Origin of the sequence: Planotetraspora phitsanulokensis (assembly GCF_016863295.1) — a bacterium.
GTDB classification, from domain to species: Bacteria; Actinomycetota; Actinomycetes; order Streptosporangiales; family Streptosporangiaceae; genus Planotetraspora; species Planotetraspora phitsanulokensis.
The window spans coordinates 114701-228779 of sequence record NZ_BOOP01000008.1 but is presented as its reverse complement, the minus strand read 5'-3'; the positions used below and the strand labels follow the sequence as shown (position 1 = coordinate 228779).

General features: G+C 69.7%; 107 protein-coding genes, 2 tRNA genes and 2 pseudogenes (2 of these 111 cut by a window edge). 46 read left to right on the top strand and 65 right to left on the bottom strand.

Going from position 1 to position 114079, the window contains the following annotated elements; translation table 11 throughout:
* The 4 genes in view from ilvA to Pph01_RS10910 are tightly spaced (at most 40 nt apart) and all read right to left on the bottom strand, a layout consistent with a single transcriptional unit that may run on beyond the window.
* On the bottom strand, positions 1–309 hold the beginning of the coding sequence (ilvA, locus tag Pph01_RS10925; RefSeq protein WP_204072906.1) for a threonine ammonia-lyase. Its footprint begins 906 nt before the window's first position; the window shows 309 of its 1215 coding nt (coding positions 1–309); its start codon is at positions 307–309; its stop codon lies beyond the left edge, outside the window.
* A 27-nt stretch (positions 310–336) separates the two neighbouring features.
* A complete protein-coding gene (locus Pph01_RS10920) occupies positions 337–984 on the bottom strand; it encodes a LysE family translocator (RefSeq protein ID WP_204072905.1) in 648 nt (215 codons plus the stop codon).
* A 40-nt stretch (positions 985–1024) separates the two neighbouring features.
* A complete protein-coding gene (locus Pph01_RS10915) occupies positions 1025–1990 on the bottom strand; it encodes an ROK family protein (protein ID WP_204072904.1) in 966 nt (321 codons plus the stop codon).
* Between the two features lie 10 nt (positions 1991–2000).
* Positions 2001–3179, bottom strand: coding sequence for an FIST signal transduction protein (locus Pph01_RS10910; protein WP_204072903.1), 1179 nt, complete (start codon positions 3177–3179; stop codon positions 2001–2003).
* A 156-nt stretch (positions 3180–3335) separates the two neighbouring features.
* Between Pph01_RS10910 and Pph01_RS10905 the strand changes: the two genes are divergently transcribed.
* The gene (locus tag Pph01_RS10905; RefSeq protein ID WP_204072902.1) at positions 3336–4745 is read left to right on the top strand and encodes a sigma 54-interacting transcriptional regulator; all 1410 of its coding nucleotides are present in this window, start codon (positions 3336–3338) and stop codon (positions 4743–4745) included.
* Between the two features lie 51 nt (positions 4746–4796).
* Complete coding sequence (locus tag Pph01_RS10900) at positions 4797–6746, top strand: vWA domain-containing protein (RefSeq protein WP_204072901.1); 1950 nt, start codon at positions 4797–4799, stop codon at positions 6744–6746.
* Here Pph01_RS10900 and Pph01_RS10895 read toward each other — a convergent pair.
* The 3 genes from Pph01_RS10895 to Pph01_RS10885 form a co-directional block, all read right to left on the bottom strand.
* The gene (locus Pph01_RS10895) at positions 6730–7140 is read right to left on the bottom strand and encodes a DUF6292 family protein (RefSeq protein ID WP_204072900.1); all 411 of its coding nucleotides are present in this window, start codon (positions 7138–7140) and stop codon (positions 6730–6732) included. The two genes, Pph01_RS10900 and Pph01_RS10895, sit on opposite strands and share 17 nt — an antisense overlap.
* Before the next feature lie 110 nt (positions 7141–7250).
* A complete protein-coding gene (locus Pph01_RS10890) occupies positions 7251–7874 on the bottom strand; it encodes a GNAT family N-acetyltransferase (protein WP_204072899.1) in 624 nt (207 codons plus the stop codon).
* A 22-nt stretch (positions 7875–7896) separates the two neighbouring features.
* Positions 7897–8706, bottom strand: coding sequence for a GntR family transcriptional regulator (locus Pph01_RS10885; protein WP_204072898.1), 810 nt, complete (start codon positions 8704–8706; stop codon positions 7897–7899).
* A 92-nt stretch (positions 8707–8798) separates the two neighbouring features.
* On the opposite strand from Pph01_RS10885, the gene Pph01_RS10880 reads away from it, so the two are divergent.
* From Pph01_RS10880 to Pph01_RS10870, 3 genes are all read left to right on the top strand, one after another.
* Positions 8799–9224 carry a hypothetical protein gene (locus tag Pph01_RS10880; RefSeq protein WP_204072897.1) on the top strand — a complete coding sequence of 142 codons (426 nt, stop codon included), beginning with the start codon at positions 8799–8801 and terminating at the stop codon, positions 9222–9224.
* 228 nt (positions 9225–9452) lie between these two features.
* The gene (locus Pph01_RS10875; protein WP_204072896.1) at positions 9453–9884 is read left to right on the top strand and encodes a hypothetical protein; all 432 of its coding nucleotides are present in this window, start codon (positions 9453–9455) and stop codon (positions 9882–9884) included.
* A gap of 39 nt (positions 9885–9923) precedes the next feature.
* Positions 9924–11129, top strand: a complete 1206-nt coding sequence (locus tag Pph01_RS10870) for an MFS transporter (protein ID WP_204072895.1) — start codon at positions 9924–9926, stop codon at positions 11127–11129.
* A gap of 24 nt (positions 11130–11153) precedes the next feature.
* Here Pph01_RS10870 and Pph01_RS10865 read toward each other — a convergent pair whose 3' ends face one another.
* Positions 11154–12293 (bottom strand): cystathionine gamma-synthase, encoded by a 1140-nt coding sequence (locus tag Pph01_RS10865; protein WP_204072894.1) that lies wholly within the window; start codon positions 12291–12293, stop codon positions 11154–11156.
* A gap of 25 nt (positions 12294–12318) precedes the next feature.
* Entirely contained in the window at positions 12319–13689 is a 1371-nt protein-coding gene (locus Pph01_RS10860) for a cystathionine beta-synthase (RefSeq protein ID WP_204072893.1), read from the bottom strand.
* A 122-nt stretch (positions 13690–13811) separates the two neighbouring features.
* On the opposite strand from Pph01_RS10860, the gene Pph01_RS10855 reads away from it, so the two are divergent.
* The 3 genes from Pph01_RS10855 (at position 13812) to Pph01_RS10845 (ending at position 17578) form a co-directional block, all read left to right on the top strand.
* A complete protein-coding gene (locus Pph01_RS10855) occupies positions 13812–14789 on the top strand; it encodes an SGNH/GDSL hydrolase family protein (protein ID WP_204072892.1) in 978 nt (325 codons plus the stop codon).
* 62 nt (positions 14790–14851) lie between these two features.
* Positions 14852–16207 (top strand): outer membrane protein assembly factor BamB family protein, encoded by a 1356-nt coding sequence (locus Pph01_RS10850; protein ID WP_239116587.1) that lies wholly within the window; start codon positions 14852–14854, stop codon positions 16205–16207.
* A 150-nt stretch (positions 16208–16357) separates the two neighbouring features.
* Positions 16358–17578 (top strand): acetyl-CoA C-acetyltransferase, encoded by a 1221-nt coding sequence (locus tag Pph01_RS10845; protein ID WP_204072890.1) that lies wholly within the window; start codon positions 16358–16360, stop codon positions 17576–17578.
* Positions 17579–17694: 116 nt separating this feature from the next.
* Here the strand turns inward: Pph01_RS10845 and Pph01_RS10840 are convergent, their stop codons facing one another.
* The 3 genes from Pph01_RS10840 to Pph01_RS10830 all read right to left on the bottom strand — a co-directional run bounded on the left by Pph01_RS10840 (position 17695) and on the right by Pph01_RS10830 (position 19357).
* The gene (locus Pph01_RS10840; RefSeq protein WP_204072889.1) at positions 17695–18105 is read right to left on the bottom strand and encodes a PPOX class F420-dependent oxidoreductase; all 411 of its coding nucleotides are present in this window, start codon (positions 18103–18105) and stop codon (positions 17695–17697) included.
* Positions 18106–18164: 59 nt separating this feature from the next.
* Entirely contained in the window at positions 18165–18383 is a 219-nt protein-coding gene (locus tag Pph01_RS10835; protein ID WP_203883711.1) for a DUF4287 domain-containing protein, read from the bottom strand.
* 188 nt (positions 18384–18571) lie between these two features.
* A complete protein-coding gene (locus Pph01_RS10830) occupies positions 18572–19357 on the bottom strand; it encodes a Bax inhibitor-1/YccA family protein (RefSeq protein WP_204072888.1) in 786 nt (261 codons plus the stop codon).
* 807 nt (positions 19358–20164) lie between these two features.
* On the opposite strand from Pph01_RS10830, the pseudogene Pph01_RS42720 reads away from it, so the two are divergent.
* Positions 20165–21220, top strand: a pseudogene (locus Pph01_RS42720) (sensor histidine kinase); the annotation flags it as partial.
* Between the two features lie 81 nt (positions 21221–21301).
* Here the strand turns inward: Pph01_RS42720 and Pph01_RS42715 are convergent.
* Entirely contained in the window at positions 21302–22279 is a 978-nt protein-coding gene (locus tag Pph01_RS42715; RefSeq protein WP_239116586.1) for an asparaginase, read from the bottom strand.
* A 1-nt stretch (position 22280) separates the two neighbouring features.
* A complete protein-coding gene (locus tag Pph01_RS10820) occupies positions 22281–23108 on the bottom strand; it encodes a Clp protease N-terminal domain-containing protein (protein WP_204072886.1) in 828 nt (275 codons plus the stop codon).
* Positions 23109–23170: 62 nt separating this feature from the next.
* Between Pph01_RS10820 and Pph01_RS10815 the strand changes: the two genes are divergently transcribed.
* On the top strand, positions 23171–24037 hold the full coding sequence (locus tag Pph01_RS10815; protein ID WP_204072885.1) for an NAD(P)H-binding protein: 867 nt from the start codon (positions 23171–23173) through the stop codon (positions 24035–24037).
* Between the two features lie 79 nt (positions 24038–24116).
* Here the strand turns inward: Pph01_RS10815 and Pph01_RS10810 are convergent.
* From Pph01_RS10810 to Pph01_RS10790, 5 genes are all read right to left on the bottom strand, one after another.
* Positions 24117–24189 (bottom strand) — tRNA-Leu (locus Pph01_RS10810).
* 46 nt (positions 24190–24235) lie between these two features.
* Positions 24236–24769: a peptide deformylase gene (locus Pph01_RS10805; protein WP_204072884.1), complete on the bottom strand. Its 534-nt coding sequence runs from the start codon at positions 24767–24769 to the stop codon at positions 24236–24238.
* On the bottom strand, positions 24769–25311 hold the full coding sequence (locus Pph01_RS10800) for an ACT domain-containing protein (protein ID WP_204072883.1): 543 nt from the start codon (positions 25309–25311) through the stop codon (positions 24769–24771). Before Pph01_RS10800 ends, Pph01_RS10805 begins: the two co-directional genes overlap by 1 nt.
* A gap of 147 nt (positions 25312–25458) precedes the next feature.
* Positions 25459–26787: an NAD(P)/FAD-dependent oxidoreductase gene (locus Pph01_RS10795; RefSeq protein ID WP_204072882.1), complete on the bottom strand. Its 1329-nt coding sequence runs from the start codon at positions 26785–26787 to the stop codon at positions 25459–25461.
* 191 nt (positions 26788–26978) lie between these two features.
* On the bottom strand, positions 26979–27815 hold the full coding sequence (locus tag Pph01_RS10790) for a uracil-DNA glycosylase (protein WP_204072881.1): 837 nt from the start codon (positions 27813–27815) through the stop codon (positions 26979–26981).
* 114 nt (positions 27816–27929) lie between these two features.
* On the opposite strand from Pph01_RS10790, the gene Pph01_RS10785 reads away from it, so the two are divergent.
* Positions 27930–29135, top strand: a complete 1206-nt coding sequence (locus Pph01_RS10785; protein WP_239116585.1) for a cytochrome P450 family protein — start codon at positions 27930–27932, stop codon at positions 29133–29135.
* Here Pph01_RS10785 and Pph01_RS10780 read toward each other — a convergent pair.
* The 9 genes from Pph01_RS10780 to mfd form a co-directional block, all read right to left on the bottom strand.
* On the bottom strand, positions 29109–30167 hold the full coding sequence (locus Pph01_RS10780) for an HAAS signaling domain-containing protein (protein WP_204072879.1): 1059 nt from the start codon (positions 30165–30167) through the stop codon (positions 29109–29111). The genes Pph01_RS10785 and Pph01_RS10780 overlap by 27 nt on opposite strands.
* Positions 30164–30490: a PadR family transcriptional regulator gene (locus Pph01_RS10775; protein WP_203883721.1), complete on the bottom strand. Its 327-nt coding sequence runs from the start codon at positions 30488–30490 to the stop codon at positions 30164–30166. Before Pph01_RS10775 ends, Pph01_RS10780 begins: the two co-directional genes overlap by 4 nt.
* A 68-nt stretch (positions 30491–30558) precedes the next feature.
* Entirely contained in the window at positions 30559–31485 is a 927-nt protein-coding gene (locus tag Pph01_RS10770; RefSeq protein WP_204072878.1) for a Ppx/GppA phosphatase family protein, read from the bottom strand.
* Entirely contained in the window at positions 31482–31994 is a 513-nt protein-coding gene (locus Pph01_RS10765; protein WP_204072877.1) for a DUF501 domain-containing protein, read from the bottom strand. The genes Pph01_RS10770 and Pph01_RS10765 overlap by 4 nt, the downstream gene beginning before the upstream one ends.
* A gap of 17 nt (positions 31995–32011) precedes the next feature.
* Positions 32012–32428, bottom strand: coding sequence for an FtsB family cell division protein (locus Pph01_RS10760; protein ID WP_239116584.1), 417 nt, complete (start codon positions 32426–32428; stop codon positions 32012–32014).
* Between the two features lie 59 nt (positions 32429–32487).
* Complete coding sequence (eno, locus tag Pph01_RS10755; RefSeq protein ID WP_204072876.1) at positions 32488–33768, bottom strand: phosphopyruvate hydratase; 1281 nt, start codon at positions 33766–33768, stop codon at positions 32488–32490.
* A gap of 105 nt (positions 33769–33873) precedes the next feature.
* The gene (locus Pph01_RS10750; RefSeq protein ID WP_204072875.1) at positions 33874–34830 is read right to left on the bottom strand and encodes a nucleoside triphosphate pyrophosphohydrolase; all 957 of its coding nucleotides are present in this window, start codon (positions 34828–34830) and stop codon (positions 33874–33876) included.
* A 173-nt stretch (positions 34831–35003) separates the two neighbouring features.
* Complete coding sequence (locus Pph01_RS10745) at positions 35004–35669, bottom strand: hypothetical protein (protein ID WP_204072874.1); 666 nt, start codon at positions 35667–35669, stop codon at positions 35004–35006.
* 95 nt (positions 35670–35764) lie between these two features.
* The gene (gene mfd, locus Pph01_RS10740; RefSeq protein WP_204072873.1) at positions 35765–39262 is read right to left on the bottom strand and encodes a transcription-repair coupling factor; all 3498 of its coding nucleotides are present in this window, start codon (positions 39260–39262) and stop codon (positions 35765–35767) included.
* A 171-nt stretch (positions 39263–39433) separates the two neighbouring features.
* On the opposite strand from mfd, the gene Pph01_RS10735 reads away from it, so the two are divergent.
* Positions 39434–40165 (top strand): methyltransferase domain-containing protein, encoded by a 732-nt coding sequence (locus Pph01_RS10735; protein WP_204072872.1) that lies wholly within the window; start codon positions 39434–39436, stop codon positions 40163–40165.
* Here the strand turns inward: Pph01_RS10735 and Pph01_RS10730 are convergent.
* Together Pph01_RS10730 and Pph01_RS10725 are read right to left on the bottom strand one after the other, a co-directional pair.
* A complete protein-coding gene (locus Pph01_RS10730) occupies positions 40162–41439 on the bottom strand; it encodes a WD40 repeat domain-containing protein (protein ID WP_204072871.1) in 1278 nt (425 codons plus the stop codon). The two genes, Pph01_RS10735 and Pph01_RS10730, sit on opposite strands and share 4 nt — an antisense overlap.
* Positions 41436–41957, bottom strand: coding sequence for a SigE family RNA polymerase sigma factor (locus Pph01_RS10725; RefSeq protein ID WP_204072870.1), 522 nt, complete (start codon positions 41955–41957; stop codon positions 41436–41438). The genes Pph01_RS10730 and Pph01_RS10725 overlap by 4 nt, the downstream gene beginning before the upstream one ends.
* On the opposite strand from Pph01_RS10725, the gene cysC reads away from it, so the two are divergent.
* A complete protein-coding gene (gene cysC, locus Pph01_RS10720; protein ID WP_275412819.1) occupies positions 41857–43293 on the top strand; it encodes an adenylyl-sulfate kinase in 1437 nt (478 codons plus the stop codon). The genes Pph01_RS10725 and cysC overlap by 101 nt on opposite strands.
* Before the next feature lie 24 nt (positions 43294–43317).
* Here cysC and Pph01_RS10715 read toward each other — a convergent pair whose 3' ends face one another.
* Positions 43318–44355 (bottom strand): glycoside hydrolase family 26 protein, encoded by a 1038-nt coding sequence (locus tag Pph01_RS10715; RefSeq protein ID WP_239116583.1) that lies wholly within the window; start codon positions 44353–44355, stop codon positions 43318–43320.
* A 348-nt stretch (positions 44356–44703) separates the two neighbouring features.
* Between Pph01_RS10715 and Pph01_RS10710 the strand changes: the two genes are divergently transcribed.
* Genes Pph01_RS10710 through Pph01_RS10690 form a run of 6 tightly spaced genes read left to right on the top strand, consistent with a single transcriptional unit; the run spans position 44704 to position 51154 of the window.
* On the top strand, positions 44704–45810 hold the full coding sequence (locus Pph01_RS10710) for a hypothetical protein (protein ID WP_204072867.1): 1107 nt from the start codon (positions 44704–44706) through the stop codon (positions 45808–45810).
* On the top strand, positions 45807–47063 hold the full coding sequence (locus Pph01_RS10705) for a hypothetical protein (RefSeq protein WP_204072866.1): 1257 nt from the start codon (positions 45807–45809) through the stop codon (positions 47061–47063). The genes Pph01_RS10710 and Pph01_RS10705 overlap by 4 nt, the downstream gene beginning before the upstream one ends.
* Positions 47060–48064, top strand: coding sequence for a hypothetical protein (locus Pph01_RS42710; protein WP_239116582.1), 1005 nt, complete (start codon positions 47060–47062; stop codon positions 48062–48064). The genes Pph01_RS10705 and Pph01_RS42710 overlap by 4 nt, the downstream gene beginning before the upstream one ends.
* Positions 48061–48918 (top strand): sulfotransferase domain-containing protein, encoded by an 858-nt coding sequence (locus Pph01_RS10700; RefSeq protein ID WP_239116581.1) that lies wholly within the window; start codon positions 48061–48063, stop codon positions 48916–48918. Before Pph01_RS42710 ends, Pph01_RS10700 begins: the two co-directional genes overlap by 4 nt.
* Positions 48915–50234 (top strand): lipopolysaccharide biosynthesis protein, encoded by a 1320-nt coding sequence (locus Pph01_RS10695; protein WP_239116580.1) that lies wholly within the window; start codon positions 48915–48917, stop codon positions 50232–50234. Before Pph01_RS10700 ends, Pph01_RS10695 begins: the two co-directional genes overlap by 4 nt.
* Positions 50231–51154 (top strand): sulfotransferase, encoded by a 924-nt coding sequence (locus Pph01_RS10690; RefSeq protein WP_204072863.1) that lies wholly within the window; start codon positions 50231–50233, stop codon positions 51152–51154. Before Pph01_RS10695 ends, Pph01_RS10690 begins: the two co-directional genes overlap by 4 nt.
* A gap of 241 nt (positions 51155–51395) precedes the next feature.
* Here Pph01_RS10690 and Pph01_RS10685 read toward each other — a convergent pair whose 3' ends face one another.
* From Pph01_RS10685 to Pph01_RS10645, 9 genes are all read right to left on the bottom strand, one after another.
* A complete protein-coding gene (locus Pph01_RS10685) occupies positions 51396–51830 on the bottom strand; it encodes a type II toxin-antitoxin system VapC family toxin (protein ID WP_204072862.1) in 435 nt (144 codons plus the stop codon).
* Positions 51827–52066, bottom strand: coding sequence for a ribbon-helix-helix domain-containing protein (locus Pph01_RS10680; protein ID WP_204072861.1), 240 nt, complete (start codon positions 52064–52066; stop codon positions 51827–51829). The genes Pph01_RS10685 and Pph01_RS10680 overlap by 4 nt, the downstream gene beginning before the upstream one ends.
* Positions 52067–52128: 62 nt before the next feature.
* Entirely contained in the window at positions 52129–52956 is an 828-nt protein-coding gene (locus tag Pph01_RS10675) for a WecB/TagA/CpsF family glycosyltransferase (protein WP_239116579.1), read from the bottom strand.
* Between the two features lie 17 nt (positions 52957–52973).
* The gene (locus tag Pph01_RS10670; protein WP_204072859.1) at positions 52974–53879 is read right to left on the bottom strand and encodes a glycosyltransferase family 2 protein; all 906 of its coding nucleotides are present in this window, start codon (positions 53877–53879) and stop codon (positions 52974–52976) included.
* A gap of 26 nt (positions 53880–53905) precedes the next feature.
* A complete protein-coding gene (locus Pph01_RS10665; protein ID WP_239116578.1) occupies positions 53906–54817 on the bottom strand; it encodes a sulfotransferase family protein in 912 nt (303 codons plus the stop codon).
* 83 nt (positions 54818–54900) lie between these two features.
* Complete coding sequence (gene cysN / locus Pph01_RS10660) at positions 54901–56163, bottom strand: sulfate adenylyltransferase subunit CysN (protein ID WP_204072858.1); 1263 nt, start codon at positions 56161–56163, stop codon at positions 54901–54903.
* Between the two features lie 121 nt (positions 56164–56284).
* A complete protein-coding gene (cysD, locus tag Pph01_RS10655; RefSeq protein WP_204072857.1) occupies positions 56285–57199 on the bottom strand; it encodes a sulfate adenylyltransferase subunit CysD in 915 nt (304 codons plus the stop codon).
* Positions 57200–57218: 19 nt separating this feature from the next.
* Entirely contained in the window at positions 57219–57980 is a 762-nt protein-coding gene (locus Pph01_RS10650; protein WP_204072856.1) for a 3'(2'),5'-bisphosphate nucleotidase CysQ, read from the bottom strand.
* On the bottom strand, positions 57981–59321 hold the full coding sequence (locus Pph01_RS10645; RefSeq protein WP_239116626.1) for a sugar transferase: 1341 nt from the start codon (positions 59319–59321) through the stop codon (positions 57981–57983).
* A gap of 219 nt (positions 59322–59540) precedes the next feature.
* On the opposite strand from Pph01_RS10645, the gene Pph01_RS10640 reads away from it, so the two are divergent.
* Positions 59541–60191 carry a 3'-5' exonuclease gene (locus tag Pph01_RS10640; RefSeq protein WP_204072854.1) on the top strand — a complete coding sequence of 217 codons (651 nt, stop codon included), beginning with the start codon at positions 59541–59543 and terminating at the stop codon, positions 60189–60191.
* Here the strand turns inward: Pph01_RS10640 and pth are convergent.
* From pth to Pph01_RS10615, 5 genes are all read right to left on the bottom strand, one after another.
* Positions 60111–60731, bottom strand: a complete 621-nt coding sequence (gene pth / locus Pph01_RS10635; protein ID WP_204072853.1) for an aminoacyl-tRNA hydrolase — start codon at positions 60729–60731, stop codon at positions 60111–60113. The two genes, Pph01_RS10640 and pth, sit on opposite strands and share 81 nt — an antisense overlap.
* 67 nt (positions 60732–60798) lie before the next feature.
* Positions 60799–61416, bottom strand: coding sequence for a 50S ribosomal protein L25/general stress protein Ctc (locus Pph01_RS10630; RefSeq protein ID WP_204072852.1), 618 nt, complete (start codon positions 61414–61416; stop codon positions 60799–60801).
* Positions 61417–61704: 288 nt separating this feature from the next.
* The gene (locus Pph01_RS10625) at positions 61705–62682 is read right to left on the bottom strand and encodes a ribose-phosphate diphosphokinase (protein WP_204072851.1); all 978 of its coding nucleotides are present in this window, start codon (positions 62680–62682) and stop codon (positions 61705–61707) included.
* Between the two features lie 259 nt (positions 62683–62941).
* Complete coding sequence (gene glmU, locus Pph01_RS10620) at positions 62942–64405, bottom strand: bifunctional UDP-N-acetylglucosamine diphosphorylase/glucosamine-1-phosphate N-acetyltransferase GlmU (RefSeq protein WP_204072850.1); 1464 nt, start codon at positions 64403–64405, stop codon at positions 62942–62944.
* A gap of 163 nt (positions 64406–64568) precedes the next feature.
* Positions 64569–64640, bottom strand: a tRNA-Gln gene (locus Pph01_RS10615).
* Positions 64641–65012: 372 nt separating this feature from the next.
* Between Pph01_RS10615 and Pph01_RS10610 the strand changes: the two genes are divergently transcribed.
* The 4 genes from Pph01_RS10610 (at position 65013) to Pph01_RS10595 (ending at position 70360) form a co-directional block, all read left to right on the top strand.
* Positions 65013–65951 (top strand): acyl-CoA desaturase, encoded by a 939-nt coding sequence (locus Pph01_RS10610; RefSeq protein WP_204072849.1) that lies wholly within the window; start codon positions 65013–65015, stop codon positions 65949–65951.
* Positions 65952–66189: 238 nt separating this feature from the next.
* Positions 66190–67284: a TetR/AcrR family transcriptional regulator gene (locus Pph01_RS10605; protein WP_239116577.1), complete on the top strand. Its 1095-nt coding sequence runs from the start codon at positions 66190–66192 to the stop codon at positions 67282–67284.
* 58 nt (positions 67285–67342) lie between these two features.
* Positions 67343–69445, top strand: a complete 2103-nt coding sequence (locus tag Pph01_RS10600) for an RNA degradosome polyphosphate kinase (RefSeq protein ID WP_204072848.1) — start codon at positions 67343–67345, stop codon at positions 69443–69445.
* A gap of 9 nt (positions 69446–69454) precedes the next feature.
* The gene (locus Pph01_RS10595; protein WP_239116576.1) at positions 69455–70360 is read left to right on the top strand and encodes an NUDIX hydrolase; all 906 of its coding nucleotides are present in this window, start codon (positions 69455–69457) and stop codon (positions 70358–70360) included.
* Between the two features lie 22 nt (positions 70361–70382).
* Here the strand turns inward: Pph01_RS10595 and Pph01_RS10590 are convergent, their stop codons facing one another.
* On the bottom strand, positions 70383–71834 hold the full coding sequence (locus Pph01_RS10590) for a CYTH and CHAD domain-containing protein (RefSeq protein ID WP_204072847.1): 1452 nt from the start codon (positions 71832–71834) through the stop codon (positions 70383–70385).
* A gap of 70 nt (positions 71835–71904) precedes the next feature.
* Complete coding sequence (locus Pph01_RS10585; RefSeq protein ID WP_239116575.1) at positions 71905–72663, bottom strand: trans-aconitate 2-methyltransferase; 759 nt, start codon at positions 72661–72663, stop codon at positions 71905–71907.
* Positions 72664–72750: 87 nt separating this feature from the next.
* Between Pph01_RS10585 and Pph01_RS10580 the strand changes: the two genes are divergently transcribed.
* Complete coding sequence (locus Pph01_RS10580) at positions 72751–73275, top strand: MarR family winged helix-turn-helix transcriptional regulator (RefSeq protein ID WP_204072846.1); 525 nt, start codon at positions 72751–72753, stop codon at positions 73273–73275.
* Positions 73276–73574: 299 nt separating this feature from the next.
* Entirely contained in the window at positions 73575–74372 is a 798-nt protein-coding gene (locus Pph01_RS10575; protein WP_204072845.1) for a carbonic anhydrase family protein, read from the top strand.
* 91 nt (positions 74373–74463) lie between these two features.
* Here Pph01_RS10575 and Pph01_RS10570 read toward each other — a convergent pair whose 3' ends face one another.
* Positions 74464–76278 (bottom strand): ABC-F family ATP-binding cassette domain-containing protein, encoded by a 1815-nt coding sequence (locus tag Pph01_RS10570; protein WP_204072844.1) that lies wholly within the window; start codon positions 76276–76278, stop codon positions 74464–74466.
* Positions 76279–76290: 12 nt separating this feature from the next.
* On the bottom strand, positions 76291–77208 hold the full coding sequence (locus Pph01_RS10565; RefSeq protein WP_204072843.1) for a 4-(cytidine 5'-diphospho)-2-C-methyl-D-erythritol kinase: 918 nt from the start codon (positions 77206–77208) through the stop codon (positions 76291–76293).
* Between the two features lie 182 nt (positions 77209–77390).
* Between Pph01_RS10565 and Pph01_RS10560 the strand changes: the two genes are divergently transcribed.
* Positions 77391–78776 (top strand): serine/threonine protein kinase, encoded by a 1386-nt coding sequence (locus Pph01_RS10560; protein WP_239116574.1) that lies wholly within the window; start codon positions 77391–77393, stop codon positions 78774–78776.
* Positions 78773–80368: an FG-GAP repeat protein gene (locus Pph01_RS10555; protein WP_204072841.1), complete on the top strand. Its 1596-nt coding sequence runs from the start codon at positions 78773–78775 to the stop codon at positions 80366–80368. Before Pph01_RS10560 ends, Pph01_RS10555 begins: the two co-directional genes overlap by 4 nt.
* Here Pph01_RS10555 and rsmA read toward each other — a convergent pair.
* On the bottom strand, positions 80365–81276 hold the full coding sequence (gene rsmA / locus Pph01_RS10550) for a 16S rRNA (adenine(1518)-N(6)/adenine(1519)-N(6))-dimethyltransferase RsmA (RefSeq protein ID WP_239116573.1): 912 nt from the start codon (positions 81274–81276) through the stop codon (positions 80365–80367). The two genes, Pph01_RS10555 and rsmA, sit on opposite strands and share 4 nt — an antisense overlap.
* Before the next feature lie 141 nt (positions 81277–81417).
* Here rsmA and Pph01_RS10545 point away from each other — a divergent pair, with 141 nt between their 5' ends.
* Positions 81418–83082, top strand: a complete 1665-nt coding sequence (locus tag Pph01_RS10545; RefSeq protein WP_239116572.1) for a serine/threonine-protein kinase — start codon at positions 81418–81420, stop codon at positions 83080–83082.
* On the top strand, positions 83079–84473 hold the full coding sequence (locus Pph01_RS10540) for an FG-GAP repeat protein (RefSeq protein WP_204072838.1): 1395 nt from the start codon (positions 83079–83081) through the stop codon (positions 84471–84473). Before Pph01_RS10545 ends, Pph01_RS10540 begins: the two co-directional genes overlap by 4 nt.
* Before the next feature lie 50 nt (positions 84474–84523).
* On the opposite strand, the gene Pph01_RS10535 is transcribed toward Pph01_RS10540, so the two are convergent.
* From Pph01_RS10535 to Pph01_RS10525, 3 genes are all read right to left on the bottom strand, one after another.
* Positions 84524–85369, bottom strand: a complete 846-nt coding sequence (locus tag Pph01_RS10535) for a TatD family hydrolase (RefSeq protein ID WP_275412822.1) — start codon at positions 85367–85369, stop codon at positions 84524–84526.
* Positions 85370–85498: 129 nt separating this feature from the next.
* On the bottom strand, positions 85499–87280 hold the full coding sequence (gene metG, locus Pph01_RS10530) for a methionine--tRNA ligase (protein WP_204072836.1): 1782 nt from the start codon (positions 87278–87280) through the stop codon (positions 85499–85501).
* 242 nt (positions 87281–87522) lie between these two features.
* Positions 87523–88743 (bottom strand): glycosyltransferase family 2 protein, encoded by a 1221-nt coding sequence (locus Pph01_RS10525; RefSeq protein WP_204072835.1) that lies wholly within the window; start codon positions 88741–88743, stop codon positions 87523–87525.
* A gap of 95 nt (positions 88744–88838) precedes the next feature.
* Between Pph01_RS10525 and Pph01_RS10520 the strand changes: the two genes are divergently transcribed.
* Positions 88839–90533, top strand: coding sequence for a proline-rich domain-containing protein (locus Pph01_RS10520; RefSeq protein ID WP_204072834.1), 1695 nt, complete (start codon positions 88839–88841; stop codon positions 90531–90533).
* Positions 90534–90538: 5 nt separating this feature from the next.
* On the opposite strand, the gene rsmI is transcribed toward Pph01_RS10520, so the two are convergent.
* The gene (gene rsmI, locus Pph01_RS10515; protein WP_204072833.1) at positions 90539–91360 is read right to left on the bottom strand and encodes a 16S rRNA (cytidine(1402)-2'-O)-methyltransferase; all 822 of its coding nucleotides are present in this window, start codon (positions 91358–91360) and stop codon (positions 90539–90541) included.
* A gap of 107 nt (positions 91361–91467) precedes the next feature.
* On the opposite strand from rsmI, the gene Pph01_RS10510 reads away from it, so the two are divergent.
* From Pph01_RS10510 to Pph01_RS10495, 4 genes are all read left to right on the top strand, one after another.
* The gene (locus Pph01_RS10510) at positions 91468–93078 is read left to right on the top strand and encodes a dolichyl-phosphate-mannose--protein mannosyltransferase (protein WP_425570105.1); all 1611 of its coding nucleotides are present in this window, start codon (positions 91468–91470) and stop codon (positions 93076–93078) included.
* Positions 93079–93163: 85 nt separating this feature from the next.
* Positions 93164–94462: a hypothetical protein gene (locus Pph01_RS10505; protein WP_204072832.1), complete on the top strand. Its 1299-nt coding sequence runs from the start codon at positions 93164–93166 to the stop codon at positions 94460–94462.
* Positions 94463–94693: 231 nt separating this feature from the next.
* A complete protein-coding gene (locus Pph01_RS10500) occupies positions 94694–95143 on the top strand; it encodes a DivIVA domain-containing protein (RefSeq protein ID WP_204072831.1) in 450 nt (149 codons plus the stop codon).
* An 83-nt stretch (positions 95144–95226) separates the two neighbouring features.
* Positions 95227–96276 (top strand): phosphotransferase enzyme family protein, encoded by a 1050-nt coding sequence (locus Pph01_RS10495; RefSeq protein WP_204072830.1) that lies wholly within the window; start codon positions 95227–95229, stop codon positions 96274–96276.
* A gap of 9 nt (positions 96277–96285) precedes the next feature.
* On the opposite strand, the gene Pph01_RS10490 is transcribed toward Pph01_RS10495, so the two are convergent.
* Complete coding sequence (locus Pph01_RS10490) at positions 96286–97152, bottom strand: hypothetical protein (RefSeq protein WP_204072829.1); 867 nt, start codon at positions 97150–97152, stop codon at positions 96286–96288.
* Entirely contained in the window at positions 97149–97469 is a 321-nt protein-coding gene (locus Pph01_RS10485) for a PadR family transcriptional regulator (protein ID WP_204072828.1), read from the bottom strand. Before Pph01_RS10485 ends, Pph01_RS10490 begins: the two co-directional genes overlap by 4 nt.
* 115 nt (positions 97470–97584) lie before the next feature.
* Between Pph01_RS10485 and Pph01_RS10480 the strand changes: the two genes are divergently transcribed.
* The 3 genes from Pph01_RS10480 (at position 97585) to Pph01_RS10470 (ending at position 100034) form a co-directional block, all read left to right on the top strand.
* A complete protein-coding gene (locus tag Pph01_RS10480) occupies positions 97585–98529 on the top strand; it encodes an amidohydrolase family protein (protein WP_204072827.1) in 945 nt (314 codons plus the stop codon).
* A gap of 44 nt (positions 98530–98573) precedes the next feature.
* Positions 98574–99167: a maleylpyruvate isomerase mycothiol-dependent enzyme family protein gene (locus tag Pph01_RS10475; RefSeq protein ID WP_204072826.1), complete on the top strand. Its 594-nt coding sequence runs from the start codon at positions 98574–98576 to the stop codon at positions 99165–99167.
* Between the two features lie 93 nt (positions 99168–99260).
* Positions 99261–100034, top strand: coding sequence for a maleylpyruvate isomerase family mycothiol-dependent enzyme (locus Pph01_RS10470; RefSeq protein WP_204072825.1), 774 nt, complete (start codon positions 99261–99263; stop codon positions 100032–100034).
* A gap of 83 nt (positions 100035–100117) precedes the next feature.
* On the opposite strand, the gene Pph01_RS10465 is transcribed toward Pph01_RS10470, so the two are convergent.
* Complete coding sequence (locus Pph01_RS10465; RefSeq protein WP_204072824.1) at positions 100118–100957, bottom strand: alpha/beta fold hydrolase; 840 nt, start codon at positions 100955–100957, stop codon at positions 100118–100120.
* A gap of 126 nt (positions 100958–101083) precedes the next feature.
* On the opposite strand from Pph01_RS10465, the gene Pph01_RS10460 reads away from it, so the two are divergent.
* Positions 101084–101503 carry a hypothetical protein gene (locus Pph01_RS10460; RefSeq protein ID WP_204072823.1) on the top strand — a complete coding sequence of 140 codons (420 nt, stop codon included), beginning with the start codon at positions 101084–101086 and terminating at the stop codon, positions 101501–101503.
* Positions 101504–101713: 210 nt separating this feature from the next.
* Here Pph01_RS10460 and Pph01_RS43300 read toward each other — a convergent pair whose 3' ends face one another.
* Positions 101714–102013, bottom strand: a complete 300-nt coding sequence (locus Pph01_RS43300; protein ID WP_275412818.1) for an NAD(P)-dependent oxidoreductase — start codon at positions 102011–102013, stop codon at positions 101714–101716.
* 154 nt (positions 102014–102167) lie between these two features.
* Positions 102168–102338 (bottom strand): annotated as a pseudogene (locus tag Pph01_RS43295) (NAD(P)H-binding protein); the annotation flags it as partial.
* A 102-nt stretch (positions 102339–102440) separates the two neighbouring features.
* Between Pph01_RS43295 and Pph01_RS10450 the strand changes: the two are divergent.
* Positions 102441–102818, top strand: coding sequence for a winged helix-turn-helix transcriptional regulator (locus Pph01_RS10450; RefSeq protein WP_204072822.1), 378 nt, complete (start codon positions 102441–102443; stop codon positions 102816–102818).
* A 208-nt stretch (positions 102819–103026) separates the two neighbouring features.
* Here the strand turns inward: Pph01_RS10450 and Pph01_RS10445 are convergent, their stop codons facing one another.
* Positions 103027–103368, bottom strand: a complete 342-nt coding sequence (locus Pph01_RS10445) for a hypothetical protein (protein ID WP_204072821.1) — start codon at positions 103366–103368, stop codon at positions 103027–103029.
* Positions 103369–103546: 178 nt separating this feature from the next.
* Between Pph01_RS10445 and Pph01_RS10440 the strand changes: the two genes are divergently transcribed.
* The gene (locus Pph01_RS10440; RefSeq protein WP_204072820.1) at positions 103547–104146 is read left to right on the top strand and encodes a hypothetical protein; all 600 of its coding nucleotides are present in this window, start codon (positions 103547–103549) and stop codon (positions 104144–104146) included.
* A 93-nt stretch (positions 104147–104239) separates the two neighbouring features.
* Here the strand turns inward: Pph01_RS10440 and Pph01_RS10435 are convergent, their stop codons facing one another.
* Positions 104240–104989 (bottom strand): TetR/AcrR family transcriptional regulator, encoded by a 750-nt coding sequence (locus Pph01_RS10435; RefSeq protein WP_204072819.1) that lies wholly within the window; start codon positions 104987–104989, stop codon positions 104240–104242.
* 124 nt (positions 104990–105113) lie between these two features.
* On the opposite strand from Pph01_RS10435, the gene Pph01_RS10430 reads away from it, so the two are divergent.
* Positions 105114–106043: an ATP-binding cassette domain-containing protein gene (locus Pph01_RS10430; RefSeq protein ID WP_204072818.1), complete on the top strand. Its 930-nt coding sequence runs from the start codon at positions 105114–105116 to the stop codon at positions 106041–106043.
* 25 nt (positions 106044–106068) lie between these two features.
* The gene (locus tag Pph01_RS10425; protein ID WP_239116571.1) at positions 106069–106854 is read left to right on the top strand and encodes an ABC transporter permease; all 786 of its coding nucleotides are present in this window, start codon (positions 106069–106071) and stop codon (positions 106852–106854) included.
* A gap of 106 nt (positions 106855–106960) precedes the next feature.
* Here the strand turns inward: Pph01_RS10425 and Pph01_RS10420 are convergent, their stop codons facing one another.
* The 4 genes from Pph01_RS10420 to Pph01_RS10405 all read right to left on the bottom strand — a co-directional run bounded on the left by Pph01_RS10420 (position 106961) and on the right by Pph01_RS10405 (position 111583).
* A complete protein-coding gene (locus tag Pph01_RS10420) occupies positions 106961–107416 on the bottom strand; it encodes a DUF6069 family protein (protein WP_204072817.1) in 456 nt (151 codons plus the stop codon).
* A 287-nt stretch (positions 107417–107703) separates the two neighbouring features.
* On the bottom strand, positions 107704–108702 hold the full coding sequence (locus Pph01_RS10415) for an RNA polymerase subunit sigma-70 (protein WP_204072816.1): 999 nt from the start codon (positions 108700–108702) through the stop codon (positions 107704–107706).
* A gap of 195 nt (positions 108703–108897) precedes the next feature.
* Positions 108898–110559, bottom strand: a complete 1662-nt coding sequence (locus Pph01_RS10410) for an autotransporter outer membrane beta-barrel domain-containing protein (protein WP_204072815.1) — start codon at positions 110557–110559, stop codon at positions 108898–108900.
* 586 nt (positions 110560–111145) lie between these two features.
* Positions 111146–111583 (bottom strand): hypothetical protein, encoded by a 438-nt coding sequence (locus Pph01_RS10405; RefSeq protein WP_204072814.1) that lies wholly within the window; start codon positions 111581–111583, stop codon positions 111146–111148.
* 691 nt (positions 111584–112274) lie between these two features.
* On the opposite strand from Pph01_RS10405, the gene Pph01_RS10400 reads away from it, so the two are divergent.
* The 3 genes from Pph01_RS10400 to Pph01_RS10390 all read left to right on the top strand — a co-directional run.
* Positions 112275–113249, top strand: coding sequence for an AraC-like ligand-binding domain-containing protein (locus Pph01_RS10400; RefSeq protein ID WP_204072813.1), 975 nt, complete (start codon positions 112275–112277; stop codon positions 113247–113249).
* Positions 113250–113369: 120 nt separating this feature from the next.
* Positions 113370–113762 (top strand): VOC family protein, encoded by a 393-nt coding sequence (locus tag Pph01_RS10395; protein WP_204072812.1) that lies wholly within the window; start codon positions 113370–113372, stop codon positions 113760–113762.
* Positions 113763–113775: 13 nt separating this feature from the next.
* Positions 113776–114079: the start of an alpha/beta fold hydrolase gene (locus tag Pph01_RS10390; protein ID WP_239116570.1), read on the top strand. The gene runs 503 nt beyond the window's last position; only the first 304 of its 807 coding nucleotides appear in the window; its start codon is at positions 113776–113778; the stop codon falls past the right edge of the window.

The window sequence follows — 114079 nt, the reverse complement described above, 5'->3', positions numbered from 1 at the left end:
CGGCATGTAGACCGTCGCCTTGGCTCCGAGCAGCCCGGAGCCGAGCGCCACGCCCTGGGCGTGGTTGCCGGCGCTCGCGGCCACGACCCCGCGCGCCCGCTCCTCGTCGGTCAGCCGCGCGATGCGCACGTAGGCGCCCCGGACCTTGAACGACCCGGCCCGCTGGAGGTTCTCGCACTTGAGATACACCGGCCCGCCGACCGTCTCCGACAGGACACGGGAGTGCACCACCGGAGTGTGCGCGATCACGTCGTCAAGGAGATCACGCGCGGCGACGACGTCGTCGAACGTCATCTGTGGGACAGCCATGCCGCCCATCCTCTCGTACGGCGCCGATTACGGCGTGGCTACCACGGCCCGCGAGCGGTCGGCGGCGAGCTTGACCGCGAACGCGCCCAACACGGTGCCCATTACGTACCGCTGGAAGCGCAGCCAGGTCGGCCGCGTGCCGAAGAACACCGCGAGGGCGCCCGCGCTCAGCACGATGAGCGTGTTGACCACCATGCTGATCACGATCTGCACGGTCCCCAGCAGGAAGCTCTGCGCCATCACGTGACCCGCCGAGGGGTCGATGAACTGCGGCAGCAGGGACATGTACATCACGGCGGCCTTCGGGTTGAGCAGGTTGGTGACCAGCCCCATCAGGAACAGCTTCCGAGGCGGGTCCGGCTTGAGGGCCTTCGGCTCGAAGATCGACGTGCCGCCCGGCTTGAGGGTCTTCCACGCGAGGTAGAGCAGGTAGCCGGCGCCTGCGAGCTTGATCGCGACGTACGCCTCGGGGACCAGAGCGAACACCGCCGTCAACCCCAGGCAGGTGGCCCCCAGGTAGGCGAGGAAGCCCACGGCCACGCCGCTCAGGGAGACCAGCCCCGCCCGCCGTCCCTGGGTGATCGAACGCGACACCAGATAGACCATGTTCGGCCCGGGCGTCAGGACCATGCCCAACGCCACGAGAGTGATTCCCGCCAACGCCCCGAGACTCATGCGAGTCACCCTTCACCCGTCAGACCGGCCGTCACACAGGTTAGCGGGGCGCCCAGTAACGATCGGCGGCGAGGATCAATCCGGCGGCGCCGATGAGCCCGGCGTCCTGGCCGAGCATCGCGGGCACCACGCGGACCCTCGAGGAGAACTCCAGGCGCACGTGCTCGCGGAGCGCCTGTTCCAGGGGATCGAACAGGAGCGGCCCGGCCTGGGCGAGCCCGCCGCCGATGGTCACGACGTCGAGGTCGCACAGATGGGTGGCCGAGGCGATCGCGACGCCGACGGCGCGTCCGGCCCGGACCATCGCGGCGGAGGCGACCGGGTCCCCCGCGGCCGCGTCGAGAGCCAGCCGGCGGCCGTTCGCGGCGGCCTCCTCCCGGTAGAGCCCCTCACCCTGCGGCGAGGATCCCGGCGTCCACCCCCGGAAGAGGGCCCACTCGACGAGGCCCGGACCCCGGGCGACGGCCTCCAGGCACCCTCTGCCGCCGCACCGGCAGGGCGGCCCCTCCGGGTCCACGACCACGTGCCCGATGTGCCCGGCGTTCCCCGTGCCTCCGTCGATCAGGCGGCCGCCGAGGATGAGCCCGCCGCCGACGCCGGTGGAGACCACCATGCCCAGCATGTTGTCCGACCCCTGGCCGGCGCCCTGCCAGTGCTCGGCGATGGCCACGCAGACCGCGTCGTTGTGGATGCGGACGGGAACGCCGGGAAACCGCCCGGCCAGCCGCTCCCGGAGCGGAAAGCCCCGCCAGCCGGGCATGTTCAGCGGCGAGACCTCACCGGACGGCCAGGCCATCGGACCGCCCGAGCCGATGCCGACGCCGGCGACGTCCTCCGGCGACCCGATCCCGTCGACGAGGCCGACCAGCGTCTCCCACAGGGCCTCGGCGTCGCCTCCCGGAGGAGTCGCGACGCGTTCGGAGGAGATCAGCGCTCCGTCCGGCCCGACCAGTCCCGCGGCGAACTTCGTCCCGCCGATGTCGACGGCCAGCACCAGGTCCGCCATGGTCACGCTCCTACGGGGGAGAGGAGGAGAACACCAGGATCGACGCCGTGAAGCCGTGGACGTGGTTCTGCCCGCTTACGGGGCCCACCTCCCCCGCGGCGAAGAATCCCGCGACGCCGATCGGACCGAGCGTATCCCTTACGGCCAGCGCGTCATGATCGGGTGTCCCGAACATCGCGGACCCGCGTCCGTTGCAGGAGAACAGCAGCGCGCCGTCGACCCTGCCGACCTTCTCGAGGTGGGCGTCGAGCAGCTCGTAGAGGTCCTCGTCCGCGGTCTCGGCATCCCTGACCTGGAAGCGGACGGTCCTGCCGATCTCCAGGACGTCCCCGACTGCAACCGCCTCGCGTTCGGGGTCGATGCCGAGCACTCCTCGGATGAGGAAGTCGCCCCGCTCGTGCCGCTCGGCGTACTCGTCCATCGCGACGCCGATCTGTAACCCCGAGGCGACGAGCTCGCGGTCCTCCTCGTCGAGGTCGGTGACGATGTCCTCCAGCCGGGCGAGCGCGGGCTGGCCGGCGAGCTCGAGCAGCAGGTTCTCCTCGGCGTGGGTGACGGCCATGCTCGGGCCGATCGGGCGGCATCCCTGGCTGACCACGGTTCCCACGCTCACGGCGCCGCTGAGCAGCACGCCGATCGCGCCCTCCTCGTAGACCTCCCCGTCAGCGAACAGCCGTACGGATCCGCGGCCCTGCATGCCGTTGGCGAGCCCGCCGATGATGGGCAGCGTGCCGAGCGCCTCGCTCGAGTGTTCGATGAACGCGTCGGTCGGGAAGCTGTACGGATCGGCGAGCAGGATGGCGACCCGGTCGTCGAGACCGCGCTCGGGCAGGCCGACGACCACGAACCGGTCGCTCGTCCGGAGGGTCTCCAGGGCGAACGTAGTGATCTTGGCCTCGCCGAGGGACGCGGCCCACGCGCTCACGGCAGGCGTCAGCTCGACCCCTCTGGCGTCTCCGATCACTCCGGTCGCGCTGCAGCCGATGACATGCGCCTCGGGCGCCATGCTCATCGCCCGCCGCCCGGCCCGGCCGACCTCCTCGGGGTCGTCTCCGCAGATGAAGAAGCACACCAGGTCGGGCGGACCCGACAGGCCGGCGAGAGCCTGGCGGATCGCGGCCTCCGCGGCCTCCACCAGATCGGCGCCCACGACGAGACCATCGGCGAAGCGGCTTGTCAGTACCGCCATAGCCTCGCCCCCTGTTCGCTAGCGGTTCCCTTGCCCGATTCTCCCCACTAGAGCGACGACAACGCACGGAACGCGTCACGCGATGGTCAAGATCCGGGATTTGGATCCGCCGAACGGGGATGCCGGACCCCCTGATGGGGACGTAGTCTCGGCAGCGTGCACAAATCGCCCGCGCCTGCCAGCAGCACTCTGCGTGAACTGCGCGAGAGTGGACACGTCCACCGGACGGTCAAGGCCGAGATCCGTGAGAACCTCCTGGCCCGCCTCCGGGCCGGGGAGCCCCGCTTCCCCGGGATCATCGGCTTCGACGGATCCGTCCTCCCGCACCTGGAAAGGGCCCTGATCGCCGGGCACGATCTTGTGCTCCTCGGTGAGCGCGGCCAGGGCAAGACCCGGCTCATCCGCACCATCACCGAGCTTCTCGACGAGTGGTCGCCAGTTGTCGCCGGATGCGAGATCAACGATCATCCGTACGCGCCGGTCTGCGTCCGCTGCCTGCGGCTCGCCGCCGAACTGGGCGACGACCTGCCGGTCGCCTGGCGCCACCGCGACGACCGCTACGGCGAGAAGCTGGCCACGCCGGACACCTCGGTCGGCGACCTCATCGGCGACGTCGACCCGATCAAGATCGCCGAAGGGCGCACGCTGGGCGACCCCGAGACCGTCCACTACGGCCTGGTCCCCCGGACCAACCGCGGCGTCTTCTCCGTCAACGAGCTGCCCGACCTGGCCGAGCGCATCCAGGTCTCGCTGCTGAACGTCCTTGAGGAGCGCGACGTCCAGGTCCGCGGCTACAGCCTGCGCCTCCCCCTGGACATCCTGCTGATCGCCAGCGCCAACCCCGAGGACTACACGAACCGGGGCCGGATCATCACCCCGCTCAAGGACCGGTTCGGCGCGGAGATCCGCACCCACTACCCGCTGTCCGTCGACGACGAGCTGGTCCTGATCCGCCAGGAGGCCGCTCTCGAGGAGCTCGGCGCCGACCTTCCCGGCCATCTGCTCGAGGTCATCGCCCGGTTCACCCGGCTGGTCAGGGAGTCCACCGCCGTCGACGCCCGTTCCGGCGTCTCCGCGCGCTTCTCCATCGCCGCCGCCGAGACCGCCGCGGCGTCCGCCGTACGGCGGGCCGCCCTGACGGGCGAGGAGCGGCCGGTGACGCGGATCTGCGACCTGCCCGGAGTGGTCCCCACCCTGCGCGGCAAGGTCGAGTTCGAGGTGAGCGAGGAGGGCCGCGAGGTCGAGGTGCTCGCCCACCTGCTGCGCCGGGCGACGGCCGAGACGTTCCGCGGCTCCCTGGGCGGGACCGACCTCGCCCCCCTGCTCGACAAGTTCTCCGAAGGCGTCCAGATCGAGTCGGGCGAGCTGGTCCCGGCCACCGAGCTGCTGCGGCGGATCGGCAAGGTCGACGGCCTCGCGAAGATCATGGCGCGGCTCGGCCTGGGCGAGGGCGACGAGTCTCCCGGTCACGCGGCCGCCGCGCTGGAGTTCGCCCTCGAAGGGCTCTATCTGATGCGGCGTCTGTCCAAGGACGACGTGGCGGGCGGGGCGGTGTACCGCACATGAGCGACGGCCGGAACATGTGCGCACTGGCTCCGGCCGGGTTAGCGTGATCTCGTGGCATACCGGTACGGGGAGTATCACGACGGGCCCGATCCACTGGCTCCGCCGTACGACGTCCGCGGGGCGCTCGACGAGATGGGCGACGCGATCCTGTCGGGTTCGACGCCGCTCGACGCCCTGCGCGACCTGCTCAAGCGCGGCCTGCCGGGTACGGCCGACCGGCGGGGGCTCGACGACCTGCTCCGCCAGGTACGGCAGCGCCGCCGCGAGCTGAGGGAGAACACGCGGCTCGACGGCACCCTCGAGCGGGCCCGCGCCCTGCTCGACAAGGCCATCGGCCAGGAGCGCGCCGAGCTGTTCCCCGACCCCTCGGACGACGCGCGGTTCCGCGAGGCGGCGCTGGACGCGCTGCCGTCCGACACCTCGCGGGCGATCCAGGAACTGAGTTCGTACGACTGGCGGTCCCCTGCCGCGCGTCAGACGTTCGAGGAGCTGCGCGACCTGCTGCGCCGCGAGGTGCTGGACAGCCAGTTCCGCGGCATGCGGGACGCGCTGGCCAACCCCGATCCCGCCGCGATGGAGCGGGTCCGGCAGATGATGTCGGATCTCAACGACATGCTGGACCGCGACGCGCGCGGCGAGCACACCCAACAAGATTTCGACCAGTTCATGCAGAAATATCGGGACATGTTCCCCGAGAATCCGCGGAACCTGGACGAGTTGGTGGACATCCTGGCCCGCCGGGCCGCGGCCACGCAGCGGCTGCTCGCCTCGCTGACCCCGCAGCAGCGTGAGGAGCTCGCCGGGCTGATCGACCAGACGCTTGAACAGGCGGGGCTGTCGGAGCAGATGCGCCGGCTGGGCAACGCCCTGTACTCCCGCCGCCCCGACCTCGCCTGGAACGCGCCCGAGCGGGTCTCAGGCGAGGAGCCCATGGGGATGGGCGACGCCGTGACCGCTCTCCAGGATCTCGCCGACCTGAGCGATCTGGAGACGGCGCTGCGCCAGGACTATCCGGGCGCGCGGCTCGACGACATCGACGAGGACGCGATCAGGCGCGCTCTCGGCCGCTCCGCCGTCGACGACCTCGAAGCCCTCCGCCAGGTCGAGCGCGAACTGGAGGAGCAGGGTTACCTGCGACGCCATCGCGGCAAGCTGGAGCTGACGCCCAAGGCCGTCCGCCGCCTCGGTGAGACGGCGCTGCGGCGGGTCTTCTCGTCGCTCGAGTCGGGCCGTCGGGGCGACCACGACCAGCGGGACGCCGGCAAGGCGGGCGAGCTCACCGGATCGAGCCGGCCCTGGCGTTTCGGCGACGAGCAGCCCATCGACGTCGTGCGCACCGTGGTCAACGGCGTGCGCCGCTCCCGCTCGCACTCCCGGCAGGTCACGCTCACCGTCGACGACTTCGAGGTGGCGGAGACCGAACGGCGTACCGCCGCCGCCGTGTGCCTGCTGGTCGACCTGTCGTACTCCATGGCCCTGCGGGGCACCTGGGCGGCGGCCAAGCAGACGGCGCTGGCCCTCCAGGCCCTGGTGGCCTCGAAGTTCCCACAGGACGCCGTCCAGATCATCGGGTTCTCGAACTACGCGCGGGTGCTGCAGCCCGACGAACTGGCCGGGCTGGAGTGGGACATGGTGCAGGGCACCAACCTGCACCACGCTCTGCTCATCGCCGGCCGCCACCTCGACCGCCACCCGGATTTCGAGCCCGTGGTCCTGGTGGTCACCGACGGTGAGCCGACCGCCCACCTGATGCGCAGCGGCGTTCCACGTTTCGAGTGGCCGCCCTCGGCCGAGACGCTGGAGCTGACCCTGGCCGAGGTCGACAAGATGACCAGGCGGCGGGCGACGCTCAACGTGTTCATGCTCGCCGCGGACGAGCGGCTGAAGGACTTCGTCAACGAGGTCGCCCGGCGCAACGGCGGTCGGGTGTTCTCTCCCAGCGCCGATCGGCTCGGCGAATACGTGGTGAGCGACTTCCTGAAGGTCAGGCGGTCACGCTGAGGTCGGCGACATTCGCCAGCGCCCTGTCGAAGCCGTCGTGCAGGTGCTTGTAGCTCCGGTACTGCGGACGCCATGCGCTGCCGTAGGTCGGGTCATCGAGCAGCGCCACGACCCTGGCGGGCTCCGGCAGCACTCCGCCCCCGAGGTGGCGGACGGCCGCGAGCTCGGTCCTGACCCCCTGCTCGCCCGAGACGAACCGGCCGTGACGCCAGCCGCTCTCCTCGTCCCAGACAAGGGCGGTGCCGTCGAGGAGGACGATCGTGGCGTCGCGGGGATCGAACGGGTCGTCCCACCACCTCGCGACGCGCTCTCCCAGCGCCTGCGCGACCTGACGGACGTAGGGGACGGGAAGCCTCAGCCACTCCTGGCTGTACGGCTCCGGCAAGCTGGTCATATGTGGCACCTTTGCCATGACTGCGGGCACCCTGGCCCGCATGCGCAATCAGACACCGGACATCGGCATCCTAGGGGACGCCGCTCACGATTACGGGAACCTTTCACTGGTCACCCCCGAGATCGTGCTGGAAGGATTCCCCTGCGGAGAACACCTCCGGCGCCTGCTGACGGCAAATCTTTCTCCTGTTCCCCCGGCACGGCGCGAACCCGTCGCTGGAAGAGCGCCGAGGACGGGAAACCCGTCATGTCCGGCCGCTCCAGAACGCTGTCGGGGACGTGCCCCACGAGGACGAAGTGGTGCCGCCCGTAATACCGGTGGAGCTTGACGTTCGTGGCCCAGGCGTCGAGCCGCAGCCATGCCAGCCCCCGGTAGGCCGCGTACAGGTGGGCGGCCTCCAGAATGTCCGCACCGACGCCGAGCCCCGCGTAGTCCCGGTGCACCATCATGCGATGGATGTACAGGGCCGGCTCGCGGCCGCCGCCCATCTCCGCCCATAGACGCCCGACGTCGTAATCGAAGAAGGTGACGGTGGCCATCACCCGGTCGCCCTCGCAGACCACCCAGGTCGCACGATCATCGATCGCCTCCTCGATACGACGGATCTGCCCGTGTTCGTCGGGCCACGCCCTCTGCCACTGGTTGCTCCCCTGCAGAGCGAGCCAGTCGGCCAGATGCCGGCGCAGGCCGACGATGGCGGTCAGGTCCCCCGGACGGGCAAGGCGGGCGCTCATGGACACATGCCGCACTCCATGATCAGGCGTCCGGTATGCCCTCTCCCTCTCGAGCATCCACATTGCCGATCTCATAGGCGAGCTGGGTGCTGTCTCCCGCGTACACGTTGATGGTGAGCCGGATGGGCTGCTCGGCCGAATACGCGGTGCGGAACATCTCGAGCACCGGTATTCCGGCCCCGACTCCGAGGAAGGCCGCCTCCTCCAGTCTGGGCATGCGGCAGACGACCTCGTCCCGGTATCCGACCTGCACATGCCCGTGGCGTCCGAGCTCCGCGATCGTGCCGTGCTCGATGTTCCGCGGAGACATGAGCAGGGTGCCCTGCGCGATGGCGCCGGGATAGAACGAGTTCTGGATGGACCAGGGTTTCCCGTCGATCAGGCGTTTCAGCCCCCGCACGACGACTTCGTCGCCCTCGTCGATCTGGAGCCGCTCCGCGACCTCCGCCGAGGCGGTACGGAACTCCGTGCGCAGGTCGACCTGCTGCGGGCGGCGCCCGGACTCGGTCACCGCCGCGACGAACGCGTCCAGGTCCCTCTCCCCCGAGCCGCCCTCCTCGGAGGAGGCGAGCACGGTGAACGAGGTCCGCTCCCGGACGAACGTCCCTCTCCCCTGCCGTGCCTCGATCAGACCCTCGTTGGCGAGAGCGGCCAAGGCGAGGCGGACGGTGTTACGGGAGAGCCGAGTGTCCTGCCCCGTCCGGTCCGCGAGATAGCCGTACCGCTTCTCCAATTCCGGCTCCGAGGGGAGTTGGATCCCCGGCCCCCATTCCCCCTTGCTGATCCGCTCGCGGAGGTCGTGGGCGACCCTGCGGTAGAGCGGTTCCACCATTCGATCCGGCCCTTCCGCTCCAACAACGCCCCACGTGACGACAACGCGGATATATAGGTTCCCATATTGATGAACCCATGCCAATGAGTGGAATGGCCCCCAATCCCTCTCATACCAATGAGCATCATCAGGGTCATCGGTGCGACAAGAAGCACGACACCAACGATGATCACTTTCTGGATCGCTTCCTATCGCTGATCGTTAGGGCGCTCGCAGACCAGGCGATAACGCCATGGATGAGTTTCCGCGAATCAGACAAGAAGGTGGGCATGACACCAATGGTCATCGTGTTGGCACTGGTCATCGTCGGCATGGTCGCCGGAGTCCTCGGCGTCCTCGTGGTCGGCATTCACATCGAGGACCGTCGCAAGTCCATCACCGATCAGGCCCCCGGCCTGATCACCGCGGGCACGCGCCGGGTTCTCGGACTGTCGATCGACCACAGCGCATGTCACTACGTGACCAATCCGAGCCATTCCTGCGAGGCCTGCCGCCGAATCCATGCCGACAGAGTATGAGACGGGGTCCTCCGATAATCCGTTGCCGATCCGGCTGCGATCGCCGGACGATATTCCTTAATCCACACAGAGGGGAGGGCAAGATGTTCGCCGCCGTAGGCCTGGTCGTCCTGATGATCGTCACGGGCGTGATGTACGAGATGTGCGTCCACGGCCGTCCCCGCAGCCGCAAATGATCGCCTCGCCGCCTCCTCCCCATCCGATCATCCAGGCGATAGCCTCAGCGACATGTCGTTTCCCGACAAGCTGCTGCTGTGGCTGCACATAGGTTTCGCCATCTTCGCGATCGGCCCGCTGACGGCGGTGACGAGCGTGACGCCCCGCTACATCCGGGCCCGCGACGTCAACGTCCTGAAGTACCTCAACCGGTCCACCCGGCTCTTCGGGCTCCTGACGCTCGGCGTATTCGTCTTCGGACTCGCGCTGGGGCGCAGCGCCCTGGCCAAGCCGTACCTGTCGGTCTCGATGACGTTGTTCATCGTGGCCGCGGTGCTGCTGGTGATCATCGATCGCGACCAGCGGTCGGCCATGCAGGCGCTGTCCACGGAGAGCACGGCGGATGACGCCAAGGTGCAGACCGGGCGGATCGCCGCCCTCTCCGGCCTCACCGCCCTGATCTGGCTCGTGATCCTCTTCCTGATGGTCTTCTTCAATCCCTGACGGCCGTCCGCTCACGTGCACGACAGAAAGGCGGCGAGCGTGACCCCGGACCACGCGCCGACGACCCGGAACCGGGCGATCTGGGCGCTGGTGGCCCTGGGTGTCGCCACTTTCACCTACATCACCGTCGAGCTTCTCCCGATCGGCCTGCTCACAGTGATGGCGGCCGACCTCCACCGGACACCGTCGGAGATGGGCCTGATCGTCACGGGCTACGCCGCCGTCGTCGTCCTGGCCTCGATCCCGCTCACCCGGCTCGCGTTGCGAGTTCCGCGGCGAACACTCCTCGCCGTGACCCTCGGCACGCTCACCGTCGGCACCCTGCTCACCGCCGTCGCGCCGAGCTATCCGGTGCTGCTGGCGGCCCGCCTGCTGACCGCCCTCACGCAGGCGCTCTTCTGGTCGGTCGTCGCCACGACCGCGATCGCGCTGTTCCCTCCGCGAGAGCAGGGACGTGTGGTCGCCCGCCTCGCGATCGGCAACTCCATCGCCCCCGTCTTGGGCGTCCCCGCCGGGACCTGGCTCGGCCAGCAGGCGGGATGGCGGGTCTCGTTCGTCGTGACGGCCGTCCTGGCCCTGGCCACCTGTGCCGCGCTGATCGCGCTGCTGCCCTCCGTCACCGCCGCGAACGCCGAGCCGCCCCGCGGCACGGCGCCGGACGCCAGGAGATACGCGCTCCTCGTCACCGCCACGGTGATCGGCGTCACCGGGTTCCTGACGGCCTACACCTACATCACGCCGTATCTGGAGGAGGTCAGCGGATTCGCCCCGCAGGCACTGGGCTCGCTGCTGTTCGCCTCAGGCGTCGCCGGAGTCGTCGGCACGATCGTGGTCGGGGCATATCTCGACCGGCGCCCGCGGGCCGCGCTGATCGTGCCGCTCATAGTGATCACCGGCGCCCTGTTCGGCCTGTACGCCCTGGGCACCGCCCGGCCGCCTGCCGCCGTGGCACTGTGCCTGACCGGCCTGTCGTTCAGCGCACTGGCGACGGCCATCCAGAACCGCACTCTCCAGGTGGCCCCGGGCAGCACCGATATCGCCTCCGCGGGCATCAGTTCGGCCTTCAACGTCGGGATCGCCTCCGGCTCGCTGCTCGGGGGAGTCCTGATCGACGGGGTAGGGACGCGCAGCGTGGCGCTCACCGGCGCCCTCCTGACGTCCGTGGCGCTCGCGGCCCTGATCAGCGAGAGGTGGCTGGCCCGGCCCGCGAGGCCCGCCGACGCCGAGACGGCGGTGGCGTGCTGATCGGGGACCGGGCCGCCGCACTCGTCAGGAAAGCGCCTCCGTCAGGTCGGCGAGGAGGTCGTCGACCGTCTCGATGCCGACCGACAGCCGGATCAGGTCGCTGGGAACCTCGAGCGGCGAGCCCGCCGCCGAGGCGTGCGTCATCCGGCCGGGGTGCTCGATCAGCGACTCGACCCCGCCGAGCGACTCTCCGAGGGTGAACAGCCGGGTGCGGCCGCAGATCTCGACGGCCTCCTCCTCGCCGCCGGCCACCCGGAAGGAGACCATCCCGCCGAACCGCCGCATCTGCTTGGCCGCGATCTCGTGTCCCGGGTGCCCGGGAAGGCCGGGGTAGAGCACCTCGGTGACCTTGCGGTGCGACAGCAGCAGGTCGACCACGCGCTCGGCGTTGTCGCAGTGCCGGTCCATCCGGACGCCGAGCGTCTTGAGACCCCGGAGGGTCAGCCACGCGTCGAACGGCCCGGCCACCCCTCCGATCGCGTTCTGGTGGAAGGCGAGCCGCTCCCCGACCTCAGCGGAACGGGCGATGAGGGCCCCGCCGACGACGTCCGAGTGGCCGCCGACGTACTTGGTGGTCGAGTGGACCACCACGTCCGCGCCGAGCGCCAGCGGTTGCTGCAGGTACGGCGAGGCGAAGGTGTTGTCCACCAGCAGCACCGCGCCCGACTCGTGGGCGATCTGCGCCAGCGCCGAGATGTCGGCGATGCCGAGCAGCGGGTTGGTGGGCGTCTCCACCCAGATCGCCTTGGTCTGCGGCCGCACGGCGGCGCGGACGGCGTCCAGGTCACTCAGCGGCACCGGGTCGAAGCTCAGCCCCCACCGCGACAGGACCTTGGAGAAGAGCCGGTAGGTGCCGCCGTACGCGTCATCGGGGATCAGCACGTGATCGCCGGGCTCGCAGATCGTCCGGATCAGCGTGTCCTCGGCGGCCAGGCCCGAGGCGAACGCCAGAGCCCGTGCGCCCCCCTCGACGGCGGCGAGCGCTTCCTCAAGCGCGGTCCTGGTCGGGTTCGCGGACCGGCTGTACTCGTAGCCGGCCCGCAACCCGCCGACGCCGTCCTGCTTGTAGGTGGACACGGCGTAGATCGGCGGCACGACCGCACCTGTGTACGGATCAGCCTCCTGGCCTGCGTGGACGGCCAGAGTCTCGAAGCCTTCGTTCATGCCGTCGAGCGTAGTCGCTGCCCGGCTACCGCCCGGCCAGGAACGCCAGGAGATCCTGCCGGGTGAGCAGCCCGACGGGCTTGCCGTCGCCGAGGACCACCGCGGCGTCGGCCTTCTCGAGGGCCTCGACAGCGCGGGCCACCGACTCGCCCGAACCGATCATGGGCAGGGCCGCCGACATGTGTCCCTCGATCGGGTCCTCGGAGCGCACCTTGCCGCGGTACAGGCCCTCCAGCAGGTCGCGCTCGACGATCGAGCCCACGACCTCGGCCGCCATGACCGGCGGCTCCTCCTTCATGACCGGGAGCTGCGACACGTTGTACTCGCGCATGATGGAGATCGCCGTGCCGACCGTCTCGTGCGGGTGGACGTGCACGAACTCGGGCAGGCCCGCGGTCTTCCTGCCGAGGACGTCGGCCACCAGGCCCTCCTCGCTCGGCGTCGTGAGGAACCCGTAGTCGGCCATCCACTCGTCGTTGAAGATCTTAGACAGGTAGCCGCGGCCGCCGTCGGGCAGCAGCACGACGACCACGTCGTCCGGTCCCGCCGACCGGGCCACCTTGATGGCCGCGACCACGGCCATGCCGCACGAACCCCCGACGAGCAGGGCCTCCTCGCGGGCGAGCCGGCGGGTCATGTTGAACGAGTCCTTGTCCGAGACCGCGATGACCTCGTCGCAGATCGTGGTGTCGTAGGTGATCGGCCAGATGTCCTCGCCGACGCCCTCGACCAGGTACGGACGGCCGCTGCCGCCGGAGTACACCGAGCCCTCGGGGTCGGCGCCGATGATCTTGACGCGGCCGCCGGAGACCTCCTTGAGGTACTTCCCGGTCCCGCTGATCGTCCCGCCGGTGCCCACTCCCGCGACGAAGTGGGTGATCCTCCCCTCGGTCTGCTCCCAGATCTCCGGGCCGGTCGAGTGGTAGTGGCTCGCCGGGTTCTCCGGGTTCGAGTACTGGTCGGGCTTCCACGCGTTCGGCGTCTCACGGGCCAGCCGGTCGGACACCGAGTAGTAGGAGTCCGGGTGGTCGGGAGAGACGGCGGTCGGGCACACCACGACCTCCGCGCCGTACGCCCTGAGCACGGCGATCTTGTCCTGGGCCACCTTGTCCGGGCAGACGAACAGGCAGCGGTATCCCCTTTCCTGGGCCACGATGGCCAGCCCGACGCCGGTGTTGCCCGAGGTGGGCTCCACGATCGTGCCGCCGGGTTTGAGCGCGCCGCTCCGTTCGGCGGCCTCGATCATCCGCACGGCGATCCGGTCCTTCACCGAGCCGCCGGGGTTGAAATACTCCACCTTGGCCAGGACCTGTGCCGGCGCTCCTGCCGTCACCTTGCGCAACCGGACGAGAGGGGTGTTCCCCATCAGCTCGACCAGCGAGTCGTGTACCCGCACCGCTATGACCGCCTTGGTTTTACCGAAGCTTTGTCAGCTTGCCAGGAGCCGGGGTCCCGAGGGGGTGGCCGGGATTCGGCTAGTTTTCAATTCCAAACCGTACCGTGACGTGGGGTGAGCGGGTGATCTGGACGACCGGCGCGGCGCGAACCGCGCGACGCATCGCCACGGCCGCCGCGCTGGGCGGAGGCGGCCTGACGGCGCTGGGAGCGATCACCTACGGCCTGCTCATCGCCGAGGCCGCGGTGGCCCGCCGTATCGTCGGGCAGCCGCACGGCCTCAACGGGCCCGAGTCCGACGGGCTCTACGGCGGCACCTACCCCGGCGAGCCCATCCGGATGGCCGTCCTCGGGGACTCGACGTCGGTCGGCCTCGGCATGACCGATCCCGCCGACACCCCGGCCGTAATCATCGCGCGCGGCATCGCCGCCGTCGCCGAGCGGCCGGTACGGCTGAGCGTCCTCGGGCTGTCGGGCGCGGCGTCGGCCGATCTGGGCGTCCAGGTCGACCGGGCGCTCGAGACGCGGCCCGAGATCGCGATCGTCTTCGTCGGCGCCAACGACGTCACCACCGCCACCCTCCCGGCCCGTGCCGTACGGCACCTGCAGAAGGCGGTGCGCCGCCTCAGCGACGCCGGCGCGGAGGTCGTCGTGGGCACCTGCCCCGACCTGGGGACCGTCCGGCCCATCGCACAGCCGCTCCGGTGGGTCACCCGCCGGTGGTCGCGGCAGCTCGCGGCCGCCCAGACGGTCGCCGTCGTCGAGGCCGGCGGCAGGACGGTGGCCTTCGCGGACCTGCTCGGACCGGAATTCGAGACCAACCCGGCAGAGATGTTCGGACCAGATCGTTTTCATCCATCTGCCCGAGGTTACTCACAAGCCGCGTACGCAGTGCTACCGTCTGCATGCGCCGCGTTGGGGTTGTGGCCCGGGCCAGAACCCATCCGCGTCGAAGGATCGCAATACCTTCTGGCGGCAATGGCCGTGGAGGAACCCGGCACCGAGGTCACCGCGACCCATGTGGCCGGCCGGGCGGTCGGCCCCCACGGACGATGGGCCGCACTGCTTCGCCGGAAACCTGGGCCGATGACGAGCGGCTAGAGTCGGTTACCCCGCGCGGCCAGGCCATCACCCCCTGTAGGAGTGACATGACCCGGCCTCACGTGAAATCTCCTCTTGCCCTCGCTGCAGCCACCCTCCTGGCCGGCGGGGCCCTGACCTCCTGTTCCAGTGGCGACACCGCCGAAGGCCCGGCGAAGGCCTGGTCCAACGTCCAGATCAACGCCGTCAGCCGCGCCACCACGGGGGCGGGCGTGGCGGCGACCACCTCGATGCGGACCAACGGAGCCCTCGAGACCGTCGCCCTCGACCTGGCCACGGGGAAGAAGCTCTGGGCCGCGCCGGCGACCATGGCCGGCCGCCTGCCCGGCATGGGCGTTCAGGCGCCGGCGACGGTGGAGATCGGCCGGGGCCAGGCCGTCGTCGTGGCCGTCGACCCCGCGGGCACCGCCCCCAAGACCACCCGGATCAAGGCGACCGTGGTGGCCAGGGACGCCAAAACCGGAAAGCAGAAGTGGGCCCGCCCCATCGAGTCGACCTTCGGCCCGCAGCGCTGCGGGCCGTACGTCTGCCTGTCGGAGAACACCTCACTGAAGACGGCACGGGTTGTGGTCCTTGATCCGCAGACCGGCAGGACCCAGTGGCAACTCCCCGGCATCGCCGAGGTCGAGTGGTCGGACGCGACCAACGTCGTGCTGTTGCGGCTCGCCTCCCACCCCGTGCTGGAGGCGCACTCGCTGAAGACGGGCAAGGTCGTCTGGCAACTCCCGATCGAGCAGGCCCTCGGTGAGGGAGTCGACCTGTCCGGCGGCTGGTCGTTCGGCGCGACCGGCGACAAGCTCGTCGGCTACGTCGCGCCGTACACCAACCCCCGGACCAAGCAGACCTCGACGTTCGGCCTGTTCTCCGTGCGTCTGGACGACGGCGTCGTCGACTGGATGCGGCCCTCGGTGGTCCGTGTCTATCCCAGCGGCAATCCGGCGTTCGCACCCGTGGTCAGGCCGGTGGACGAGCAGGGCCAGTACGGCGGCTTCGCCCGGCTCGACGGGGAGACGGGACGTGTGCTGGGGCAGATCACGCCGACGCAGGTGCCCGGCTCCGGCTGGTGGCTCGCGTTCCCGCCGTCCATGGACAAGCTCGGCTTCCTCAAGCACGACGCGGCCGGCTCGGCCTTCGACCTGAAGTCGGGTGAGGCGAGCCCGGTGAAGGGCACGACCGGATGGTCGTTCTGCGCCACCGATCCCCGCCCGCTGCCCCTTCCGGGTGTGACGCCGGGGTTCTACGCGATCGCCGCCCTCTGCGAGTTCGACCTGGCCACCGGCAAGCGGACCTCCTCGTCCTCGGCGCCGCCCGCGTGGTTCACCGGCGGCCAGGACGGCTGGCGCCTGTGGCGCGACGAGAAGGGCGCCCTGCACGCGGTCAACGACGGCACCGCGACCACTCCCGGCATGTACGGATGACCAGTGTCCACGGCACGTCTCGCTCCTCCGGTACAAAGTTCTGTTCGCGTGGCCCCAGGGCGTGGCGGAAGCCGTACCGGGAGGTAACCTCCTGCGGAGGAGGGCCGCCCGAACGCTGAGTGCGGTGGCCGGAGAAACAGGGAGAGTCACATGCCTGAGGCAGTCATCGTGGCAACCGCGCGGTCACCGATCGGCCGCGCCTTCAAGGGATCTTTGAAGGACATCCGGCCCGACGACCTGACGGTTCAGATCGTCAAGGCCGCCCTCGCCAAGGTGCCGCAGCTCGACCCGAACGACGTGGACGACCTCATGCTGGGCTGCGGCCTGCCCGGCGGCGAGCAGGGCTTCAACATGGGCCGGGTGGTCTCGGTGCTCCTCGGCCTCGACGGCGTGCCCGGCACCACGGTCACCCGCTACTGCTCGTCGTCGCTGCAGACCACCCGGATGGCGTTCCACGCCATCAAGGCCGGCGAGGGCGACGTCTTCATCTCCGCCGGCGTCGAGACGGTCTCCCGGTTCGCCTCGGGCAGCTCGGACTCCCTCCCCGGCACCACGAACCCCCTCTTCCTGGACGGCAAGGCCCGCACGGACACGGCCGCCGAGGGCGGCGGCCCGGTCTGGCACGACCCCCGCGAGGACGGCGCGATCCCGGACGTCTACATCGCGATGGGCCAGACCGCGGAGAACGTCGCGGGGCTGCGGGGCATCTCCCGTCGCGAACAGGACGAGTTCGGCGTGCGGTCGCAGAACCTGGCGGAGAAGGCCCTCGCCAACGGGTTCTGGGAGAGCGACATCACCCCGGTCACCCTGCCCGACGGCACCGTGGTGAGCAAGGACGACGGCCCGCGTGCGGGCACGACCTACGAGGCCGTCTCGCAGCTCAAGCCGGTCTTCCGGCCCGACGGCACGGTGACGGCGGGCAACTGCTGCCCCCTCAACGACGGCGCGGCCGCGGTGATCGTGATGAGCGACACCAAGGCGGCCGAGCTGGGGATCACGCCGCTGGCGCGGATCGTCTCGACCGGCGTGACCGGGCTGTCGCCGGAGATCATGGGGCTCGGGCCGGTCGAGGCCTCCCGGCAGGCCCTCGGCCGCGCGGGGATGGCCATCGGCGACATCGACCTCGTGGAGATCAACGAGGCCTTCGCCGCCCAGGTGATCCCCTCCTACCAGGAGCTGGGCATCGAGCTCGACCGGCTCAACGTGAACGGCGGCGCGATCGCCGTGGGTCACCCCTTCGGCATGACCGGTGCGCGCATCACCTCGACGCTCATCAACAGCCTGCGCTTCCACGACAAGTCGCTCGGCCTCGAGACGATGTGCGTCGGCGGCGGCCAGGGCATGGCGATGGTCCTGGAGCGTCTGGCCTAGGAAGACCTGGACGACCTCAGCGCCGCCGGCCTGCGGCCGGTCGAAGACGCCGTGAGGTCGGCCGGAGCCGCTGTGGGGATCCCGGAGCCTTCCGGGATCCCCCGCGAAACCGCGGCTCAGCCGTGGTGGTCGGGGCCGGCCTTGGTGGGCTCGATCCGGATGAGGACCCGCCGTTCCCGCACCATCGCGTCGCGGTAGTCGTCCCAGTCCGGATGCTCGCCGCTGATGCCCCGGTAGTAGGCGACGAGGCCGTCCATGGCCTCCGGCAGCGGCACGACCGTCGCGGTTCCCTCGATCTGGACCCAGGGGCCGTAGAAGGCGTCACTCATCACCGTGAGGAGGACCTGGGGATTCTTGCGGGAGTTGCGGGTTTTCACCGCGGTTTCGCGGCTGCTGACGACGAGGTACCCGTCCTCGTCGAGCCCCACGGTGACCGGTGAGGTCTGGGGGCGGCCGTCGGCGTGCCAGGTGAGCATGACCGCGCGGTGGTTGTCCTTCACGAACGCGCGTGCCTCATCGAGATCCATGAGGACAATGATGCGCCCACACCGGTCGGTGCGGGCGCAAGGATCGGTTCGGCTGCTTCCTAGAAGCGACGCCGGCGCTCGTGCTCCAGGACGATCGCTGCGGCGTAGCCGTGGCTCAGCCCGTGTTCGGAGGCGAGCCAGGCGGCCCGCTCATCACATCTGAGGAACGACGGACCGTTGTCGATGGCTTGGAACCACTCGGGGAGTTCGCGTCCGGTGATGGAGGGGACGCGTGCGATCAGCTTTGTCTGTGTCTCCGGTGAGTGGTTCAACGACATGGGCACCTCCACGGATCGGGCTGCTTTGTGTCACAGTGCATCACCAGCCCGTGCTTGACAACCCCCCCGTAGACATCAACTTGTTACAGATTGTTGATCGAAAGTTTTGCACCGTGACGGCGCACGCTGGTATCGGACAAGGAAAGGGCGCTCTTCGGGAAAGAAGAGCGCCCTTTTCTCATGCCAGGCTAGTCGTTGTTTGTGAAATAGCTGATGAAGCGAAGAATCTCCAGGTAGAGCCAGACGAGGCTCAGCGTGAGGCCGAAGGCCATCAGCCAGGAGTACCGCTCGGGGAGGCCGGCCCGGACGCCGCTCTCGATCTGGTCGAAGTCGAGGAGCAGGAAGAAGCAGCCGAGCAGGATCGCGGCGATGCTGAAGAGCCAGCCGATCGGGCTGTCGGTGCGAAGGCCCAGGCCCCCGTCCACGAAGAAGCCCGCGACCAGGTTCAGCAGGGCGAGGCCCACGAACGCGAAACCGGCCGCGATGACGAACTTGGTGAACTTGGGCGTGGGCCGGAAGATCTTCAGGGCGTAGACGGCCAGTGTGCCTCCGAAGGCCACCATGGTGCCGAGCACGGCCTGAAGGACGATGCCGTTGAAACGGTCCTCGTAGGCGTGGCTGATCCAGCCGATCGCGATGCCGTAGCAGACCGCGTAGCCGAGGATGAGCGCGGGGTTGGTGCTCTGCTTGAACGAGACGACCAGGCCGAGGACCAGGCCGACCAGCATCGCCGGGATGGCGATCCCGGGGCCGAAGTTCAGGTACCACGACACAGCCGCCGCGACGACCAGCGAGCCGAGCGTCATGAAGCCGCGCACCACGACGTCGTCGATGGTCATCGAACGCGACGTCGGCGGAGCGTACGACGGCGCGCCGTACATGGCGTCGAGCTGCTGCACGCTCGGGGTCGCCGTGGTCCACTGCTGCTGACCGGTCGACCCACGCCGGCTGAATATCGGGTTTCTGCTCTCCATCGCTGCCTCCGGGACGCGACTCGCTGCTCAGCCTCTTTGCGCGGCTTATTCGGGATGGTGCCCACGAAGCGCCGTGCCCACAAGGGACTCGACGCTCCGCCAACGTCTGCAACGATCAGCCCCCGGCGCGAGTTCCCCGCCACGCCGGGCGAATCTGCGCGACCTTTTCATCGCCCCAGGCGAATCACCGCGTGTTCGTCCATCGCGCCATATGAACCCTCGGGTTACCCGGGAAGCCTCGCCGGGCATGGGCGCGCCAACAAACTGGGATGGTTCTTTTAATTAAGTGCTTCAAGTTTGGGTGTACGGTGTTGTGCATCGGGCTCGTCCCGAAAACGGATCCATGGCCACGGAGCGCGATCCGATCGCCCGCGCGATCGGCCGAGTCGGGCCCACGGCCGACAACCCTCACCACCTGAGCGACCCCGGACATCTCGAGGGGACGCGCACACGTGTGAGGAGGACGCGGTGCACAGCTCTGTTTCTTTATACGAAGCTGAACGGTCACCTCTGGCGCGACTGCGCCCCCGGTCGATCCGCGGCCGGATAACCGTTCTGGTCACCATCCTGGCGTTGGTGCTGTTGGCGCCCACGGGATTGCTGGCGGGTTCGCTGGCCCAGCATGCCTTCAGGGACACCGTCTGGCTCGACGCGCGCCACCAGTCCACCGCGACGGCCGAGGCCGTCCGTGCCGGACGGCTGGGCGACCCGATCATTCCGCGCGTTCCCGGCATCACATTGGTCCAGGTCGTGACACCGGACCGTCAGGTCATCGCGGCGTCGCCGGAGGCCCGCGGCCTGCCGCCGATGAGCGGCATCCGGCCGCATCCCGGTCGTCCGCAGATGGACGTGCGGTCCTGCCCGACCCACGGCGACGGAAACTGCGTCAGGCTCTCCGCGCTGCGCGTGTCGGAGGCGGAGAACTCGCCCGTGGTCTACGCGGGCAGGCCGACCGCGGGGCTGCTGACAGGCGGGCCGTTCGACTGGCTGTTCGCGGTGGAGGTGTTCGGCCTCGTCCTGCTCACGGGCTGGGGCACCTGGAAGGTCGCCGGTCGCACGCTCCGGCCGGTCGAGAACATCCGCGCCCAACTGGCCTCGATCAACGTGCGGCATGTCGGCAGCAGGGTCGCCGAGCCCTCGGTGTACGACGAGATCGGCCGCCTGGCCAGGACCGTGAACAACACGCTGGCGCGTATCGAGGAGGCCAACCACGCGACCGAGAACGCTCTGCTGCGGCAGCGGCAGTTCGCGGCCGACGCCGCGCACGAGCTGCGCACCCCGCTCGCGGGACTGCGGGCGGAACTCGAGGAGGCTCAGCTGCATCCGGGCCAGACCGACCTGCCCGACGTGCTCCGGCGGACGCTGACCGATGTCGACCGGCTCCAGATGATCATCTCCGACCTCCTGCTGCTCGCGAAGCTCGGGGCGAACGCGCCGGAGGAGCAGCGGCCCGTCGATCTGGCCTCGATCGTCGAGGACCAGGTCGCCCACCGGCCCGGGCGCGTCGCCGTGGATCTGCGGCTCGAACGGGGCGTGATGGTCGACGGCGTGCCGGCTCAGCTCAGCCGGTTGGTCGCCAACCTGCTCGACAACGCGCAACGGCATGCCGTACACGCCGTACAGGTCGAGGTGCGGCGGGGCGGCGCCGGCGCCGAACTGTCCGTCAGCGACGACGGCAACGGGATCCCGCCCACGGAGCGGGAGCGGATCTTCGAGCGCTTCACCCGGCTGGACAGCGCCCGCAGCCGCGACCACGGAGGCTCCGGCCTGGGGCTCGCCATCGCGCATGAGATCGCGACCGCGCACGGGGGCACGCTGCGGGTGACGGACGCGCCCGCGGGCGGCGCGCGCTTCGTCCTCCGGTTGCCGCCGGCGAAGCCGCCCACCGCGACCGGCGAACCGATCCACGCGACGATCTCCGCACGCGCCGCCGGGCCCGACGGGTCACACCCTGGCGAACCACTCGCGCACGGCGTCCCGGCCGCCCGATCCCAGAGCCACCATCAGAGCGGCGCGCGCCTTGACGGGGGCGAGTCCCCGGGCACCGATCGCACCCGCTTTCGCGGCCAGCCCCAGTCCGAACGGCAGGGTGTCGAGCGGCGCGCCGGACGTGTGACACCGTGACGCGACGACCACCGGGATGTCCCACTCCGACAGCTCGGCGATCGCGGTGAACAACGTGACCGGGACGTTTCCCGCGCCGGTGCCCTCCAGCACGATCCCGCGCGCGCCCGCGTCGACGACGGCCGTGAGCAGCGCCGGCTCGATGTCCGGATAAGTCTTGATCAAAGGGACGTGCGATTCGGGCTCCCCCTCCGGGTCGGGCGGCCTCGGCGGAGGCGTGGCGAGCGGCCGGATCCGGCTCTCCTCCACGCGGAACACGGGAGAGGACGGCGCGGAGGTGAACGCCGGACGACCGGCGGCGTCGATCATGGTGACCCATCGCGCCGCGTGCAGCCGGTCGTCGAGGCAGACGACCGCCCCTGCCCCGCGCAGTGCCGGGTCCGCGGCGGCCGCCAAAGCGGCTGCGAGATTGCCCGGCCCGTCGGTGGACGGGTCGTCGAGAGGGCGCACGGCTCCGGTCAGCACGATCGCGCCCCGGCGTGAGGCGGGTCCCGCGAGGAGATCGGTGAGGTAGGCGGTGTCCTCCATCGTGTCGACGCCGTGCGTGACCACGACGCCGTCGAACTCCTCATCCAGGATGGCCGACCGGACCCGCCGGGCCAGGGCGAGCATGATCGAGGGCGACATGTCCCAGCTGGGCGGGGCCATGAAGTCCTCGACCTCGACCTCGACCTCGGCGGGCCGCACGCGGGCGGGCACGGTCCGCAGCAGATCCGCTCCGGACACCACGCCAGGACGGCCCGGGCCCGACGAGTAGGCGATCATGTCGCCCGTCGCGAGCAGCAACACACGTGCCATGTCAGGCGGCCGGTCCGGTGATGCCCGCGTGCCGCTCGAGCCGTTCGATGCGCTCGGCCAGTGGCCTCAGCTCGAGACGGACGAGCTCGCCGATCCGCGCGACCATGCCCTCCTGCGTCAGCGCGCCCGCCACCGGGGCCGGCTGACCCGCCGCCTCCCCGCCTTGCGGCTGACCCTGCGCCTGGTCCTGTGCCCGGCCCTGCGCCTCGGCCCGGAGGTGGACGTACCCGGCGAGGGCGGCGACGACGGCACGGCGGGTGAGCCGGGGCTCGGCGCCGCTCGCACGGAGGACCTGCCCGGCCGTGCCGTCGGGCTCGGCCACGAGCCCGAGCAGCAGGTGCTCGCAGCCGATGTAGTTGTGACCGAGTGTCTGCGCCTCCGTGACGGCGAACTCGAGCGCGTTGGCCGCGGGGCCGCTGAACCGGCGGACGCCGTCCCCGGTGGCCTCGTGCCCTTCTGGAAGCCGCCGGGCGAGGTCACGCGCGACCATCTCCGGTTCGATCTCCATGGCGCGGAGAACGTGGAGAGCCAGGTTGGTCCCCTCGGCGAGCATTGCGGCGAGCAGGTCCTCCGTCCCGATGGCGGCGGCTCCCCGCTCTCGCGCCTTCTCCAGCGCGAGCTTGAAGACGGCCCGGGTGCGCGCGGTGAAGTGCGCCAGCCTGCCTGCGGGATCGTCGAGCTCCAACTCTCCCACGACGGCCTCCCTGATGGCGGTCACGCGGCGTACGGCCTGTTCCAGTGCCCGCTGGCAGACGGCGGAGACCGGCAGGCCCGCCTCCTTGACCGCCTCGGCCAGCTCGTCGGGCAGGTACACGTTGATTTTCGGCATACCCCTTGTATAACCCCTAAGGGGTTATATGGCTAGCCCCTGCTGCAGCCGATCATGGAGAGATGCGAATTCTGGTTACCGGCGCGACCGGAAACGTGGGCCGGATCGTCGTGGAGCGACTCCTCGAGGCGGGAGCCGCCGTACGGGCACTGTGCAGGAACCCCAGCCAGGCCTCCCTCCCCCAGGACGTCGAAGTGGTCGAGGGTGACCTGTCGCGGCCGGAAAGCCTGCGTCAGGCGCTGGTGGGCGTGGAAAGGATGCATCTGTTCCCCTTCGCCGCGACCGCGTCCGAGGTGGCCGACCTGGCCGAGGAGGCAGGGGTCCGCCGTGTGGTCGTCATGTCGTCGGGCGCGGTGACCGCCGGCCGCGACACCGGCGTTCATCTGCCCGTGGAACGAGCCGTGGAGGCCTCCGGCATGGAGTGGACCCACGTACGGCCCGGCGAGTTCATGCTGAACAAGCTGTGGCTGTGGGGACCGTCCATCCGGGCGGAGCGAGTCGTCCGCGATCCGTTCCCCGACCTGTCCTGGCACCCGGTGCACGAGCGGGACATCGCCGACGTCGCCACGGCCGCCCTCCTGGAGGACGGGCACCAGAGCGCCGCCTACACCGTGAACGGCCCCGAATTCATCAGCCGGCGCGACCAGGTCCGCGCCATCGCCGAGGCCATAGGCCAGGACGTCCGGCTCGAGGTCGTGACCCCGGCCCAGGCCCGGGAGATGTACCTGGCCCAAGGCGGCTTCGCGGCGGCGAACGCCGGTTTCCTCACCGGCTTCGAGAAGTACGCGCGTGAGCAGGCCGAGCGCTCGCAGGCCGGGAAGACCGAGCCTGTGGCGTCCGGTCCGGTGCCCACCGCGGAGAAGGTCACCGGCAGGCCCGCACGCACGTTCGGCGATTGGGTCCGTGACCATGCCGAGGACTTCGCCTGAGCACGAGCCCGGCCACGCATGAATCAGCCCGCGACCGGTCTTCACTGGCCACGGGCTTGCTCATGCTTGGCAGAGTCTGTGCCCCCGGTGGGACTCGAACCCACAACGCAGCCCTTTTAAGGGGCTTGCCTCTGCCGTTGGGCTACGGGGGCGCCGCGATCATATGCCACGGATCACTCATCTGTAACCGGTTAGCCCTTACGCCGCTTGTCCCCCTTTCCGGACAGCATGAACGGCCCTCGTCCCGGCGACCCGGTCCAGGAAGAGCAGACCGTCCAGATGGTCGATCTGATGCTGGACGCAGCGGGCCTCGAAGGCGTCGGCGTGGAACGTCATCGGCTCGCCCGTGCCCGGCCGTACGCCCTGGACCGTGATCTGGGTGGCCCGGGCGACCTCCGCGGCCAGACCGGGCACCGACACGCAGCCCTCGCGGGCCACGTCCCAGTCGGCAGCCTCCACGATCTCCGGGTTGGCGATGACCAGTTCTCCCGAACACGACCGGGTCGAGGGATGGCCGGAGACGTCGAGGCACATCAGCCGCCATCCGACGCCGAGCTGGGGAGCCGTCAGGCCCCGGCACCCCGGCATGCTCCGCATGGCCCCCACGAGGTGGCGCACGACGGCGGGCACCACGGCGTCGGCCGGGTCCACCGAAGCCGCCGGTGTCACGAGCAGGCTGTGCGGCGCGGTGACCACCCCCTCGATCAGACAGGTACGGCTGTCGTCTTCCATCACATCACCGCCGGGTCGGCCGGCCGGAAGGCGATCCGGAATCCGTCCAGGGCGGCGGCCATCGCGCGCATGAGCGAGGCCACATCGGCCTGGGCGGGCAGTTCGACGTCCGCGACCAGGACGAACAGGTTCCCGGCGACCCTGGTGGTCATCGAGGTGACCGAGCAGCCCGCCTCGGCGAGCAGGCCGGTGGTCACGGAAAGGGCGTCGGTGCCGGAGGGGCCGTGCAGGGTGAGGGCGTAGCCGAGCCGGTCGGCGTCCATGATCTCCCCAGAGCCGGGTGAGGCCGGTGCGCCTTCTGAGGCTGCCACGGTGGGCGGGGTGACCGGTGGCCGGGCGAGATCCGTCACGGCGACGGCCAGGCCGGGGATGCCGCGGGTCAGGTTCTCACCGAGGACGTCGCCGGACAGGCCGGCGGAGACGACGAGCGTCATCGTGAGATAGCCGTCGAGCAGGCTCATCGAGGAGTCACCGATGGCGCCGCCACCGGCGACCGCTCGCGTGACCTCGGCGACCGCGCCCGGGCTGTCCCTCCCGATCACCGTTACAGCGTAGAGCCCCACCTTCGTCCCACCCTCCGTCGCAGTCACGTCTGACCGCACCGCCGACGGAAGGGGTGGCCGGCATCGTGCTCCGGGCGCCGGACGGCACGTGCCCCGCGACGGAACACGTGCCGTACGGTGACGCATCTACCGTGCGGGACCGCTCTTGGCGGCGGCCCTGAACACGTCGCGGGGGTGCTCGAGCTCGCCGAGCGAGACCGTCTCCCTCTTGAAGAACAACGACAACGTCCAGTCGGCCACCACGCGGACCTTGCGGTTCACCGTAGGCACCCGCGACAGATGATACGTCCTGTGCATGAACCACGCCGGGATCCCGCGGAGCTTGACCCCGTAGACGTTCGCGACGCCCTTGTGGAGCCCCAGGCCGGCGACCGATCCGGCGTACTTGTGCCGGTAGTCCTTCAGCTTCCCCCCGCGCAGGTAGGCCGTGATGTTGTCGCCCAGGACCTTGGACTGGCGGACGGCGTGCTGGGCGTTGGGCGCGCAGTACTTGCCCGGGTTGGTCATGTCGGGCACACCGGCGACGTCACCGGCCGCGAAGGCGTCCTTGACCCCGGTCACCGTCAGGCGGGTCGTGGTCATGATCCGGCCGCGCTCGTCGAGCGGCAGGTCGCCGGAGTTGACGACCGGGCTCGGCTTGACGCCGGCCGTCCAGACGATCGTGGCGGACTCGAAGACGTCCCCGTCCGAGGTCTTGACCAGGCCGCCCTCGCAGGACTTGAGGAGGGTCTTCATCTTGAGCTCGATGCCGCGCGCGCGGAGCTCCTCCGCCGTCCACTCGCCCATCTCGGGGCCGACCTCGGGCAGGATGCGGTCGCTCGCCTCGATGAGGACCCAGCGGAGGTCCTTCTGCTGGATGCTCGGGTAGTACTTGATCGCGTCCTCGGTCATGTCCTCGAGCTCGGCCAGCGCCTCGATGCCCGCGAAGCCGCCGCCGACCACGACGAAGGTCAGCGCGCGGCGGCGCACCTCCTCGTCCTCGCTCGACTCGGCCCGGTCGAGCAGGGCCAGCACGCGGTTGCGCAGCGCGATGGCCTCACCGACGGTCTTGAAGCCGATCGCGGCGTCCGCCAGGCCGGGAATCGGCAGCGTGCGCGAGATGGAGCCCGCGGCCATGACGATGATGTCGTACTCGATCTCCCGCGCCTGGCCGACGGCGGGCTCGAAGGTCACGGTCCTGGCCTCGTGGTGGACCTTGGAGACCTTGCCGTTGAGGATCCTGACCTTGGGAAGCACCCGGCGCAGCGGGGCCACCACGTGGCGGGGAGAGATGTTGCCGGCCGCGGCCTCCGGGAGGAACGGCTGGTAGGTCATGTAGGACTGCGGATCGATGAGCGTGATACGCACGCTCCCGTCCCGCAGCTCACGACGGAGCGTGCGCTGGAGGCGCAGGCTGGTGTAGAGGCCCACGTATCCACCGCCGACGATGACAATGTGCTTCGACTTGCCGTTCACCAGGGATCGCCCTTCGTGCCTCGATTGCTTGTGAAAGCATTCACAAGGTTACGTCACGAGATGACATCACACCAATCCGCTCAGAGCGAAACAACTCCACAAATTTCCGAAACAGCCTGGTCAGCGACTTCTTTCAAAGCGAAGATCGAGAGAATTTTCCTTCGTGACCGACTTCACATTCGTGAAAGCATTCACAAGCGGTCGTCGGCGGTGTGAGCGGGGACCTGACCTGCGGCTGCCGCCAGCTCCACCGCCCGGGCGAACACCGCGTCCAGCATCGGCGCGGTGACCCGCCCCGTGAACGTGTTCTGCTGACTCGGGTGATAGCAGCCAAGCAGCGTCACGGGCGCCTTGCCGTACGACAGGGGGACCTCAACCCCGTGGCCGAAGGGCGGCCGCCGTGAGGGCAGCGTGAACCCGGCCGCGCGCAACGCCGGCCACACCGCCTGCCAGGCGAAGCCTCCGAGCGCCACGACGACGCGGGTGGACTCGGCCACCAGGGCGAGCTCGCGGGTGAGCCACGGGAAGCACGAGTCGCGCTCCTCGGTCGTCGGCTTGTTGGCGGGCGGCGCGCACCGGACCGCCGCCATCATCCTCGCGCCGACCAGCCGCTGGCCATCGCCTGCGCGGACGCTGGTCTCCTGTACGGCGAGGCCGGTGCGGTACAGCGACGCGAAGAGCCAGTCGCCGCTGCGATCGCCCGTGAAGATCCGGCCGGTGCGGTTCCCGCCGTGCGCGGCGGGCGCCAGTCCCACGATGAGGGTGTGCGGCCGGTCGTCTCCCCATCCGGCGACGGGACGGCCCCAGTAGGTCTCCTCCGCGAAGGCCCGACGCTTGACGTCGGCGACGGACTCCCGCCACTCCACCAGTCGCGGGCAGGCCCGGCACACCGACTGCCGGGCGGTCAGCTCCGCCAGGGTCCCGCTGTCCGCCGCCAGCGCGGCGACCTCCAGAGGATCGTGCGCGACAGGGGTGTCGGGCCGGGCGGGATCGTCCGGCCAACCGGTTCCGGGAGGTACACGACTCATGAGTCCGATCGTGCCAGCCGAGCACCGGCGACGTCGCCGCGGTCTCGCTGATCACCGGGAATCGCCCTTTCTTCACGACTTTCCCCGGTACGCCAGATGGGTACGTACTCGGCCGTGTCTACCGACTCGTTCCCCCCGCTGTTCGGCCCCGCCTTCGACGCCGATCCCTATCCCGCGTTCGCCTGGCTGCGGCGCAACTCCCCCGTCACCAAAGTCCCGCTGCCGGGATGCGAGGCCTGGCTGGTCACCCGTTACGAGGACGCCGTGGCGGCGCTCACCCACCCGTCCCTGTCCAAGGACCCGGCGTCGGGCTCGCCCGAATGGCGCGCGGCGAGCCTCGGGCTGCCGCTGGACCACCGCCCCTCCCTCGCACGGCACATGATCAACGTGGACGGCGAGGACCACTCCCGGCTCCGGCGGCTGGTCAGTGCCACCTTCACCCCCCGGCGCATGGAGGGCCTGCGATCCCGCGCGCAGGAGGTGACCGACGACCTGCTCGACCGCCTGGACGGCGAGGAGGCCGACCTGGTCGCCGACCTCGCCTACCCGCTGCCGATCACGATCATCTGCGACCTGCTCGGCGTCCCCGAGGAGGACCGCGAGGCCTTCCACCACCTCGCGTCGGTGATCGACTCGGCGGCGGCGTCCGAGATCGAAGAGATCTCCCGTGCCACCGACGGGCTGGAGAAGTTCCTGAGCGACCTCGTCACGCTCAAGCGCACCCGGCCGGGCGACGACCTGCTGACGGAGCTCGTCCGGCGCTCCAACAGGGGCGAGATCGATGCCGACGAGCTGACGTCGACGGCGTTCCTGCTGCTCATCGCGGGCCACGAGACGACGGTCGCGCTGATCGGCAACGGGCTTTTCGCGCTCTTACGCCACCCGGACCAGCTCGCCGCGCTCCGCGCCGACCCCTCCCTGCTCCCCGACGTCGTCGACGAGATGCTCCGCTACGACGGGCCGGTGCGAAACGCCACCTGGCGCTTCCCCACCGAACCCGTCGTCATCGGCGGGCAGGAGATGCTCCCCGGAGAGCCGATCCTGGTGTCCCTGCTCGCGGCCAACCGGGACCCTTCCGTGTTCCCCGACCCCGACGCCTTCTCCCCCGGCAGGATCGGCGAACCGCATCTCGCGTTCGGACGCGGACCGCACTACTGCGTCGGCGCGGCCCTCGCGAAGGTCGAGGCGGAGGTGGCCATCGGCACCGTGCTCCGCCGGTTCCCCGATCTCGCCCCCGCTGCCGACCTGGATGGGCTGACCTGGTGGCCGAGCACCATCATGCGGGGCCTGTTCTCACTTCCCGTCCGCCTTCGAGGGTGACGCGGAGGGCGACACAGAGGGAGACGGCGTGGCTCCCGGGGACGGTGTGGCGTCCGCCGACGGAGCACCGGTCGCGTCCGCCGAAGGGGAACCGTCCGGCGACGGCGTGACGGCAGCCGACGGCGTCGGCGTCGGCATGACGCACGCCGGGGTCTTCTCGCCGACCAGCCCGTCCGGCGACTCCGGCGTGAGCGGCAGCGGATAGGCGTTGCGCATGGGCGGCTCACCCCCGCAGGGGACCGCGATCGACCGGCCGTACGACTCCGGGTCGGTGGTGATCGGCCTGCCGTCCTGGTCGTACAGCCGCACATCGTGCAGAGGCGCGCCGTCCTTGTCGTAGGGAATGATGTTGTAGACGTCGCCGCCGCCGAGAGTGGCGACATCCTCGACCCGCACGTCGTACGGACGAGGCACGCCGTAGTCGAAGGCGACCTCCCCCGAGCTCTGCATCGGCGGATCGGCCAGGCTGGCCAGCACCACGATCGCGGCGACGGCGTTGGCCGCGATCAGCGCAGCCCTTCCCCATCCGGCGACGCCGGGCACGGTCCGTCGCCCGGCCCAGACGGACGCCCAGACCAGAGCGAGGGTGAACACCCACGCCACCACGTCTCCGGGAACCAGCCGGCGCGGCCCGATCCCGGACAGGATGAGCAGCGCGGCCGCGTAGCCGCGCAGGACCCACCAGGCAGGCCGTAACTCGGGCGCGAAGGCCGCCGCCTGCCGATACGGCGGCAGCTGCAGCAGGCGGGCGTGGGCCGTACCGAGGAGGCCGGTGGCCCTGGTGCGCACCTGGGCGCCGAGACGTCGGCGCGGTCGGGCGGGCCTGCCCCCGTAGGCGGCCCGCAACTCCGCGGCGTACGCCTCGGGGGAGCCGAGGTGGTCCTCCAGGGTCATGCCGGGCTCGGCGGCCACCTCCGCGAGATGGTCGTCGAGGTCCTCGAGCATCTCCTCCCGCTCGGCGACGGGCAGGTCGGCGAGCGCCTCGCGCACCGCCTGTGCGTAAGCGGCCGGAGTCAGCGGGGGGACGGTCATGGGGCAACCTCCTTGAGCAGGCCGTTCATGGTGGCGGCGAACGAGGTCCACGCCGCGGACGACGAGGTGAGCAGCGATCTGCCCACATCGTTCAGGCCGTAGTACTTGCGGTGCGGGCCCTCGTCGGAGGCGACCACGTAGGAATTGAGCGCCCCGGCCTTGAAGAGCCGGCGCAGCGTGCCGTACACCGAGGCGTCGCCCACGTCCTCCAGGCCGGCCTCGCGCAGACTGCGCACGACGTCATAGCCGTAGCTGTCCCGCTTGGCGAGCACCGCGAGGACGGCGACATCGAGGACTCCCTTGAGGAGCTGGCTGCTGTCCACGCGACGCACAGTACTACGCATTGCGTAATAGCGGCAAGATCTTCACGACGCGTCTGCAGACGCGCAGGTCAGACGAGGGACCAGGCGATCCCGTCGAGGATGTCGTGCTCGCTGACGACCACCTCGGCGAAGCCGTACCGCCGGACGATGCGGTCGAGGATCAGCGCGCCCGCGCCGATGACGTCCACCCTGCCCGGGTGCATGACCGGGATGGCCGCGCGCTCGTCCCGGGTCATCTCCAGCAACCGGGCGGAGACCTCGTGGACCTGAGCGGCGGGGATGCGGGAGTGGTGGATCCTCGCGGGGTCGTAGGCGGGCAGGCCGAGGGCGATCCCCGCGACCGTGGTGACCGAACCCGCGAGCCCGACCAGGGTCCGCGCGTCCCTGACCGGCACGACGGCCTCGACCCGGTCCATGGCCGCCTCGATGTCCGCGATCGACGCCTCCACCGTCTCCGGCTGCGGCGGATCCCCCTTGAGGTGCCGTTCGGTCAGCCGTACGCAGCCGATGTCCACCGACAGCGCACCCTCGACGGCGCCGGACCCGACCACGAACTCGGTCGACCCGCCGCCGATGTCCACCACGAGGTACGGAGGCTCACCGGTGTCGTGACCTCTCGTGGCGCCGGTGAAGGAGAGCCCGGCCTCCTCCTCGCCCGTCACCACCTCGGGTTCAACGCCGAAGATCTCGGCGACCCCGGCCACGAACTCGCTCCGGTTGGACGCGTCCCTGGTCGCGGACGTGGCCACGACCCGGACCGGCATCCATGCCGACGGCCCGGCGTGCTCGGCGATGAGCTTGGCGTAGCTCCGCATCGCCGTGAACGTGCGCTCCAGGGCCTCGGGCGCGAGCCGTCCGGTGCGGTCGACGCCCTGGCCCAGCCGGACGATCTCCATCCGCCGCTCGACGTCGGTCAGTTCGCCCGTCTCCGGCGAGACGTCCGCGATGAGAAGGCGGACCGAGTTCGTGCCGCAGTCGACGGCCGCGACCCTCATGCCTGCTCCCCTTCGGCTTCGACGCAGGGCCCTTCGGCCCACCATTCGGGCAGAGCGTCGAGGGCCTCCCTGCCGAGCGGGTTGGCTCCCGGGACGGCCAGTTCGTGGGCGACCAGCGCGTGCAGGCACTTGACCCGGCCGGGCATGCCGCCGGCGGTCTGCATGTCACGGGGAAGCGGCTCCAGGCCGTCCTCGCTCGCGGCCTGATCGCGCCGGGCGAGGTAGTCCTCGTGGGCCGCCAGGTACGCCGCGGCCAGCTCGGGATCGTCCGCCAGCCTGGCCTGCATGAGCTTCATCAGGCCCGACGACTCCAGCGTGCCGATGGCCGACGCCGCCTTGGGACAGGTCAGATAGAACAGCGTGGGGAACGGCGATCCGTCGGGCAGGCGCGGGGCCGTCTCCAGCACGTCAGGCCGGCCACAGGGGCACCTGTGCGCCACGGCCCGGACTCCGCGCGGCGAACGCCCGAGCTGGGCCTCCACCGCGGCCAGATCGGCCTGATCCACCACTGTCGAACTCCTCGCCGTCACTCCTGGCCCGCCTCCACACCCGCCTGCACGGCGTCGCGGCCGCTGTCCGCGACTTCGACCGACTGCCACAGGGTGAGATACCACGGGGGCCTCTCCTTCGGCTTGGCCCCCGCCTTCGCGGCCGCCTTGCCGTCGCCCGCGTCGAGGACCACGAAGCACTTGGCGCCGGGCTCGCAGTAGTGGAGCCGCTCCTTGGCCTGGCGCTTGATGTACTCCGGGTCCTCCAGCTGCCTGCGGCGCTCCTCGAGCTTCTGCAGGTTCTTGAGCGCCTGGGTCTGCTGCTGTTCGAGCTGCGCGATCTGCCGCCGCTGCGCGACGTACTCCCGGATGGGGTAGGCGAGGCTCATCGAGATCGCGCACACGACCACGGCGAGGATCGCCGCGCGCCCGGTGAGCTGCGGTCGCTTGGCCAACGCGACACCCCTTCCGGTTTCCGTCTCCGGTTCCGTACGGCTTGCTGCGCCCCCGCGGACTACCCCTGGAAGCGCGGGAAGGCCCCGCGACCCGCGTAACGGGCGGCGTCGTCGAGGAGCTCCTCGATGCGGAGCAGCTGGTTGTACTTGGCCACCCGGTCGGACCGCGCGGGCGCGCCGGTCTTGATCTGGCCGCAGTTGGTGGCGACGGCCAGGTCGGCGATCGTGGTGTCCTCGGTCTCGCCCGAACGGTGGCTCATCATGCAGCGGTAGCCGCTGCGGTGGGCCAGGTCGACCGCGTCGAGGGTCTCCGACAGGGTGCCGATCTGGTTGACCTTGACGAGCAGCGCGTTGGCGGCGCCCTCGCGGATGCCGCGCTCCAGTCGCTCGGGGTTGGTGACGAACAGGTCGTCTCCCACGATCTGGACCTTGCCGCCGAGCGAGGCGGTGATGGCCTTCCAGCCCGCCCAGTCCTCCTCGTCCAGCGGGTCCTCGATGGAGACCAGCGGGTAGGAGCGGACCAGGTCCTCGTAGAACGAGATCAGCTCGTCCGCCGAGACGCCCTTGCCGTCGATCGTGTAGACGCCCTTGGAGTGGAACTCGGTGGCCGCCACGTCGAGCGCGAGCGCGATGTCCTCGCCCGGGGTGTAGCCCGCCTTCTCGATGGCCACCATGATCAGGTCGAGCGCGTCGCGGTTGGACGGCAGGCTCGGCGCGAAGCCGCCCTCGTCGCCCAGGCCCGTGGCGTAGCCCTTCTCCTTGAGCACGGACTTCAGCGTGTGGTAGGTCTCCGCGCCCATCCGGACGGCCTCGGAGAAGGTCTCCGCGCCGATCGGGGCGATCATGAACTCCTGGATGTCCACGTTGGAGTCGGCGTGCGCGCCGCCGTTCAGGATGTTCATCATCGGCACGGGCAGCACGTGGGCGTTCGGCCCGCCGATGTAGCGGAACAGCGGGAGGTCCGAGCTGTCGGCGGCGGCCTTGGCGACGGCGAGCGAGACGCCGAGCAGCGCGTTGGCGCCGAGCCTGCCCTTGTTGGGCGTGCCGTCCAGGTCGAGCATGGTCTGGTCGATCAGCCGCTGCTCTTCGGCGTCGAAGCCGATGATCTCGTCGGCGATCTCGTCGGTGACACCGAGGACGGCCTTCTCGACGCCCTTGCCGAGGTAGCGCTTCTTGTCCCCGTCACGAAGCTCCACGGCCTCGAACTGGCCGGTGGACGCACCGCTCGGAACGGCGGCGCGGCCGGTGCTGTAGTCGTCCAGCAATACCTCGACCTCGACCGTGGGGTTCCCCCGGGAGTCGAGGATCTCGCGGGCGGTAACGGCCTCGATGGCAGCCACGAACAGCTCCTAGCAAAGTCGCGGGCAGTTTGCCTGCTGAGCCTACCGGTCCCTACCACTCCGCACGGCCCGGGGGCAGGCCGTTCTTCCGGCGTGTCTCATCTGTCAGGATTCGCTCTCCCACTCCTCGATCCGCCGGCGGTACTCGCGCGTCACGGCCCTCAGTTCGGCCTCTGGGTCGAGCCCCTCGTCCTGCGCGAGCCGTACGAGCTCGAACAGGCGCGCGCCCACGGTGGCGGGCAGGTCGTCGGCGAGCGAGGCGGGGACGCCGGCCCGCCCGGCCCGGCGGAGCATCTGGGCGGCGAGGGAGAGCGCGGGCTGCCCCATGGGCACGCCGCTGAGCACAGAGTCGGTCTCACCCTTGGCCGCGCGCTCGGCCGCCTTGATCGTCTCCCAGTTGTCGCTCACCTCTCCGGCGCCGGAGACAGTGGTGTCGGCGAACACGTGCGGGTGGCGGCGGACCAGCTTCTCGACGATTCCCATCGCGACGTCGTCGATGTCGAAGCCGCCCTCCCGCCCCCGCTCCTGCGCGAGGCGGGAATGGAACATGACCTGGAGCAGCAGGTCGCCGAGCTCTTCCCTGAGCGCCGTGAAGTCCCCCTGGTCGATCGTCTCCAGGACCTCGTAGGCCTCCTCGACGAGGTAGGGCACGAGCGACTCGTGGGTCTGCTTGCGATCCCACGGGCATTCGCGGCGGAGCCGGTCCATGACCTGGACGAGGTCGAGCAACCGGGCACCCGGGAGGTCGTACGAGCCGGGGATCACCTCGATGACGGGCGGGTCCTCCATGGCGACGGCGGCGTGACCGACGGCGCGCATCAGGTCCTCGTCGCCGTCCTGCGCGGCGAGCCAGACGACCGTGCCCGTACGGCCCTCGGCGGCGAGCGCGACCGGATCGGGGGTCACGACCTCGACGTGGATCCCCGCGTCCTCCAGATAGGGGAGCACGGGATGGCCGGCGGAGCCGGTGAGCACGCGCCCCGAACGCAGTGCCGTCCAGGCCTGCCCGGTCAGCAGCCCCGGAGCCACTCGCGGAGAAGTGGTGACAACGACCAACGCCATACCCTCAGCCTCCCTCTCCCCCACCCCCCTTGCGCCGTGATCATGCACAGGTTCGTGGATTCGCCTCTGGCCGGCGGGGAGGGCCGTCCGCGAACTCGTGCATGATCACCAAACACGTCGGGGCAGGTGGGGGCCACTCTCCTCGAACCTGTGCATGATCACGCGGTTGCTTGTCAGCCTGCGGGGGGCGCGGCGGGGTCGCCTGCGGGGGGCGCGGCGGGGTCGCCGGCGGCCGCCTGCGCGGGGGCGGGAGCGGGCACCCTGCCGAACCGCTCGTCCGGCACGAACCCCTGCTGGGGGTCGAACTTGCCGTACCGCGGGTTGAAGCGCACCGGGACCTTGGTGTCGATCTCCTGGGTCAGCTTCTGCAGGGCGAGCTGCTGGCTCTGCTGGTCCTGACCCGCGCCCATGCCGTCGATCAGCTTCTGCTGGATGATCACCGAGCTGATGAACTCACGGCCGACGGACAGCGGAACCCCGCTCTGCAGCAGCGCGGTGTCGATCTGCGTCTGACCGCCCTGCGCCGCGACGATGTCGTCGATGTCCCGCTGGGTGACGGTGATGCCCTGCTGGCTGCCGAGCTGAACGTACTGCTTGCTGTTGGCCAGCCTGAGCAGGATCAGCTGGGACAGCGGGATCCTCAGGCCGAGCTGCTCCTCGGTGATCTTGTTCGCCGCCAGGTCCTTGCGGAATTCCTGGATCTTGGTGTCCAAGTCGCTGGTGGAGATGCGTTCCTTGCCCACGATGGCCGCGGCGCCGGCCTGGACGGGGCCACACGCGCTCAACGCCACACCAGCCGCCGCGACGACCACGGCGACGCGCACTTGAAATGACTTCACGAACGATCCTCCTGAGGACACCGGCCAGGCAATTGTGCCGGTTCTCTGTCTTTTGCGCGATCTCGCGCGAGCGCCGTGAGACCGCCAATCCGCGGTCACTGTACCCGCACGGGTTCGAGGAACATGGCGTCGACCAGGTCTCCGCACCATTTCAGCAGCTCCAGGTCCCGCAGGGGCTGGCCGCCGATGGGCTTGGTCTTCGGCACCGGCACCAGCAGCACCTCGGTGGCCTGCTTGACGATCGACCGCGGGTACAGCCGCTGCAGCCGCACCTGCTGGGAGTCCCGCAGGACCACGGGGGCGAACTTGATCTGCTGGCCCTGCAGGGTGACGTCCGTCAGCCCGGCCTTGCGGGCCTTGATCCGGAACCGCGCAACCTCCAGGAGGTTGTCCACCTCCTGCGGCGGCCTGCCGTACCGGTCGGTCAGCTCGTCGCGGACGGCGGCGATGTCGTCCTCCGAGGCGATCGCGGCGATGCGCTTGTAGGCCTCGAGCCGCAGCCGCTCCGACGTCACGTAGCCGTGCGGCACGTGCCCGTTGATCGGCAGCTCGACCTTGACGTCCGGCCGCTCCTCGGCCTCGGCCTCACCGGAGAGCTTCGACTTCTGCTCCTGCACGGCCTCGGCCATCATCCGCACGTACAGGTCGAAGCCGACGCCGGCGATGAACCCCGACTGCTCGGCCCCAAGGATGTTTCCGGCGCCGCGGATCTCCAGGTCCTTCATCGCGACGTACATGCCCGCGCCCATCTCGGTGTGCTGCGCGATCGTGGCCAGCCGCTCGTGGGCGGTCTCGGTCAGCGGGGACTCCGGCGGATACAGGAAGTAGGCGTAGCCGCGCTCGCGCCCCCGGCCCACGCGGCCGCGGAGCTGGTGCAGCTGCGACAGGCCGTAGTTGTCGGCGCGGTCCACGATGAGCGTGTTGGCGTTGGGCACGTCGAGCCCCGACTCGACGATCGTGGTGCACACGAGCACGTCGAAGTTGCGCTCCCAGAAGTCCACCATGATCTTTTCGAGCTGGTGCTCGTTCATCTGGCCGTGCGCCACGGCGATCCGCGCCTCGGGGACCAGCTCGTGGAGCCGCGCGGCCACCCTGTCGATGCTGCGCACCCGGTTGTGCACGAAGAAGGTCTGGCCGTCGCGCATCAGCTCGCGCCTGATCGCCGCCGCGATCTGCTTCTCGTCGTACGGTCCGACGAACGTGAGGATCGGGTGGCGCTCCTCTGGCGGGGTGAGGATCGTCGACATCTCGCGGATGCCGGTCAATCCCATCTCCAGCGTGCGCGGGATCGGCGTGGCCGACATGGCGAGCACGTCGACCTGGGTGCGCAGGTGCTTCATGGCCTCCTTGTGCTCCACGCCGAACCGCTGCTCCTCGTCCACGATGATCAGGCCGAGGTCCTTGAACCTGACCTCGGGCGACAGCAGCCGGTGGGTGCCGATCACGACGTCGACGGCGCCGCTCCTGACCCCCTCGATCGTCTCCTTGACCTCGCCGTCGGTCTGGAAGCGCGACATCGGCTTGATCGCGACGGGGAAGCTGGCGAACCGCTCGCCGAACGTCGACAGGTGCTGCTGGACGAGCAGCGTGGTCGGCACGAGCACCGCGACCTGCTTGCCGTCCTGCACCGCCTTGAACGCGGCCCGCACCGCGATCTCGGTCTTGCCGTACCCCACGTCGCCGCAGATCAGGCGGTCCATCGGGACCGGCCGCTCCATGTCGCGCTTGACCTCGTCGATCGCCTCCAGCTGGTCGCCGGTCTCGGCGTACGGGAAGGCGTCCTCCATCTCACGCTGCCAGGGGCTGTCGGCCGCGAAGGCGTGGCCGGGGGACGCCATCCGGGCCGAGTAGAGCCGGATCAGCTCGCCCGCGATCTCCCTGACGGCCTTCCTGGCCTTGGTCTTGGCCTTGGCCCAGTCGGCGCCGCCCATGCGGTTGAGGGTCGGGGCCTCGCCGCCGACGTAGCGCGTGACCTCGTCGAGCTGGTCGGTCGGCACGTAGAGGCGGTCGCCCTTGGCGTACTCGATGACGAGGTACTCCCGGGTCGCCCCCTGGATAGTGCGCTGGACCATCTCGATGTAGCGGCCCACGCCGTGCTGCTCGTGGACGACGTGGTCGCCGACCTTCAGCTGGAGGGGGTCCACCATGTTGCGACGCCGCGACGGCAGCCGCCGCATGTCCTTGGTCGACGCCTTCTGCCCCACCAGGTCGAGATGGGTCAGCACGGCCAGGCCGGGGATGACGAAGCCGTGGTCGAGGCGGCCGGTGGTGACCTGGACGACGTCCGGCGGCGGCGGGGCGTCGAGTGAGGGGGCGAGCCTGGCCGCCACGTCGACGCCCTTGAGCAGTTCGACCATGCGCTCGGCCGGGCCGTGGCCCTCGCTGAGCAGCACGACCGACTTGCCCGCGCCCAGCCAGCCCTTGATGTCGGCCAGCGCGCGCTGGGTGTCGCCGCGATAGGCCTCGACGTCGTGCGCGTCCAGTTCGACGCCGTCGCCGAAGGGCGCGATGCTCCACCACGCCTGGCCCAGCTCGCGGGCGTGGCCTTGAACGTCCTCAAGCGTCCGGAACGCGGCCGCCTCGAGGTCGATCGGCGCCTCCCCTCCGGCGGCGGCGGTGATCCAGGACGCCTCCATGAACTCCTGGCTGGTCCGCACCAGCTCGACGGCCCGGCTCCGGATGCGCTCGGGGTCGCAGACGAACACGGCCGAGCGGATGGGCAGGTGGTCGAGCAGCAGGTCCATCGAGCCGGCCAGCACCGGGGCGAACGCCTCCATGCCCTCCACCGGCACACCCTCGGCGAGCTGGTCGAGCACCTCCTTCAGCGCGGGGTGCTCGTCTCCCAGCTCGCGGGCGCGCAGCCGTACGTCGTCGGTGAGCAGCAGTTCACGGCAGGGCGCGGCGAACAGGCCGTCCTGGGCGATCTCGAGAGAGCGCTGGTCGGCGACCTTGAACCAGCGGATCTCCTCGACCGTGTCACCCCAGAACTCCAGCCGGAGCGGGTGCTCCTCGGTCGGCGGGAAGACGTCGAGCAGGCCGCCGCGGACGGCGACCTCGCCACGCTTTTCGACCATGTCGACCCGGTGGTAGCCGTTGCCGACCAACTGCGCCACCACGTCGTCGAGGTCGGCGTCGTCACCCGCGCGCAGCCGTACAGGCTCGAGGTCGCCGAGGCCGGACACGATCGGCTGCAGCAACGAGCGGATGGGGGCGACGACGACCCGGAGCGGCCCGGCGTTCGGGTCGCCGGCTACCGGATGGGCCAGCCGGCGCAGTACGGCAAGACGCTGGCCGACGGTGTCGCTGCGGGGCGAGAGCCGTTCGTGCGGAAGGGTCTCCCACGCGGGGAAGACCGCCACCGAGCTCTCGTCGACCAGGCCGGTGAGGGCTGCCGCCAGGTCCTCCGCCTCCCGCCCGGTGGCGGTCACCGCCAGCACGGGACGGACGCGGGACAAGGCGGCCACGGCCAGCGGCCGGAGCGCGGACGGCGCGATCAGATCGGCGCCGGGATCGGCGGAGCCTTCGGCCCCTTCGAGAACGGCGGCCAGCTTCGGTTCGGCGGCGACAAGGTCGAGCAGTCCGGAAAGAGACATTTGTGCCTTCAGAGCCCCACGACGGCAAGCGAAATGGCCCGAGCCAGATATGGACCGGGGGTACCCAGGCTACGCCCGTCAGCCCCCGCAACGGGCAGGAGCCCCGCAGCCGCCGAAACCCGGCCTCGCAAATGCTCCACTCATCGCACTTGGGTGGTTACGCTCTGTTGCATGTCTGAGGTTCAGTGGTCGCCCGTGGGCGAGGATGACGTTTTCAGCCAGCGAGTCCGCGAGCAGTGGACCGAGCAGCTGGGACGGCGCCTCGACATCCTGCTCGCCGGGTGCGGGCGGGGCGGCACGCTGGAGGTCGGCCGATCGGACCTCCAGATCACCGGCATGGACGAGGACCTGCCGCCTCTGCGTGCCCACATCGACTCACGCCAGGACCTCGACGCCTGGTACCTCGACGACATGCGCAAGGTGCCCGTCCCGCCGCGCTCCTTCGACGTGGTCTACGTGTCGTTCCTGCTGGAACGCATCCACAACGCCGAGCTGGTGCTCGACCGCCTGGCCGGAGGGCTCCGGCCAGGCGGCCTCCTGCTGATCAAACTCAGGGACCGCCGGTCGGCGTACGGCTTCTGCGACCGGATCATGCCCTCCTGGCTGCGCCGGGCGTTGTGGAAGAAGCTCATGCCCGCCGGGACGGTGGGCCCACTGCCGGCGATCTACGAGCCGATCGCCTCCCGCGAGGGCATCGAGGCGTACTGCCTGATGCGCGGCCTGATGATCGCCGAGGACTACTCCGGCGCGACCGGGCCGGCCCTGCGCGGGCCGCAGGCCGGGCTCGTCAAACTGGTCTGCGGGGCGGTCGCCGCACTGTCCGGCGACCGCCTCTCCGGCACGAACGACGAGGTGTGCATGGTCATCCGCAAGCCGCAGAACCATTTCGCCCGCCTCATCTAGCGGAGGGTGAGGACCGACTGCCACGCCATCTGGGACCGCGGGTCCCAGCGGTGGCGCCACAGCTGGACGGCCCGCCTGCCGTCCACGCTCACCAGGACCAGCCCGTCGTCGAACTCGTCGCCGCACCCGCCCGCGCAACCCTGCCCGATGAGATGGTCGTTGTCCGCCCAGGCCAGCAACTGGAGGACCTGCTGGTGTCCGACGACCTTCCCGGTCGAGAGTTCGGTGACCGACGTCAGCAGGCCCTGCTCCCCCACGAGCAGCTTCCCGTCCGGCGACACGCCGACCTGTGACTGTCGCTGCCCGGCGTGATCGACGACGGGGTCGTGCGGCCTGCCGTCCAGGTCGTAGAAGAGCTCGGGCCCCTCCACGGTGCCGCCCAGCTCGTACAAGAGGCTGCCGTCCCGGCTCCAGGCGAAGTCGCGGCGCGATCTCGAGGACGAGGCCGAGCAGGGATCGACGGCGTGGAAGTCACCCGCGGTCGCGGTCGCCACGTCGATGACGTAGAACCCGGTGCGGCTGGTGTGGATCCGACTCGCGCTCGGGGGGCGGCTGTCCGATCTCGGGACCTGGTTCCCACCGCCCGTCGGGCACTGTGCGGAAGATTCAGGCAGGTCGGGATCCCCGTCATAGGTCGTGGCGACCAGCCTGGTGCCGTCCGGCGACCAGGCGACCCCGCCGACGGGGCGGTCGACCGGGATCCAGGCGAGCACCCTGCGGGTCTCCATGTCGAAGACGCCGATCCTGCTCGTGGGAAGGGTCTTCTCCAGCACCGCTGCGTACCGCAGCCCCGGCGCGACGTCGAGGTGCGCCCACGGGGTCTTCTGGTACGTCCGGGTGACCGGGTCGAGGAGGTACCAGGTGCCGCCACGCGTATCGGGGCCGTTAGGGGTAGTGCGGTATGTGCCGGTCCAGTAGGCCGAGAGCGCCACGCGCCCGGCTGCGACCATCTTCTTGGGCGGGGAGTTCACCGTGTCCTTCAGGACGCTGCCGTCGGTGTCGTCCCCGCTGGTGACCTTGGCGGGAGGCCGGTGTGCCGGAGCCAGGTGGATCACCTCGTGCCGTGTAGGCGTGGCGACGGGGCGGTGCGGGCCGAACCGGGGAACGACGAGGGCGACCGACGTGACCACAGCGGCCGTCGCGAGGGCGGCGATCGCCGCCGTGCCGAGTCGCCGTCGGCCGCGCCGGCGAAGCGCCCGGTCGGCCAGGTCCGCGGGGACGTGCGCCTCACGGGACCATTCGTCCATGGTCTCCTTGAGGATTCGCGGCGTCATGAGGTCACCTCGCTGACGGAGAGTCGGAAATCGGCGAGTTCCGGCGCGGTCACGCGCAGCCGAGCGAGCGCCCGGTGCGCCGTGCTGCGGACCGTGCCGACGGAGCACCCGAGAAGCCGGGCCACGGTCTCCTCGGGCAGGTCCTCGGCGTACCGGAGGACGAGCACGGCCCGCTGCCGGGGCGTGAGCCGGGCGAGCGCGTGGCGCAGCACGAGCCGGAGCTCGGCCCCGCTCGTGCCGTCGGCCGCCGCCGCCTCGGGCAGCCTGGCCATCGTCGTCTCCCGCTGCCTCGAGGCCAGGCGCCACCAGCTGATCCGCTGGCGGTACATGATCTGCTTGACGTACGCCTCGGGGTCCTCGATGCGCTGCCATTTCACGACCGCCTTCGCGAGGGCGGTCTGCACGAGATCCTCGGCGGTGTGCTGGTCGCCTCCGGTCAGAAGGAACGCCAGCTTCATCAGCGCCGGCGACCGTGCCGACACGAACTCGCGGAAACGTCGTTCGTCTGCGGCGTCCACAATCACCTCCAAGGAATACTGTCGGCTTCTAGACGCCTTGCGCACCCTCCCGCTATGCGTCCGAACGACACCAAGCGACACGAAGAGCGTTGCCGACCGAATCGATCGGAAGAGACGAATGACTGAGTGGACTCCCGACGCGCGGGAGCTGGCGGACCTGGAGTTGCTGCTCTCCGGGGCGTTCGCGCCGCTGACCGGCTTCCTGACCTCGGCCGACGCGAACGCGGTGGCCGAGAACGGCCGGCTGTCCGACGGGACGCCCTGGCCGGACCCGATCACACTCGCCCTTCCCGACGACATCCCTCCCGGCGCCCGGGTGACGCTCAAGGATCCAGAGGGCGCGGCCGTGGCCACGCTGACCGTCGAGGAGCGGGACGGCCACCACGCGGCCGGCCCGGTGGCGGCACTCGACGCACCCGCCTACGGCCCGTTCGCCCGGCTACGCCGTACCCCCGACGAGGTCCGCAAGGACCTCCCGGACGGGGAGATCCTCGCCGTGACCATGCGGGGGCCGCTCGACTCCACCGTCCTCGACGACGTGGCCGCGACGGCCGAGGAGCTGGAGGCCACCATCGTGCTGATGCCGCTGGTGTTCGGCGAGAGCGGCCCCTCGGTGGTGCGCGCGGCGCTCAAGGCCTCGGAGCGGCTGGCCGGATCGACCGTGGTCGCCGTGCCGCTCGCGCCCCGCGAGGACGCCGAGATCGACCTGGAGTTGCGTGAGCATGTGGCGCGCAACTACGGCGCGACCGAGCACTACGCCGGGCCCGCCCCCGTCGTCATCCCGGGACCGCCGCACCGGCGGGGACTCGTGGTGTTCTTCACCGGCCTGTCGGGGTCGGGCAAGTCGACGGTCGCACGCGGCCTGCGCGACGCGTTGCTCGAACGGGGCGGGCGCACGGTCACCTATCTGGACGGCGACGTGGTGCGGCAGTTGCTGTCCGCGGGGCTCACCTTCTCCCGGGAGGACCGCGACCTGAACATCCGGCGGATCGGCTTCGTCGCCGCGGAGGTCGCCCGGCACGGCGGCCTGGCCATCTGCGCGCCGATCGCGCCCTACGCGGACACCCGCGACGAGGTGCGGGCCATGGTGGAGGAGGTCGGCGCCGACTTCCTGCTCGTCCATGTCGCGACACCGCTGGAGGAGTGCGAGCGCCGCGACAGGAAGGGCCTGTACGCCAAGGCCCGCGCGGGGCTGATCCCCGAGTTCACGGGGATCTCCGATCCGTACGAGGCGCCCGACGACGCCGAGCTCGTGATCGACACCACCGGGGTGACGGTCGAGCGTTCCGTGGGGACCGTGCTCACCCTGCTCACCTCCGGGGGCTGGATCCGCTGATCGGCGGCGTCCCCGCCCGGTGGATCAGCGGGTGGGGACACGCGTGCCGGAGAACTCGGGCTCGCGTCCGAGATCGGCGAACGCGCGGCCGCCGCTCGGAGTCGTGTCGAACCGGGTGTCCCCGCGCGGCGCCACCGGCGAGTCGAAGTACACCAGCGCCTTGATCTGCGGGTAGTCGTCGATCTGCCGCGCGACGGACGTGAAGAAGTCGCGCTTGAACCTGGGCGAGCCCGATCGCTCGAAGGCGCCCCATTCGGCGATCATGATCGGCTTACCGGGGAAACGCCCCTGCATCCACCGATAGAAGCCCGGCCACTGGGGATATTCCGGGCGGGTCTTGTTCACCATGCTGGCGAAGTCGGTCACCATCGAGTCGGCGTAGGGGTCGATGGCGACCCAGTCGACCACGTCGTCGCCCGGGTAGAGCGACTCGAACCACGGCTTGGACGCCCAGTTGGGCGCCCCCATGTAGGTCATCACCGTCACGGCGTTCTGGACGCCCCGGGCCCGAAGGCGGGAGACGACGTGGCGGTACATGGCCACGTAGTCGGTGGCCGAGTACCCCTCGCCCGGGCGGACGTCGTCCTCGGGCTCGTGGTGGATCGTCAGGAAGAAGCGGCCGGGGAAGGTCCGGGTGATGTAGCCGGCGAGCCGGTCGATGCGGTCGTCCACCTCGCCCCGGGCCACCTGGGCCCACGTGCGGTCCGGCGCCGGTTTCCAGTTGACGAGCAGTAGGCGGGGGCCCCGGGCGACGGCGCGCTCCTGAGGCGTGGGGAACAGTTCGTCACCCCGGTGGTAGACGTGCACGATGTCCGCCCGGCGGCCCATCCGCCGCTCGGCCGTCAGGACCGACTGCAACGGCCGCCTGCCGGAGAAGACGTCGGGCGCGATCCCCCACCACGCCCCGCACGTCGGGATCAGCTTCTCCGTCACCACGCAGCTGGTGACCCTCGGCGGCCTGTGCGTCTGCTCGAGGTACGTCCCGACCCCCCGTGACGTGCTGTTCGCGGCCGAGCAGCCCACCGCGCCCATCAGTACGGCCAGGCCGGCGAGTGCGGCCAAGCCGGCCCCCCCAGTTCGTCGCACCGTTCCCCCTCGTGTGGTCCACATCCCCGCGGGGGTTCACCTTCCCACCAAGAGGGGGAACCGGGTGGGCAATTCTTCCCAACTCATCTGTCCAGAAATTTCCGAGAAAAGTAGGCCGCTATCCGGTCATTCTTGCGTGGAAAATCTTCAATAGTGGAGGGGGAAAACCTCTCACCCGCCTATAGTTCGACTCCGAGCGAGGGGCACGGAGAGTTGGACATGATTCTTTCACCGCACAGCAGAGACATCGCGGAATACGGTTCCGTCCTGCGCAGGCGGTGGCAAGTCTTCCTGTCATGCCTGGTCACAGGGATGATCGGCGGCGTGGTTCTGCTGACGGAGACGCCCGTCTCCTACACGTCCACGGCCCAGGTACAGGTCTTTCCCACGGGAATGCAGGAACAGCTCAACCTGATAACCCCCCGGCAGAGAGAACCGCTCAACCTCGACACCGAGTCACAGATCGCACAATCCACCGTGGTCGCCTCCATAGCCGCCCAGGACCTGAAATATACGGATCCTGAGGGCTTACGTGAAATGGTCGGCGTCGACGTCCCGCCCAATTCGGCCATTCTTTCCATTTCGTTCACCACCACTGATCCCGGGTCGGCGGCGAAGGGCGCCCAGGCGTTCGCCGACGCATATCTGCGAAACCGGCTCAGCTCGGCGACGGACGCGCTCGCAGCCGACCAGAAGGTCATCGCGGCCAAACTGCGCCAGGTGAACGCCGACCTGGCGAAGGCGGCCGCCGCCGTACCACTGCAGCCCCCCGGATCGGCCGCGCGGACGGTCGCGGCCCACCGGCAGACGGTGCTGGCCCGCCAGGCGTCCACCCTCACGGTCAAGTACGACGCCCTCAAGACCGTCGCGATCACGCCGGGGACCGTCATCAGCCCCGCCCGGCCGCCCGTGGAGCCGAGCGCCCCCAGCGCCCCGATCTACCTCGGCAGCGGACTCTTCCTGGGCCTGCTGTGCGGCGCGGGAGCGGCGTTCGCCCGGGACCGGCTCGACACCCGCCTGCGCCGGCCCGGCGACGTGGAACGGCTGACCGGACTCCCCATGCTCGCCGAGACCGCTGGGCGACCGGAGACGACGATCTCCCGCGAACTCGCGGCCGTCGCGGTGACCGCGCTGGGCGACGGCCGCCACACGCTGCTCCTCGACGACCTCGGAGACGAGGGCCACGGCCGGTCGATGGCCGAGGGACTCCGCACCGCGCTCGCCCCCGTCGCGCCCATCTCCGTCGTGACGGAGCGCGGCACCGGCGCGGACGCGGCGATGCTCCTCGCCCCACTCGGCCTGGCCACGTCCGCCGACGTGGCCGAGGCCGTACGGCATCTGGCCCGCCAGGGGGTGCGGGTGCTGGGCGTCGTGGCCGTGCCGCCCGCGCCCGCCGCGCCCGTGCCCGGCCAGGCGGAGCAGGTCACGTGAGGCCGGCGGTGTGGCCGGTCGGCGCGCTGCTGATCGGCTATCCCGTCTGGTGGGCACTCGGGCTCGGCGGCCTCGCGGTCATCGTGCTCGCCGTGCCGATGGCCGTGATCCTGTGGCGCAGGCGGCCGATCAGGGTGCCCAAGGGCTTCGGCCTGTGGCTGCTGTTACTGGCCGGATACCTCATCAGCGCCGTCACGCTGGCCGAGACGCCCGACGGCACCTACGGCGACCTGAGCCCCGGCCGGGTCACCGGCTACCTCGTGCGCCTCGCCGTCTACGCCTCTCTGCTCGTCATGGTCGTCTACCTGGGCAACCTGTCCCTCGACGAGCTTCCGCAGCTCACCCTCGTGCGGATGCTGGGCGTGCTGTTCATCACGACGGTCACCGGCGGCCTGCTGGGCGTGTTCGCCCCCGGCTTCCAGTTCACCTCGCCGCTCGAGACCGTCCTGCCGGAATGGATCGGCGACAACTCGTTCGTGCGCAACCTCATCCATCCGACGGCGGCGCAGATCCAGCACGTGCTCGGGCACAGCTCGCCGCGTCCCGAGGCGCCGTTCGAGTGGGCCAACGCCTGGGGCAGCAACGTGTCCGTCCTGGTCATCTGGTTCGTGGTCGGCTGGTGGGCGTACGGCGGGCCGTACCGGCGGGTGACGGCGGCGGTGCTGCTCGCGGCGGCCGCCGTGCCGATCGTCTACTCGTTGAACCGCGGCCTGTGGATCGGGCTCGCGATCTCCGCCGTCTACCTCGCACTGCGCGGCCGCCCGCTGCTCGTCGGGGCCGCCGCCGCGCTCGCGGGGGCGGCGTTCTTCCTGTCGCCGCTGAGCACCATCGTCGCCCAGCGCATCGACAGCCCGCACAGCAACGACATCCGGGCCTTCACCGTCTCCTCCACCGTGCGCGTGGCCGCCACCTCGCCGCTCATCGGGTACGGCAACACCCGCAACGCCTTCGGCAACCAGAGCACGATCACGACGGGCAAGACGCAGTGGTGTGAGGAGTGCGGCCATCCCCCTCTGGGCAGCGACGGCCAGTTGTGGCTGCTGCTGATCAGCCAGGGATTCGCCGGGGCGCTGCTGTACGTCGGCTTCTTCGCGGGCGCCGTCCGCCGGTTCTGGCAGGACCGCACGCCCATCGGGCAGGCGGGCACGCTCGTCATGATCCTCGTGCTGTTCTACATGTTCGTCTACGACGGCCTGATCAGCGCGCTGAGCCTGTATCTGATCTCCTTCGCCCTTCTCTGGCGGAACGCATGAGAGACACCCCGACACGTCTGCGCTACCTCCACCAGGTGCTGGCCGAGCTGTATCCGCCGGGCACCTCGAGGGGGTCTCGCACGCTGCTCCCGCACCGGCTGGTGCCCCGGAGGCTGGTCCCCCGCACCCGCTGGCACGCGGCCCTCGGCCGCGGCGTGCCCGTGTGGGACGGCCCGGACACGATCGAGACCCACCTCAGCCAGGTGCTCGGCAGGCGGATCCGCGCGGTCGTGCACGTACGGCCGGCCCGGCGGGCCAACCGCAAGCCAGTCCTGGAGGCGCACGACGAGGACGGGCTCATCGCGTTCGTGAAGATCGGCGACTCGGATCGGGCCAGGGAACTCGTCCGTCACGAGGGGGAGGTCCTGCGGATGCTGGCGGATCACCCCATGAAGGTGGTCGTGCCGCCGTCCGTCGTCCATCAGGGCACGTGGCGCGGGCTCGAGGTGCTCGTGGTCTCCGCGCTGCCCGTCACCGCGGCGCCGGTGCCCCGGGGGCTCCGCGACGCCGCGGTCGCCGAGATCGCCTCGTTCGGCCGGCGGCGGACGGCCACACACGGACCTCTCCCGGGGGAGCCCGCCTGGCCGCGATCGCAGGCGGTGTCCGCACGGATGAGCGGCACGCCTCTGCATGACCACGCCGGATGGGGATGGCACGGCGACTTCGCACCGTGGAACCTGTCCGCGGCCCCCGACGGGCGGCTGCTCGTCTGGGACTGGGAACGGTTCGCCACCGGCGTCCCCCTCGGGTTCGACGCCCTCCACTACTACTTCAACCGGGCACTGCGCCGGATGCGCCCCGCCGTGGCGGCCCGCTCCTGCCTGGCACAGGCCGGCCTGCTCCTGGAGCCGTTCGGCCTGTCCTCCGCGGAGGCCCGCAGGTCCGCCGCCCACTACCTGATCACCCTCGCCGATCGGCACCACCGGGACGGCCACGAGCCGCTCGGCCCGTCGTCCCTGTGGCTCAACCCCCTCGTCGATCATCTGGAGAGCCTGCTGTGAGGTCAACGTTGAAGCGCTCGGCACATGCCGTCTCGCTCACCACGGGCATGCTCACGACGCGCGCGCGGATGTTGCCGTCCTTCCTGATCGTCGGAGCGCAGCGGTGCGGCACCACCTCGCTCTACCGTGCGCTCTCCCGGCATCCGTTGATCTTCAAGCCGGTGCTGCGCAAGGGCGTGCACTACTTCGACGTGAGCTACGACCGCGACCTGTCCTGGTACCAGGCGCACTTCCCGCTCAAGGCCACCGCGCAGCGGCTCGAGCGCCGCCACGGCCACCGCGTCCAAGCCTTCGAGTCGGCGCCGTACTACCTCTTCCACCCGCTCGCGGCCGCCAGGATCGCCTGGAACCTCCCCGGCGTGAAGCTGATCGTGCTGGTCAGGGACCCGGTCGAGCGGGCCGCGTCAGCACACGCCCACGAGCTCGCCCGGGGGTTCGAGACCGAGCCGTCGTTCGAGCGTGCACTGGACATGGAGGACGCGCGGCTCGCCGGCGAGGCCGAGCGGCTGCGCGAGTCCCCCAACTACCTCAGCCACGCCCACCGCCACCACGCCTATGTCGCCCGCGGCAGGTACGCCGAACAGCTGAACCGCATGGAACTCCTCGTCGGCCGCGACCGGCTGCTCGTGCTGGACAGCGGCGCGTTCTTCCGCGAGCCCGACCCCGTCTACGACCGCGTCCTGGAGTTCCTGGGACTGCCACGGCTGGGCGACCCGGTGTTCGAGGTGCACAACGCGCAACCGCGGACCTCGGAGATGCCCCCGTCGGTGCGCAGGCGGCTGGGCGCGCACTTCGCCCCCTGGGACTCCGTCCTCCAGCAGTGGCTCGGGGCAGTGCCCTCGTGGCACCGGTGAGCGTCCTCGGAACACGTCGTCCCGTCGGCCGTCTGGCGCGCGGCGGCATCGCCGGGCTGGCCGCTGCGGCGGGCGGGGCCGCGAGCCAGTTCCTCATCGTGCTGCTCGTCACCCGATCGCTCGATCCCGATGCGGCGGGGGCGTTCTTCACCGCTACGGCGCTGTGCCTCATGCTCGCCGGGATCCTGCGGCTCGACGCTGGCAACGGCCTGATCTACGCGCTGGCCCGGCGGAGAGGCGAGCTCACGGACCACTCCGTGGTGTGGGCGGCGCTCGCCCCGGTCGTGGCGTGCTCCGCTCTCGCCGCCGTCGCCGTCGCCGTCTTCGACACGGAACTGGGCGCGCTGACCGGCGTCCCGGACGGCGTCTGGCCGGCGCTGGCGGCGGCCCTGCCCGCCGTCGTGCTGGCCGACGTCCTGGTGGCGGCCACCCGTGGGCTCGGCTCGATGCGCCCGACGCTCCTGCTCGACGGCCTCGGCCGGCCGATGGGCCAACTGCTCCTGGTCGCCGCGGCGGTCCTCACGGGCGCCTCCCTGCCGATGGTCACGGCGGCGTGGGCCCTGCCCGCGATCCCCGCCACCGTGCTGGCGGCGTTGTGGCTCAGGCGGCATCTGCCCGGTCCGGTCCCCCTCCCGCTCGCGTGTGACCGGGAAACGATGGCGTCGTTCTGGCGCTACACGGGGCCGCGGTCGGCCGCCTCGGCGATCCAGGCGGTATTCCAGCGCCTCGACATCGTGATCGTCGCGGTGCTGGCGGGCCCGGCCCCCGCGGCCGTCTACACGGCGGCCACCCGATTCAAGGTCGTCGGGCAGCTGGCCAACCAGGGGCTGACCCAGGCCGTACAACCCCACCTCGTCAGGGCGATCGCCGACGGCGACCTCGTACGGGCCAGGCGCCTCTACCAGGCCACGACCATGTGGCTGGTCGTGCTCACCTGGCCGATCTGGCTCGGGTACGCGGCCCTGGCGCCGTGGTTGCTGCCGCTGTTCGGCCCCTCCTACGCCGACGGCGTGACAATCGCACTGGTGCTCTCCGGGACCATGGTGGTCGCCACCGCCTGCGGCATGGTCGACGTCGTCCTCATCGCGTCCGGGCACACGGCGGCGAGCCTGGCCAACACCGCGTGCGCCGTGGCGGTGACGATCGTGGCCGACGTGCTGCTGGTGCCGTCCCACGGCGCGCTGGGGGCCGCTCTCGGCTGGTCGGCCGGGGTGCTGGCGAAGAACGCGTTGCCTCTGGTCCAGATCTCCCGGCGTCTTGGCCTGCTCCCCTTCGGCAGGCACTCCGTGAACGCCTTGCGGAGGGGCGTCGCGTGACCGCGTCAGGGCCCCCCGTTCTGGTCACCGGCCTGCCGCGCAGCGGCACGAGCTGGGTGGGCAAGATGCTCACGGCGAGCGGGGATCTGGTCTACGTCAACGAGCCGCTCAACCCGCAACGCCCTCCCGGCCGCTCGCCCGGCGTGCTGGCCGCGTCCGTGACCCACCGGTTCCAGTACATCTGCGAGGACGACGAGGCCCCCTGGCTCGACGCCTTCTCCCAGACGATCGCGCTCCGCTACCACTGGCTGGCCGAGATCCGCCGCAACAGGCGGCCAGGCGATCTGGCTCGGATGGCCAAGTACGGCACGGCGTTCGGGATGGGCGCCCTCCGGGGCAGGCGTGCACTGCTCGACGATCCCTTCGCCCTTCTGTCCGCAGAGTGGTTCGCCCGGCGGCTCGGCTGCCAGGTGATCATTCTGGTCCGTGACCCCGTGTCGTTCGTGGCGAGCTGGCAGCGGCTCGGGTGGACGGTCTCGGTCGACGAACTCCTGCGACAGCCGCTGCTCCTGCGCGATCACCCCTGTGTCGGAGGGCTCCGTCCTCTGTCCGGCTCGGAGGACCGCATCGCCACGGCGGCCGCGCTGTGGAAGACGGCCCGCCAGGTGATCGAATCGGCGTCCGCCCGCTCGGCCGGCATCCGCGTCGTAGGCTTCGAACACCTGGCGTCCGCACCTCTGGACGGCTTTCGCGACCTCTACGAGTGGTGCGGTCTGCCGTGGACCCGGCGCGCCGCCCGGCGCATCGCCTCGGCCTGTACGGCACGGCGCCCCCGGCCGGGCGGCTTCGCCTGGACCGGCCTGTCGCGGACGGCCTTCCGCCCCATGGACTCCCGCCAGGCGCTCACGGCCTACCGCCGGCGCCTGTCCCCCGAGGAGATCGCCCGCATCCAGTCCCTGACCTGCCTACCCGCGGCCTGAGATCGCTCTTTTCAGCACCGGTCCCGGAGATCGCCGGTTCGTAGCTCGCTGGACAGAGAAACGCTATGCAGAGCACATGCGGGAGATACATCGACCGAGTCGAGGTTTCCACGCTTCGGTCTTATGTGGAGACACCGGGTGGCCGGTTGCGTGTAGTGGCCGACTGCGCCGACTCCGAATGCATCGTCGCCTGAGACTGGATCTGCGGTCACAGCGTCCGAACCTGGAGAATCCGCCACAGCTACATGTCGTCAGGCAATACCCGAAATGCCTTATGGGGGGTCATAGGGCGAACTACTCGGAAATCACGGCGGTCCAGAGTGAGTACAGCATCCGTGCGATATTCCGCGGCCAACACGACATTCACCGCATCGGCAAGATCCAAATCTAGATCAACATAGCGTTGCCGTACGACACAGGCGGTTTCCAGCATCTCGGTGGAGAGATCGGGGATCTGGAACCGTAGCCGACGAGCGTTGGCGAGGATGAACGCGATGATCTTCACGCGAGCCGCAGACCCGAACCGGGCCTTCGCCATGTGATCGACTTCCGTCAACACCAAGGGCGAGATGACGACGGTTCCGGCCTCACGAAGAATACTCTGGCAATCGGCACTCTCCGCCGCATTCTTATCGGAGGCGGCGATGATTCCAGAGGTATCCGCGATCACAATCACTTGGCGCGGGCTCTCTTGGCGATCACAGAAGTGACCTCATCATCACTGACCGCCTCACCACTGCCCTCAAAGGTCGGCCAGTCCAGCGGCTCGTCCCACACCCGATTCGCCATCGCGGCCAGGTGGATCCCCTCACGAATAATCTCCGCCTCGGGAACGCCCCGGAGTCGAGCGGCTTCCTTGATGAGAGCAAGGTCTTCGGGATCGGCGTAGACGTTGGTTCTCTTCATCGACATGTACCTACCCTAACACATGTACACATTCGCGCCGCAGCGCATGCGAGCCGGGACGTGTGAGGTCACAAACGTCCGCGAAACAGCCGGGACCGACGCCACAGGCGTCTAAGCAGGCAGCCGGCGAGCAGGCGCAGCGCGAACGGCAGGTCGTCGACGAGGTAGCGCCGCGCCAGCCTGCCGGGCTCGCTCAGCAACCGGAACAACCACTCCAGCCCGTGATCTCCCATCCACGCGGGCGCCCGCCGTACTGCGCCGGCGGTGAAGGCGATCGCGGAGCCGCAGCCCACGAACCACGCCCCGGGCAGATCGGCCCGGACCATGGCGATCAGCCGGTCCTGCTTCGGGAAGCCGAGCCCGACGAAGACCAGCCGAGGGGCGGCCGCGACGAGCCGCCTCCGCACCTCGGCGAGAGCCTCCGGACACGTCTCGAATCCGTACGGCGGGGCGTCGGTCCCGGCCACCACGAGCCCCGGGTAGCGGTCGCACAACACGTCCCGCGCGGTCTCGGCAACCCCCGGCGGACCGCCGAGCAGGTAGACCGGAACGCCGTCGGCGGCGGCGGCCTCGGACAACGACCAGATCAGGTCGGCTCCGGTGACCCTCTCGGGCAGGGGCCGGCCGAGCAGCCGGGCCGCCCACACCAGCGGCATGCCGTCCGCGACCGCCAGGTCGGCCCGAGTGACCAGGGCGCGCAGGTCGGCGTGCCGTGAGATCGCCCGGCAGATGTCCACATTGGGGGTGACGAGGTGGCCACCCCGGCCGCGGCGGAGCGCGGCGACCACGTGCTCTACCACCTGGGCCTCGGTCAGCGGATCGACCTTGACGCCGGCGACCGCCACCCGTCCGTGCCGCCGACCGTGCCCCCGCCTGCGGACCGGAGCGTGCGCCACCCCCGAACGCGGGGCCATCAGATGCCGTGACCGCGGGCGTTGAGCAGGCTCAGCACGGCGCTCGCGGAGATCAGCCTCCCGGCGACCGCCAGCGCGACGGCGGCCCGGGGCTCGCCTCTGCGGGCCGCGAAGGCCCTGAGCGCCCAGCGGGCAGCCTCGCGGCGGTGACCGAGAGCCGCGTGCGAGAAGGCCAGCTGGCCGTAGATCCGGGCGGCGCCGCGCGCGTCGGCCGCCAGTTCGGGATGGCGGGCGAGCATCCAGTCGAGGCCCGCGATGCGGTCCGCCCACTTTGTGACGTACTGCGAGGCTCCCCAGCGCACCCGGACGAGGGGACGGTCGACATGAACGATCGGATGCCGCCACGCGGCGCGCAGCGCGAGGTCCCAGTCCTCGTTCTGACCGCCGGGGGCGCTCTCGTCCACCCAGATGGAGCCCCGCCGGAACAGGAACGTGGATGAGTGGACCATCATCATCCGCGACCGCGTCAGATGCTCCCGGGTCACCCTGGCGGTCCCGGCGAGGCGGGCGACGCGGCGCGCGCCGTACTCGACCTCGATCGCGCAGCTCGCGAAGTCGGCCTCCGGCTCCTCGGCCAGTGCGGCCGCCTGTGAGGCGAGCTTGCCCGGCAGCCAGAGGTCGTCGTCGTCGCAGAAGGCCACGAGTTCGGTCTCGAGGGCGGCGATCCCGGAGTTCCTGGCGCCGGGCAGGCCGGGCCGCTGGCGGTTAGGCAGGATCCGGACGCTGCCCCGGGGCGAGCTGATGACGCTCCCCAGTTGCCCGGCCACCTGCTCGACCGACACGTCTGGCGCGTCGACGACCACGACGACCTGCAACCGGCGGCCGTAGGCCTGGTCCAGCACGCCGGCCACCGCGGCGGCGAGCGAGTCCGGCCGGTCTCCTCGGGTGGGGATCACCACACCCATGGACGGGTTCAAATCACGAGCTCCGATCAGTAGGCGAGGGGGTAGCCGTACACGAGCAGCAGCGGCCAGGTCAGCGCGGTGACCAGCCAGCGCTGCCGGAACCGGAGTGCGGCGCGGCGGTCGTGGAACTCGATGTGGCCCACGGCGAACCGCATGGGATTGCCGGAGACCGTGTGCGCGACGCCGAGCCTGGCCCGGCCGTCCTCGACGAAGCCGAGCGTCTCGCGGGAGTCGGGCAGCCGCAGGTCGCCGGCCAGCCGCGTCAGCGTCGTGACGGGATCCTGCACGAGGTCCTCGTAGTGGACGCGGACGACCTGGACGCCCTTCCACCGCAGGATCTCGAAGGCCAGGTTCTGCGCGAGCCAGTGCATCGCCGTCCTGGCCGGCGCCCACCGTGCCATCGGCCTGCCGTCCTCAGGCCGCCGCACCCTCCTGCGCCAGGACGCCGCCACCGCGCGCGGGTCGCGCACCACGTGGACGACTCGTAAGTCCATGGTCGCGGACAGGCAGAACGCCAGGGAGGCGTGCTTGCTGGAGTCGATGACGACGCGCGCCGCCGCGACCTCGGCCGCGGCGGCGTAGATCCGCGAGTACGCCGAGACGTACTCGGCGAGTTCGGCCTCCCGGGTCAGCAGCCCGGCGGCGAAGGCCGGGATGCGGCGGGTGCGGTCCACGCGGGCGCGGAGCTCCTGCAGCATGACGGCCCGGCTCTCCCGCCAGTAGCCGAACGCGCGGGCGCCGACCTTGGTCCAGAACGCACACCGGGAGAACGGCGAACCACAGCCGCAGGGCTCGTCGGCGCGGACGCCGCGCGCCCACAGATGGACGACCTCTCCGAGCGCCGCCACCCCCGGAATCTCTCCGAGAAGGCGCTCGAGCAGGGTGGTGCCGCTACGGCCCAGCCCCCCCACGAAGATCACCGGCTGAGCGTCGGCCACGAGCCCTCCACCTAGTGGATGCGGAACGTGACGACACTAGCGCGGAGAGTAATCGAGCGCCGGATGATCCCTAAAGGATCTACTCAGTGAGCGTCGACGATCATCCCCGCCCCGACCGTGCCGTTGGTGGCCTCGTCGATCAGGATGAATCCGCCGGTGAGGCGGTTCCTGGCGTAGTCGTCGACGAACAGCGGCTGGGTGGTGCGCAGCGTCACCCGGCCGATCTCGTTGAGCCCCAGTGAGGTCGCCGTCTCGTCCCGGTGGAGGGTGTTGACGTCCAGGCGGTAATGCAGGTCCCTGACCACCGTCCGCGCGGTCCTGGTGGTGTGCTTGAGAACGAGCTTGGAGCGCGGCTGCAGCCTCACCCCGTCGGCCATCCACGAGACCATCGCGTCGATCTCCTGGGCCACCTGGGGCTGGTTGTGCGGACGGCAGATCATGTCGCCGCGGGAGATGTCGATGTCGTCCTCCAGCCGGAGGGTGACCGACATCGGCGGGAAAGCCTCGTCGAGCGCGCCGTCGAAGCTTTCGATCGACGTGATCCGCGTGGTGAGACCCGACGGCAGGTGCATGACCTCGTCGCCCGGCTTGAGGACGCCCCCGGCCACCTGACCCGCGTATCCGCGGTAGTCGTGCAGCGACTGGTTCGTCGCGTTGTGCGGGCGGATCACGTACTGCACCGGGAAGCGGACGTCGACGAGGTTGCGGTCGGAGGCGATGTGCACGTGCTCCAGGTGGTGGAGCAGCGAGGTCCCCTCGTACCACGGCATGTTCTCCGAGCGGGAGACCACGTTGTCCCCGTGCAGCGCGGAGATCGGGATGAACGTGAGGTCGCTGGCGTTCAGCTTCGACGCGAAGGCCGTGAACTCCTCGCGGATCTCCTCGAACCGGGACTCGGCGTAGTCGACGAGGTCCATCTTGTTGACCGCGAGGACGAGGTGGGGCACCCGGAGCAGCGTCGTCAGGAACGCGTGCCGCCGCGACTGCTCCAGCACGCCCTTGCGGGCGTCGATCAGGATGATCGCCAGGTCGGCGGTCGAGGCGCCGGTGACCATGTTGCGGGTGTACTGAATATGGCCCGGGGTGTCGGCGATGATGAACTTCCGCCGCGGCGTCGCGAAGTAGCGGTAGGCGACGTCGATCGTGATGCCCTGCTCGCGCTCCGCCCTGAGCCCGTCGGTGAGCAGGGACAGGTCGGTGTACTCGGTGCCCCGGTCGCGCGACGTGCGCTCGACCGCCTCCAGCTGATCCTCGAAGATCGCCTTGGAGTCGAACAGCAGCCAGCCGATCAGCGTCGACTTGCCGTCGTCCACACTGCCCGCCGTCGCGAAACGAAGGATGTCCATTACTCGTGCTCCCCAAGGTTCGTACGGCTCGCGGCAGGAAGATCGGCGCGCGTCGGAAGCGGCCGTCGAATCCGGCGGGGCCGGATCTCCGTGACCCCGCCGCGTGAAGAGAGGCCGACCATCAGAAGTAGCCTTCCTTCTTGCGATCTTCCATGGCGGCCTCGGACGCGCGGTCGTCGGCGCGGGTGGCGCCGCGCTCGGTGATCCTCGTCGCGGCCACCTCCTCGATGATCTGCTCGACCGTCGTGGCCGTTGACGCCACCGCGCCGGTGCAGGTCATGTCCCCGACCGTCCGGTAGCGGACCACGGCCTCGAAGATCGGCTCGTCCTCGCCCCGCTGGACCACCTCGTCGTCGCTGAGCAGCATGCCGTCACGCTCGAACACCTTGCGGGTGTGGGCGAAGTAGATCGAGGGGATCTCGATGCCCTCGCGCTGGATGTAGTGCCAGATGTCCAGCTCGGTCCAGTTGGACAGCGGGAACACGCGGATGTGCTCACCCTTGCGGATCCGGGTGTTGTAGAGGTTCCACAGCTCGGGCCGCTGGTTCTTCGGGTCCCACTGGCCGAAGTCGTCGCGGAAGGAGAACACGCGCTCCTTGGCCCTGGCCTTCTCCTCGTCCCGGCGGGCCCCGCCGAACACGGCGTCGTACTCCTGCTCCTCGATCGCGTCGAGCAGGGTCGTGGTCTGCAGGCGGTTGCGCGAGGCGCGCCGTCCCGTCTCCTCCATCACCCGCCCCGCGTCGATGGACGCCTGGACCGAGGCCACGATCAGCCGCGCGTTCAGCTCGACGACGCGGCGGTCCCGGAAGTCGATCACCTCGGGGAAGTTGTGCCCGGTGTCCACGTGCATCAGCGGGAAGGGGATCGGCGCCGGCCAGAACGCCTTCTCCGCGACACGTAGCATGACGATCGAGTCCTTGCCCCCGGAGAAGAGCAGACACGGGCGCTCGAATTCGGCCGCGACCTCGCGCATGACGTGGATCGCCTCGGCCTCGAGCACGTCGAGCTGTGACGTCGTGTAGTCACGCTGGAGCATTGGTGCTTCCTCCGGGAGATTAGCGATGAAGGTCACGGATGCCGGCGAGCAACGTTGGCGCCAGATCCGGTAGGCAAACAAGGATATCCGGCAGTGAGGGGTCTGCCTGGTTGTACACCAACGGCGAGCCGTCGATCCTGCTGGCGTGCGCCCCCGCGGCGAGCGCCACGGCGACCGGCGCGGCGGAATCCCACTCGTACTGGCCGCCCGCGTGGACGTAGGCCTCGACCTCGCCGGTGAGGACGGCCGAGATCTTGGCCCCGGCGGAGCCGATCGGTACGAGGTCGGCGCCCGCGAGGAACGCGAGTTTCCGCACGAACTCAGGGGGGCGGGTGCGGCTGACCGCGATCCGGAACCGCTCGCCGCGCTCGGCGATCACGGGAGGGGCGGCCGTCGTGAGCGTCCTGCCCTGCGCCGGGAGCGCCACCGCGCCGGCCGTCAGTCGGCCTCTCTCCCACAGGGCCACGTGTACGGCCCAGTCGGACCGGCCCTCCTCGGAGAACTCACGGGTGCCGTCGAGCGGGTCGATGATCCACACGCGGTCGGCCGACAGGCGGCGCGGATCCATCCGCTCCTCGCGGGTCGCCTCCTCCGACAGCACGCTGTCGCTCGGCCGGAGCCGCTGCAGGGCCTCGGTGAGGTAGCGGTGCGACATGAGGTCGCCCGCGTCCTTCAGCGCCCGCTGGTCGGCGAAACCGTGCTCGACCCGGAGCGTGAGCAGCCGCTCCCCCGCCTCGGTGGCGAGGTCCCCCGCGAGGGCGTGGTCGTCCCTAATCGTCATTCAGTAAGCTCCCGCGCCGCCCGCGACCGCTGACCAGGTCTTCCAGAGAATCTGCAGATCCAGCATCAGCGACCAATTCTCGATGTAACGCAGGTCCAACCGTACCGATTCCTCCCAGGAAAGATCAGACCTGCCGTTGACCTGCCAGAGGCCGGTCATCCCGGGGCGCACGACCAGGCGCCGGCGGACGTCGTCGCGGTAGCGGGCGACCTCCTCCGGCAGCGGCGGGCGCGGCCCCACGAGGGACATGTGACCTCGAAGTACGTTGATCAGCTGGGGCAGCTCGTCGAGCGAGTGCCGTCGCAGCCAGACGCCCATGCGGGTGACCCGCGGGTCCTGACGGATCTTGAACAGCAGGCCGTGGCCCTCGTTGACCAGCTCCACCCTGCGGGCCTCGGCGTCGTTCCGCATGGTCCTGAACTTCAGGATCGTGAACTCCACGCCGTCCTTCCCGACGCGCGTCTGCCGGAACAGCGCCGGCCCGGGGCTCGACGCCCGTACGGCTATCGCGACGACGAGCATCAACGGGGCGAGCAGAACCAGGGCGACCCCCGCGACGATCCGGTCGAAGGCCGTCTTGATCAGCTGGCGCGCGCCGGCGAGATCCGGATGCTCCACGTGGAGCAGGGGAAGCCCCGCCACCGGCCGGATCGTGGTGCGCGGGCCCGCCACCTCCATCAGCGCCGGCGCGACGACGAGGTCGGTCCGGGTCCGCTCCAGCCGCCAGGCCAGCCTCCGCAGGGCCGTGCCGTCGAGCTCGGGACAGGCGAGGACCGCCACGGTGTCCGCCCCCATCTGCTGCACGACGAGGGGCACGTCGGTGAAGTCGCCCAGGACGGGGACCTCCTCGATCTCCCCGGACGATTCGGCGGGGAGGCAGGCCGCGACGATCTCCATCCCGTGGTAGCGCTCGCGCCGGAACCTCATGGTCAGCTCGGCGATGCCCGCGCGATGACCCACCGCCACCACCCGGCGCATGCAGTCCTCACCGCGGCGCCGGCGACCGTGCAGCCGGCGGCGTAAGCCGTACCGGGCGAGAAGGGTCAGGACGGTCATGAGCGGCAGCGCCACGACGACGTAACCGCGGGCGAGATCGGCCTTGGTCACGTACGCCGTGATGGCGACCGCCGCGATGAGAATGAAGCCGCACTGGGCGATCCGGCGGAACTCCTCGGAGCCCACCCCGATCAGACGGGGTTCGTAACCCCGGTTGAGACAGATCATGGCGGCCCACACGGGCGGAAGCACACCGCTCAACACCACATACGGCGCCACATAAGGAGTAACCTCGCCGAACCTGAGCAGTACGGCGGCGACCCCGGCCAGAAGGGCACACGTCATGTCGGACAGAGCCGCGTGGAACCGGTATCGGGTCGCCCACCGCGGCGGCCGCGGGGTCGGATGCGCCGGCGCGACCCGCGCCCGGCCGGCGGCGACCACTGACACTTCGCCGTCCAGCACGCACCCTCCACACTTGTCGCCTGGCACCGTCATGTGACAACGCCGTCACTGACAGTGAGGAATGCTAGCGGTCATCCGGTGGGGCTTAGAGGAGAATTCGTGAAAGCCGAAACGTACATCTCTGTGGATATCGAGGCCGACGGCCCGATTCCCGGCCCCTATTCCATGATCAGCTTCGGCATGACGGTGGCGGGGAGGATGGCCGGAAGGCGATTCGAGAAGACCGACCCCGAGGCGTCGACCTTCTACGCGGAGCTCCGGCCGATCAGCGACGACTTCGTGGCCGAGTCGCTCGCGGTCAGCGGGCTCGACCGCGACGCGCTGGTCGAGGAGGGACGCGACCCCGCCGAGGCCATGGCCGACGCCGCGGACTGGATCCGGAAGGTGTGCGGCGCGGATCTCCCCGTGCTGGCGGCGTTCCCGCTGGCCTACGACTGGATGTGGCTGTACTGGTACTTCCTGCGTTTCACCGGGGAGAGCCCGTTCGGCCACTCCCGGTGCATCGACATCAAGACCCTCTACACCGCGAAGGCGGGGGTTCCCGTCGCGTGGTCGACCAAGCGGCAGATGCCGCGCGAGGTGCGGTCGAGCCGCCGCCACACCCACAACGCGCTGGACGACGCCGTGGAGCAGGCCGAACTGTTCCAGAACCTGATGCTCTGGCAGGGATCAGCGGGGCGGCTTCACCGGGTTGAGGTCCCCCGCGTGGAACCGGTTCTGAGTGACCTCGACACCGCTCGTGATCAGTGACTCCACCATGTCGGCCGCCCGGTCGACGAGGAACGGCAGATCCTTGCGCTCGGCCGTGGCGAAGTCCTTCAGCACGTACGCCGCCGGATCCATCCGTCCCGGCGGGCGGCCGATGCCGAAGCGGATCCTCGGATAGTCCTTCGTCCCCAGCGACTTGGTGATCGACTTGAGGCCGTTGTGGCCGTTGTCGCCGCCGCCCAGCTTCGTGCGCAGCGCGCCGTACGGGATGTCGAGCTCGTCGTGGACGACGATCACGTTCGCGGGCGCGACCTTGTAGAAGTCGGCCAGCGCCTTGACCGGGCCGCCCGACAGGTTCATGTAGGACAACGGCTTGGCCAGCACTGCCCGCGCGCCGGCCGACCGGCCTTCGACGATCTCGGCACGCGACTTGTGGACCTTGAAACGGCCCCCCATCCGGGCCGCCAGCTCGTCGACCACCATGAAACCCGCGTTGTGCCGGTTCCCGGCGTACTCGGGCCCGGGGTTGCCCAGGCCGACGACGAGCCATCGCTGGTCACCGGGCTCGGCGATCCCAGACATCGAAGTCTCCTCACATGAAGAAGTCCTCCACAGGAGGTCCCTGTGGAGGACTGTCTCACAATCGGTGCTACTCGGCGGCCTCGGCCGGAGCGGCCTCGCCCTCTTCCGCGGCCTCCTCGGCGACCTCGCCCGCCTCGGGCAGCTCGGCGGTCGGCGCCGCGATCACGTGCAGGACCAGCGCCTCGGGGTCGCCCACGAGCGTGACGCCGTTCGGCAGCGCGATCTCGCCGGCGTGGACGGCGAAGCCGACGTCCTTGCCGTCGACGTCGACCTCGACACCGGACGGGATGTGCGTCGCCTCGGCCTCGACGGACAGCGCGATCAGCTGCTGGTCGAGGATGCCGCCGCCGATCACGTCGCCGGAGACGGTGACCGGGATGTCGACGGTGACCTTCTCACCACGCTTGACCAGGAGCAGGTCGACGTGCTCGACGAAGCCCTTGATCGGGTCGCGCTGAACGCCCTTCGGCAGCGCGATCTCGTCGACCCCGTCGCCCTCGACGTGGATGAGCACGTTGGCCTGACGCAGCGCGAGCAGCAGCTCGTGGCCCGGCAGGGTCAGGTGCCTGGGCTCGGTGCCGTGGCCGTAAAGCACGGCGGGGACCTTGTCGCCCCGGCGGATCTTACGGGCGGCGCCCTTGCCGAACTCCGTGCGGAGCTCAGCGGCGATTCGAACCTCGGCCATGGCACATCTCCTAGGGATGTCTCGTGGATGGATGAGCGCTCCCCCTGATCCGCCCTAGCGGTAGGCGTTACGAGCGCAGCCTGGACAGTCTAGCTGTGTTTTCCTGCTTCGCCTCCGGCGAAGCTGTTCGGGGCGCCTTTGAGGCTGCGTCTTCCCTCGTCGTTCGGAAGCTCGTCCCTCACTTCCTCACTCCTCAGTCCAGACACAGCCGCGCCCCTCACGTGTTCCCTGCTTCGCCTCCGGAAGGCTGCTCAGCACACCCCTTCGGCGCCCCTTACGGGCTTCTTGCTAGCTGTCGCCTTCGAAGAGGCTGGTGACGGAGCCGTCGGTGAAGACCTCGGTGATGGCACGGGCGAGCAGCGGGGCGATCGACATCACGGTCAGGCTGTCGAACCTCTTCTCCACCGGGATCGGCAGGGTGTTCGTCACGACCACCTCGGAGATCCGCGAGTTCTTGAGACGGTCCACCGCCGGGTCGGAGAACACCGCGTGCGTCGCCGCCACGATGACATCGGTCGCACCGTGCTCGTAGAGCGCGTCGGCCGCCTTGCAGATCGAGCCACCGGTGTCGATCATGTCGTCGATCAGCACGCAGGTCCGGCCCTGGACCTTGCCGACCACCTCGTGCACCTTCACCTGGTTCGCCACGTCGAGGTCGCGGCGCTTGTGGATGAACGCCACCGGCGTGCCGAGCGAGTCGGACCAGCGCTCCGCCAGCCGTACGCGGCCGGTGTCCGGCGAGACGATCGTCGTGGTCGCCGGGTCGAGCTTGCCCCTCAGGTAGTTGATCAGGACGGGCATCGCGAACAGGTGGTCCACCGGACCGTCGAAGAAGCCCTGGATCTGCGAGGTGTGCAGGTCGATCGACATCAGCCGGTCGGCGCCCGCCTGCTTGAACATGTCCGCCATCAGCCTGGCCGTGATCGGCTCTCGCCCGCGGCCCTTCTTGTCCTGCCGCGCGTAGCCGTAGAACGGCATGATGACCGTGATCCGCTTGGCCGACGCACGCTTGAGCGCATCCACCATGATCAGCTGTTCCATGATCCACTGGTTGATCGGCGCGGTGTGGCTCTGCATCACGAAGGCGTCGCACCCGCGGACCGACTCCAGGTAGCGCACGTAGATCTCGCCGTTGGCGAAGTCACGCAACGCGGTGGGCGTGATCTCCACGCCGAGGTTCGCCGCCACCTCGTCGGCCAACTCGGAGTGGGCGCGCCCGGAGAAGAACATCAGGTTCCGCTCACCCATCGTCTTCTTGCCGCTCATGCCATGCTCCTCGACTGCCGAGCCCCCCGGCCGGCCGTTTCGTCACGGGTCGCTTCGTAACGCGCACGCAGCGCGACCTCACGTCGCCCTGCTCGCTCGCCGTGCTTGATCACGGTGTCCTCCTGGCCTGCCCCTGGGGGCGTTACGCGGTCGGACCGCGCCTTGTTCTCATTACCGTTGCCGTGCCGGTCCATGCCACGGCAGCCGCACGCCGTAAGGCGATGCCGCTCTCGTGACCACTCGGACCTGTGTCTCGCGACTACTCCGCGCCCGTCTCCGGCTCCGCCTCTTCGTCACGCCCGGCGGCGGCCTGCTCGGCCGCCTTGGCCGATGCCGTACCCGGGCGGCGGCGGACGACCCACCCCTCGATGTTGCGCTGCTTGCTCCTGGCCACGGCCATCGCCCCCGGGGGGACGTCGCCCGTGATGACGGAGCCGGCGGCGGTGTAGGCGCCGTCGCCGATGCTCACCGGAGCGACCAGCATGTTGTCACTGCCCACCCGCACGTGGTCTCCCACGAGGGTGCGGTGTTTGTTGATCCCGTCGTAGTTCACGAAGACGCAGGCCGCGCCGATGTTGGAGCCCGTCCCGATGGTGGCGTCGCCGACGTACGACAGGTGGGGGATCTTGGACCCCTCGCCGACGGACGAGTTCTTGGCCTCGACGAAGGTGCCGATCTTGCTCTTGCGCGCGAGGACCGTGCCCGGCCGGAGGTAGGCGTAGGGGCCGACGGAAGCCTGCGGGCCGATCTCGGCCCGGTCGCAGACCGCGTAGCGCACCACGGCGTCCGCGCCGACGACGGTGTCCGTCAGCGTCGTCGACGGGCCGACCTCGGCCCCCGACGCGATCCTCGTGGCACCGTGGAGCTGGGTCGCCGGGTGGATCACCGCGTCCGCCTCGAGCCTGACCCCGGCGTCGATCCAGGTGCTCGCGGGGTCGACGATGGTCACGCCGGCCCGCATGTGCGCGTGGAGGATCCGGTCGTTGAGCACCCGGCGGGCGAAGGCGAGCTGGACGCGGTCGTTCACGCCCTCCACCTCGACGTAGTCGCTCGCGACGTGCGCCCCGACCCGGTGGCCGTCCTCGCGGAGGATGGCCAGAACGTCGGTGAGGTACTCCTCGCCCTGCGCGTTGGCGGCGCCGACCCGCTTGACCCCGTCGGCGAGGAGGGCCCCGTCGAACGCGTAGACCCCCGAGTTCATCTCGCGGATCGCCCGCTGCTCGGGGGTCGCGTCCTTCTCTTCGACGATCTCCAGGACGGCTCCGCCGACGTCGCGGATGATCCGTCCGTACCCCGTCGGGTCCGGGACCTCGGCGGTCAGGACGGTGACCGCGTTGCCGTCGGCCGCGTGCCTGTCCAGCAGCGCCGCGAGGGTCTGCGTGCGCAGCAGAGGCGTGTCGCCGTACGTGACCAGGACGGTTCCCCTGATGTCGCCCACCGCCTCGAGGGCGGTTCGCACGGCGTGGCCGGTGCCGTTCTGCTTGTCCTGGACGACCGGGCGCGCATCGGGCGCTGTGCCGGCGAGGTGACTTTCGACCTGGTCACGGGCGTGTCCGATGACCACGACCAGTTGCTCGGGATCAAGGCCGCGGGCCGCGGCGAGCATGTGGTCCACGAGCGCGAGGCCGCAGATCTCGTGGAGGACTTTGGGGGTGTTCGACTTCATCCGAGAGCCCTCGCCGGCGGCGAGGACGATGACGGCAGCCGGACGCGGCACACTCACGGACTGAGGCTCCCTCGGCGTCACGATAGAGACGAGTCGGCTTCCGGATCACGGGCGGCCACCCACAGGGCACCGCACGGTCACCCGCTCGACAAGGTGAGCTTACCTGTCGGGCCTGAGATCGAATCCAGCCCCACCCTCAATCGCCGGATCCTCCGTTGAGCTCCGGCGCCAGGACTCGAACCTGGACAACAGGGACCAAAACCCTGCGGGCTGCCAATTACCCAACGCCGGAAAGGAATGGCGAACGCCGGGTGATCCCGGCCGCGAGCCGCCTCCTACGATACCGATCCCCCCGGATCTGTGACGCCAAGACGCGAGTGGCCGATCATCCGGATCTGGCCGGCGGCGTTTCGTCGAGGAGCGGTTACCAGGCCAACGCTTTCGGGCAGACCAGCCCATATCCACAGCCCGGCAGAACCGGATCCCGTGTCGCCGAGGAACACGCGTTAGCAGATCGCACACCGTTCCAGCAAGACGTGGATTCGCCACCAGATGTACGTGGGACCGTCACCTTCCCCACATTCTGTCCAGGGAAATTCCTAACTTACGATGGCGTAGGTTACGGTGGCGTAGCCAGACATCTTCCCCACACGCGAGGTAGCCCATGACCGTCCTGACCGAACGGCCCTCACCGCAGCCCAAACCGGACTTCGAGCCCAAGGGCAAGTCCGTGGGCGACCTGATCATCTTCGGCATCGTCGTCGGAGCCCCCATCCTCGCGGTCATCGCCGCGGTGCCCTTCGCCTGGGGCTGGGGTCTGGGTTGGACGGACGTGGCGATCACCTTCGTCTTCTACGCTGTGTCCGGTCTGGGAGTCACGGTCGGCTTTCATCGCTATTTCACCCACGGCTCCTTCAAGGCCAAGCGCCCCCTGAAGATCGCCCTGGCGATCGCGGGCAGCCTCTCGCTCGAGATGTCCGCGCTCGACTGGGTCGCCGCCCACCGCAAGCACCACAAGTTCTCCGACAAGGACGGCGACCCGCACTCGCCCTGGCGCTTCGGCACCGGCGTCTGGGCCCTGTCCAAGGGGCTGCTCTGGGCGCACATGGGCTGGCTGTTCGAGGTGGAGCGCGTCAACCGGCAGAAGTACGCCCCGGACCTGGCCAAGGACCCGGACATCATCAAGCTGCACAAGTGGTTCCCCGGTCTGGCGCTCGTCTCGCTCCTGCTGCCCGGCGTGCTCGGCGGCCTGCTGACCTGGTCGTGGCACGGCGTCGTGACCGCGCTGTTCTGGGGCACGGTCGTCCGCATCGGTCTGCTGCACCACGTCACCTGGTCCATCAACTCCATCTGCCACGTCTTCGGCGACGAGCAGTTCGAGGCGCGTGACAAGTCCCGCCAGGTGTGGTGGCTCGCCATCCCGTCCTTCGGCGAGTCCTGGCACAACCTGCACCACGCCGACCCGACCTGCGCCCGGCACGGCGCGCTCAAGGGCCAGCTCGACCTGAGCGCCGAGACGATCCGCCTGTTCGAGAAGCTCGGCTGGGCGCACGACGTGCGCTGGCCCACCACTGAGCGCCTGGCGGCGAAGCGTCTTGCCTGACGGTTCACATACCGATGACAGGGCCGCCGTCGTCGACCTGGCGGCCCTGTCGTCTCCACTTCACGCCCCCGTCGACGAAGACCCGACGTCGGCCGTCGCGTTACCCCTCACCAGGGCGACGCTGGTGGCCGTACGCGCACAGATCCCACCCGTGCCCCGCGAAGCGGTGCGCGCCCAACCCGCGAAAGCCGTACGGGGGAAGACGGCCGGCGGACGCGGACAGGCCATGATTGAAACCGTGAGCGACTCCTCCCGATCCCGCAAGCGCATGACTGGCGCGGAACGGCGCGAGCAACTGATCCAGATCGGCCGGACCCTGTTCGCCGAGAAGGGCTTCGACGGCACGTCCGTCGAAGAGATCGCGGCGAGCGCACAGGTCTCCAAGCCCGTGGTGTACGAGCACTTCGGCGGCAAGGAGGGCATCTACGCGGTCGTCATCGACCGGGAGATGCAGCGACTGCTGAGCCTGGTCACGCAGGCGCTGGTGGCCTCGCACGCGCGAGTGAAGCTGGAACGTGCCGCCCTCGCCCTCCTGCAGTACATCGAGGAGAGCAGCGAGGGATTCCAGATCCTGGTCCGAGACTCCCACGCCGCCTCCGGCACCGGCACGTTCGCGAGCCTGATCAGCGACATCGCCGCCCAGGTGGAGAACGTGCTCGCCGACGAGTTCAGGGAGCGGGGATACGACCCCGGCCTCGCGCCGATGTACGCCCAGATGCTGGTGGGGATGACCGCGCTGACCGGCCAGTGGTGGCTGGAGGAGCGCAGGCCCCCGCGCGAGGAGGTCGCCGCGCACCTGGTGAACCTCTCCTGGAACGGTCTCACGGGCCTCGACCCGAACCCCGGGCTGACCTCGGCCTCGCGCGGCCTCGTGCTGACGCCCGCGGTGGACGTGCGGCCGCCGCCTGTCCGGCCCCCGAGCGAGCGAGAGCTCAAGGAGCAGGAGAAGGCCCGGCGCGAGCAGGAGAAGGCCCGCGAACGCGAGATCAAGGACCTCGAGAAGGCGCGCGAACGCGAGCAGCGGGAGCAGGAGAAGGCCCGCGAACGCGAGATCAAAGAGCAGGACAAGATCCGGCGCGAGCAGGAGAAGGCCCGCGAACGCGAGATCAAGGACCTCGAGAAGGCCCGCGAACGCGAGCAGCGGGAGCAGGAGAAGGCTCGCGAACGCGAAGAGAAGGAGCTGGAGAGGGCCCGCGAGCGCGAGCAGAAGGAGCGGGACAGGCAGCGGGAGCGCGAAGAGCGGGAGCTGCAGCGGGCGCAGCCGGAATCCCGGTCGCGAGGGCCGGAGACCACGGCGGATGCGACGGACACCGAGACCGACAGGGTGCCCTGACGATTTCGTTGCGTCGCAGTTAACGTACCGTTCAAATAATTAGGGCATATTTTGTCATATGTCCGCCGAATTCGCTTCCGTCCCTGAACCCGAGGATGTCACCCTGCCCGAGGACGCGCCGCTGCCGCAGGATCGGTTCCTCAACCGAGAGGAGAGCTGGCTCCAGTTCAACGAACGTGTGCTGGAGTTATCGGAGGACCCGTCCGTCCCGCTGCTCGAGCGCGTCAGGTTCCTCGCGATCTTCGCGAGCAACCTGGACGAGTTCTTCCGCGTCCGGGTGGCCGGACTCAAGCGCCGGATGGCGACCGGCCTGCTCCTGCGGACCAAGAGCGGCCTGAAGCCCAGCGAGGAGCTGACGAGGATCGCGGCGATCGCCGACGAGCTCGCCCGGCGGCACGCCGGCGTCTTCCACGACGTCGTGCTGCGCCAGCTGGCCGCGGAGGGGATCGAGATCGTCCGCTGGGACGACCTGGGCCAGGACGAGCGGACGGCGCTGCGGAAGCTGTTCCAGGCGCGGATCCGGCCCGTGCTCACGCCGCTCGCGGTGGACCCCGCCCACCCCTTCCCGTACATCTCCGGCCTTTCTCTCAACCTCGCCGTGACCGTCCGCAACCCGATCAGCGGGAACACGGTCTTCGCCCGGGTGAAGGTGCCCTCGCAGCTGCCGCGGTTCGTCTCGGCGTCGCAGGACCGGTTCGTGCCGATGGAGGACGTCATCGCCGCCCATCTGGGTGAGCTCTTCAAGGGCATGGAGATCGTCCAGCACCACGCCTTCAGGGTGACCAGGAACGAGGACCTGGAGGTCGACGAGGACGTCACGGAGAACCTGATGCAGGCGCTGGAGCGGGAGCTCCGGCATCGGCGATTCGGACCGCCGGTGCGCCTGGAGGTCGAGGACACCATCACTCCCGAGGTGCTCGAACTGCTCGTCGACGAGCTCCGGGTGGCCGACCACGAGATCTACCGGCTGCCCGGCCCGCTGGACCTGACCGGCCTGCACGCCATCGCCGACCTCGACCGCAGCGAGCTGAAGTTCAACCGGTTCGTGCCGGCGGAGGCCGTGAGCGCCGAGGACAGCCTGTTCGCCACGCTGCGGGAGCGGGACATCCTGCTGCACCACCCGTACGACTCGTTCGCCACGAGTGTGCAGCGGTTCGTGGAGGAGGCGGCGGCCGACCCGGACGTCCTGGCGATCAAGCAGACGCTGTACCGGACCAGCGGCGACTCTCCCATCGTCGACGCCCTGATCGACGCCGCCGAGGCCGGCAAGCAGGTCGTCGTGGTCGTGGAGATCAAGGCCAGGTTCGACGAGCACGCGAACATCTCCTGGGCGCGCAAGCTGGAGAAGGCGGGCTGCCACGTCGTCTACGGCGTGCTCGGCCTGAAGACGCACTCCAAGCTGGCCCTCGTGGTCCGGCAGGAGGCCAACGGCGAGCTGCGGCGGTACTGCCACATCGGCACCGGGAACTACAACCCCAAGACGGCCAGGCAGTACGAGGACTTCGGCCTGCTGACGGCCGACCCCCAGGTGGGCGAGGACGTCACGGACCTGTTCATCCACCTCACCGGCTACTCGATCCAGGAGGACTACCGCAGGCTGCTCGTCGCGCCCGACTCGCTCAGGCAGGGCCTGCTGTCCAGGATCGAAGGGGAGATCGAACAGCACCGGAACGGCCGGCCGGCGCGGATCCGCATGAAGACCAACTCGATCGTCGACGAGCCGCTCATCGACGCGCTCTACCGGGCGTCGCGGGCCGGCGTGCCGGTCGATCTGTGGGTCCGCGGAATCTGCGCGCTCAGGCCGGGTATCCCCGGCCTGTCGGAGACGATCCGGGTCAGGAGCATCCTGGGCCGCTTCCTCGAGCACTCGAGGGTGTACGAGTTCGGCGAGGGCGACCGGTCGGAGTTATGGATCGGGAGCGCCGACCTCATGCGCCGCAACCTGGACCGGCGCGTCGAGGCGCTGGTGCGGGTGACCAGCGGGCAGCAGCGCGAGTACCTGTCCGACCTCCTCGACCTCGCCATGAGCGACGCCACGACCGCCTGGTCCCTGAACTCCGACGGGAAGTGGCTGCGTCACAGCGGCGAGATCGATCTGCAGCACCATCTGATCGCGCGCAGGCGCTGGCGGGCCGTGGACGATTCGACCAGCCTGGACTGAGGGGTGGACATGTCCGAACCCGTGGTTCGCTCCACCGGCATGACCGACGTGGTCCGCGCGGCCGGAGCCGTGGTGTGGCGCGGTGACGAGGCCGACCCCGAGGTCGCCCTCGTTCACCGGCCCAAGTACGGCGACTGGAGTTTTCCCAAGGGGAAGCTCAAGTCCGGCGAGCACGTGATCGCGGCGGCCCTGCGCGAGGTGCGGGAGGAGACCGGGCTCGACGTGGTGTTCGGGCGGCCCCTGCCGCCCAACCACTACCTCAAGGACGGCCGCCTCAAGCGGGTGGACTACTGGGCGGCGCGGGCCGTCGGCGTGGCCGAGGACTTCCCCTTCGGCGACGAGGTGGACGAGGTCGTCTGGCTGTCGCTGGACGAGGCCCGGCGCCGGCTGACCTACGAGTGGGACGCGGGACTCCTCAGGTCGCTGACCGCCCTGCCGCTCGCGACCGTGCCCCTGATCTTCGTACGGCACGGCCTGGCCGGATCCCGTCAGGAGTGGAAGGGCGACGACGACCTCCGCCCGCTCGACGAGTCCGGGTGGGCGCAGTCGGCGGCCTTCACGGCGGTGCTCGGCGCCTACCGCCCGTCGGCGCTGGTCAGCTCGCCCAGCCTGCGCTGCGTCCAGATGCTGAAGCCGTACGCCGACGGCCTGGGGATGCGCGTGCGCGAGGACCGGGCGCTGTCCGAGGACGGCTACGATCCGCGCGCCGCCGAGCGGCTGGTGAGCGAACTCGCCGACTCGGGCGAGTCGTCCGTCGTGTGCAGCCACGGCAAGGTGCTGCCGGAGCTGCTGGCGATGTCCTGCGAGGGCCGCCTGGGGGACGACCCGGCCGAGGCCCAGCTCGGCAAGGGGGCGTTCGCCGTGCTGAACCGGGCGGCCGGGCGGCTCGTGAGCGTCGAGCGTCACATCACGTGAGCCTCGCCGGCGGTGGGCGGGGTCAGTTGACCTTCGCCCACACGTCGGGGAACTGCTCGTGGGCGAGGTCGGCCGCCGCGTGCTCCAGGCCGACCAGGACTCCGTAGGTGAAGGTGTCCTCGCCCGCGCCGCGGGCGGCCTCGGCCTCGGTCTCGAGCACGCCCTGGGCCACCACGCCGTCCTGGTGCCTGCCCAGCACCTCCTGCACGGTCTCGGCCCGCGTGGCCAACTCGGACAGCCCGACCGCCTCCGCGGTGTAGCGGGCCCGCTTGGCCGCCTTGCGGACGTCGTGCATGGCGATCTCGCGCTCGTCGGGGTCCTCCATGGCCTGCGCGGCGTCGTAGGCGTCGCCGACCCGCTTCCAGTTCTTGTCCGCGATCTTCTCCAGGGCCTTGCCCCCGTCACTGGCCGCGAGATCGGTCAGCGGCGGGCGGGCGGCGAACTCCTCCAGGCCGTCGAGCAGCGCGAAGTACCGCTCGCCGCTGAGCGCCTCCCGGATCCTGCCGTAGGCCTCGTGCTCCTTCGCCAGCAGGTCGTCTCCCAACCGCCGGCGTATGGGCCCCACGACCAGCGAGGGGTCGAGGGCGTCGAGGCGGTGGGCGAACCTGTCCCGGATGACCTCCAGGTCACGCGCCTCTCCCAGCACCTCGCCGAGCCACCTCAGCTCGTCCTGCAGCGCGGTGGTGTCGCCGAGGAGCGACTTGAAGGCCTTGAACGCGCTCCGCAGCCGCCGGCTGGCGACCCGCGCCTGGTGGACGGCGTCCTCCTCGGCCCGCCGGACCCGCGGGTCCTGGGCGGTGAGCGCCTTGACGTGGCCTCTCAGGTAGGCGACGACGACCTCGCCCGCCGATCCGGGGGTGAGCGCGGTCTCCGGCCTGGCCGGGACGTCGCCGAGCAGGCGGGCCAGCTTGCTGCTCGCGTCCGCGGGGGTCGCCCCGGCCTTGCGCAGGCGTTTGCCGACGCGCCTGAGCACGTCGCGGTCGCCGTCCTTCAGCTCGGCCTCGACCTCGCGCCATCGGACGACGCGGGGCTCGTCGCCGAAGACGGTCCCCTTGACGCGGTCGTCCGCGACCTCCACGAGTTCCTGGCCTTCGGGACCGAGGAGCCGGGTGACGCCCCGCCGCGTCTCCAACTGGGCGACGGGGGCGAGCGCCGCGCCCCGGGTGTAGGCGAGGACGAGCTCCGCGAGCTCCGGCGGCACGGTCTTGGCGCTGCGCGTCAGCGGGAAAGTGATCTCCTGCCTGGCACGCTTGGCCTTGGGCAGCTTGAGGTGCCAACCCTCGTCGTCGCCGCCACGACGGCGGCGCAGAGTGATCCCGCGTGCGGCCAGCCGCAGGTCCGGGGTGTCGAAGTACAGCGCGACGAGGCGATGGCTGAGAGGCTGGGACACCTCGGTGCAGCCCTTGACATCACTCAGATCCGGCAAGCCGAACTCGGATGGCACGTCGAACTTGTCTTCGATCTCGATCGTCATGATCACCCCTAGCATCGGGACCCTATTTGACGCGATATTTCCACCCTAAATGGAATATATGCTTTTTCGGCTATTTATGGGCGACCACGAAGATTCTTCGGAACGGGAACGCCGTGCCGTACGGCTCGCGCGGGTAGGCCTCACGGAGACGCGCGCCGCACTCGGCCAGGAAGGCCTCCCGCTCCTCGGGGGACAGGCGGTCGAGAATCGGCCGCAGGGCCGTGCCCCTGACCCAGGTGAGCACCGCGTCCTCGCCCTGGAGCACGTGGACGTAGGTCGTCTCCCAGGCGTCGACCGCACAGCCGAGGGTGGCGAGCCGGCGGAGGTATTCGACAGGCTCGGCGACGGGCGCTCCCCGGACGAGGTCGCCCAGCCGGTCCCGCCATTCCGTACGGCACAGCTCCCGGATGATCGAGTGGCTCGGCGAGCCGAAGTTCCCGGGGACCTGGAAGGCCAGCCAGCCGCCCTCCGCCAGATCGCCGACCCAGCGCTCGAGCAGATCGAGATGCCCGGGCACCCACTGGAGCACGGCGTTGGAGACGAGCACGTCGACGGGACGATCGGGCCGCCATTCGCGGACGTCCGCCACCTCGAACGTGGGCCCGGGCGGCGCGCCCTCGATCATCGCGGGCGAGGAGTCCACCCCGTGCACCTGCGCGGCGGGCCAGCGCCGGCACAACGACGCGGTCAGCTCCCCGCTGCCGCAGCCCAGGTCGACGACGTATCCGGACCTTTCCGCGCCCACGCGCGCGACGAGGTCGAAGAAGGGCCGCGAACGCTCATCGGCATACGCTCTATAGACGGCCGGGTCCCAGATATCGTGATCCATCAACAATCCTCCCCGAGGCTTATCTTGATATCAAGATAAGCGATATCGCGGAAGATATCTCGACGTCAAGAAAGCTAGACTCTGCCCATGACCTTCTCGAGGCCCGTCGAGGACGAGGTGGACCGCCTGGTCGCCGCCTGGCACCAGGAGAGGCCCGACCTGGACGTCGCGCCGCTTGAGGTGCTGAGCCGGGTCTCACGGCTGAGCAGGCACCTGGAGCGCGAGCGGCGTGCCGCCTTCGCCGACCAGGGCGTCGAGTCGTGGGAGTTCGACGTTCTCACCGCGCTTCGCCGTTCAGGCGAGCCGTACGAACTGAGCCCCGGCACTCTGCTGCGGGCCACGCTGGTCACCTCCGGCACGATGACCAACCGGATCGACCGACTGGCGGCCTCCGGCCTCGTGGTGCGGCGCCCCGACCCCGAGGACCGTCGCGGCGTGCTGGTGCGTCTGACCCCTGCCGGGCTCGAGCGGGTGGACGCCGCGTTCGCCGACCTGCTCCGCCGCGAGAGGGAACTTCTGGCCGGGCTGGACGAGGGGGAACAGCAGGTCCTCGCCGGACTCCTGCGCACGCTGCTCGTTCCGTTCGACGCCTCAGGGGACGCACCCCACTAGCGGTTTCCCGGATCTTTCCCGATCTCCTTTCACCGCGCTGGGCACTCAATGCTCGGCGCTCGGGCTCTCAGTGTTCGGTGCTCAGCGCGAGCACTCCTTGGAATAGCGCGACTTATCGCCGTTTTCTCTGAAATACGCAAGGCCCAATTGACAGATTAACCCTGTGATTGATGACACATTGGTGTCAAGTGGTCGGCAATCTATAAAGGTTGAAATGCCACGCATATCCCCCCGGATGCGAGCAAAGAGGCTCCTGCTCTGCGCCCATTCGGTGCCGACCACTGAGGGGTTCCCCGCGCATGCTTCCTCGTTTCGCCGCCGTTTCGACGGCTGTCGTCATCGGCCTCGCCCCGTTCGCCGTCCCCGTCCACGTGACGGCGCACAAGCCCCCGCCGTGCGGACGCACCGGGACCGGCGCGGCCGTCCAGTCACCCGTGGAGATCGACCGTTCGGCCGCCTGCCGGCGCGCCACCCCAGACCTCGTCATCCACTATCCGCCCAGCGTGGACGGAACGATCGTCTTCCAGGACAAGGCTCCCGTCGGAGGCCGGCCGAGCGAGCACGACGACATCAGATTCGTCATCGGAGACAAGGGCGCCCGGCCGTACATCACTCTCGGCGGCGAACGATACGACCTGCGAAACGTGCACTTCCACGGTCACGCGGAGCACAGATTCGCAGGTGAGCCGTTCGCGCCCGTCGAGGCGCACTTCGTGCACGAGAAGACCGCGGGCGAACGGGGTTATGCCGTGCTCTCCGTCCTGCTGGACCGGAGAGAGGACGGCCGGACCTCCGAGCACGACCGGCTCCTCACATCGCCCCCGACTTTAGGAACATCCAGAGATATCCGAAATATCCGCCTTCGCGAACTTTTGCCCGCCGAGCGGACGACCTATCGCTACACGGGCTCGCTCACCACACCCGACGAGGAGGGCACCTACTTCCAGCCGGTGAACTGGATCGTGTTCGGTCAGCGGGCCGAGGCCGGGCGAAAGGGCGTCCAGACGTTCAGGTCGTTATGGCCCGCCGGCGAAGGCAACGCACGAGAACTCCAACCCAACACGCCACCCCCCACCATCTACCGCTCCCCCGCCTGACCCAGCCCTCAGCGTGATCATGCCTGAGGGTGTGTGCGCACGGTCCCCGGTCCGGCCGCGATCAGGCGGCCGGACCGGGGCTCGTCGGCCGTCAGGAGGCGGAATCGAGCCGTTCGGCCAGTTCCATCCATTCGAGCTCGACCGAGTCCTTCTGCGCGCCGACCTCGCGGAGCTCCGCGTCGAGCTTGCCGAGCAGTTCGAAGTCGCTGGCGGCCGCGGCCATCTCGGCGTGCAGTTTCGTCTCCCGCTCGCCCAGTTTGTCGAGCTGCCGCTCCAGCCGGCTCAGCTCCTTCTGGAGCTCCCGCAACTCCTTGGCGGACAGTCCCGGGGGAACTCCGACCGGGGCGGTCGCGGAGACCTCCGCGGGAGCCGCCGTACTCGCCGTGGCCGCGCGGGCGGACAGAGCCGCCCCGGCCGCCCGGCGTTCCAGATACTCGTCCACGCCGCCCGGCAACATCGACAACCTGCCGTCGCCCAGCAGCGCCACGCAGCGGTCGGCGACCCGCTCAAGGAAGTACCGGTCGTGGCTCACCACGACCAGCGTGCCCGGCCAGGCGTCGAGCAGGTCCTCCAGCTCGGTCAGCGTCTCGATGTCGAGGTCGTTGGTCGGCTCGTCGAGAAGCAGCACGTTGGGCTCATCCATGATCAGCCGGAGCAGCTGGAGACGCCGCCGCTCGCCGCCGGACAGGTCGCCGACGACCTTCCACTGGGCCTCGCCCTTGAACCCGAGGATCTCGAGCAGCTGGGACGCCGACCACTCCTTCTTGCCGACGGTGACGTACTTGCGGACCTCTTCCACCGTCTCGAGCACGCGCCGCCGGGGGTCGAGCTCGGCCAGTTCCTGCGAAAGGTGGGCGAGGCGCACGGTCCTGCCCTCGACGAGCTTGCCGGAATCGGGCGCGATCACCCCCGAGAGCAGGCGTAACACCGACGACTTCCCCGAGCCGTTGACCCCGATCAGGCCGATCCGGTCACCGGGACCGAACTGCCAGGTGCAGTGGTCGAGCACGAGCGGGCCCGCGCCGGGGCCGCCCGCGTGAAGCGTCACGTCCTCGAGGTCGTACACGGTCTTGCCCAGCCGCGCGGAGGCGAACTTCAGCAGTTCGACGGTCTCCCTGGCCGGCGGCACGTCCGCGATCAGAGCCTCGGCGGCGTTGATGCGGAACTTGGGCTTGGAGGTCCGGGCGGGCGGCCCACGCCGCAGCCACGCGATCTCCTTGCGCATGAGGTTCTGCCTGCGGTCCTCGGCCGCCTGCGCGATCCGGGCCCGCTCCGCCTTGGCCAGGACGTAGGCGGCGTACCCGCCCTCGTACCGCTCGACGGCCCCGTCCACGACCTCCCAGGTCCGGGTCGACACCGCGTCGAGGAACCACCGATCGTGCGTGACCACCAGAAGCGCCGACTTGCGCTGCGACAGATGGGCGGCGAGCCAGGCGATGGCCTCGATGTCGAGGTGGTTGGTCGGCTCGTCGAGAACGATCAGATCGTGTTCGCCGATGAGCAGCCTGGCCAGGGCCGTACGGCGTCGCTCGCCGCCGGACAGCGCGGCCGCCTCGGCAGAAAGGTCGATGTCGCCGAGCAGGTTGGCGAGGATCTCCCGGATGGCCGGGTCTCCGGCCCACTCGTGCTCCGCCCTGTCCGCGAGGACCAGATCTTCCACGGTGGCCGCCGGATCGAGGTCGTCACGCTGGGACAGCGTGCCCACGCGCAGACCGCGGTTGTGAGTGACCCGTCCGGTGTCGGGCTTCAGCTCTCCGGCGATGATCGAGATCAGTGTGGTCTTGCCGCCGCCGTTGCGGCCGACGACACCGATCCGATCGTTCTGCTCGATGCCGAGGGAGACGCCGGACAGCAGGGGCTTGGGCCCGAAGGATTGGGAGACTGACTCGAGATTGACCAGGTTCATCGCCCGTAAAGCCTATCCGGCGACGACGGCTCCCGGGACGGGCCCTGACGCGGTCACTACGGACCTGCAGACCCCGGCGCCCGTGAGCGCGAGCGCCACCTCGGCGGCGTGCGCCCCGGAGTCGGCCAGGAAGGCGCACGTGGGCCCGGAGCCGGACACGATCGCGCCGAGCGCGCCCGCGTCGCGGCCCGCGTCGAGCGTCCGCCCGAGGGACGGCCGCAGCGCGAGCGCGGCGGGCTGCAGGTCGTTGACCAGCGCCAGGCCGAGTGCCTTCGCGTCGCCGTCGCGGAGCGCCGCCATGAGCGGCTCGCTGGCGACCGGCCAGGCGGCCTCCTCGCCCGCGGCCTCGCGCAGCCGGTCGCACTCGCCGTAGACCTTCGGCGTGGACAGGCCGCCGTCGGCAAGGGCGAAGACCCAGTGGAAGGTGCCGCCCGTCTCGACCGGCGTGAGCAACTCGCCCTTGCCCCTGCCGACCGCCGTGCCGCCGAGCAGGGCGAACGGGACGTCGCTGCCGATGTCGGCGCCGATCTCCATCAGTTCCTCGACCGGCAGCCCGAGGCCCCACAGCTCGTTGCACGCCACCAGGGCGGCCGCGGCGTCCGCGCTGCCCCCGGCCATGCCGCCCGCCACCGGGATCGTCTTGCGGATCAGCAGGTCGGCGCCGTACGAGCGGCCGGCCCGCGCCGCGAGGGCGAGCGCCGCCTTCGACGCCAGGTTGTCCTCGCCCGTCGGCACGCTGTCCGCCGACTCGCCCTCGACCCGGACGGTCAGCGTCCCGGAGGACGTGGACGGCTCGGTCGCCGTCAGTACGTCGAACAGCGACACCGCGTGGAAGACGTTCACCAGATCGTGGAAGCCGTCATCACGGAGGGGGCCCACGGCCAGCTGGAGGTTGACCTTGGCGGGCACCCGGACGGTGATCTCGCTCATCGCCCGCTCACCGCCTCCCCGACTCGTCCTGTCATCACGGCCACGGGACCCGAGCCTAACGTGGCCTGGACCTGCGACCGGCCAACGGATCCTCCTAAATGAGGGCGAAAGCCGTACATCAAAACGGTACGGTTTGAATGATCCCCCCGGTCAAATGGAGCACACCGATAGACGGCCCCAGCGTGACGAGCGCGCCTCTGTCCCCGAGCGACCCGGCCGCCATCGGCGGCTACACGCTGCTCGGGCGGCTCGGCACGGGCGGCATGGGAACGGTCTACCTCGGCTCCGGGGACGACGACCGGCTCGTCGCCGTGAAGGTCGTCCGGCGGGAGTACTCGGAGGACCCCGACTTCACCTCGCGGTTCCACTCGGAGGTCGAGCACGCGCAGGCGGTGGCCTCCTTCTGCACCGCCGAGGTCATCGGGCACGGCGAGGCCGCGGACGGCCGGCCGTACATGGTCACCGAGTACATCCCCGGCACACCGCTCGACCGGCAGATCTCGACGTACGGCAAGCTCGAGCCGACCACCCTGCACGGCGTCGCGTTCGGGGTCGCGGCGGCGCTGACCGCGATCCACTCGGCCGGCCTGGTGCACCGGGACCTGAAACCCGCCAACGTCATCCTGTCGATGTCGGGACCCCGGGTCATCGACTTCGGCATCGCCCGCGCCGTCGACGCGACCCACGGGCACACCAAGACGGGCGAGGTCGTCGGCACGCCGGGCTGGTGGGCACCCGAGCACCTGCAGGCGAACCCGGTGGGGCCGCCGGCCGACGTCTTCACGTGGGGCTGCCTGGTGGCCTATGCGGGAACCGGCCGCCATCCCTTCGGCGAGGGCCCTCCCATGGTCCTCGCCCACCGCATCCTGGAGACCGAACCGGACCTCACCGGCCTGCCCGAAGGTCTCTCCCACCTCGTGCGCCGGGCGCTGAACCGCTGGCCCAGGAACCGGCCGACCGCGCAGGAACTGCTGCTCGCCCTCCTCGGCGGGCAGACGGAAGAGCGGACGACCGAGGCGATCGAGGAACTGTGGGACCCGCCGCAGAACCTCCTGCCCGTTACCGCTCCCGACTCGGTGCCGGCGTCCCGCCGAAGAGGCCGGAGGAGACCGCCGACGGCCGTCCTCCTGGCCGCGGGACTCGTGGCGGTCATCGCCGCCGGCCTGATCATCGGGCTGCGAGCCGGAAGGCCGGGCGAGGCGGCGGCTCCCACGTCGAACACCCGGGTGAGCGACATCGGACGGCGCTTCGAGATCGGCGACGTCCAACTCGTCGTCCAGCGGCCCTCCTGCGGGAGCGCCGCGGGAGCGGGACAGTCCTGCCTCGTCGAATGGGTCCTGCTCAACGCGGGGGCCACCAAGATCGACCTGGCCGGGCCGCTCGACCTCGTCGACGACCAGGGGGTCACCCGCGCCGCCGTGCGGGCGGTCAAGGACTCCCCCGCGTCCATCCAGCCCGGGGACATGCTCACCCTGTCCACGGAATACACGCTCCCCGCGGACCGCAGGGCCGTACGGCTCGTCGGACCGGTGATCACGGGTGGCGGCGACATCGAGGTGCGCCTGTGACCGGCACGCGGAAGGGACGCCTGGTCCTCACGGCTATCGCACTGGCCTGCGTCGCCGCCATGTCTCCCTCTCCTCCGCCGCCGCCGACGCCGCCCGATCCCACACCGGAGATCACGCCGACGATCACCCCTGAGCCGACGCCCAGTGTCTCGGTCGATCCCACACCGACCCCCACGCTGGTCATCCCCTCGCAGGGATCGCCCCCGCGGCCTCCTCGGTCCGGCAACACCCGCCCGCCCACGCCCCCTCAGCCGGACAGATGCCCGGACGCGGGCGAGTTCGACTTCGACGGGGACGGTCAGGACGACGCCGTGGTCGGCGACCCGTTCGCCGGCTTCGGATCGGCGCGTGGCGGAAGGCTCTTCCTTCTGCACGGCAGGCCGGGCGCCCCCCTCGACCCGGCCGTCCAGGCCATGGACGCGAGCACGCCCGGCTGGATCGCCCGGCCCGGGCACATCGACGGCGACCGGTGCATGGACCTGGTCGTCGCCAACCCGTTCGCGGACGGCAGGCGCGGCTCCTCGACGGTGCACGGCTCCGGCATCGCCTACGTCTACTGGGGCGGGCCCGACTTCGGCCGCGTCGCCACCCGGCTGGAGCTGAAGCCGCCCGTGGCGCGATCCTCCGCGCGTTTCGGCTGGTCCGTGGCCGTACGGGACGGTCTGGTGGCGATCGGCGCACCCTACGAGGACGCCGACGACACGATCGACTCCGGCGCCGTCTACCTCTTCGATCTCAAGGATCGCAAGGCGGGCAAGCCCCAGCGGATCACACAGAACTCGCCCGGCGTCCCGGGCATCGGCCAGCCCGGCGACATGTTCGGCTGGGCGGTGACCCTGGGCAGGCTGGGCGGCTCCCCCGGAGCCACCGACCTGGCGGTGGGAGTTCCCTTCGAGGACAGGGAGGAATCCGGCCAGACGGACACGGGAGGCCTCACCGTGGTCTACGACGTGTCGTCGCACCCGTCGCGGTATCGCGGCGCCAAATGGGATCTCTCCACCGTCACCGACGAGATCCCCTCGAACTCGGGCGACGACTTCGGCTACTCCCTGCGGTTCGGCAAGGACGGCGACCAGGGCTATCTGGCGGTCGGCGCGCCCAAGGCGGACCCGGAGGGGGTGCGGGACGCGGGGGTCGTCGTGCTCTTCGAGGTGACCGACTCAGGTCCGCGCTACCTGCGGACACTGCGCCAGGGGCTCGACATCGTGGGCGACAGCCCCGATCCGGGCGACAGGTTCGGCTGGTCGGTGGCCATCAGCGGCCCGTACGTCCTCGTCGGGGCACCCGGCGAAAGCGGGCCCACCACCCCGGAGAGCGGGGCGGTGAACGTCGTGCCACTCGGTAACGGCTCCGCCGGGCTGATGACGACGCTGGACGATCCTCAGCCGTACGACCACTTCGGATGGAGCGTGAGCGCGTTCGGGGACGGCCGGTTCCTGATCGGCGCTCCCGATCGGGGAACCACGGGAACGGTCGCCGTGGTGACCACGGCGACCGCCGCGAGCGGCCGCAACCTGCGCGAACTCTCGCCTGAGCGGGCGGGGCCGGCGGGCACGCAGTTCCTGGACTTCGGCTCCGCCGTGGCGGGCTAGCCGAGCCGGTCCGTCTCGGGTTCCTTGGGTTCCTTCTCTGGTTCCATCTCCGGGCCCGTCTCGAGAGGCGGCCGGTGCTCGGCGATGCGCGCGAAGTCCTCGATGCCGAGTTGCTCGCCTCTCGCCTGCGGATCGACTCCCGCCTTGACGAGTGCCTCCTCGGCGGCGGACGCCGTACCGGCCCAGGCCGCGAGGGCGGCGCGGAGCGTCTTGCGCCGCTGGGCGAACGCGGCGTCGACGGCCGCGAAGACCTCTTCGCGTGGCGCCGACGTCTCCGGCGGATCCCTGCGGACGAGGGAGACCAGGCCGGAGTCGACGTTCGGCGCCGGCCAGAAGACGTTGCGGCCCACCGGTCCGGCCCTGCGGACGTCGGCGTACCACGCGGCCTTGAGCGACGGAATGCCGTAGATCTTCGACCCCGGGGAGGCCGCGAGCCGGTCGGCGACCTCCGACTGGACCATGACCAGGCTCCGGCGCAGCGACGGCAGCACCTCCAGAAGGTGCAGCAGGACCGGGACGGACACGTTGTACGGCAGGTTGGCCACGAGCGCGGTCGGTTCGGCGCCCAGGTCGGCGGGCCGTACCCGGAGGGCGTCGGCGTGCACGACCGTCAGCCGGTCGGCGCGTTCGGGCTCATGCTCGGCCACCGTCAGCGGCAGTTGCTCCGCGAGCACCGGGTCGATCTCCACCGCGACGACCCGCGCGACCTCGGGGAGCAGCGCCAGCGTCAACGAGCCGAGGCCCGGGCCGACTTCGATGACCACGTCGTCCGGGGCGATCTCGGCCGTCCGGACGATCCTGCGCACCGTGCCGCCGTCGATGACAAAGTTCTGCCCGAGCTTCTTCGTCGGCCTGATGTTCAGCTTCTTCGCCAGCGTGCGTACCTCAACCGGACCGAGCAGGCTCATCCCTCCAGTGTGGTGCATGCTCGCAGGTCGATTCGCCAGGCGACTCGTCGCATGCTCCTTGTTTCCGGGACTTTCCCCCTTGGGGCAATCCACCCCGCATCCGGCGTCGAACCCCCCATATACCGAAAGGGGCGGACAGACGTGGACGACGTACTCACGGTCAGGATCGACAGAAACCGGTCCCCGCGACCCCCCGGAGCCGAGCCGCTCCGACCGGGCGATCCGCCGGTCATCGGCCCCTACCGGCTGCTGGGCAGGCTCGGCGAGGGCGGGATGGGAACCGTCTACCTCGCCCTGGCCCCCACAGGCCGGATGGTCGCGGTGAAGGTGGTGAAGTCCGAGTTCACGCAGGACGAGACCTTCGCCGCCAGGTTCCACGCGGAGGTGGACAACGCCCGCAAGGTGGCCTCGTTCTGCACGGCCCAGGTGCTGGACAACGGCGACGCCGCGGACGGCCGGCCGTACATGGTCACCGAGTACATCCCCGGGGTGCCGCTGTCGCGGCAGATCGCGGCGTACGGCCCGCTGGAGCCGGGCGCGCTCACCGGGGTCGCGCTCGGCGTGACGGCGGCGCTGGCCGCCATCCACGTGGCGGGACTCGTCCATCGCGACCTCAAGCCGGCGAACGTGATCCTGTCCATCTCGGGACCACGGGTGATCGATTTCGGGATCTCCCGGGCGCTCGACGCCACGCACGGCTTCACGCGGGCGGGCGAACTGCTCGGAAGCCCCGGCTGGTGGGCTCCGGAGCAGGTCCGGGGCGAGCAGGTGACCCAGGCGTCGGACATCTTCGCGTGGGGCTGCCTGGTGGCCTACGCGGGAAGCGGCCGCCGGCCCTACGGCGACGGCGACGCGCTGGCCCTGGTCGCCCGCGCGCTCAACAGCCCTCCCGACCTGGGGTCGCTGCCCGCCCCGCTCGACGAGCTCACCCGACGCGCCACCCACCCGGACCCCTCGCGCCGGCCCACCGCACAGGAGCTGCTCATCGCGCTCGTCGGCGGGGTCGCGAGCGCCCCGGCGTCTCCGGCTGCGGTCGCCGTCGTGGCGCCTGCCATATCGGCACCGGCCACTGAAGCACCGGCCACTGAAGCACTGGCCGTGGACGCGCTGCCGACGGAGGCTCTGGCCACGGAGGCACTGGCAGGCGTATGGGAGCCCCCGGTCGGCGTGACGCAGGTTCTGGCCCTGCCCTCCGCCGATGCGGTGTCGGCCGACACGTCCCCCGTACCCGGCGTGCCGTCCCCCGGCGCGGAACCGGGCGATGGCGTGCGGCGCGCCAAGAAGATCCGCCTGCTGGCCGTCGCCGCGTCGGCCGTGATCGCGCTGACCCTCGCCCTCGGCGGGCTGATCACGTTGTCCGGCGGAACGTCGCGGGGCACCGAAGCGGCCGCCGCCACCGTCACGGCCTCCCCCGGGAGCACGGCCGCCGCGGAGAAGGCGCCCGTCGCCGACTCGGACGTCGGCAGGCGGCTGCAGGTCGCGGGGTCCGACACGCAGCTTCTCGTGCCGCAGCGGCCGCGCTGCGGCCTGACCACCTACGAGGACACCACCAGCATTCGCGGTGGCCTGTGCCTCGTCCGCTGGACGATGGTGAACCTGGGCGGAGATCTGGCGCCGATCAGCACCACGCCCCCGCTCCTGGTCGACGACGCCGGAGACGAGCACCCCGCCGAGGAGGCCTCGACGCTCCCGCCCACGGCCCTCGTGCCAGGCGGCAAGGTCGACGGAGTCCTGGTCTTCGATCTCCCGTCCAGCCGTACGCCCGTGAAACTGGTCCTCGCCGACGATCTGGAGGTGCGGCTATGAGGCTCCTGCACACGGTCCCGGCCGTCCTGCTCATGCTCACCGCGCTGTTCAGCCCTGATACGGCTCTCGCCCAGGACGGCTGCTCGACGGCCGGCCCAGCCGACTTCAACGGCGACGGGCTCGCCGACGCCGTCGTGGGGGACCCGTTCGCCGACGTCCAGGGCAAGGAGGGGGCGGGAGCCGTCCACGTCCTGCTCGGCGGCGGGCGGTCGTCTGGTGTCCTGGTGCTCCAGAGTCCCGACGCCGCCTCCGGCGACGGCTTCGGATGGTCCGTACGGACCGTCCATGCCGACGGCGACCGGTGCCTGGACGTGGTGGTCGGCGCGCCGTACAGCGACGGGGAGGGCAGCAGGGACGCCGGGGCGGCCTATGTGTTCCACGGCACGCCGAGCGGTCTGCCCGAGGTCACCAGGCTCCTCCCCGAACGGCAGCCGAACGCCCACTTCGGCTGGTCGCTGGCGGCGGCCGAGTCGCCCTCGGGTGGCGCGCTCGTCGCCGTGGGAGAGCCTCATGCCGACCGCGACGGCGTGACCGATTCGGGAGCGGTCCACCTGTTCGAGGTGGGCGACACCGCGAAAGCTTCAGCGATCATCACGCAGGAGTCCGAGGGCGTCCCCGGCAACAGCGAGATCGGCGACATGTACGGCTGGGCTCTCGCCCTCGGCCACCTCGGCGGCCGGCCCGGCGAGCTCGACCTGGCCGTCGGAGTGCCGTTCGAAAACGACGACGGCGCCGGCAGGCAGGTGGCCTCGGGTAAGGCCGACGCCGGCGCGGTCGGAGTCGTCTTCGACGTGCAGGCCGCGCGCGGCCGCTACGCCGGCACGGCGTTGGGTCCCCAGGGGGACCGGCGCTCGACCGGCCGGTTCGGCTACGCCCTGGACTACGCCGAGTGGCGGGGCGACGGCTTTCTTGCGGCGAGCGCGCCGCGAGCCTCGGGAGACTCCGGAATGGTGGAGCTGTTCGCCAGGAAGGGCGCAGGAGAGGTGTCGCCGCTGCGGACGTTCCCGGCGGAATCCGGCGAACTGGGAGGCGGGAGCCTCGCCTTCTGGAACCGTGAGGGCGTCCTGTCCCTGGCGATCGGCTCGCGCATGACGCCCGCGCTCGACCCCGGGCTGTCAGGCGTGCTGCGGCCGATCCTCGCGGACAACGCGGTCACGTCCGGTGCCGTCCCCGATGTGAGCGTCGGCGCGTTCGTGCACGACGGCGCGGCTGTCAGCGACGTCGGCGGCCGGAGCGCGTTCGAGCCGGGCACGGGCCTGCTCGTGGGCCTGCCGGACGCCGGGCCCACCGGGTCGGTCGCCGTCATCGATCGAGGCGCCCCGGTGTATCACGGCCCAGGAAAGATCGACGGTGGCGCCTCCGCCGATTTCGGCGCGGCCGTCGCCGGCTGAGTCACCATGCGCCTGATGAGTGACGTGCCCCGCCTTCGGCGCCTGTTGAGTCACCAGGCGCCGAAGGCGGTCTCGCCGTTGGCGCTGATGGCGGCGGCCAGGTCGCGGACGTCCGCGCCCTTGACCTCGGCCAGGCAGCGAAGGGTCAGCGGGATGAGGTACGGGGCGTTCGGCTTGCCCCGGTGGGGCACGGGCGGCAGGTAGGGGGCGTCGGTCTCGACCAGCATGAGCTCCATGGGGGCGACGCCGGCGGCCTCCCGCAGGTATCCGGCGTTCTTGTAGGTCACCGGGCCGGAGAAGGACATGTAGTACCCGGCGTCCGAGCAGCGCTTGGCCAGCTCGGCGTCCCCCGAGAAGCTATGAAAAATCACGACATCGGGCGCGCCTTCTTCGGCGAGAACCCTGAGTACGTCGTCGTGAGCGTCGCGATCATGGATGACCAGGGCCTTGCCGGTCCGCTTGGCGATCTCGATGTGCGCGCGGAAGCTCGCCTGCTGGTCGTCATGGGAGGCCCAGTCGCGGAAGTAGTCGAGGCCGGTCTCCCCCACCGCCCGGACATGTGGCAGCCGCGCCAGCTCCTCGATCTCGCCGAGGACCTCAGGGGTGGACGCGTGGGCCTCGTTGGGGTGGATCGCCACTCCCGCGTAGACGTCGTCATGATTCGCCGCCGTCGCGGCGTTCCAACGGGAGGACGGCAGGTCGTACCCGATCGTCACGAGCCTGGTGACACCCACCGACTTGGCCTGTTCGAGGATCGCCCTGATGGAGGCGCCGGCCGCCTGGGCGGCCTGGGCCACCGGGTCACCCGAGGACGCCTGCCTCTCCCCGACCATGATGTCGAGATGGCAGTGGCTGTCGAACACCTCACCCGGCAGACCTTCAGGCACCGGCGGAATCCCATTCACGCCCCCAAACCCTACCCGCCCCCCATTTGGGGATCATGCACAGATTCGGAGAGGTGCGGCCCGACCAGGGCCGACCTCTCCGAACCCGTGCATGATCACGGGAAAGCACGATCCAGGGGGTCAGGACTCCAGGCGGGCGAGTTCCTCGTCGACGACCTTGTTGTCGAGCTTGGCGAACAGCGGCGTCGGCGGAGCCAGCGGCACACCGGCCTTGATCGGACGGTGCTCCCACTTGGCCGCCCCGTGGTAGTCACCCGTGATGATCGGGTACGACGGGCCGCCGTCCTCGTCAACCTCGTGGATCTCCGGCATGCCGGACCACACGCCCTCGCCACCCAGCATCTCGAAGATCTTGTTCGACGAGGTGGGCACGAACGGGGTGAGCATGGTCTTGACGTCGTCCACGATCTGAAGGGCCACGTGCAGGATCGACCCCTGTCGCTCGGGATCGTCCTTGATCTTCCAGGGCTCCTGCTCGGCGAGGTACTTGTTCGCGTCGCGCACCACGTCGAACGCCTCGGTGACCGCGTTCTTGAACCGCGACCGCTCGAGCTCGCCCCCGACGGCCGTGAAAGCCGTGCGGGACCTTTCCAGCAGCGTGCGGTCGGCGTCGGTCAGGTGGACGGCCTCCGGGATCGCGCCGAAGTTCCTCGCGGCCATGGAGATCGACCGGTTGACCAGGTTGCCCCAGGCCGCGACCAGTTCGCCGTTGTTGCGGTTGACGAACTCCGACCAGGTGAAGTCGGTGTCCTGGTTCTCCGGGCCGGCGACGGCGATGTAGTAGCGCAGGGCGTCCGCCGAGTAGCGCTCGAGGAAGTCGCGGACGTAGATCACGACCTGGCGCGACGACGAGAACTTCCGGCCCTCCATGGTCAGGAACTCGCTCGAGACCACCTCGGACGGCAGGGCGAGCTTCCCGAGCGATCCCGGCGTGCCGCCCCTGGCGCCCTCGCCGTTGTAGCCGAGGAGCATCGCCGGCCAGATCTCCGAGTGGAAGACGATGTTGTCCTTGCCCATGAAGTAGTAGCCCCGGGCGTCCGGGTTCTGCCACCACTGCCGCCAGGCGTCCGGGTCCCCGCTGCGCCGCGCCCACTCGATGGACGCCGACAGGTAGCCGATGACGGCGTCGAACCACACGTAGAGCCGCTTGTCCGAACGGTCGCTCCAGCCGTCCAGCGGGATGGGGACGCCCCAGTCGAGGTCACGGGTGATCGCCCGCGGCTGCAGGTCGCCGAGCAGGTTGAGCGAGAACTTCAGCACGTTGGGCCGCCACTCGCCCTGCTTGGACTGCAGGTAGGTGCCCAGCGCCTCGGCGAACGCCGGCAGGTCCAGCATGAAGTGCTCGGTCTCGACGAACGCGGGCGTCTCGCCGTTGATCCGCGACCGCGGGTTGATCAGGTCGATCGGGTCGAGCTGGTTGCCGCAGTTGTCGCACTGGTCGCCGCGGGCGCCGTCGTAGCCGCAGATCGGGCAGGTGCCCTCGATGTACCGGTCCGGCAGGGTGCGCCCGGTCGACGGGGAGACCGCCCCCATCGTGGTCTTGGGGAAGACGTAGCCGTTCTTGTAGAGACCCAGGAAGATCTCCTGCGCCACGGCGTAATGGTTCTTCGTCGTGGTCCGGGTGAACAGGTCGTAGGACAGGCCCAGCCCGGTGAGGTCCTCCGCGATGACGCGGTTGTACCGGTCGGCGAGCTGGCGGGCGGTCACGCCCTCGTTGTCGGCCTGCACCTGGATGGGCGTGCCGTGCTCGTCGGTGCCGGAGACCATCAGGACCTTGTTGCCCGCCATCCGCTGGTAGCGGCTGAAGACGTCGGACGGCACTCCGAAGCCGGAGACGTGCCCGATGTGACGAGGACCGTTGGCGTACGGCCAGGCGACGGCGGTCAAGATGTGCTGGGACATGCCCACAAGCCTAGAGCCCTCCCGGCGCCGTATCACACCGGTTTGCCGCGCGTCGGCCTCATGCCTCGTACGGCACGGCCCCGGCTCTCGGCACAGGTGCGGTACGGCACCACCTCAGGGCCGCCTATGGCACGGCCCCGGCCCTCGGCACACGTGCGGTCCGGCACCACCTCAGGGCCGCGTACGGCACGGCCCCGAGCCTCGGACGGCAAGCGGGCGAGGCGCCCCAGGTGCCCCTCGCCTCAGGCCTCGGCGTGCGTGCGGGTGAGGGCCTCGGCGGCCTCCTCCGCGGCGGACGCGGCGATGTCGGTCGGCGTCTCGCGAGACCTGCGGATGCCGAGGATGCTGATGAACAGCGACGCGAAGATCGTCTGGAAGCTCATGATGAACGCGGTCGCGGACGGCACCACCAGGCGCAGCGACTCCGCCGGGATCAGCTCGCCGAAGCCGCGGCCACCCCAGTGGACCAGGGACGCCACCAGGCCGCCGAGACCGGCGATCCCCAGCAGGCCGCCGGCGATCAGGCCCTTCTCCAGCGTGACGATGTCGACGAGCTTCCTGATCCGCCGGTCTTCTGGCAGGAAGCCCTCCTCCGCGGCGTACACCTTCGTGAACAGCGCGAACAGCACGGCCTGGAACCCGATCACGACGATCGCCGAGGCCCCCACGAGGGTGTCGACGTCGAAGGCCAGGTTGCCGATGCGGACCGGACCGAAGGTCAGCGCGGCGCCGGCCAGCAGGCCGAGGGTCATCAGCGCGAGCCCGGGGATGAAGAACAGCCAGCGGGGGCTGTACAGCAGCAGGAAGCGCAGGTGGCGCCAGCCGTCACGCCAGGAACGCAGGTGCGGCGGGCGGGAGCGGCCGTCGGGCGACAGCGTGGTCGGCACCTCGCGGACGTCGAGGCCCTGGAGCGTGGACTTGACGACGACCTCGGAGGCGAACTCCATGCCGCCGGTCTGCAGGCCCAGCCGCAGGATCGAGTCGCGGCGGAAGCCCCGCAGGCCGCAGTGGAAGTCGCCGATGGCGCTCGGGAAGAACAGCCGCCCGACGAACGACAACACCGGGTTGCCGAGGTAGCGGTGGAGCGGCGGCATGGCGCCGGGGGCGATGCCGCCCTTGAACCGGTTGCCCATGACGAGCTCGGCGCCGTCGCGCAACTGCTCCACGAACGGCATCAGGTTCGTGAAGTCGTAGGAGTCGTCGGCGTCTCCCATGATCACGTACTTGCCGCGGGCGGCCCGGATGCCGCCCAGGAGGGCGTTGCCGTAGCCCTTCTCGGCGATGTGCACCACGCGAGCGCCCGCATCCCGTGCGAGCTGCTGCGATCCGTCGGTGCTGCCGTTGTCGGCGATCACCACCTCGCCGTCTATCCCATGCTCATGCATGCAGGCAAGAGCCTTGCGAACGCATGTCTCGACGGTCTCGGCCTCGTTGAGGCACGGCATGACGACAGTCAGCTCCACGTCGCAACTCCTTGCATATGACGGCAGGACACCATGATGCCCGCTTCCCCCAGGTGCCCGAGTCAAGTCCACAAAAGGGCTGGCATTCTGTAACCATGGTCGCGGTCGCGGAGCCACCGGTTGTGGACGCCTCCCCAGTAAGCGGATGGGGGCGTCTTCTCGCTTTTCTGCGCCGCCACAGGGTCTTCGCCGTCGCGGTCGGTCTGGCTGCATTGTTGCGGATCATCACCATGCTGGGCTTCGGCCCGGCGATGTGGTTCAACGACTCCTACGACTACATCTCCGTGGCGCTGCGCCCCCGGCCGCATCCGATCCGCCCGGACGGCTACGGGTTCTGGCTCCTGATCCTCCGTCCGCTGCACAGCCTGGCCGTGGTCGCGTTCACCCAGCATTTGATGGGAATCGCGGCAGGCGTACTGATCTATGCCCTTCTGACCAAGAAATTTGGCATCCCAGGCTGGGGGGCGACCCTCGCCGCGGCGCCGATCCTGTTCGACGCCTACCAGATCCAGCTCGAGCAGCTGGTCATGTCGGACGCGATGTTCATCCTGCTCGTCGTCGGCGTGATCACGCTGGTCCTGTGGCATCGGACGATGTCGTGGCGGGTGGGCGCGGTCGTCGGAGTCCTGCTGGCGTTGACGGCCCTGACCAGGAGCATCGGGCTGCCGATCCTCGCTCTGGTCGTCGTCTATCTGCTGATCAAGCGGGCCGGCTGGAAGCCCATCGTCGCCATGATCATCGCCTGCGCCCTCCCCGTCGGGGCGTACATGGGCTGGTTCAAGGCCGTGAACGGCCAGTTCGCGATGACCAACAGCGACGGAGTGATCCTTTACATGAGGACCTCGCTGTTCGCGGACTGCCACGAGATGAACCTGGACAAGCGCAAGGAGCTCGAGCTCGTCCTCCTGTGCATCAACACCCCGCGTGACAAGCGGGAGCCCTCCGCCCAGGCGTATCTGTGGTGGGACAACGAGAACCAGCTGCACGTCTTCGGCTCGGGCATGAAGTTCACCCCCGAGATCAACGCGAACGCGAGCACCTTCGCGAAGAAGGCGATCCTCTCGCAGCCGGGTGACTATCTCGCGGCCGTGGCCAAGGACTTCTTCCGCGCGTTCCGTTGGGACCGGCCGCAGTTCCCCGACTACAAGACCTACATGCTGTACGAGTTCAGAAACTCGTTCACCCGGGAGCTCCCGAAGTGGAGCTCCTACCACAGCACGACCGACAAGGACGCCGAGGCCTACGAGAACGGCCCTGCGGCGACGCGCGTCGTCGCGCCCTGGTCCGACATCATGATCGGCTACCAGAAGGTGGTGCGGCTCCCCGGTCTCGCGCTCGGCCTGCTCCTGCTCGTCGGCCTGTACGGCGTGGCCGTGCGATGGCGGGAGCTGGGCGGGGCCGTCCTGCTGCCCTGGCTCGGCGGGGTCGGCCTGGTCCTGGCCCCGGCCGCGACGGCCGAGTTCGACTACCGCTACCTGCTGCCCGCCGCGCCGCTGGCCTGCCTGGCCGCCGCCATCACCATCGCGGGGCTGCGCGAACGCCGGCGGCCGGACGCGACCGAGCCCGCCGTTCCGCACCCCTCCGACCCACAGCACCCGAAGCCGCAGACCGCCGATCGGCAGCCCCCGGTACAGCAGACCCCCGACCAACAGCGCCCCGACCCGCAGCCCGCCAAGCCGCAGCGCCGCGACCAGCAGCCCGACGCCGAAGCACCTCAAACCACCAAAGCCGCTCAAACCACAAAAGTCGCTGAGACCGCCGAAGCCGCTGAGACCGCCGAAAGCGCCTGATCGCCTCAGGAGCCGTGGACGGCGTTGTAGAGCTCCCGCTTGGGGATGCCCGCCGACTTCGCGACGTCGACGATCGCCTGCTTGCGCGGCACCCCGGTCTCCTCGAGGCGGGCCACCTCTCCGACCAGGTCGTCCATCACCGGCGGGGCGTCCTCCGCGGCCCGTCCCGCGACGACCAGGGTGATCTCGCCCCGGACCTCGCCCGTCGCCCATTCGGCCAGTTCGGCGAGCGTCCCCCGCCGCACCTCCTCGTAGGTCTTGGTGAGCTCGCGGCAGACGGCGGCCCGCCGATCGGGTCCGAACGCCTCCGCCATGGCCTCCAGGGCCGCCCCCACGCGGTGGGGGGCCTCAAAGAAGACCATCGTCCGCTCCTCGCCGGCCAGGGCCGCCAGCCGCCGCGCCCGCTCGCCGGGCTTGCGCGGCGGGAACCCCTCGAAGCAGAAGCGGTCACTGGGCAGGCCGGAGACGGCCAGCGCGGTGGTGACGGCAGAGGGCCCGGGAAGAGCGGTCACCTGCACCCCGGCCTCGACCGCGAGGCTCGTGAGCCGGTATCCGGGGTCGGACACTCCCGGCATGCCCGCGTCCGTGATCACGACGACGGTCTGTCCCGCGAGCAGGGCGTCCAGCAGTTCCTTCGCCCGGCCGGCCTCGTTGGCGTCGTAGTAGGACACGACCCGGCCGGTGACGGTCACCTCGAGGTCGGCGGCGAGCCGCCGGAACCTGCGCGTGTCCTCCGCCGCGATCACGTCGGCTCCGGCGAGCACCTCGCGGAGCCTGGGCGAAGCGTCCCCCAACCGACCGATTGGGGCTCCCGCGAGAATAAGCACCCGCTCAGCCTATGACTTCCTGAAACGTTCACACGCGGACGGCCAGATGTTCCCAATCAGCGCGTACGCCATGTTCCGCACCCACCCTCACCAGTACTCTGTCGCAGGTGGCCGTAACCGACTTCCCATACCAGGCATTCGAGGAGCCGGACCAGGGGCCGAGTACGGCTTCGCAGGTCTCCCTCCGCGATCGGCTGGTGCCGCCCATGCCCGGGAGCGCCTTGTGGGGCTGGATCGGTCCGATCATCGTCGCCGTGTTCGGCGCGGTCCTCCGGTTCACCCGGCTCGGGACTCCGCACTCCGTCGTCTTCGACGAGACGTACTACGCGAAGGACTCGTGGGCGATCGCCAAGTACGGTGTCGAACGGCAGTTCGTCGACGGCGCGGACAAGCTGATGTTGTCCGGCAACGCGAACATCTTCAAGACGTGCCAGCAGGTGGACCAGTGCGCCAACTACGTCGTGCATCCGCCGCTCGGCAAGTGGCTCATCGGCCTCGGCGAGATGATCTTCGGCCTCGACCCGTTCGGCTGGCGCTTCGCCACGGCGCTCATCGGGTCGCTCTCCATCCTGATCCTCGCCAGGGTGGCACGCCGAATGACGCGCTCGACCCTGCTGGGCTGCCTCGCCGGCTTCCTGCTGTCCCTGGACGGCCTGCACTTCGTGTTGTCCCGTACGGCACTGCTGGACATCTTCGTGATGTTCTGGGTGCTGGCCGGGTTCGCCTGCCTGGTGGTCGACCGTGACCGCACGCGGGAACGCCTGGCGGTCTGGCGCGAGTCGAGGGAGGACGTCGACGAGTTCGGCCCGTCCCTGGGCCTGCGGCCATGGCGGCTGGCCGCCGGGCTGTGCCTCGGCGCGGCGGTGGCCAGCAAGTGGACCGCGGTCTTCTTCATCATCGGTTTCCTGCTGCTGACGATCTTCTGGGATTTCGGGGCGCGGCGGGCCGTCGGCCTCCGCCGGCCGTACGCCGGAGCGTTCGCCAGGGACGTGACGCCGGCCGCGGGCTGGGTGGCCGTGGTGCCCGGCCTGGTCTACGTCCTGTCCTTCACCGGCTGGTTCCTGTCCGACAAGGGCTACGGGCGCAACTGGGCGGAGGCGACCTCCGGCGGCAACCCGCTGCACTTCGTCTTCAGCTCCCTGCACTCGTGGTTCACCTACCAGTTCCAGGTGCTGAGCTTCCACGAGGGCCTGGACGCCACCCACCCGTACCAGTCGCAGCCCTGGCAGTGGCCGCTCCTGCTGCGACCGGTCGCGTTCTTCTACGAGTCGCCGAAGAACTGCGGGGCGTCGTCGTGCTCCTGGGCCGTGCTCGGGACCGGGACGCCGGCGATCTGGTTCGGCGCCGTGGCGGCCCTCATCGCGATGATCGCCTGGTACGTGTCGACCCGGGACTGGCGCGCGGGCGCGGTGCTCCTGGCCTACGCGGCCGGCTGGCTGCCGTGGTTCTACTTCGCCATCGTCAACCACCGGACGATGTTCCTGTTCTACGCGCTGCCGATGGTTCCGTTCATGGTCCTGGCCATCGTCCTGGCCTGCGGTCTCATGATCGGCCGGGGGGACGCCAGGCCTGCCCGGCGAGTGGTCGGAACGGTGTTCGCGGGCGGTTTCGTCCTGCTCGCCCTGGTCAACTTCTGGTGGCTCTACCCCATCCTTTCCGCCCAGATCGTGCCGTATGACGTATGGCACGCACGAATGCTCTTCCCGTCGTGGATCTGACCTTTCGTATCGTTGGTCACAGGGGTGGTCACCAGTGAGGCATGGTCGTCGTCAACGATGGGTCGCATACGGCAGACTTCGAGTCATGCCCGCACCTGACGTGGCCGCACTCCTCGCCGAGTTGGAGCGCGCCGAGCCGGACACCGCCGACGCGGCACGGGTGGCCGTCGAATGGCTGACCGGCGGCGAAGCGCTGGAGACCATCAGTCAGCTCGATGTGTGCGAGTTCCTCTGGTACACGTTGCCGATCAAGATCTCAGGTGACCGGCCGACCATCGCCCGGGCGCTCGGCGAGCTCCTCCGCCTCGGTGGACTGGGACGGTATGCCGCGTTGTGCGACTCCCCTCTGACGGCCGAAATCCTGCGCGTCTACGCCCGGGACGGCGAGGAGGCGGGCGCCGCCGCCTACCACCAGGCGCTTGAGGAGACCGGGGTCCTGCCGCCCGACGTCGCGGAGCTGTCCTGGAGCTCGATCATGGGGCCGGAGGAGCTGGGCGCCCATCTCGCCTGTGCTGCCGCGCTGGAGCTCGCCATCGTGTCGGGCGACCCGGTCGAGCGCGGAACGCTGACCACCCGCTGGCTGACCTCTCCCCGTCCCGAGCTGGGCGGCGACTGCTGGCTGCACCGGGTCCACGGGGAGCGGCTCAACCGCTGGGTCCTCGGGCGCGGCAGCGCCCGCCGGGAGCTGGCCCAGCCCTTCGAGGTTCGGCTGCACGCGCCCGTGGCGGCGCCGTCCGGGACCTGCCTCGAGCCGCTCCGCTGGCTGCTGGCCCTCGCGGTGAACGGCGTGCCGCTGACGGAGAGGTCCAACCTCACCCGTGTGCTCGTCCTCGACGCCGTCGACCGTTTCGGCTGGGACGCCATGTCCACGCGGTCGGTGCGGAGCGAGGCCGACGTCCCCGCGCTGACCGCGCTCAAGGAGATCGCCGTCCACGAGCTCGGGGCGCTGAGCCGTACGGGCAGGCGGCTCGAGCTGACACCCGTGGGACGCGCGCTGCTCGACGACCCGGTGGCGCTGTGGAGGGAGGCGGCCGCCACACTGCTGCTCCCGGCCCGGGGCGAGCACGACTTCGAGATCTCCATCCGCGAGTCGGCCCTGATGCTGCTCGTGGACAACGGGCCGCTGCCCTACCGCGAGCTGAGCGAGCGCGTCTCCGACGTCGTCAACGGCGAGGGATGGCGCACGGCCGAAGGCGGTCAGGTCGCGCCGCCCGACCTGGCGGCGCCGCTCGGCGAGCTTCAGCGCCGTCTCGACGCCCTGGCCCTGCGTGCCGACTGCTCGTGGGACGCACCGTGGCGGCTGACCGAGGTGGGCCGCTCCGCGGCGCTCGCCGCACTGCGCGCCCGCGCGCTGCGGCCCCGCCAGTACGCCGGCATGGGCTGAGCCGACCCCGCCAGTACGTCGACATTGGCTGAGCCGGCCGGGGACTCCCGCCGTACCTCTGAGAGGCGCGCGTCGAAACGGTCCCGGACAGCTCCCCAAAAGATCCCAAACCGTACAATCCGATCATTTCGCGAACGTCGGCGCGGCGGCTGTGGAACCATCGTGTCGCACCGCGTGAGCGGGATGGGAGTCGTCATCGCCCCTATGGCGGAGAGATGGGCCGGTCATCTGATGAATGAGCAATTCGACGTGGTCCTGCGGGGTTATGACCGGAAGCAGGTGGACGCGTTCTTCGAGCGTCTCGACGCCGACGCCGTCACCGCCGAGGAGCTGCGCAAGCCGTCGTTCCGCGTGGCGATGATGGGCTACGACCGGCACCAGGTGTGGGACGCCGTCGAAGACCGCGTCGCGGCCCCGGCCGACGAGCCCGGAGGGCACGGCGTGCACCCCGTGGAGTCCTCGTCCGGCGGGACCTACGGAAAGGAGTTCGACCTGGTCCTGCGGGGTTACGACCGCCACCAGGTCAATGTGATCCTCTCGCGGGTCGAGGCGGGGACCATCTCCACCGAGGAGTTGCGCGAGACCTCGTTCAAGGTCGTGATGCGGGGTTACGACCGGCACCAGGTGTGGGACGCCGTCAAGGGCTTCGCCGGCAAGCTCGAAGGGCAGACGGAGGAATAGGCTCCGCGGCCCGGAACTCGTACGCCCGCAGGCCGCTGTTCGTGATCATCGATCGCCCCCCGTCGCGTGGGAGAAGACTTCCGATGAGCGTCGCCGCCCGTGCCCGCCGGCCGTACGAGGAACTCAGCCGCGCCGGGCAGATCCGCCGGATGCGGCGGCTGGCGGAGGTGGCGGTCGGGGCGTACCCCGTCGAGACCACGCGGATCACCCCGCTGATGCGCGGCTTCAACACGACCTTCCGGGTCGACACCGCCGGCGGCGGACGGCATGTCCTCCGGATCCAGCGCACCGGCGGCCCTACGGCTGAGATGGTCCGCTCCGAGATGACGTGGCTCGCGGCGCTGTGCCGGGACACCGACCTCGTGGTCCCGGCGCCGGTGCCCACCCGCGACGGCGATCTCCTGACCGTCGTGGAGTCCGAGGGCGTCCCCGGGGCGCGGAGCTGTGTGCTGTACCGATGGGTCGACGGCAGGTTCGCCGACGATCGGCTGACCCCGGCGCATCTCGAGCGGGTGGGCGTGCTCATGGCGCGCCTGCAGTCGCACGGAGCCCGGTTCGCCGTTCCCGAGGGCTTCCACCGCGACGCGGTCGATCACGTCACCTCGTTCGGGCGCACCCAGGACGACGGCCTCTCGCCCGAGGTGGCCGCACGCGCCGCGGCGCTCGTCGACGACGTGCGCCCGGCCGGCGGCGGGGCGATCGTCCAGGCGGTGATCGAGCGGGCCCGGACGGCCCGCGACTCGCTCGGCAGGGATCCGGCGGTGTTCGGGCTCGTCCACGCCGATCTCCACCAGGAGAACTACCTGTTCCATCGGGGCGAGGCCCGGGCCATCGACTTCGACGACTGCGGCTACGGGCCGTACGTCTACGACCTCGCGGTGACGCTCAGCGAGCTGAAGCGCAGGCCCGACTATCCGGGCCTGCGCTCCGCCCTGCTGTACGGCTACCGCACGGTCCGGCCGCTGGCTCCGGCGCACGAGCGGCTCATCGACGTCTTCATCGCATTGCGGGCGGTGCAGCTGATGATGTGGACGGTCGAACACCGGGACCAGCCGATGTTCCGGGAGACGTGGGCCGCGTCGGCGACGCGGACACTGGAGTGGCTGAGATCATTCCTGGACCGCGACGCCTGAGCTGGCGGATCAGACCTTCTGTCTCGTACGGCGGGCCACCACGAAGGACACGACCACGAGCAGGGTGAGCAGGCCCCAGTAGGCGAAGCCCTTCCTGCCGTGCATGGACAGGTTCTCGCCCAGGTAGGTCAGGCCGGGGATCAGATAGATGGCCGCGGCGAGCGCCCACCTGGCATCCCTGACCGCGACAGTCGCCCAGACCACGGCCCCGAGCACCAGCACCTCGACGCCCGCCCGGAAAAGCAACCAGGGCAACATCTCTTCGTAGTAGGGGTAGACGAACTGCAGCCCCCAGCAGAGCGCCGGAATGAGAAGCCACGCCCACGATCGCGTGGGGAGACTCTTTTTCGGCCGCATCGCGAGCACGGCCAGGCCGGCGACCATCACCCAGTGCGGCACCATGCTCGACGTCTCGACGTAGGCGGGAGCGAAGTCCGTCACCCGCCACGCATCGCCGTGCAGGAACAGGAAGCGGCTGGCCTCGATTGCGGCGACCAGCGCCAGAGGCAGAGCCAGCCGCACCCATCCACGGATGATCGCCACCATCAGCACGATCATGGCTAGCGCCCAGATCGGCCGGGAGTCGTACAGGAAGTGAATTTTCATGGCGAACGTGGTCGTCGCGACGACGAGCACTCCCAACTGCAGCCCGTCGGCCCACCAGGGCGCCCCCGCGGCCCTGGCGTTCCGCGCATGGGCGGCGAATCCGCCAGCAATGAGAGCGAAGGCCTCCTTGAGCGAGGGACGCCGCGCCTCAGGGTCCGACGTCGCCATCAGCGTGCTGACGAGTTCCTCGCCGTGCCACTCGCGATAGACCTTGGGATACGCCCTGAGCAGGTGCCGGTAGCGTCGTTCCAGCGCGGCCGTCGCGCTCATGCGCCCACCACCGCGATCTGGCCCGTGACGACCCTGGCGGCCTGTTGCAGCCGCACCGCCTCCTCGCGGACCGCGGTGACACCGTCGTCGGTGATCCGGTAGTAGCGCCTCGGCCGGCCGTCGACGACCTCCTCCCTGTCCAACACCACCAGGCCCGCCTCCGTGAGCCGGTCGAGCGCTCCGTACAGGGTGCCGACGGCGAGCTTCACCCGCCCGGCGGACTGCTCGCCGGCGCGTTTGATGATCCCGTAGCCGTGAAGCGGAGCGTCGAGAAGCGCGGCGAGTATGAAGTACGTCGCCTCCGTCATCTTGGTCATGGCACGAGACCATATATCGGGTCCCGATATATGGTCTACCGATTCCGGTGAAAAGCCACCGAATCCCGACCCCGACGGCATACGGCCTCAGCCGCCACGGTTAGCGTGTGGCGCTATGACGGAGTCGATCAGGCGGGCGATCCCACTCCCGGACGGTCAGGCCGACGGCGACCCGCAGGCGGACGATGTCGAGCCCGTGACCGCGTTCTGGCGGGGCCTCGGCCTGCCCGGCCTGATCGACGTGCACACCCACTTCATGCCGGAGAGCGTGCTCGCCAAGGTGTGGGCCTACTTCGACTCCGCCGGACCCCTGGTCGGCCGCGAGTGGCCGATCACCTACCGGCTCGCGGAGGAGGACCGGGTCGAACGCCTCCGCGCCTACGGGCTGCGGGCGTTCACCTCGATGCTCTACCCCCACAAGCCCGACATGGCCGCGTGGCTGAACTCCTGGGCCGCCGACTTCGCCGCCCGCACCCCCGGCTGCCTGCACACCGCCACGTTCTTCCCCGAACCGGGCGCCACGCAGTACGTGACGCGTGCGGTCGAGTCAGGCGCCCGCGTGTTCAAGGCGCATCTCCAGGTGGGCGCCTACGACCCGAACGACCCGCTCCTCGACGAGGTCTGGGGACTGCTGGAAGACGAGGGCATACCGGTGGTGACGCACTGCGGGTCCGGCCCGGCCCCCGGCCCGCACACCGGCCCGGGACCGATGGCCGCCCTGCTCGCCCGGTACCCCCGCCTGCGGCTGGTCATCGCCCACATGGGCACCCCCGAATACGCCGAGTTCCTCGCCCTGGCCGTACGGCACCCGCGGGTCCACCTGGACACCACGATGGCCTTCACCCGGTTCACCGAGGAGACCGCGCCGTTCCCGCGCGAGGCGATTCCCCGCCTGCTGGACCTCCAGGACCGCATCCTGCTCGGCACCGACTTCCCCAACATCCCCTATCCGTACGGCGAGGCCCTCCAGGCGCTGGCCGACCTGGATCTCGGGGACGACTGGCTGCGCGACGTCTGCCACGACAACGCCGCCAGGCTTTTCACGATCGACCGCCCCTGACCGGAGGGGTGCGGGTTCGCCCTCGAGATTTCGTGGAGCTCAGCATGACGGTCACCGCCGACGACGTGGACACGGCGATCTCCCATGTGGTCGCCGCACTCAGCCCGGCCGCCGGAGCCGACTGGTCCGTTCAGGCGGGCACGCTGGAGTGGGACTGCCGGCAGACGGCCGAGCACATCGGCGACTGCCTGATGTCCTACGCCGGCCAGATCGTGACGCGGCCCGCCGGCAGGTATGTGCGTTTCATGGCCAACGCCGACCAGGACGCCTCCCCTGCCGAGGTGCTGGAGTTCGCCGAGACCGGGGCACGCATCCTGATCGCCACGGTGCTCACGGCCTCGCCTCAGATGCGGGCCTACCACCCCACGGGGATGGCCGACCCCGAGGGCTTCGCCGCGATGGGCTGCGTCGAGGCCCTGCTCCACGGCCAGGACATCGCACATGGTCTCGGCCTCCCGTTCGATCCGCCACGCGACGTGTGCGCACGGGTGCTCGCCCGGATGTTCCCGGAGGCTGTGGCTGCTCTCGAGGCCGTCGACCCCTGGCAGGCGCTGCTGTTCTCTACGGGACGGACCGAGTTGCCAGGCCGTCCGCGTCTGGGGCAGTGGCGCTGGCGCGGAGCCCCGCTGACCGAGTAGGCCCGGCGCTTCGCCCTGCCGTCGGAGCCGGACGTGACCGCCCGTGCGGAAACCCGGTTTCAGAACTCCGGGAGCGGCTGGTTCGATGGGCGGATGGAATTCTCCCGGCTTCTCAGTTGTCTCGAGGACGACTTCGCCCTGTTGCGGTCCGCCGTCGTCGGCGCCGATCCGTCGGCCCGCGTGCCCTCCTGCCCCGACTGGTCCGTAGGGGACCTCGCGGACCACGTCGCCAAGGTCTACCTACACAAGGCCGAGTGCATCCGGCTGGGGGCCTTCCCTGACGAGTGGCCGCCCGGCGTGCTCGACGACGACCCCGTCGCCTCCCTGGACAGGGCCTACGAGGCGCTGATCGGGCAGTTCTCCAAGCACTCTCCGGCCGATCCCGCGGCCACCTGGCACGAGCCCGATCAGACCGTCGGCTTCTGGATCCGCCGCATGGCTCAGGAGACGGTGATCCATCGCGTCGACGCCGAGCTCGCGGCTGGGCGTCCGGTGTCCCCGATCCCGGACGATCTCGCCTTCGACGGGATCGACGAGGTCCTGAAGCTCTTCCTCGGCTACGGCAGCAACCACTGGCTGGACGACTTCGGCACGCTTCTCGACACGCCGGACGAGCGGCCGATCTCCGTCTCCGCGAGCCACCACGCCTGGACGCTGGCGGCCGTGGCAGGCCGCGGCGCGCAGCCCGGCCACGTGGACGTGCAGGACTCGGCCACGGGCTTCGACGGAGAGGCCCTGGTGAGCGGGGACGCGGTCCCGCTCCTGCTCTGGCTCTGGAACCGGGGCGACGACTCCTCCGTACGCGCCTCCGGAGATCCCGACCTGCTGAAGCAGTTCCACGCCCTGCGGATCGCCGCGACGCAGTAGTCGGCCGAACGGGCGGGTGACCGCGCCGGCCCGCGCGATCCGGACGTCGTACCGAAGACAGGCCAGGTTCAGCCGTGACGACCTCAGCCCAGGAAGGTCGCGGTGGTCGTCACGAACCGGCCGGCGTCGTCCAGCCACGGAAAGTGACCTGCCCCTGGCTGAACGACGAACTCGGCGTTCGGGAACAGTTCGGCGAACTCTGCCACGACACTCGGAACCGTGTTCAGGTCGACCTCGCCGGCGAGCAACAACACCGGCGCGTGGAATGCGGCCAGTGCCGCGCGAGTGGCGTCCGGGTCGAATGCGCCCTCGGCGCCGAAGGCGGCAGCGGCCTCCTCGTTCCGACGGCCGTCCTGGGCCGCCAGGTGAGCCCGTGCCGCCGCGTCCCATCGGCCGTAGAAGAAGGGGTCGATGGCCTTCCAGCTGTCGTCGCCGGCCTTGCCGGCCACGATTTGCTCAAGGGCGGAGAAGGCGGCTTCGAACCAGGGCTCGTCCGCGCGGAGCCGCGCGGTCTCCAGCCGGGACTCCCCCGTGGCCTCGATGCCGACGGCCCTGGTGCTCGGAGTGATCAGAGCGAGTTTTCGGACGCGTTCGGGATGGCGGGCCACGTACAGCGTCGCGAGGTTCGCGCCGGCGCAGTGCGCGAGCAGGTCCATCCGGTCGAGGCCGAGGTGCTCGCGCAGCGCCTCGACGTCGTCGACGAGCCGGTCACAACGATAGGAGGCTGCGGCGTCGGGCGTCGCCGACAGGCCGGTGCCGCGAGGGTCCATCATGATCAGCTGTCGACGGGCAGGCAGGCCGCCGAGCTCACCGAGATAACCGGAGTCCTGCATCGGGCCACCCGACAGGCAGATCACCGGGGCACCCTCTCCGTAGACGTGGTAGGCGAGGTCGGTGCCGTCGTTCGCGGAGAAGGTGGGCATGGCGAAAATCCTGTCAGCGGCGTTTCCGCCACGGCAACCGATGGGTCACAATCACTGGCGATCTGAGTACTTTGCATGAGTTGTCGTACTCTGTCGGCCGCACCCCAGCGGAGCGACGTTGGTGTCATGAAACGTGAACTGACCGGGCTGACTCTCGGAGCGGCGGCGGCGGGGCTCGCGGTGGCCTCCTTGTTCGGACCGGCGAGCGAACTGCCGGGACGGTCGTGCCCCAGCGGCTGGGACGGGTTCTACTGCGTGCTCGGAATGAATTTCGCGGTCCTGGTCGGTCTCGGTGCGCTCGGCGCTGTGGTGGAGGCCTGCGTCCTCCGGGCGTTCAGGATCCAGAGATGGCTGGGCACCGCACTGTGGTCGGTTCCCTTCGTCGGCTGCGGGGCCCTGGTGTTCGGCTCCCTGCTCGACTGGATGCCCCTGGCGCTCTTCGTCGTTTTCCTGTACCTGCTGGGCAACGGCGTCTTCTTCCTGATCGCCCCGCCTCGCCGGCCAGGCGGGGTGTCCGGGTCGCAGTCCTCGTCGGCGTGCTCGTAGTGGCGCTTCCGGCAGTGGACTGGACGTTCACCGCTCCTCCTCCGACCGAGTACGGCCCGAATGGTCGCCGGGATGATCGGTTCAGTGGTGAGTGGACGCCGTCTCATCGAGCGAAGCGGCGACCGTAGGCGGGCCACTCCTAGGGTTCCGCTGCCGGGCCGCCGGTCTCCTCGGATCGACGGATGTTCGGGTGGTCGTGTACCGCAGCCATCACGCCTCCCGGATGCTCACGGCGGCGCGGTGATGGCGAGGAGTCTCGATTTCGTCGAGCAGCGCGATCGCGAAGTCCGCGTAGGTGATCCGGCTGGCCGGGTCTCCATGCTCGGCGATCTGGTATCGGCCGATGCGCGTGCCGTCATGGTCGAAGTCGCCCGCCGGCGCGACATACGCCCAGTCGAGGTCGCAGGACCGAAGCGCGTCGAGTCCCGCCGCGTGACCGAGGTAGAAGGCGCGGTACTCGTTGGGATAGCCGGGCTCGTCCATCAAGGGAGCGCCTGACGCCCCGGGCATGATCGACGCGAGGCCGACCACCACCAGGCGCCGTACGCCCGCCTTCGTCGAGACCGGTGGCCAGGGCGCGGGCCGACGCGGTGAAGAAGTCGTGCGGTGGCACGGACAGGTCCACGGCGGCGCTGATGACGGCGTCGTGCCCTGCGGCCGCACGCTCGATGCTCAGCCCGTCCGTGACGTCACCCTCTACTACCCGGACGCCTGTCAGGTCGCTGTGGCCTGCGGGATCGCGCACAACGGAGGTGACCTGGTGGCCACGCCGGTGCGCCTCCGCGACGGCCTGCCGTCCGGCACGGCCACCCGCGCCGAAGACCACGATGTTCATGACCAACCGCCTTTCACGAGGGCCGGAGTCCGTTTCCCCGGCCACTTCGCGGACGCTATCGGCGGCTGCGGTTACCTCTGGGATACCGGCTATCGTGAGGCCATGAGGGACCCCCTGCCCGCCGACATGTTCGACGAGTTGTGCCCGTCCTCGCTCAATCCGATTCGATTCGGCGAAAAATGGGCGGCGCTCATCATCCGCTGCCTCGAACACGGGCCGCGCCGGTTCTCCGAGCTGCGTGTGCCACTGCGCCGCGTCACACCCAAGGTCCTCACCCAGTCGCTGCGGTCACTCGAACGGGACGGTCTGGTCAGGCGCACCGTCTACGCCGAGGCCACCCCGCATGTCGAGTACGAGTTGACTTCACTCGGCCGCAGCATGCTCAAACCGATGGCGGTCGCGTGCGCTTGGGCGGAGGAGCACTGGGACGAACTAATCGACGCCCGCGAGTCGTACGAGAACCTCGACCGCGCCGGCTGACTCCTAACGGCGGCCGCAGCGGCCTGAGGTAGTGACCGCCGACGTGACTAGTAGTTTCAGGCCTAGTCATATCTGACATGACTGAAGCCATGGTGCACGTATGGCCAGGCACACGCTGGCTGAGCTCTGCCGGGGAGCCGGCGAACCCGACCCGGCCCTCCACTCATAACTCGAGGCATTGAGCGGCGGCCCTCTCTGATCTTCGCGGTCAGGCGCCACTTTCAAGGGCACGCCGCGCCTGCTCCCATACCGCCTCGAACTGAGCGCGGGTGAGGGTATGGGGGAAGTGCTCGTCCCATTCCTGCACAGGTCTCTCGGCGGTCCCGCCATATGTCGCTTCGTAGTGGTTCACTCGGCCGGCAGCCTGTGCATGCTGCCACTCCTCCAGAGACGCCGCCACAACGGGGACACCATCCGGGCCCTGAAGCTCTACCTGTCGAACAACCCAGCCGCTCTCATCGACCTCGAAGTAGAACCAGATGTCCGCTTCGTCCCAGTAGCTGCGAAACCAATGCGTCACGCAGTCATCATGCCGAAGGCTCTTGGGCATGCAGCAACACGATCTTGCCCGTAACGGCTACTGCGCGCGGAGATCGGAAAGGCCTGCTCCGATGAGCCGCAGTAGTTTGTCACCCAGTCCGTATCCGGAGTGCCTGAGCCGGGTACGCCGCTTTGCGGGACCACAGGGAGATGCAATGCGCGCAGCGGGGACACGGATGCTGGCCTGCGTGACACTGCTCGCGACCGCTGTGGCATGTGGCCAGGAACGACCGGTCGCGCAGGCGACCGTCACGCCGTCCGCGCAGGATCGCGCGCCCACGCCGAACTCGTCGCCGCAGGGCAGCGGCGAACCGCGTGAAAGCGATGTCGAGGGGTCGGATCCCAGTTGGTTCGAGGGAGAAGTAAGGCTCGCGGACGGTCGCCGGGTGGCGATGCACTACCGGCGTGGTGAAGGACTCTTCGAGCAGCACTACAACCCGAGAGCCGGGGAATGGACAAATCCACGCCTGATCTACGGCACGAAGACCGACGCCTGCCAGAGAATCAAGCTCCAGGCCAGGGGCGGCACGGTCACGGTGATCGCGAACTTCGGCCGCTACTGCGCGGACGGCGAGCCGCCGACGGAGTCCATCGCCGCAGTGGGGCTGGGGAACCTACGCAGATGGGATCACCATCTCACCAAGAACTTCGACGGCTGGAAACGCGCCAGTATCGCCGATGACGGCAGGAAGGCCACCTTCGTCCGCACGTCCACAGTGGTCCAGAGCACGCTCGTCTGGACCGCGACCGGCGGCTTCTCCGACCCGGTGTTCAAGAACTCCGGCTGACCTCCGCCAATGCGCGGCTCCGGGCTCCAGGTGAACCTGATTTTGAGTCCAGCAGTCCGGCTACGCCGGTCAGTGCCTCGGCCCAGTAGTCCTTTACCCTTGCCTTGCGGTCCTGCGCTCGATGAACGCGGCCACGCCGTCCAGGAACAGGCTCAGCCCGAACTCCCCCTCGACCTCGTCGTCGTAAGGGACCTCGCCCTCGAAGACGCCGGCGGCGATCACCTTGCTGAGCGCGGGAAACCGCCGCGCGTCCACCACCTGCGCGAGTGCCTTGCCGTACTGGCGGCCGAAGGCCTCAGGGTTCTCCGCATAGCCCTTCGAAAGTTCGATGCTCAGCCGGAGCTCGCCGTGCACGAAGGTCAGCAGGCCCATCACGACTCCGACCTTGTCCTCCTCATCGAGACCGGTGTCGCCCAACGCGCGTAGCGCACGGTCGAACCACCAGAGGTTGTTGGGTCCCACCGGCGGCCCGCTGATCGGGATCTGCACGGTCCACGGGTGGCGTCCCAGCACCTTCAGCAAGCCCCGTGCCCACAGCGTCAGCCCGGTCCGCCAGTCCAGGCCGTCCGGCAGGTCCGGTGGTCCGTCCAGGGCCGCGTCCGACATCAGCAGCAGCAGCTCGTCCTTGCTCTTCACGTAGCGGTACAGCGCCATCGTGGAGTTGCCGAGCTGGGCGGCGACCCTGGCCATCGACACCGCGGCCAGCCCTTCCGCGTCCGCAACCTCGACCGCGGCCCGCGTGATGTCGGCGACCGTGAGGGACGGTTTACGCCCCCGCCGCACAGTCTCGCGCAACCCCCAGAGCAGGGTCACCTCGCCGGGCAGTTCGATCTCGTCGGTCATCCGAGTCTCTCTCATCGCGAGTACGGACACAGTCTAGGAACATCCCTCCTCGATTCCAATGCGTATGAGCTACGCTCTTAAGCGTATACCATACGCAATACACCGCCACATCCGGGGAGCGAGGATGATCGTCGAGGCAACCGGCCTGCACAAGGCCTTCGGATCCACCAAGGTTCTGGACGGACTGGACCTGCACGTCGCGGAGGGGACGGTCCTCGCGCTGCTCGGCCCGAACGGCGCCGGCAAGACCACCACCATCCGCATCCTGACCACGCTGTTGCGGCCTGACGTCGGCACCGTGCGGATCGCCGGGTACGACGTCGTGCGCGAAGCGACCAAGGTGCGCGGCGTGATCAGCATGACCGGTCAGTCCGTCGCGCTGGACGACCAGCAGACCGGCCGGGAGAACCTGGTCATGATCGGCCGCCTGATGCACCTGGGCAGACCCGCCGCCCGCCGCCGCGCCACGGACCTCCTGGAACGGTTCGACCTGGTGGACGCCATGGACAGGCGGGTGAAGACCTACTCCGGCGGCATGCGCCGACGGCTGGACCTGGCGATGAGCCTGGTCTCGCAGCCGAGGGTGATCTTCCTGGACGAGCCGACCACCGGCCTCGACCCGTCCAGCCGAACGACGATGTGGGACGCCATCAAGGACCTCGTCTCGTCGGGGACGACGATCGTCCTCACCACGCAGTACCTGGAGGAGGCGGACCGGCTGGCCGACCGGATCGTGCTGATCAACGGTGGCAGGGTCGCCGCGTCCGGCACGACCGACGCGCTGAAGTCCCAGGTGGGCGGGGATCGACTCGACCTGCGGTTCGCGGTGGAGGCGGACGTGGCCCGTGCCGCTGCACTGTTCGACGCGCCGCGCGGCACCGACCCGCTCGTGCTGGGCATCCCGTCCGACGGCAGCGCGGAGCACCTGCATCGGGTGCTCGACGACCTGCGGCTCGCGGGGGTGCCGGTGGTCAAGGTGTCGTCGCACCGGCCGACGTTGGACGACGTGTTCCTGTCCCTGACCACCACCGACCGGACCTCGGTCCAGATCTGACCCGGCTCTCGAAAGGAGCACGACCATGGCCACCACCGCTGTGCACGGCGGCGCCCGCAACGCCGTGAGCGACTCCCTCACCATGATCGGCCGCAGCATCCGGCTCAGCCGCCGCAACGTCGACACACTCGTCATGTCGATCGTCCTGCCGCTGCTGATGATGTCGCTGTTCGTCTACGTCTTCGGCGGGGCCATCAACACCGGCACCCAGTACATCAACTACGTGGTGCCCGGCATCATCCTGCTGTGCACCGGCTACGGCGCCGCGTCCACCGCGATGTCCGTCGCGGACGACATGACCAGCGGCATGATCGACCGGCTGCGCACGTTGCCGATCCGCAGCTCCGCCGTCCTCACAGGACACGTCACCGCCAGCGTCGCCCGGAACCTGTTGTCCACCACCGTCGTCATCGGCGCCGCCATCGCGATGGGCTTCCGCCCTGACGCGGCGGTCACCGACTGGGTGCAAGCGGCCGGTCTGCTCCTGCTTTACGTGCTCGCGCTGTCCTGGCTGGCGGCCGGGCTCGGCGTGATCGCGAAATCCGTGGAATCGGCCAGCACGTTGAGCTTCCTCATGCTGTTCCTGCCCTACCTCAGCAGCGCGTTCGTGCCGACGAACACCATGCCCTCGTTCCTGCACGCGGTGAGTGAGAACCAGCCGATCACCCCGGTGATCGAGACCGTCCGTGGCCTGCTGACCGGGACCCCGATCGGCACCACCGGCTGGATCGCACTCGCCTGGTGCGTCGGCCTGCTGACCTGCTCGTTCATCTTCGCCGCCCGGCTGTTCCGCCGCCGTACCCATGGCTGAAGAGCGTTGCGCTCCATGCGAGGCCGGCCGCGTTCGACGAGCCGCTACACGGGGTAGTGCGCTCGCGCACGGCCCTTGCGCCGCGCGTTGTCCCGTTGCGGGATCGTCAATCGGTCCGGGCGCGGAGGCCCCGCGTCAGGATGGGGATCATCACCGCCGCAGGGACGAGGTGAAGCCCGAGGAGGGCGGTGATGGTGGCGGCGTTTGCCCCGGAGAGCAGAGGCGGGACCAACGAGATCGCGGTCAGCGACACTGCCGTCCACACGAATCGCTCGGCAGGGCGAGCGCTCCAACGAAGAAGAGCGACGGCAATGACGATGCCCACGACCGAGAAGAAGCCGGTCACGACGGCGAACCCGGGCAACGGGATCGTCTCGCCACCATCGGGGACCTCGAAGTCGACGCCAACGGCCTGGGCAAGCGCAGCGGCGAGGGTGGTGGCCACCATCGCTGCGAGCGCGGCAATGAAGCCGGTGACGGCGAGCCCACGGAGTCGGTGCGTGCGGCTGGTCTGGCCCGATGCCGGGCCTGCGACGACCCCGGTGTCATTCATGCTGTTCATGTCGTTCCTCCATCATTCGGTAACTGGCGTAAAGGGGCATGTGACGGTCCTGGCCCTGCGCGTGACGATGCGCACCCTCGCCGTGCGACGGCCGGGGTTCCGCAGGGCGCGGACGCCGGTGCCGCGGAGCCAGAACCCGGCGTCGCGTCCGAGGACCGGCCCGGGCTCGCCGTCGCGCAGCTCCAGCTGCACCCGCCCGCGGGTGACGACGCCGAACGCGTCGCACTACTCCGCCGCGACCACCGCGACACGCGCGCCACCGCGCAGCGCGAGCGTCCGCACCGGGACTACTCCGTGCCGTCCGCCGGCAGGCGCTCCGGCAGCCCGAGCCGCGGAAACTGGTCGTCGTGGAACGTGACGATCTCGGTGATCGCCCCGCCGGTGACGCGCAGGACGTCGATCGTCAATGGCAGATACGCGCCCTCCCGCTTCCGCCATTGGTAGAAGGCGACGGCGGGCTGCCGGTTCACGGAGGTGAGGACGGCGCGCAGGTGCTTCATGCCCTCGAAGCCGCTCTCGACCCAGTCGTTCACCACCGTGTCGCGGCCGACGTACAGGCCCGGCGTGGGCGGCATCGAGCAGCGGACGTCGTCCCGCAGCAGTGCGGCGAGCCCGTCGACGTCCGTGGCCACGCTGGCGTCGGTATAGCGGCGCACCAGCTCGCGCGTCCCGGCGTCCTCCTCGCCGCCGGTCCAGTCCTGCCGCTCGGCGGGCAGGTGCTCCCGCATGCCGGCGCGGGCCCGCTGCAGCGCGCTGTTCACGGAGTTGACGGAGTCCCCGAGGAGCTCCGCGACGTCCTTCGCCGGCCAGCCGAGCACGTCCCGCAGGATCAGCACGGCCCGCGGGCGCGGCGCGAGGTGCTGGACTGCGACCAGGTACGCCAGCTCGATCGTCTCCCGCGCGACGGCGACGGTCTCCGGCTCGTCCGCGTCGCCCGCGGGCAGCTCGTCGAGCAGCCGGTCCGGGTAGGGCTGCAGCCACAGCACCTCGCCGCCGGTCGCAGGCTCCGGGCGGCACTTGGCGAGCAGATCCAGGCAGGCGTTGGTGGCGATCCGGTACAGCCAGGCCCGGAACGTCGACCGCCCCTCGAAGGTCTCCCGCCGCCGCCAGGCACGGAGGAACGTCTCCTGCACGGTGTCCTCGGCGTCCTCGAACGACCCGAGCATCCGGTAGCAGTGCACGTGCAGCTCCCGCCGGTGCCGCTCCGCCAGCCCCGCGAACGCCGGCTCGTCGACCTCGCCCAGACCGCTCACGCCCAGTTCCTCCAGCCGCGTGTCCGCACTCATCACGTCATCCTTCCGCCTCGTCGTGTCCCGTCGTAGGTGTGACGGGTGCGGGCGCGACAACTCATCACTAGGGTCGGTCGGCATGGCTGATCCAGTGACGGATCCGGTGGCGGACGGTTGCGGTTGCTGTGGCGGAGTCTTCGTTACGGCCGAGGCCCGTACCACGTGTGGTACGGGCCTCGGCAACGGGTTCGTTCAGCCGGTGCAGCCGGGAACGCTGCCCGGTGGGGCGCAGTTGTTCGGCTGATTATCCCTGACCACACTGTTGTTGAGCGTGACCGTGCCGGAGGCTTCGAAGATGCCGCCCCCGTCCCCAGCTGTGTTGCCGGTGACAGTGCTGTCGGTCAGGGTCGTCGAGCCGATGTCGTTGAAGATGCCCCCGCCGCGGGCCGTGCCGCCGTCCGGAGCCTCGGCGGTGTTCTCGACGATCTTCGAACGCTCGCTTATCAGGGTGCCGCCGGCGGGGGTGGCAGAGTTGTCGATGCCGCCGCCCACGGCGCTGCCGCCGCCGCGGGCACTAACGGTGTTGCCACTCACTGTGCTGTCGCGCAATGTGAGCTGTCCTCCGGGCGCAATCCGGATCCCGCCGCCCAACGCGTTGCCGCCTTCGGTGGTGGCGTGATTGCCGATGACGCGAGTGCGGGTCATGAGCATGGTGCCGCTGAATGCGACTCCGCCGCCGGTCACGGTGCCGCCCGGGGCGCTGGCGGTGTTGTCCCGGATGACGGTGTCGGTCACGGTCATGTCGAGCGCGCTGGTCAACGCGCCGCGCGCGGTGCCGCCCGGGGCACTGGCGTGGTTGTCGCTGATCGTGCTGTGGTCGATCGTCGTTTCGTTGAACGCGGCATACCCGGCGCCGAGCGCGAAGCTGTCGGTGTTCCCGGTGACGCGGACGGTGTTGCCGCTCACCCGGCTGTAGGTGAGCGTCATCGGGCCGTCGCTGGCGATCCCGCCGCCAAAGGCGCCGCTCATCGGTTCGGTGCCGGTGTATTCGACGGCGTTGCCGCTGACCTCGGTGTCGTTCACGCTCGCCGTGCCGTCATTGTCGATGCCGCCGCCTTCGGCGAAGACATCAGAGACGGCGGTGTTGTGGACCACCCGACTGTGGTTCATCGTCAGGGTGCCTTGGTTGTTGATACCGCCACCGCAGACAATCCCAGGGGGATTGGGAGGGACAGGGACACCGGGGCAGTCCGTCGCCTTGCCGCCGCTGATGGTGACCTTGTTGAGCGTCAGGTTGCCCGTACCGGCGACGAAGAGGATGCGGAAGGCGGGGGCGGACTGGTCACGCGTGATCGTCGCGTCGTTGCCGTTGATGGTGATGTCGCTGGTGATGGCCGGCAGGCCGTTGGCGGGGTTGGTGGCATCAGGGGCCACCAGCCGGAAGACGCACTTGCGGGGCAGGTTGATCGTGTCGGGGCCCGGTGAGTCGTTGGCGTTTGTGATTGCCTCGACGAGAGCCGGAACGGAGCACTCCACGGACACGGGAGCGCTGGCTGCGGAACTGGCCGTCGAGTGGTTGCTCTGGCTAGGCGAAGCCTCCGATTGCGTCTTTTGCAACGGTGTTACGACTTGAGTGAAGTCGCGCAGAAGGTGCTGGTCCTGGCCCTCGTGTTCGCGCGCGTGCTGACGCTGCTTGTGCCTGTTTTTGTTCTTGTTCCTGTTCTTGGTGGGACCTGGAGTGGGATTGGAGAGGACGGCCTGGTGGCGAATGACTGAGCGGCCAGGGACGCCTTCGGTGGCGGCGCCGGCGGAGGTGGTGGTGGTGGTGACGCCACCCAGGGCGATGGCACCCGCGGTCAACACGGTACTGATGGTGAAGACCCCGAGTAGGTTGCTGGGCTTGGGCAACTTCATTCCCCTTTGAAAGGAATTCCACCGCGGGGCGTCTGACATCCCCAGATTGATCGGAAAATGCCGACTTTGACCGCCCGTCGCGGATCATCTTGCATCGCCCTAATTGCCACGCCCACGGAGCAGCAAACGACGCCCAGCGACTCTTGCCTTGCCACTTATCGCTTTATTGATAACACCGGTCGACGCAGTCCGGTTATTACCGAATATCATCGTGTCGCATTTTTGTGCGTCCAAATACATGCAATGTCACCTTTGGGAGGGAGTTCCTATTGCTACTGTCGCACCGACTTTCAGCTGATCTTTCCGTGTTCGAAATCGGCGAGAACCATGGGTTTGCTGGCCATGACCGTCCACCCATCGGGAGACCTTCATCCGCACAAGCCGTAATGCCGTCAGGCCGCCTACTCCTAATTCGTCGAACTGCCGCCTCCTCCTGATCCCTTCCACCCTCGTCTCCCCTGGGCGACCGACTGTCCGCCAAAGGCGGCTTGACCACGGATGGAAAGTCGTAACAGGTCGAGGTACAGCGGAGGTTTTTCCAGATCAGTTGGAAGCCAAGGTCACGTGTATGGTGACCGCATCCGCCTCACAGCTTTGAAAGTCTCTCCCACCAGAGCGTACGGCCGGTGAATTCCATGACAACCCCGGCAGCGACACCGAGTCCGACAAGGCCCCAGAAGCCAGCGAAGAACAACTGCAGAGTGGGCCGTGAAAGTCGGGTGTCCCAGACGATTCCCTCAGCTGGGATGAGATAGCGAATGATGATCATGTCGCCCACCTCAGTCGGCAGGGCCTCATACTCGTTCGCGAACGCCGTATATGTGCGCTCGTCTACGGTGAACCTAACCTGGATGGTCTTAGGGTCGATCTGGGTGACTGTGGCAAGCGCCTCCGTCCCGAATCGTGGCACCCACCACAGGTCCTTGATATCCGTGCCTGAAATCACTATGAGTGCGAGAGCCACCAGTCCGAGCACAATCCGCCGCAGCATTGCTCGCTCGCGGTGATTGTCGTAGTTGGCCATGACAGACCTCTTCCGCCGCGAAGGTCGGACCCTCATTGCGAGAGGGCGCCAGACCCATCCCGATGTATTGGACGCGGCTCACCTGTCATCGGTTCTTCGAGAGTATGAAGCAATGCTGTTGAGCGACTGACTTTCTGCTCGCAATCGCACAGGGCAACTCCGGGGACTCGCCCTCGCCGCGGCCCGCCTCCACGATGACGGCCAGCGCCCCGTGATGGCTCTCACGGAACCTGAGTCCGCTGAGCCGCGATCAGTGGCACGAGGACCAGAGCTCCCGGCATCCCATAGGGCCAGTAGCACTGTAGGGGCCCTGGCTTAGTCACCCAGAAGATCAGAAAGGCCGGTCCCGCTGGGCGGAACCGGCCTCTGACGTTGGTGGAGCTATGAGGATTTGAACCCCAGACCCCTTCGATGCGAAGCCAATTCGCTAACACATGAACGTGCGGTCTCGTGGTGCTTGACCTGGTGCAAGCATTCGTCGGTGTTCGCTGAAGTTCGCCGGCTTCCGCCGCGGTTGTCACTCAGTTGGTCACCTTAAGAGAAGGGTTGCCCTCACGATGCGGGAAGCCGGCACTGTCGAGAGCGATCAGCCAGTCAACCGCCTCATGGCCCAAGCCGTACTCGTCGCGTTTGAGATCTCGGCGAGGGACAATCGGCCAGAGACTCGACCCATAAACCGCAACGGAGGGCGATGAGGATGGGCATCCTGATCCGCACTCGTGACGTGCCCGCCGCGCGCCGATATGACGAATGGCGAAGCATCGTCTGTGACACGCTCGGTCCTCTCGATTTCCGGATCGAGGGGGACGCACCGTTACGGGGTGAGATCAGCGCGGGGCAACTCGGCCCCTTGGGTGTCGGCAGGGTGCAGACCTCCACGCCACACAGCGTCCACCGGACACCTGGTCTGATCCGCCACGACAACCCCGACCTCTATCGAGTGGTGCTGGCGATCTCGGGACGCCCCGCCCTGATGCAAGACGGCAGGTCCACGCAGCTCAAACGCGGAGAGTTCGCAATCTACGACTTCGGCCGGCCGTACGAGCTGGCCTATGACTCGGCGGTGCATCTGGCGATTTTCGGCTTGCCGCGTGCGATGCTGGCCCTGCCCTTCGATTCCATCGCGAAGCTCACCGCGGTCCCGATCACACCAGATTGCGGGGCGGGCGCCCTCGCGGCCCCCCTGCTTCGCAGGGTGGCCCTGGATCTCGAGACCTACCAGCCCGCGAACGCGGCCCGGCTGTCCACAGTGGTGATGGACCTGGTCACCATGGCCATCGCCGAGCGCGTCGAGCAGATCGAGACGCTCTCGGAGGGGTCACGGTCACGAACGTTGCTGCTGCGCATCCACACCTTCATCGAGCAGCATCTGGGCGAACCCGATCTGGCCCCCGGCACCGTCGCGGCCGCGCACCATGTCTCCTTGCGTTACCTGCACCGACTGTTCGAGACACAGGACACCACAGTGGCCGCGTGGATACGGCACCGGCGTCTCGAACGCTGCCGGAAAGACCTGGCCGACCCGGCCTTCCACAACGTACCCGTCGGGGTCATCGCGTCCAGGTACGCCCTTCCGGACTCGGCTCACTTCAGCCGGTTGTTCCGGCGCACGTACGGATTGCCTCCCGCCGAGTACCGCCGCACCTGCCTCATGCCACCGGGCTGAGGGGCTGGCACGGAAAGTCAATCGGCTGGCACCGAGAGCCAAGCCCCGGCGGGCCTGGATTCGCAGAATAAAGGTGTTCGCACCAACCGGCGCGAACAACCGTCAGGGAAGGCTCCAGCGATGTCCACCGTACTGTTTGTCAATCTTCCGGTCAGAGACCTGGACAGGTCGAAGAAGTTCTTCACCGACCTCGGCTTCACGTTCTTCGGCATGACCGACGACATGGCGTCCGTGGTGATCAATGAGCACGCGCAGGTCATGCTGCTGGCCGAGCCGACGTTCGCCACGTATGCGAGCACGGATGTCGCCGACGCCACCAAGAGCACCCAGGTGATCCTGGTCATGGGCGTCGAGAACCCCGCTCAGGTCGACGAGTTGTTCGACAAGGCCCTCGCGGCGGGTGGCGCCCCCGTCGGCGATCCGAAGAATGACGGCTACCGGTACCAGCGCGGTTTCACCGACCTCGACGGCCACCACTGGGAGGCCCTGTGCCTGGTGGCATCGGCAGGCTGAAGGAATGCGCGCCATGAACGAGATGATGACCGGAAGGGTGACCTCGGCCGACGGGACCTCCATCGCGTACGACCGATCCGGCGTCGGGCCGGCGGTCGTCCTGGTGCACGGCGCGTTCACCGACAAGACCCATCCCACGCTGTGCGGCGTAGCGGCCGCCCTGGCCCCATGGTTCACGGTTTTCAACTATGACCGTCGTGGCCGCGGCGAAAGCGGCGACACCCAGCCGTATGCCGTTGAGCGTGAGATCGAGGACCTGTCCGCCCTCATCGAGGCGGCGGGCGGGTCGGCCATGGTTTTCGGTGGGTCCTCCGGCG

Excerpts from the sequence above, each read along its gene's own strand:
- Pph01_RS10565 (WP_204072843.1), bottom strand. The coding sequence starts at position 77,208 with ATGAGCGAGATCACCGTCCGGGTGCCCGCCAAGGTCAACCTCCAGCTG.
- Pph01_RS43300 (WP_275412818.1), bottom strand. The coding sequence starts at position 102,013 with ATGCCCGGGGCGTCAGGCGCTCCCTTGATGGACGAGCCCGGCTATCCC.
- Pph01_RS10915 (WP_204072904.1), bottom strand. The coding sequence starts at position 1,990 with ATGGCGGACCTGGTGCTGGCCGTCGACATCGGCGGGACGAAGTTCGCC.
- Pph01_RS10610 (WP_204072849.1), top strand. The coding sequence starts at position 65,013 with ATGACCGTCCTGACCGAACGGCCCTCACCGCAGCCCAAACCGGACTTC.
- Pph01_RS10625 (WP_204072851.1), bottom strand. The coding sequence starts at position 62,682 with ATGAGCGGCAAGAAGACGATGGGTGAGCGGAACCTGATGTTCTTCTCC.
- Pph01_RS10585 (WP_239116575.1), bottom strand. The coding sequence starts at position 72,663 with ATGGATCACGATATCTGGGACCCGGCCGTCTATAGAGCGTATGCCGAT.
- Pph01_RS10405 (WP_204072814.1), bottom strand. The coding sequence starts at position 111,583 with ATGGCCAACTACGACAATCACCGCGAGCGAGCAATGCTGCGGCGGATT.
- Pph01_RS10750 (WP_204072875.1), bottom strand. The coding sequence starts at position 34,830 with ATGGCGTTGGTCGTTGTCACCACTTCTCCGCGAGTGGCTCCGGGGCTG.
- pth (WP_204072853.1), bottom strand. The coding sequence starts at position 60,731 with ATGTCTGGGATCGCCGAGCCCGGTGACCAGCGATGGCTCGTCGTCGGC.
- Pph01_RS10680 (WP_204072861.1), bottom strand. The coding sequence starts at position 52,066 with ATGTCGATGAAGAGAACCAACGTCTACGCCGATCCCGAAGACCTTGCT.
- Pph01_RS10805 (WP_204072884.1), bottom strand. The coding sequence starts at position 24,769 with ATGGAAGACGACAGCCGTACCTGTCTGATCGAGGGGGTGGTCACCGCG.
- Pph01_RS10730 (WP_204072871.1), bottom strand. The coding sequence starts at position 41,439 with ATGACGCCGCGAATCCTCAAGGAGACCATGGACGAATGGTCCCGTGAG.
- Pph01_RS10445 (WP_204072821.1), bottom strand. The coding sequence starts at position 103,368 with ATGCCCAAGAGCCTTCGGCATGATGACTGCGTGACGCATTGGTTTCGC.
- Pph01_RS10815 (WP_204072885.1), top strand. The coding sequence starts at position 23,171 with ATGCGAATTCTGGTTACCGGCGCGACCGGAAACGTGGGCCGGATCGTC.
- Pph01_RS10475 (WP_204072826.1), top strand. The coding sequence starts at position 98,574 with ATGACGGTCACCGCCGACGACGTGGACACGGCGATCTCCCATGTGGTC.
- Pph01_RS10875 (WP_204072896.1), top strand. The coding sequence starts at position 9,453 with ATGTCGTTTCCCGACAAGCTGCTGCTGTGGCTGCACATAGGTTTCGCC.
- Pph01_RS10450 (WP_204072822.1), top strand. The coding sequence starts at position 102,441 with ATGAGGGACCCCCTGCCCGCCGACATGTTCGACGAGTTGTGCCCGTCC.
- Pph01_RS10845 (WP_204072890.1), top strand. The coding sequence starts at position 16,358 with ATGCCTGAGGCAGTCATCGTGGCAACCGCGCGGTCACCGATCGGCCGC.
- Pph01_RS10395 (WP_204072812.1), top strand. The coding sequence starts at position 113,370 with ATGTCCACCGTACTGTTTGTCAATCTTCCGGTCAGAGACCTGGACAGG.
- metG (WP_204072836.1), bottom strand. The coding sequence starts at position 87,280 with ATGTCCCAGCACATCTTGACCGCCGTCGCCTGGCCGTACGCCAACGGT.
- Pph01_RS10470 (WP_204072825.1), top strand. The coding sequence starts at position 99,261 with ATGGAATTCTCCCGGCTTCTCAGTTGTCTCGAGGACGACTTCGCCCTG.
- Pph01_RS10415 (WP_204072816.1), bottom strand. The coding sequence starts at position 108,702 with ATGAGTGCGGACACGCGGCTGGAGGAACTGGGCGTGAGCGGTCTGGGC.
- Pph01_RS10630 (WP_204072852.1), bottom strand. The coding sequence starts at position 61,416 with ATGGCCGAGGTTCGAATCGCCGCTGAGCTCCGCACGGAGTTCGGCAAG.
- Pph01_RS42715 (WP_239116586.1), bottom strand. The coding sequence starts at position 22,279 with ATGGCACGTGTGTTGCTGCTCGCGACGGGCGACATGATCGCCTACTCG.
- mfd (WP_204072873.1), bottom strand. The coding sequence starts at position 39,262 with ATGTCTCTTTCCGGACTGCTCGACCTTGTCGCCGCCGAACCGAAGCTG.
- Pph01_RS10885 (WP_204072898.1), bottom strand. The coding sequence starts at position 8,706 with ATGGTGGAACCGCTCTACCGCAGGGTCGCCCACGACCTCCGCGAGCGG.
- Pph01_RS10590 (WP_204072847.1), bottom strand. The coding sequence starts at position 71,834 with ATGACGATCGAGATCGAAGACAAGTTCGACGTGCCATCCGAGTTCGGC.
- Pph01_RS10580 (WP_204072846.1), top strand. The coding sequence starts at position 72,751 with ATGACCTTCTCGAGGCCCGTCGAGGACGAGGTGGACCGCCTGGTCGCC.
- Pph01_RS10735 (WP_204072872.1), top strand. The coding sequence starts at position 39,434 with ATGTCTGAGGTTCAGTGGTCGCCCGTGGGCGAGGATGACGTTTTCAGC.
- Pph01_RS10485 (WP_204072828.1), bottom strand. The coding sequence starts at position 97,469 with ATGACCAAGATGACGGAGGCGACGTACTTCATACTCGCCGCGCTTCTC.
- Pph01_RS10770 (WP_204072878.1), bottom strand. The coding sequence starts at position 31,485 with ATGAGGGTCGCGGCCGTCGACTGCGGCACGAACTCGGTCCGCCTTCTC.
- Pph01_RS10430 (WP_204072818.1), top strand. The coding sequence starts at position 105,114 with ATGATCGTCGAGGCAACCGGCCTGCACAAGGCCTTCGGATCCACCAAG.
- cysN (WP_204072858.1), bottom strand. The coding sequence starts at position 56,163 with ATGGACATCCTTCGTTTCGCGACGGCGGGCAGTGTGGACGACGGCAAG.
- Pph01_RS10790 (WP_204072881.1), bottom strand. The coding sequence starts at position 27,815 with ATGAGTCGTGTACCTCCCGGAACCGGTTGGCCGGACGATCCCGCCCGG.
- rsmA (WP_239116573.1), bottom strand. The coding sequence starts at position 81,276 with ATGAGCCTGCTCGGTCCGGTTGAGGTACGCACGCTGGCGAAGAAGCTG.
- Pph01_RS10410 (WP_204072815.1), bottom strand. The coding sequence starts at position 110,559 with ATGAAGTTGCCCAAGCCCAGCAACCTACTCGGGGTCTTCACCATCAGT.
- Pph01_RS10670 (WP_204072859.1), bottom strand. The coding sequence starts at position 53,879 with ATGGGTGTGGTGATCCCCACCCGAGGAGACCGGCCGGACTCGCTCGCC.
- cysD (WP_204072857.1), bottom strand. The coding sequence starts at position 57,199 with ATGCTCCAGCGTGACTACACGACGTCACAGCTCGACGTGCTCGAGGCC.
- Pph01_RS10465 (WP_204072824.1), bottom strand. The coding sequence starts at position 100,957 with ATGCCCACCTTCTCCGCGAACGACGGCACCGACCTCGCCTACCACGTC.
- Pph01_RS10910 (WP_204072903.1), bottom strand. The coding sequence starts at position 3,179 with ATGGCGGTACTGACAAGCCGCTTCGCCGATGGTCTCGTCGTGGGCGCC.
- Pph01_RS10570 (WP_204072844.1), bottom strand. The coding sequence starts at position 76,278 with ATGAACCTGGTCAATCTCGAGTCAGTCTCCCAATCCTTCGGGCCCAAG.
- Pph01_RS10840 (WP_204072889.1), bottom strand. The coding sequence starts at position 18,105 with ATGGATCTCGATGAGGCACGCGCGTTCGTGAAGGACAACCACCGCGCG.
- Pph01_RS10830 (WP_204072888.1), bottom strand. The coding sequence starts at position 19,357 with ATGGAGAGCAGAAACCCGATATTCAGCCGGCGTGGGTCGACCGGTCAG.
- Pph01_RS10420 (WP_204072817.1), bottom strand. The coding sequence starts at position 107,416 with ATGAACAGCATGAATGACACCGGGGTCGTCGCAGGCCCGGCATCGGGC.
- Pph01_RS10400 (WP_204072813.1), top strand. The coding sequence starts at position 112,275 with ATGAGGATGGGCATCCTGATCCGCACTCGTGACGTGCCCGCCGCGCGC.
- Pph01_RS10645 (WP_239116626.1), bottom strand. The coding sequence starts at position 59,321 with ATGACGTGTGCCCTTCTGGCCGGGGTCGCCGCCGTACTGCTCAGGTTC.
- Pph01_RS10495 (WP_204072830.1), top strand. The coding sequence starts at position 95,227 with ATGAGCGTCGCCGCCCGTGCCCGCCGGCCGTACGAGGAACTCAGCCGC.
- Pph01_RS10520 (WP_204072834.1), top strand. The coding sequence starts at position 88,839 with ATGGTCGCGGTCGCGGAGCCACCGGTTGTGGACGCCTCCCCAGTAAGC.
- Pph01_RS10895 (WP_204072900.1), bottom strand. The coding sequence starts at position 7,140 with ATGACCAGCTTGCCGGAGCCGTACAGCCAGGAGTGGCTGAGGCTTCCC.
- Pph01_RS10435 (WP_204072819.1), bottom strand. The coding sequence starts at position 104,989 with ATGACCGACGAGATCGAACTGCCCGGCGAGGTGACCCTGCTCTGGGGG.
- Pph01_RS10490 (WP_204072829.1), bottom strand. The coding sequence starts at position 97,152 with ATGAGCGCGACGGCCGCGCTGGAACGACGCTACCGGCACCTGCTCAGG.
- Pph01_RS10780 (WP_204072879.1), bottom strand. The coding sequence starts at position 30,167 with ATGACCGTCCCCCCGCTGACTCCGGCCGCTTACGCACAGGCGGTGCGC.
- Pph01_RS10460 (WP_204072823.1), top strand. The coding sequence starts at position 101,084 with ATGAAACGTGAACTGACCGGGCTGACTCTCGGAGCGGCGGCGGCGGGG.
- Pph01_RS10600 (WP_204072848.1), top strand. The coding sequence starts at position 67,343 with ATGTCCGCCGAATTCGCTTCCGTCCCTGAACCCGAGGATGTCACCCTG.
- Pph01_RS10540 (WP_204072838.1), top strand. The coding sequence starts at position 83,079 with ATGAGGCTCCTGCACACGGTCCCGGCCGTCCTGCTCATGCTCACCGCG.
- Pph01_RS10920 (WP_204072905.1), bottom strand. The coding sequence starts at position 984 with ATGAGTCTCGGGGCGTTGGCGGGAATCACTCTCGTGGCGTTGGGCATG.
- Pph01_RS42710 (WP_239116582.1), top strand. The coding sequence starts at position 47,060 with ATGAGAGACACCCCGACACGTCTGCGCTACCTCCACCAGGTGCTGGCC.
- Pph01_RS10480 (WP_204072827.1), top strand. The coding sequence starts at position 97,585 with ATGACGGAGTCGATCAGGCGGGCGATCCCACTCCCGGACGGTCAGGCC.
- Pph01_RS10650 (WP_204072856.1), bottom strand. The coding sequence starts at position 57,980 with ATGACGATTAGGGACGACCACGCCCTCGCGGGGGACCTCGCCACCGAG.
- Pph01_RS10505 (WP_204072832.1), top strand. The coding sequence starts at position 93,164 with ATGCCCGCACCTGACGTGGCCGCACTCCTCGCCGAGTTGGAGCGCGCC.
- Pph01_RS10575 (WP_204072845.1), top strand. The coding sequence starts at position 73,575 with ATGCTTCCTCGTTTCGCCGCCGTTTCGACGGCTGTCGTCATCGGCCTC.
- Pph01_RS10865 (WP_204072894.1), bottom strand. The coding sequence starts at position 12,293 with ATGAACGAAGGCTTCGAGACTCTGGCCGTCCACGCAGGCCAGGAGGCT.
- Pph01_RS10820 (WP_204072886.1), bottom strand. The coding sequence starts at position 23,108 with ATGCCGAAAATCAACGTGTACCTGCCCGACGAGCTGGCCGAGGCGGTC.
- Pph01_RS10595 (WP_239116576.1), top strand. The coding sequence starts at position 69,455 with ATGTCCGAACCCGTGGTTCGCTCCACCGGCATGACCGACGTGGTCCGC.
- Pph01_RS10425 (WP_239116571.1), top strand. The coding sequence starts at position 106,069 with ATGGCCACCACCGCTGTGCACGGCGGCGCCCGCAACGCCGTGAGCGAC.
- Pph01_RS10880 (WP_204072897.1), top strand. The coding sequence starts at position 8,799 with ATGGCCCCCAATCCCTCTCATACCAATGAGCATCATCAGGGTCATCGG.
- Pph01_RS10890 (WP_204072899.1), bottom strand. The coding sequence starts at position 7,874 with ATGAGCGCCCGCCTTGCCCGTCCGGGGGACCTGACCGCCATCGTCGGC.
- Pph01_RS10500 (WP_204072831.1), top strand. The coding sequence starts at position 94,694 with ATGAATGAGCAATTCGACGTGGTCCTGCGGGGTTATGACCGGAAGCAG.
- Pph01_RS10835 (WP_203883711.1), bottom strand. The coding sequence starts at position 18,383 with ATGTCGTTGAACCACTCACCGGAGACACAGACAAAGCTGATCGCACGC.